This is a genomic window from Rhizobium leucaenae USDA 9039, assembly GCF_000426285.1.
Lineage (GTDB): Bacteria > Pseudomonadota > Alphaproteobacteria > Rhizobiales > Rhizobiaceae > Rhizobium > Rhizobium leucaenae.
The window spans coordinates 112,325-227,667 of sequence record NZ_AUFB01000009.1 but is presented as its reverse complement, the minus strand read 5'-3'; the positions used below and the strand labels follow the sequence as shown (position 1 = coordinate 227,667).

At 60.2% G+C, this 115,343-nt stretch carries 100 protein-coding genes, 1 tRNA gene and 2 pseudogenes (2 of these 103 running past the window's edge); 62 read left to right on the top strand and 41 right to left on the bottom strand.

What is annotated here, in order from left to right; translation table 11 throughout:
* A protein-coding gene (locus K290_RS36265; RefSeq protein WP_081670329.1) for a YdcH family protein crosses the window boundary here: on the bottom strand, nt 1-30 show its beginning. 144 nt of this gene lie to the left of the window's left edge; only the first 30 of its 174 coding nucleotides appear in the window; its start codon is at nt 28-30; its stop codon lies beyond the left edge, outside the window.
* Between the two features lie 229 nt (nt 31-259).
* On the opposite strand from K290_RS36265, the gene K290_RS0116280 reads away from it, so the two are divergent.
* The 6 genes from K290_RS0116280 to K290_RS0116255 all read left to right on the top strand — a co-directional run bounded on the left by K290_RS0116280 (nt 260) and on the right by K290_RS0116255 (nt 4,227).
* Nucleotides 260-463: a YdcH family protein gene (locus K290_RS0116280; RefSeq protein ID WP_028752913.1), complete on the top strand. Its 204-nt coding sequence runs from the start codon at nt 260-262 to the stop codon at nt 461-463.
* Nucleotides 464-482: 19 nt separating this feature from the next.
* Nucleotides 483-977, top strand: coding sequence for a 5-(carboxyamino)imidazole ribonucleotide mutase (purE, locus tag K290_RS0116275; protein ID WP_028752912.1), 495 nt, complete (start codon nt 483-485; stop codon nt 975-977).
* The gene (locus K290_RS0116270; protein ID WP_028752911.1) at nt 974-2,032 is read left to right on the top strand and encodes a 5-(carboxyamino)imidazole ribonucleotide synthase; all 1,059 of its coding nucleotides are present in this window, start codon (nt 974-976) and stop codon (nt 2,030-2,032) included. The genes purE and K290_RS0116270 overlap by 4 nt, the downstream gene beginning before the upstream one ends.
* 153 nt (nt 2,033-2,185) lie before the next feature.
* Nucleotides 2,186-2,311 (top strand): type B 50S ribosomal protein L36, encoded by a 126-nt coding sequence (ykgO, locus tag K290_RS0116265; RefSeq protein WP_003582204.1) that lies wholly within the window; start codon nt 2,186-2,188, stop codon nt 2,309-2,311.
* Between the two features lie 97 nt (nt 2,312-2,408).
* Nucleotides 2,409-3,038: a tetratricopeptide repeat protein gene (locus tag K290_RS0116260; RefSeq protein WP_028752910.1), complete on the top strand. Its 630-nt coding sequence runs from the start codon at nt 2,409-2,411 to the stop codon at nt 3,036-3,038.
* A gap of 139 nt (nt 3,039-3,177) precedes the next feature.
* Nucleotides 3,178-4,227, top strand: coding sequence for an alpha/beta fold hydrolase (locus K290_RS0116255; RefSeq protein ID WP_051264112.1), 1,050 nt, complete (start codon nt 3,178-3,180; stop codon nt 4,225-4,227).
* Here the strand turns inward: K290_RS0116255 and K290_RS34405 are convergent.
* Nucleotides 4,206-5,147 carry a LysR substrate-binding domain-containing protein gene (locus K290_RS34405; protein ID WP_037135562.1) on the bottom strand — a complete coding sequence of 314 codons (942 nt, stop codon included), beginning with the start codon at nt 5,145-5,147 and terminating at the stop codon, nt 4,206-4,208. The two genes, K290_RS0116255 and K290_RS34405, sit on opposite strands and share 22 nt — an antisense overlap.
* A gap of 111 nt (nt 5,148-5,258) precedes the next feature.
* Here K290_RS34405 and K290_RS0116245 point away from each other — a divergent pair, with 111 nt between their 5' ends.
* From K290_RS0116245 to K290_RS0116230, 4 genes are all read left to right on the top strand, one after another.
* The gene (locus K290_RS0116245; RefSeq protein WP_028752908.1) at nt 5,259-5,648 is read left to right on the top strand and encodes a tautomerase family protein; all 390 of its coding nucleotides are present in this window, start codon (nt 5,259-5,261) and stop codon (nt 5,646-5,648) included.
* 5 nt (nt 5,649-5,653) lie between these two features.
* The gene (locus K290_RS0116240) at nt 5,654-6,049 is read left to right on the top strand and encodes a cupin domain-containing protein (RefSeq protein ID WP_028752907.1); all 396 of its coding nucleotides are present in this window, start codon (nt 5,654-5,656) and stop codon (nt 6,047-6,049) included.
* A gap of 2 nt (nt 6,050-6,051) precedes the next feature.
* A complete protein-coding gene (locus K290_RS0116235) occupies nt 6,052-6,624 on the top strand; it encodes a DUF4865 family protein (RefSeq protein WP_028752906.1) in 573 nt (190 codons plus the stop codon).
* 90 nt (nt 6,625-6,714) lie between these two features.
* The gene (locus K290_RS0116230) at nt 6,715-7,686 is read left to right on the top strand and encodes a threonine ammonia-lyase (protein WP_028752905.1); all 972 of its coding nucleotides are present in this window, start codon (nt 6,715-6,717) and stop codon (nt 7,684-7,686) included.
* A 3-nt stretch (nt 7,687-7,689) separates the two neighbouring features.
* Here the strand turns inward: K290_RS0116230 and K290_RS0116225 are convergent, their stop codons facing one another.
* The 5 genes from K290_RS0116225 to K290_RS0116200 all read right to left on the bottom strand — a co-directional run bounded on the left by K290_RS0116225 (nt 7,690) and on the right by K290_RS0116200 (nt 13,042).
* Entirely contained in the window at nt 7,690-8,325 is a 636-nt protein-coding gene (locus tag K290_RS0116225) for a LysE family translocator (RefSeq protein WP_028752904.1), read from the bottom strand.
* Nucleotides 8,326-8,730: 405 nt separating this feature from the next.
* Nucleotides 8,731-9,360 carry a hypothetical protein gene (locus tag K290_RS0116220; RefSeq protein WP_028752903.1) on the bottom strand — a complete coding sequence of 210 codons (630 nt, stop codon included), beginning with the start codon at nt 9,358-9,360 and terminating at the stop codon, nt 8,731-8,733.
* A gap of 27 nt (nt 9,361-9,387) precedes the next feature.
* Entirely contained in the window at nt 9,388-10,782 is a 1,395-nt protein-coding gene (locus K290_RS0116215; protein WP_028752902.1) for a selenium-binding family protein, read from the bottom strand.
* Between the two features lie 332 nt (nt 10,783-11,114).
* Nucleotides 11,115-12,554 (bottom strand): pyruvate kinase, encoded by a 1,440-nt coding sequence (gene pyk, locus K290_RS0116205; protein ID WP_028752901.1) that lies wholly within the window; start codon nt 12,552-12,554, stop codon nt 11,115-11,117.
* Complete coding sequence (locus tag K290_RS0116200) at nt 12,554-13,042, bottom strand: DUF1036 domain-containing protein (RefSeq protein ID WP_028752900.1); 489 nt, start codon at nt 13,040-13,042, stop codon at nt 12,554-12,556. The genes pyk and K290_RS0116200 overlap by 1 nt, the downstream gene beginning before the upstream one ends.
* Nucleotides 13,043-13,247: 205 nt before the next feature.
* Here K290_RS0116200 and K290_RS0116195 point away from each other — a divergent pair, with 205 nt between their 5' ends.
* The 8 genes from K290_RS0116195 to K290_RS0116160 all read left to right on the top strand — a co-directional run bounded on the left by K290_RS0116195 (nt 13,248) and on the right by K290_RS0116160 (nt 24,308).
* Nucleotides 13,248-14,045: an N-formylglutamate amidohydrolase gene (locus K290_RS0116195; RefSeq protein ID WP_028752899.1), complete on the top strand. Its 798-nt coding sequence runs from the start codon at nt 13,248-13,250 to the stop codon at nt 14,043-14,045.
* Nucleotides 14,046-14,055: 10 nt separating this feature from the next.
* Nucleotides 14,056-14,361 (top strand): DUF1244 domain-containing protein, encoded by a 306-nt coding sequence (locus K290_RS0116190; protein ID WP_028752898.1) that lies wholly within the window; start codon nt 14,056-14,058, stop codon nt 14,359-14,361.
* Nucleotides 14,362-14,458: 97 nt separating this feature from the next.
* Nucleotides 14,459-14,719 carry a DUF2312 domain-containing protein gene (locus K290_RS0116185; protein ID WP_028752897.1) on the top strand — a complete coding sequence of 87 codons (261 nt, stop codon included), beginning with the start codon at nt 14,459-14,461 and terminating at the stop codon, nt 14,717-14,719.
* Nucleotides 14,720-15,216: 497 nt separating this feature from the next.
* The gene (bcsN, locus tag K290_RS0116180; protein WP_028752896.1) at nt 15,217-16,209 is read left to right on the top strand and encodes a cellulose biosynthesis protein BcsN; all 993 of its coding nucleotides are present in this window, start codon (nt 15,217-15,219) and stop codon (nt 16,207-16,209) included.
* A gap of 56 nt (nt 16,210-16,265) precedes the next feature.
* Complete coding sequence (gene bcsA, locus K290_RS0116175) at nt 16,266-18,455, top strand: UDP-forming cellulose synthase catalytic subunit (RefSeq protein WP_028752895.1); 2,190 nt, start codon at nt 16,266-16,268, stop codon at nt 18,453-18,455.
* The gene (locus tag K290_RS0116170; protein WP_028752894.1) at nt 18,455-20,923 is read left to right on the top strand and encodes a cellulose biosynthesis cyclic di-GMP-binding regulatory protein BcsB; all 2,469 of its coding nucleotides are present in this window, start codon (nt 18,455-18,457) and stop codon (nt 20,921-20,923) included. Before bcsA ends, K290_RS0116170 begins: the two co-directional genes overlap by 1 nt.
* Nucleotides 20,920-21,969 (top strand): family 8 glycosyl hydrolase, encoded by a 1,050-nt coding sequence (locus K290_RS0116165; protein WP_028752893.1) that lies wholly within the window; start codon nt 20,920-20,922, stop codon nt 21,967-21,969. The genes K290_RS0116170 and K290_RS0116165 overlap by 4 nt, the downstream gene beginning before the upstream one ends.
* The gene (locus K290_RS0116160; protein WP_028752892.1) at nt 21,966-24,308 is read left to right on the top strand and encodes a cellulose synthase; all 2,343 of its coding nucleotides are present in this window, start codon (nt 21,966-21,968) and stop codon (nt 24,306-24,308) included. The genes K290_RS0116165 and K290_RS0116160 overlap by 4 nt, the downstream gene beginning before the upstream one ends.
* A 97-nt stretch (nt 24,309-24,405) precedes the next feature.
* Here K290_RS0116160 and K290_RS0116155 read toward each other — a convergent pair whose 3' ends face one another.
* The 7 genes and pseudogenes from K290_RS0116155 to K290_RS0116130 form a co-directional block, all read right to left on the bottom strand.
* Nucleotides 24,406-25,080, bottom strand: a complete 675-nt coding sequence (locus K290_RS0116155) for a type 1 glutamine amidotransferase domain-containing protein (RefSeq protein ID WP_028752891.1) — start codon at nt 25,078-25,080, stop codon at nt 24,406-24,408.
* 332 nt (nt 25,081-25,412) lie between these two features.
* Nucleotides 25,413-25,652: a tautomerase family protein gene (locus tag K290_RS0116150; RefSeq protein WP_028752890.1), complete on the bottom strand. Its 240-nt coding sequence runs from the start codon at nt 25,650-25,652 to the stop codon at nt 25,413-25,415.
* Between the two features lie 85 nt (nt 25,653-25,737).
* Nucleotides 25,738-26,451 (bottom strand): SDR family NAD(P)-dependent oxidoreductase, encoded by a 714-nt coding sequence (locus K290_RS0116145; RefSeq protein WP_028752889.1) that lies wholly within the window; start codon nt 26,449-26,451, stop codon nt 25,738-25,740.
* 140 nt (nt 26,452-26,591) lie between these two features.
* On the bottom strand, nt 26,592-27,524 hold the full coding sequence (locus K290_RS0116140) for a LysR family transcriptional regulator (protein ID WP_028752888.1): 933 nt from the start codon (nt 27,522-27,524) through the stop codon (nt 26,592-26,594).
* A 294-nt stretch (nt 27,525-27,818) separates the two neighbouring features.
* On the bottom strand, nt 27,819-29,795 hold the full coding sequence (locus K290_RS0116135; protein WP_028752887.1) for a peptidoglycan L,D-endopeptidase MepK: 1,977 nt from the start codon (nt 29,793-29,795) through the stop codon (nt 27,819-27,821).
* Between the two features lie 174 nt (nt 29,796-29,969).
* Nucleotides 29,970-30,182 (bottom strand): annotated as a pseudogene (locus tag K290_RS38950) (helix-turn-helix domain-containing protein); the annotation flags it as partial.
* 119 nt (nt 30,183-30,301) lie between these two features.
* Nucleotides 30,302-31,553, bottom strand: a pseudogene (locus K290_RS0116130) (sigma-54-dependent transcriptional regulator); the annotation flags it as partial.
* Between the two features lie 222 nt (nt 31,554-31,775).
* Between K290_RS0116130 and K290_RS0116125 the strand changes: the two are divergent.
* The 11 genes from K290_RS0116125 (at nt 31,776) to hemH (ending at nt 43,268) form a co-directional block, all read left to right on the top strand.
* A complete protein-coding gene (locus tag K290_RS0116125) occupies nt 31,776-33,632 on the top strand; it encodes a M3 family oligoendopeptidase (protein ID WP_028752885.1) in 1,857 nt (618 codons plus the stop codon).
* 23 nt (nt 33,633-33,655) lie between these two features.
* Nucleotides 33,656-34,816, top strand: a complete 1,161-nt coding sequence (locus K290_RS0116120) for an aminodeoxychorismate synthase component I (RefSeq protein WP_028752884.1) — start codon at nt 33,656-33,658, stop codon at nt 34,814-34,816.
* Entirely contained in the window at nt 34,801-35,442 is a 642-nt protein-coding gene (locus K290_RS0116115) for an aminotransferase class IV family protein (RefSeq protein ID WP_028752883.1), read from the top strand. Before K290_RS0116120 ends, K290_RS0116115 begins: the two co-directional genes overlap by 16 nt.
* Before the next feature lie 4 nt (nt 35,443-35,446).
* Entirely contained in the window at nt 35,447-35,731 is a 285-nt protein-coding gene (locus K290_RS0116110; protein WP_028752882.1) for a YciI family protein, read from the top strand.
* Between the two features lie 26 nt (nt 35,732-35,757).
* Nucleotides 35,758-36,126: a nuclear transport factor 2 family protein gene (locus K290_RS0116105; protein WP_028752881.1), complete on the top strand. Its 369-nt coding sequence runs from the start codon at nt 35,758-35,760 to the stop codon at nt 36,124-36,126.
* A gap of 10 nt (nt 36,127-36,136) precedes the next feature.
* Complete coding sequence (locus K290_RS0116100; protein ID WP_028752880.1) at nt 36,137-37,042, top strand: heme-dependent oxidative N-demethylase family protein; 906 nt, start codon at nt 36,137-36,139, stop codon at nt 37,040-37,042.
* A 137-nt stretch (nt 37,043-37,179) separates the two neighbouring features.
* Entirely contained in the window at nt 37,180-38,631 is a 1,452-nt protein-coding gene (locus tag K290_RS0116095) for a homospermidine synthase (protein WP_028752879.1), read from the top strand.
* A 181-nt stretch (nt 38,632-38,812) separates the two neighbouring features.
* Nucleotides 38,813-39,187, top strand: a complete 375-nt coding sequence (gene omp10, locus K290_RS0116090) for an outer membrane lipoprotein Omp10 (RefSeq protein ID WP_028752878.1) — start codon at nt 38,813-38,815, stop codon at nt 39,185-39,187.
* Nucleotides 39,188-39,218: 31 nt separating this feature from the next.
* Complete coding sequence (locus K290_RS0116085; RefSeq protein ID WP_028752877.1) at nt 39,219-39,539, top strand: hypothetical protein; 321 nt, start codon at nt 39,219-39,221, stop codon at nt 39,537-39,539.
* A 149-nt stretch (nt 39,540-39,688) separates the two neighbouring features.
* Nucleotides 39,689-42,145, top strand: coding sequence for a 5'-nucleotidase C-terminal domain-containing protein (locus K290_RS0116080; protein ID WP_028752876.1), 2,457 nt, complete (start codon nt 39,689-39,691; stop codon nt 42,143-42,145).
* Nucleotides 42,146-42,242: 97 nt separating this feature from the next.
* Nucleotides 42,243-43,268, top strand: coding sequence for a ferrochelatase (gene hemH, locus K290_RS0116075; protein ID WP_028752875.1), 1,026 nt, complete (start codon nt 42,243-42,245; stop codon nt 43,266-43,268).
* Between the two features lie 54 nt (nt 43,269-43,322).
* Here the strand turns inward: hemH and K290_RS0116070 are convergent, their stop codons facing one another.
* Entirely contained in the window at nt 43,323-44,231 is a 909-nt protein-coding gene (locus K290_RS0116070; protein WP_028752874.1) for a S1C family serine protease, read from the bottom strand.
* Nucleotides 44,232-44,584: 353 nt separating this feature from the next.
* Between K290_RS0116070 and K290_RS0116065 the strand changes: the two genes are divergently transcribed.
* Nucleotides 44,585-45,598: an SPFH domain-containing protein gene (locus tag K290_RS0116065; RefSeq protein WP_028752873.1), complete on the top strand. Its 1,014-nt coding sequence runs from the start codon at nt 44,585-44,587 to the stop codon at nt 45,596-45,598.
* Nucleotides 45,599-45,600: 2 nt separating this feature from the next.
* Nucleotides 45,601-46,059 (top strand): NfeD family protein, encoded by a 459-nt coding sequence (locus K290_RS0116060; RefSeq protein WP_028752872.1) that lies wholly within the window; start codon nt 45,601-45,603, stop codon nt 46,057-46,059.
* Here the strand turns inward: K290_RS0116060 and K290_RS0116055 are convergent, their stop codons facing one another.
* Complete coding sequence (locus K290_RS0116055) at nt 46,060-47,055, bottom strand: KpsF/GutQ family sugar-phosphate isomerase (protein WP_028752871.1); 996 nt, start codon at nt 47,053-47,055, stop codon at nt 46,060-46,062. It lies immediately after the preceding gene.
* Nucleotides 47,056-47,251: 196 nt separating this feature from the next.
* Between K290_RS0116055 and K290_RS0116050 the strand changes: the two genes are divergently transcribed.
* The gene (locus K290_RS0116050) at nt 47,252-48,778 is read left to right on the top strand and encodes an outer membrane beta-barrel protein (protein ID WP_028752870.1); all 1,527 of its coding nucleotides are present in this window, start codon (nt 47,252-47,254) and stop codon (nt 48,776-48,778) included.
* Between the two features lie 53 nt (nt 48,779-48,831).
* On the opposite strand, the gene galU is transcribed toward K290_RS0116050, so the two are convergent.
* The gene (gene galU, locus K290_RS0116045; RefSeq protein ID WP_028752869.1) at nt 48,832-49,722 is read right to left on the bottom strand and encodes a UTP--glucose-1-phosphate uridylyltransferase GalU; all 891 of its coding nucleotides are present in this window, start codon (nt 49,720-49,722) and stop codon (nt 48,832-48,834) included.
* Between the two features lie 206 nt (nt 49,723-49,928).
* On the opposite strand from galU, the gene K290_RS0116040 reads away from it, so the two are divergent.
* From K290_RS0116040 to K290_RS34400, 3 genes are all read left to right on the top strand, one after another.
* Nucleotides 49,929-51,152 carry a lytic murein transglycosylase gene (locus K290_RS0116040; protein ID WP_028752868.1) on the top strand — a complete coding sequence of 408 codons (1,224 nt, stop codon included), beginning with the start codon at nt 49,929-49,931 and terminating at the stop codon, nt 51,150-51,152.
* Between the two features lie 87 nt (nt 51,153-51,239).
* Entirely contained in the window at nt 51,240-52,424 is a 1,185-nt protein-coding gene (locus K290_RS0116035) for an SGNH/GDSL hydrolase family protein (protein ID WP_154668619.1), read from the top strand.
* Between the two features lie 35 nt (nt 52,425-52,459).
* Nucleotides 52,460-53,545 (top strand): serine hydrolase domain-containing protein, encoded by a 1,086-nt coding sequence (locus K290_RS34400; protein ID WP_051264110.1) that lies wholly within the window; start codon nt 52,460-52,462, stop codon nt 53,543-53,545.
* 55 nt (nt 53,546-53,600) lie between these two features.
* Here K290_RS34400 and K290_RS0116025 read toward each other — a convergent pair whose 3' ends face one another.
* The 5 genes from K290_RS0116025 to K290_RS0116005 all read right to left on the bottom strand — a co-directional run bounded on the left by K290_RS0116025 (nt 53,601) and on the right by K290_RS0116005 (nt 61,096).
* On the bottom strand, nt 53,601-55,055 hold the full coding sequence (locus K290_RS0116025; protein ID WP_028752866.1) for a glutamate synthase subunit beta: 1,455 nt from the start codon (nt 55,053-55,055) through the stop codon (nt 53,601-53,603).
* Between the two features lie 28 nt (nt 55,056-55,083).
* Nucleotides 55,084-55,482, bottom strand: coding sequence for a type II toxin-antitoxin system VapC family toxin (locus K290_RS0116020; protein WP_028752865.1), 399 nt, complete (start codon nt 55,480-55,482; stop codon nt 55,084-55,086).
* Nucleotides 55,482-55,745: an antitoxin gene (locus K290_RS0116015; RefSeq protein WP_028752864.1), complete on the bottom strand. Its 264-nt coding sequence runs from the start codon at nt 55,743-55,745 to the stop codon at nt 55,482-55,484. The genes K290_RS0116020 and K290_RS0116015 overlap by 1 nt, the downstream gene beginning before the upstream one ends.
* 56 nt (nt 55,746-55,801) lie before the next feature.
* Nucleotides 55,802-60,526 (bottom strand): glutamate synthase large subunit, encoded by a 4,725-nt coding sequence (gltB, locus tag K290_RS0116010; RefSeq protein WP_028752863.1) that lies wholly within the window; start codon nt 60,524-60,526, stop codon nt 55,802-55,804.
* Nucleotides 60,527-60,823: 297 nt separating this feature from the next.
* The gene (locus tag K290_RS0116005; RefSeq protein ID WP_028752862.1) at nt 60,824-61,096 is read right to left on the bottom strand and encodes a hypothetical protein; all 273 of its coding nucleotides are present in this window, start codon (nt 61,094-61,096) and stop codon (nt 60,824-60,826) included.
* Between K290_RS0116005 and K290_RS0116000 the strand changes: the two genes are divergently transcribed.
* Nucleotides 61,095-62,141 carry a threonine aldolase family protein gene (locus tag K290_RS0116000; RefSeq protein WP_028752861.1) on the top strand — a complete coding sequence of 349 codons (1,047 nt, stop codon included), beginning with the start codon at nt 61,095-61,097 and terminating at the stop codon, nt 62,139-62,141. The genes K290_RS0116005 and K290_RS0116000 overlap by 2 nt on opposite strands.
* 401 nt (nt 62,142-62,542) lie before the next feature.
* On the opposite strand, the gene K290_RS0115995 is transcribed toward K290_RS0116000, so the two are convergent.
* Complete coding sequence (locus K290_RS0115995; RefSeq protein ID WP_028752860.1) at nt 62,543-63,400, bottom strand: LysR substrate-binding domain-containing protein; 858 nt, start codon at nt 63,398-63,400, stop codon at nt 62,543-62,545.
* A gap of 105 nt (nt 63,401-63,505) precedes the next feature.
* On the opposite strand from K290_RS0115995, the gene K290_RS0115990 reads away from it, so the two are divergent.
* Entirely contained in the window at nt 63,506-64,540 is a 1,035-nt protein-coding gene (locus tag K290_RS0115990; protein WP_037135557.1) for a bile acid:sodium symporter family protein, read from the top strand.
* A 105-nt stretch (nt 64,541-64,645) separates the two neighbouring features.
* Here K290_RS0115990 and K290_RS0115985 read toward each other — a convergent pair whose 3' ends face one another.
* Complete coding sequence (locus K290_RS0115985; protein WP_028752858.1) at nt 64,646-65,110, bottom strand: Hsp20 family protein; 465 nt, start codon at nt 65,108-65,110, stop codon at nt 64,646-64,648.
* Between the two features lie 353 nt (nt 65,111-65,463).
* On the bottom strand, nt 65,464-65,880 hold the full coding sequence (locus K290_RS0115980) for a DUF2000 domain-containing protein (RefSeq protein WP_028752857.1): 417 nt from the start codon (nt 65,878-65,880) through the stop codon (nt 65,464-65,466).
* 131 nt (nt 65,881-66,011) lie between these two features.
* Between K290_RS0115980 and K290_RS0115975 the strand changes: the two genes are divergently transcribed.
* The 3 genes from K290_RS0115975 (at nt 66,012) to K290_RS0115965 (ending at nt 68,768) form a co-directional block, all read left to right on the top strand.
* Nucleotides 66,012-66,491 (top strand): Lrp/AsnC family transcriptional regulator, encoded by a 480-nt coding sequence (locus K290_RS0115975; protein WP_028752856.1) that lies wholly within the window; start codon nt 66,012-66,014, stop codon nt 66,489-66,491.
* 142 nt (nt 66,492-66,633) lie between these two features.
* Nucleotides 66,634-67,701 (top strand): cyclic nucleotide-gated ion channel, encoded by a 1,068-nt coding sequence (locus tag K290_RS0115970; protein WP_028752855.1) that lies wholly within the window; start codon nt 66,634-66,636, stop codon nt 67,699-67,701.
* 92 nt (nt 67,702-67,793) lie between these two features.
* Nucleotides 67,794-68,768 (top strand): alpha/beta fold hydrolase, encoded by a 975-nt coding sequence (locus K290_RS0115965; RefSeq protein WP_028752854.1) that lies wholly within the window; start codon nt 67,794-67,796, stop codon nt 68,766-68,768.
* 56 nt (nt 68,769-68,824) lie between these two features.
* On the opposite strand, the gene hisN is transcribed toward K290_RS0115965, so the two are convergent.
* Nucleotides 68,825-69,598: a histidinol-phosphatase gene (hisN, locus tag K290_RS0115960; RefSeq protein WP_028752853.1), complete on the bottom strand. Its 774-nt coding sequence runs from the start codon at nt 69,596-69,598 to the stop codon at nt 68,825-68,827.
* Nucleotides 69,599-70,104: 506 nt separating this feature from the next.
* Nucleotides 70,105-70,989, bottom strand: a complete 885-nt coding sequence (locus tag K290_RS0115955) for an N-formylglutamate amidohydrolase (RefSeq protein WP_037135580.1) — start codon at nt 70,987-70,989, stop codon at nt 70,105-70,107.
* A 286-nt stretch (nt 70,990-71,275) separates the two neighbouring features.
* Between K290_RS0115955 and cpdR1 the strand changes: the two genes are divergently transcribed.
* Nucleotides 71,276-71,638: a response regulator CpdR1 gene (gene cpdR1, locus K290_RS0115950; protein WP_004117561.1), complete on the top strand. Its 363-nt coding sequence runs from the start codon at nt 71,276-71,278 to the stop codon at nt 71,636-71,638.
* Between the two features lie 84 nt (nt 71,639-71,722).
* A tRNA-Val gene (locus K290_RS0115945) sits at nt 71,723-71,797 on the top strand.
* A 141-nt stretch (nt 71,798-71,938) separates the two neighbouring features.
* Here the strand turns inward: K290_RS0115945 and K290_RS38350 are convergent.
* A complete protein-coding gene (locus tag K290_RS38350) occupies nt 71,939-72,247 on the bottom strand; it encodes a hypothetical protein (protein ID WP_028752851.1) in 309 nt (102 codons plus the stop codon).
* 214 nt (nt 72,248-72,461) lie between these two features.
* Between K290_RS38350 and K290_RS0115935 the strand changes: the two genes are divergently transcribed.
* Nucleotides 72,462-72,692 carry a hypothetical protein gene (locus K290_RS0115935; RefSeq protein WP_028752850.1) on the top strand — a complete coding sequence of 77 codons (231 nt, stop codon included), beginning with the start codon at nt 72,462-72,464 and terminating at the stop codon, nt 72,690-72,692.
* A gap of 92 nt (nt 72,693-72,784) precedes the next feature.
* A complete protein-coding gene (locus K290_RS0115930) occupies nt 72,785-73,255 on the top strand; it encodes a hypothetical protein (RefSeq protein ID WP_028752849.1) in 471 nt (156 codons plus the stop codon).
* A 55-nt stretch (nt 73,256-73,310) separates the two neighbouring features.
* On the opposite strand, the gene K290_RS0115925 is transcribed toward K290_RS0115930, so the two are convergent.
* Complete coding sequence (locus K290_RS0115925) at nt 73,311-73,547, bottom strand: hypothetical protein (RefSeq protein WP_028752848.1); 237 nt, start codon at nt 73,545-73,547, stop codon at nt 73,311-73,313.
* A gap of 426 nt (nt 73,548-73,973) precedes the next feature.
* Here K290_RS0115925 and K290_RS0115920 point away from each other — a divergent pair, with 426 nt between their 5' ends.
* The 13 genes from K290_RS0115920 (at nt 73,974) to K290_RS0115850 (ending at nt 97,122) form a co-directional block, all read left to right on the top strand.
* Nucleotides 73,974-75,071, top strand: a complete 1,098-nt coding sequence (locus K290_RS0115920; RefSeq protein ID WP_028752847.1) for a DUF475 domain-containing protein — start codon at nt 73,974-73,976, stop codon at nt 75,069-75,071.
* A 384-nt stretch (nt 75,072-75,455) separates the two neighbouring features.
* Nucleotides 75,456-76,883 (top strand): mannose-1-phosphate guanylyltransferase/mannose-6-phosphate isomerase, encoded by a 1,428-nt coding sequence (locus K290_RS0115915; protein ID WP_028752846.1) that lies wholly within the window; start codon nt 75,456-75,458, stop codon nt 76,881-76,883.
* Between the two features lie 179 nt (nt 76,884-77,062).
* Nucleotides 77,063-80,383 carry a transglutaminase family protein gene (locus K290_RS0115905; RefSeq protein WP_028752845.1) on the top strand — a complete coding sequence of 1,107 codons (3,321 nt, stop codon included), beginning with the start codon at nt 77,063-77,065 and terminating at the stop codon, nt 80,381-80,383.
* A gap of 13 nt (nt 80,384-80,396) precedes the next feature.
* Nucleotides 80,397-82,814, top strand: coding sequence for a circularly permuted type 2 ATP-grasp protein (locus K290_RS0115900; protein WP_028752844.1), 2,418 nt, complete (start codon nt 80,397-80,399; stop codon nt 82,812-82,814).
* A gap of 4 nt (nt 82,815-82,818) precedes the next feature.
* Entirely contained in the window at nt 82,819-83,700 is an 882-nt protein-coding gene (locus K290_RS0115895) for a transglutaminase family protein (RefSeq protein ID WP_028752843.1), read from the top strand.
* A 133-nt stretch (nt 83,701-83,833) separates the two neighbouring features.
* Entirely contained in the window at nt 83,834-85,051 is a 1,218-nt protein-coding gene (locus K290_RS0115885; protein WP_028752842.1) for a vWA domain-containing protein, read from the top strand.
* A gap of 296 nt (nt 85,052-85,347) precedes the next feature.
* Nucleotides 85,348-87,810 (top strand): glycogen/starch/alpha-glucan phosphorylase, encoded by a 2,463-nt coding sequence (locus K290_RS0115880; protein WP_028752841.1) that lies wholly within the window; start codon nt 85,348-85,350, stop codon nt 87,808-87,810.
* On the top strand, nt 87,807-90,014 hold the full coding sequence (glgB, locus tag K290_RS0115875; protein ID WP_028752840.1) for a 1,4-alpha-glucan branching protein GlgB: 2,208 nt from the start codon (nt 87,807-87,809) through the stop codon (nt 90,012-90,014). Before K290_RS0115880 ends, glgB begins: the two co-directional genes overlap by 4 nt.
* A gap of 23 nt (nt 90,015-90,037) precedes the next feature.
* Nucleotides 90,038-91,300, top strand: a complete 1,263-nt coding sequence (gene glgC, locus K290_RS0115870) for a glucose-1-phosphate adenylyltransferase (RefSeq protein ID WP_028752839.1) — start codon at nt 90,038-90,040, stop codon at nt 91,298-91,300.
* Between the two features lie 3 nt (nt 91,301-91,303).
* Entirely contained in the window at nt 91,304-92,746 is a 1,443-nt protein-coding gene (glgA, locus tag K290_RS0115865; RefSeq protein ID WP_028752838.1) for a glycogen synthase GlgA, read from the top strand.
* Nucleotides 92,747-92,750: 4 nt separating this feature from the next.
* The gene (locus tag K290_RS0115860; protein ID WP_028752837.1) at nt 92,751-94,379 is read left to right on the top strand and encodes an alpha-D-glucose phosphate-specific phosphoglucomutase; all 1,629 of its coding nucleotides are present in this window, start codon (nt 92,751-92,753) and stop codon (nt 94,377-94,379) included.
* Nucleotides 94,380-94,593: 214 nt separating this feature from the next.
* Nucleotides 94,594-96,567 (top strand): glycogen debranching protein GlgX, encoded by a 1,974-nt coding sequence (gene glgX, locus K290_RS0115855; protein ID WP_028752836.1) that lies wholly within the window; start codon nt 94,594-94,596, stop codon nt 96,565-96,567.
* A 66-nt stretch (nt 96,568-96,633) separates the two neighbouring features.
* A complete protein-coding gene (locus tag K290_RS0115850; protein WP_028752835.1) occupies nt 96,634-97,122 on the top strand; it encodes a MaoC family dehydratase in 489 nt (162 codons plus the stop codon).
* A 182-nt stretch (nt 97,123-97,304) separates the two neighbouring features.
* Here the strand turns inward: K290_RS0115850 and K290_RS0115845 are convergent, their stop codons facing one another.
* The 4 genes from K290_RS0115845 to K290_RS0115830 form a co-directional block, all read right to left on the bottom strand.
* Nucleotides 97,305-97,865: a sarcosine oxidase subunit gamma gene (locus tag K290_RS0115845; RefSeq protein WP_028752834.1), complete on the bottom strand. Its 561-nt coding sequence runs from the start codon at nt 97,863-97,865 to the stop codon at nt 97,305-97,307.
* Nucleotides 97,858-100,854 (bottom strand): sarcosine oxidase subunit alpha, encoded by a 2,997-nt coding sequence (locus K290_RS0115840; RefSeq protein ID WP_028752833.1) that lies wholly within the window; start codon nt 100,852-100,854, stop codon nt 97,858-97,860. Before K290_RS0115840 ends, K290_RS0115845 begins: the two co-directional genes overlap by 8 nt.
* Complete coding sequence (locus K290_RS0115835) at nt 100,851-101,231, bottom strand: sarcosine oxidase subunit delta (RefSeq protein ID WP_028752832.1); 381 nt, start codon at nt 101,229-101,231, stop codon at nt 100,851-100,853. The genes K290_RS0115840 and K290_RS0115835 overlap by 4 nt, the downstream gene beginning before the upstream one ends.
* Before the next feature lie 115 nt (nt 101,232-101,346).
* Entirely contained in the window at nt 101,347-102,600 is a 1,254-nt protein-coding gene (locus tag K290_RS0115830; protein ID WP_028752831.1) for a sarcosine oxidase subunit beta family protein, read from the bottom strand.
* Nucleotides 102,601-103,049: 449 nt separating this feature from the next.
* Here K290_RS0115830 and rpsU point away from each other — a divergent pair, with 449 nt between their 5' ends.
* The 5 genes from rpsU to K290_RS0115805 all read left to right on the top strand — a co-directional run bounded on the left by rpsU (nt 103,050) and on the right by K290_RS0115805 (nt 107,913).
* Nucleotides 103,050-103,262: a 30S ribosomal protein S21 gene (gene rpsU, locus K290_RS0115825; protein WP_003585885.1), complete on the top strand. Its 213-nt coding sequence runs from the start codon at nt 103,050-103,052 to the stop codon at nt 103,260-103,262.
* 138 nt (nt 103,263-103,400) lie between these two features.
* Complete coding sequence (locus K290_RS0115820) at nt 103,401-104,276, top strand: tetratricopeptide repeat protein (protein WP_028752830.1); 876 nt, start codon at nt 103,401-103,403, stop codon at nt 104,274-104,276.
* 122 nt (nt 104,277-104,398) lie between these two features.
* On the top strand, nt 104,399-105,478 hold the full coding sequence (locus tag K290_RS0115815) for an NAD(P)/FAD-dependent oxidoreductase (protein ID WP_028752829.1): 1,080 nt from the start codon (nt 104,399-104,401) through the stop codon (nt 105,476-105,478).
* Between the two features lie 215 nt (nt 105,479-105,693).
* Complete coding sequence (locus K290_RS0115810; RefSeq protein WP_028752828.1) at nt 105,694-107,355, top strand: sensor histidine kinase; 1,662 nt, start codon at nt 105,694-105,696, stop codon at nt 107,353-107,355.
* 75 nt (nt 107,356-107,430) lie between these two features.
* Nucleotides 107,431-107,913: a DUF992 domain-containing protein gene (locus K290_RS0115805; protein WP_028752827.1), complete on the top strand. Its 483-nt coding sequence runs from the start codon at nt 107,431-107,433 to the stop codon at nt 107,911-107,913.
* Nucleotides 107,914-107,921: 8 nt separating this feature from the next.
* Here the strand turns inward: K290_RS0115805 and K290_RS0115800 are convergent, their stop codons facing one another.
* The 8 genes from K290_RS0115800 to K290_RS0115765 form a co-directional block, all read right to left on the bottom strand.
* Nucleotides 107,922-108,365, bottom strand: coding sequence for a type II toxin-antitoxin system PemK/MazF family toxin (locus tag K290_RS0115800; protein ID WP_028752826.1), 444 nt, complete (start codon nt 108,363-108,365; stop codon nt 107,922-107,924).
* Nucleotides 108,362-108,616 (bottom strand): type II toxin-antitoxin system Phd/YefM family antitoxin, encoded by a 255-nt coding sequence (locus tag K290_RS0115795; RefSeq protein ID WP_028752825.1) that lies wholly within the window; start codon nt 108,614-108,616, stop codon nt 108,362-108,364. The genes K290_RS0115800 and K290_RS0115795 overlap by 4 nt, the downstream gene beginning before the upstream one ends.
* Nucleotides 108,617-108,686: 70 nt before the next feature.
* Complete coding sequence (locus K290_RS0115790) at nt 108,687-110,081, bottom strand: NAD(P)(+) transhydrogenase (Re/Si-specific) subunit beta (protein ID WP_028752824.1); 1,395 nt, start codon at nt 110,079-110,081, stop codon at nt 108,687-108,689.
* 10 nt (nt 110,082-110,091) lie between these two features.
* Nucleotides 110,092-110,490: an NAD(P) transhydrogenase subunit alpha part 2 gene (locus K290_RS0115785; RefSeq protein ID WP_028752823.1), complete on the bottom strand. Its 399-nt coding sequence runs from the start codon at nt 110,488-110,490 to the stop codon at nt 110,092-110,094.
* A complete protein-coding gene (locus K290_RS0115780) occupies nt 110,491-111,654 on the bottom strand; it encodes a Re/Si-specific NAD(P)(+) transhydrogenase subunit alpha (RefSeq protein WP_037135553.1) in 1,164 nt (387 codons plus the stop codon).
* 125 nt (nt 111,655-111,779) lie between these two features.
* A complete protein-coding gene (locus K290_RS0115775) occupies nt 111,780-112,004 on the bottom strand; it encodes an aa3-type cytochrome c oxidase subunit IV (protein WP_028752821.1) in 225 nt (74 codons plus the stop codon).
* Between the two features lie 180 nt (nt 112,005-112,184).
* A complete protein-coding gene (locus K290_RS0115770; RefSeq protein WP_028752820.1) occupies nt 112,185-112,940 on the bottom strand; it encodes an N-acyl amino acid synthase FeeM domain-containing protein in 756 nt (251 codons plus the stop codon).
* A gap of 348 nt (nt 112,941-113,288) precedes the next feature.
* Nucleotides 113,289-115,343: the 3' portion of a putative bifunctional diguanylate cyclase/phosphodiesterase gene (locus K290_RS0115765; protein WP_028752819.1), read on the bottom strand. Its footprint extends 249 nt past the window's final position; 2,055 of the gene's 2,304 nt are visible here — the last part of the coding sequence; the start codon falls outside the window, past its right edge — the gene reads right to left on this strand; its stop codon occupies nt 113,289-113,291.

Below are 115,343 nucleotides of genomic sequence, written 5' to 3'. Positions count from 1 at the left end.
GAGCGATTCAAGATGAGCTTGAACAGTCATATGACCCTTCCTTCCTCTTACGATCCCTGGCCATCCATCGCCAAGGCTCTAGGTGTCAACCCTACCAGTGTGCCATAATATCGAACCCTTGTCGAAGGCGAAAACGTGGCCTATGAGCGGCAAATTCGTGATGAGGGATAACTTCCCGTTACCATCATTTGGTGATAGGAGCTTGCGGGATTCACGTGGCGGAACGAACAAGTCTCCGCAGGGCATTGGGGAAATGAGCATGGCCGATCAGGAACAGGCGGAAATCAGGCTGATCGTGGCGCGGTTGCGCCAGGAACATGAAGACTATGACGCCGCGATCGACGCCATGATCCAGACGGGCTGCGACGCGCTTCGCATTCAGCGCATGAAAAAGAAGAAGCTCGTCATCAAGGACAAGCTCACCAAGCTGGAAGACCAGATCATTCCCGACATTATCGCCTGAGGAGCAAGACGCGACGATGATGACAGAAAGACCACCCGTCGCCATCATCATGGGCAGCCAGTCCGACTGGGAAACCATGAAGAACGCCGCAGATACGCTGGAGGCGCTGGAAATCACCTATGACGCGCGCATCATCTCCGCACATCGCACGCCGGACCGGCTGGTGAGCTTCGCCAAGGGCGCACGCGACGAAGGCTTTAAAGTCATTATCGCCGGCGCAGGCGGCGCCGCCCACCTTCCGGGCATGGCCGCGTCGATGACGCCGCTGCCGGTCTTCGGTGTGCCGGTGCAGTCGCGTGCCTTGTCCGGCCAGGACAGCCTTCTTTCCATCGTGCAGATGCCGGCAGGTATTCCCGTCGGCACGTTGGCGATCGGCAAGGCCGGCGCGATCAATGCCGCCCTTCTTGCCGCCGCCGTCCTGGCGCTCGGTGATGAGGATATCGCTGAACGGCTGGACGAATGGCGGGCCCGGCAGAGCGCTGCGGTCGCTGAATATCCAATGGACGACCTATGACCGCGAAAACGATCGGCATCATCGGCGGCGGCCAGCTCGGCCGCATGCTGGCCATGGCGGCGGCTCGCTTGAACTTCCGCACGATCATCCTGGAGCCGGAGGCCGATTGCCCCGCCGCGCAGGTGGCGAACGACCAAATCGTAGCCACCTATGACGATCCGGCCGCTCTCGCCGAACTGGCGAAGCGCTGCGACGTCGTCACGTACGAATTTGAAAACGTGCCGGTCATCGCCGCCGAGAGGCTCGCCAAGGATATCGCGGTCTACCCGCCGCCAATGGCGCTGGAGATGGCGCAGGACAGACTGACCGAAAAGCGCTTCATCAACGATTGCGGCATTCCGACCGCTCGTTTTCACGCCGTCGACAGCCAGGCCGATCTCGAAACGGCGCTTGCCGATTTCGGCGGCCAGGGTGTGCTCAAGACCCGGCGCCTCGGCTATGACGGAAAGGGGCAGCGCGTCTATCGCTCGTCCGCCGACAGTGCTGAAGGCGGCTATGCCGCGCTCGGCGGCGTGCCGCTGATTCTCGAAAGCTTCGTGGCATTCGAGCGGGAGATCTCCATCATTGCCGCCCGCGGCTTGGATGGCACCATCGCCTGCTATGATCCGGCGGAAAATATCCACCGCAACGGCATCCTCCACACCTCCACCCTCCCCGCCAGCATCTCCGCCGAGACGGCGGCGGCGGCGCGGGTGGCGGCGGAAAAGATTGTGGCCGCGCTCGGCTATGTCGGCGTCATCGGCATTGAGTTCTTCGTCCTCGCCGACGGCAGTCTGATTGCCAATGAAATGGCACCGCGCGTTCACAATTCCGGGCACTGGACGGAAGCCGCCTGCGTCGTCTCGCAATTCGAGCAGCATATCCGCGCCGTCGCCGGCCTGCCGCTCGGCAATCCCGGACGCCATTCCGACTGCGTAATGCTGAATCTGATCGGCGACGATATCCTTTCGGTTCCCGATTGGCTGAGCCAGGACGATGTGCTGGTCCATCTCTACGGCAAGACAAAGTCGCGTCCCGGCCGCAAAATGGGGCATATTACACAGCTTCGTCGCTAACAGCGCAGGGAAAAAACCCCTGACGTGGTTGACAGGGCTAAGGCGACAGGGTATTTGCTGCCCACCCTAAAGAGCGCGCCCCGAGCGCGCTTTTGATTGTTAAAGATACCGGGCGAATGTGACATTCCCCCTCAAACATCGCGGATCAGAAAAATGAAGATCAAGAATTCGCTCAAGTCGCTCAAGGCGCGTCACCGTGACAACCGTCTGGTCCGCCGCAAGGGCCGCATTTACATCATCAACAAGCTGAACCCGCGCTACAAGGCTCGTCAGGGCTGATTTTGCGTGGCGCCTGGCTACGGCCGGGCGGACCGTTCGCGGTCGTTTGAGATGATCACATCAAAATTATTTTGATCTTCGACATTGGCGGGCTACTATGCCCGCCATGCGCATTTTTGCTTCGTCATATCTGGCCCTGCCGATTTTCCTCGCCCTGACCGCCGCCACACCGCATCTCGCCATGGCGGACGATTCGAACATCGTCGAGAAGAAAGATCCGAACGCCGACTCCGGCACCCTGTCCTCGAAGCAGCAGATCGACAATCTCTTCACAGCTTTGAAGCGTCAGCGTAATCCTGATCAGGCGAGCCTCATCGCCGACCAGATTCGCATGGAGTGGAGCGATTCCGGCAGCGCCACCATCAATCTGCTGATGCAATGGGCTGATAAGGCGATCCAGGAAAAGCGCAATGCGGCCGCCATGGATTTCCTCGACCAGGTGATCTCGCTGAAGCCCGACTATGCCGAGGGATGGAACCGCCGCGCGACACTCAATTACGCCATCGGCGACTATCGCAAGTCGATGGAAGACATCAATCAGGTGCTGCGGATAGAACCGCGCCACTTCGGCGCGCTCGCCGGCATGGCCGCGATCTTGAGCGAAACCGGCAATGACGAGCTGACCCTGAAGGCTTGGGAACGCTTCCTTGAAATTTATCCGGCGAATCGCGCCGCCCAGGAGCAGTTTAATACCCTCTCCGAAAAAATTGCCGGTAGCCGAACCTAGCGAATCCCGTCCACTTACTGGTAATTCCGCCTAAAAGCGGAATGGTCTAGGATTTCTCAACAAAGGGCATATCTACGACACACGAGAGATCGTGAAAGTCGCATAGACCAATAGTCCCCATTATCTGCTTCATACCGCAATGATCGATATTCTGCTTTGCGCTCTTGTTTTAATTCCTGCCGCCGCGGCCTGCTTTTCGGCCTATAAGACGCGCGCGATCGAGCAAGCCCATCCCAATATCGGCAAGCTGACCGATATTGGCGAATTCCGCATGAACGCCCTGCATCTGCCGCGCCCGGCCACCGCCGATCTGCCGCCGCTGATCTTCATCCACGGCGCCAGCGGCAATCTGCGCGACCAGTTCGAAGCCTTTGCCGGCCCGCTCGCCGGCCGGGCGGAAATGCTGTTCGTCGATCGCCCCGGCCATGGCTATTCCGAACGCGGCGGCCCGGAAAATGCCCTGCCCTCCGGCCAGGCCGACGCGATTGCCAAATTGATGGAGAAACAGGGCATCGAAAACGCCATCGTGGTCGGTCATTCCTTCGGCGGCGCCATCGCCGCAGCCTTCGGCATGCGTCATCCCGACAAGACGGCCGGTCTGCTCTTCCTGGCGCCGGCGACCCATCCGTGGCCGGGTGGCATCGACTGGTACTATACACTTGCCGCCATGCCGGTCTTCGGCTGGCTCTTCGCCCATCTGCTGGTAATGCCGATCGGTCTGCAGCGTGTCGAAAGCAGCACGCTCAGCGTCTTCCACCCCAATCAGCGTCCTGCCGATTACGTGGTGAAAACCGCACCGGAGCTGGTGCTACGGCCAAGAGCTTTTATCAATAATGCAGCCGACGTTGCCAATCTCTTACCCTATGTCGTCGCCCAAGCACCGCGCTACCGGGAAATCACGGCACCGACCGTGATCATCACGGGCGACAGCGACGACATCGTCATGGAAGAACTACATTCGCGCGGCCTAGCGCGCGACATCGCCGGTGCAGAGCTCGTCACCATCCGCCATCTCGGCCACAAACCGGACTATGTCGCAACCGATGTCGCCATCGCGGCGATGGAGCACCTCGCCGGCCAGGCACGCGATCTCCAGGCATTCGCTCAGGAGGCAGAAGCCCGCCTCGCGCGCCTGAAGATCACGCTGCCGACCGAGTCCACGGCTGCTCAGGCAGTGACGAGTTCGTAGTCCGGCGCATCGGCAAACACCCGCCCCTGCGGCGTGGCATCCACCGTTTGCCGCACGGCTTGCAGCATGATCGAAGCCAGCCGCTCCGTCGCCGGATTCGCTTCCGCTTCGGCGCGATGCAGTACGAGATCGAGCTTTGGCAGCGGCGGGAGGCCGGCTTCACCTGGCATCATGGGCCGCACCTTATCCGGCAGACCCAACGGCGTGCGCACCGTCACGCCCAACCCTGCGGCCGTCGCCGCCCAGAGCCCGCCGAGGCTGGGGCTGACAAAGGAAATGCGCCAGCCTATGCCGGCATGGTCCAGCACCTTGGTTGCGATTGATCGCAGCAGGCAGGGCGCTTCCAGTGACGCGAGCGGCAGCGGTTCGCAGCCATCGGCATGCCATTGCGTGGCACCATGCGCCGGCCCGACCCAGCACATCGGCACTTCGGCAATGCGATAGGTATGGGCCGTGCGAAAACCGTCGCTCCAGGCGAGCGCCAGATCGAGTTTGCCGGACGTCACGCGCTCGATCAGCTCGGCATTTCGCACCACGCGCGCCTCGATCCGCACTTTCGGATGCGCGCGGGCAAAGCGGCCGAGGACCTCCGGCAACAGCGTCTCGCCGAAATCCTCCTGCAAGCCGAGCCGAACCCAGCCCTCCAGATCCGCACCATGGATCGCAGTTGCCGCCTCGTCGTTGAGATCCAGCAGTCGCCTCGCATAGCCGAGCATCGTCTCGCCGGCCTCCGTAAGCGCCAGCCCGCGCCCGGCCTTGCGGAAGATCGGCGTGCCCGCCTGTTCCTCCAGCTTCTTGAGCTGCGCGCTGATTGCGGAGGTCGAGCGCCCGAGCCGTTCTGCTGCCTTGGCGAAGCTGCCAAGCTCCATGCCTGTCACGAAGCTGCGCAGGACGTCGAGGTCGAAGATAACTTTCCGCATGATCAATCGTCCATATTTTTGGGACTATTATTCAAATACTATCTGATTTTCCGGACTATTATCCCGTGGTATGGTGTACTCGTCAAGTAGACCCGATGACAGGAGCACCCCATGCCATTCACTCGTATTTCCCTTCTCCGCGGCAAGTCGCCGGAATATTTGCAGGCGCTTTCGGATAATTTCCATCGTGCCATGGTCGAGACCTTCGACGTGCCGCCCACCGATCGCTTCCAGGAGATTCATCAGTTGGAGCCGAACGAGCTGATCTTCGACCGCACCTATCTCGGCGGCCCACGCTCGGACAATTACGTCTTCTTCCAGATCACGATCGGCAAGCCGCGCTCGACCGAACTCAAGAAGGCCTTCTATCGCCGCCTCGTCGCCCTGCTTGCGGATGCGCCGGGCCTGCGGCCCGAAGATGTGATGATCAATATTGTCACAACGACGCGCGAGGACTGGTCCTTTGCGGACGGGATCGCGCAGATGATCGAACAGGCCTGACGATGATGAACCGGACAAGCATTCGACAGCCGCTTCCGATCCACCGCGCCGGCACCGCTATCCAGCGGTCTCCGGAAGGCATCGCCAATGCGCCCTTCTGGGTGGAAATGCTGGTGCAGGACAACGAAGACGGTCGGCTCACGGCCATGCGCTGCACGCTCGAACCCGGCACTATGACACGCTGGCACACCCATCCGCACGGACAGATCCTCTATGTTCTGTCGGGTGTTGGCCTTGCGCAGCGCGACAACGAACTGGCCGAGGAACTGCGCGCCGGCGATTGCATCACTTTCGCACCCGGCGAGCGTCACCGACACGGCGCAACGCTGGACAGCACTTTCGCCTATATCAGCATCCAGGCTCAACAGAACGGCGACGCCGTGACCTGGCTGGAGGATTGACCATGATCGCCATGCAATACAGCTTCACCCTGCCTGCCGACTACGACATGGCGATCATCGATCGCCGCATCCGCGGCAAGGGGCCAATGCTCGACAACTTTCCGGGTCTGAAGTTCAAGGCCTATCTCTCCGCCCGGAAAGGCGATGCCAGGACGGGAAGTCGCGAGAATCTCTATTCGCCCTTCTATGTCTGGGAGAAGGACGAGGGCTTGAGCAACTTCATCTGCGGTCCGGGCTTTGCCGGGGTGACGCAGAGTTTCGGCTGGCAGCAGGTGAAGACCTGGGTCGTCTGGCGCGCCGACATCTCGCCCGATATTCAAAATGCCCGGTTCGCCATCCGCGAGATCTTTCAAACGGGGCCCTATGTGCCGCTTGCCGAGATTCGTCAGCGCGAAAGCGATGAAGCGGCTGGCGAAGTCGCCAGCGGCGAAGCGCTTGCCTCCGTCGTCGCCTTCGAACCGACCAGTTGGACGCGGGTGCGTTTCCGTCTGCTTGCCGATCTGCCAAAAGACGTTCTGAGGCCGGGCGTCCAGGCCTACGATGTCGGCCACCTATCCTTGTCGGATGCCGGTTGAAGTGTCACCGGGACAAAGTCGTTGTTTTAAAGCGGACCGCGGCGCTTTATGGATTGAACAGCCTTTCCGCAGCAGAAGAGTGTTCCCTCCATGGTCGATATTGCAATGATTGAAGCCGCGCGCGACCGCCTCGACGGCCGCGCCCGGCGCACGCCCCTGCTTTCCTCTCCTTTCCTCGACGAAATCGCCGGGCGGCGGCTGTTCGTGAAAGCGGAATGCCTGCAGCATACCGGCTCCTTCAAGTTTCGGGGCGGCTGGTCGGCGGTTGCGGGGCTGGAGCCCTCCGTGCGCGCCAGAGGTGTCATCGCCTTTTCCTCCGGCAATCATGCTCAGGGCGTGGCGCTCGCCGCGCAACTGCACGGCATTCCCGTCGTCATCGTCATGCCGACGGATGCACCGAAGCTGAAGATCGCCAATACCCGCGCTTTCGGCGCCGAAGTCGTGCGTTATGACCGCATCAAGGAGGATCGTGACGAGATCGGTGCGCGGCTCTCCAAGGAGCGCGGGCTGACGCTGATCAAGCCTTTCGACGAACCACTTGTCATCGCCGGTCAGGGAACGACCGGGTTGGAAATCGCCGAACAGGCAGCCGAAGAGGGCATCGATGCCGCAACCGTGCTCGTCCCCTGCGGCGGCGGCGGACTCACTTCGGGAATTGCGTTGGCTCTGGAATCCCGTGCCCCCGGCTTCAAGGTCCGTCCCTGCGAACCCAAGAACTTTGACGACACGACACGCTCCCTCGCCTCCGGCAACATTGAACGCAACGCTGCCCTGCAAGGCTCGATCTGCGACGCCATCATCACGCCGCAACCTGGCAACATCACCTTTCCGATCCTGAAGCGCCTCTGCGGCCCCGGTCTGGTCGTAACCGATGAGGAAGCGCTGGAGGCTATGGCGCTGGCCTTCACCCGCCTCAAGATCGTCGTCGAGCCCGGCGGCGCCGTGGCGCTGGCCGCGGCCCTCTTCCATGGCAAAGAGATCGACGGCGACACGGTCATCGCGGTGACCTCAGGCGGCAATGTCGACACGGACGTCTTCGAGACGGCGCTGCATCGACACTAAAATTCAACTCGTCGCGCGGCGATAAAGCGCCAGCGAGCCGGCCAAAGCCAGGAGCGCGCCGCCGCAGGCGCGTTCCAGCCATTTCGTGCCTTCCGTCTTGAGGAACCGCACGGCCTGCGATCCGAAGGCGGCATAACCGAACATGATCATAAAATCGAGCGAGGCGAAGAGCAGCGCGAGGACGGCATATTGCGGCATCTGCGGCGCACCCGGATCGATGAACTGCGGCAAAAAGGCCGAGAAGAACAGATAACCCTTGGGATTGGTCACCGCGACCATGAAGCTCTTCATCCCGATGGACAGCAGCGTGCCCTTCCCCTGCCCTGCAGAAGTTTTGAGCATGCCGTCGATCGTTCCCTTGGAACGCAGCATCATGATGCCGAGAAAGGCGAGATAGGCGGCACCCGCCCATTTCAGCACGGAGAACCAGAATTCCGAGGCCGCCAGCAACGCGCCGAGCCCGATAGCGACCGCGCCGATCAGCACAAAGTCCGACAGCACGGCGCCAATCATGCCAGCGAGCGCCCGGCGCACGCCGTAACGCGAACCGTTGGTCAACGCCAGAAGCACAGTCGGCCCCGGCGTGGCGATGCCGATGAAGGAGACAGTGGCAAAAGCAAGCAGCGTGGCAATGTGCATGATTTCCTCTCCATGGTTGTCGGAAACTTGCATGCACCGCCATGCTTGGCAAGCATGTGCTTTGCTATCCCTGTGCTCGCACCCTGCTTACCATCAACATCGAATATGCCGCACCTCTGATACCCCCCTCTGTCACTTCGTGACATCTCCCCCACAAGACAAGGGGGGAGATTGGTAACTCGTAGCAAGTCTTTCGCTTCAAACTATCATCGAGTCCGCTGCAATTGAGGCTGATTGCTTTAACGGGAGGGGCAGCAAACTCCCAACGATCTCCCCCCTTATGGGGGAGATGTCACGAAAGTGACAGAGGGGGGTCCCGCATTCTCCTCGACCTCATCGCCGGAGACTATTCCCCAGCTCCGCAACCCTGGCCGCCAGTGCAGCGACCAATCAAGCTCGCCTCCGCTACAAGATCAACAGCACGGTACCGGTGCCAAGCAGAACCAGCGTCCAAACGAGATCCACATTGATCCAGGCGCTACGCAATATTTCGAGCCCGACCCAGCGATAGACCGCCAGCGCGACGAGACTTGTGACCGCCAACATCGCAAGCGTATGGACGCCCACCGCTGCCACCGTTATCGCCGCGGACGCATCCCCGCCGACGTCATGCAATGGCGATCCCGTAAGACAGAGCGGCATCAGGGCCGGCAGGAGCATAAGCCCCGCACCGTGAGCCGTCGCCATCAGGAACGACCAGAGCACCAGGCCTGCAAGCCCGGTACGCATGCCGATGCGAACGCGGTGCCGGTGTCCATAGAAGTGATGCCAGATAGCCCAAGCGACGAGGCCCACCCCGGTGACCAAGCGCACAGCGCCCTGATCCACGAAAAGACCGACGGCAACCACCGCTCCAGCTACCAGTGCGACGGACACGGCGTGGCCAAGGGCGATGGCAGGGACCGCTTTGACTACCGCGGCGGAACTCTGCCGGTGAACGCCGAGCGCCACGGCAAACAACCATCCCATCGCGGGATTGAGACCATGAAAGGCTCCCAATCCCGCCAGCAGCACCCAAGGCCAGAGTTCGTTCATGGGGCGCCCCGTCCGGCTGACCTTCGCTTACGGATAGCAATAGGAATCCGACGAACAGTCTCCACCCTGCAGGCGGACCTGATGCGGACGGTGCGACTTCGGCCACTCGACGAAGAATTTCTCGTCGAAGGCAATGCCACCGTCCTCTCCCGCATCAAGCTTCACCATCCAGCCGGAAAGGCCTTCGGGATAGAACTGCTCGTCGATCGCGCCGTAAAGCGAGTTAGTGAAATAGACGCGGCGACCGTCGCGACTGATCTCGACCATCTGCGGACCGCCATTCAGCGCACCGGTCTTCGCTCCCGGGTGCGAAGCGCGCGAAATGATGCCACCGATCCGGACCTTGCCCGTCAGCTTCGGCTTGAACGGATCGGACACATCGTATTGATGCAGGTCTCCGGTTCCCCAGCAAGAGACGTAGAGAAATCTGTCGTCCATCGAAAGATCGATATCGGTGACGAGCGGCGGCACGGCTTTGAAACCCTTGAGCATCGGCGGCAACTGCTCGGGATCGGCGGGTTCCGCGGGAATGTCGATCACCTTTGTCACCGCCCACTTTTCACCGTCACGATGCCAGACCCATATCGAGGAGGAGAGATCCTCGAGACTGAGAACGCAATTGACGAAACCATAGGCCTTGGTCGGGTCATGCGCAGGTCTGAGTTCGAATACGAGCTGGTACTTATCGCCGAAATCGATCGTCTGCAGATGCTTGCGCTTGTGCAGATCCCAGAAATGCAGGCGGCGGCCATATTTCGCGCCGAGCAGGATGTCTGGGATCAGGCCATTTTCGAACGTATCCGGCGTGCCCCACTCGCTGGTGACGAGCGTATCGTGACCAAGGTGCCACCAGACGTCATAGGAAAGCTGTTGCGGTCCGCGATCCATTTCCCATTGGCCGCGCACATCGAACGTCTCATGATCCATGAGGAACACGCCGCCCGGCCCCTTCCCCTCGGCATTGCCAAGCGCTGCGACATAGATCCCTTCCGGTCCGCAGTGAATGGTATGGGGTCTCGAATATCCGGCTCGTTCGGCGACTTCGCCAGGTTCGATGACCTTTACGATCGATGGCTTCCGGCCATCGGGCTTGGTGTCGATGATGTGGATGCGCGAGGACCTCAATCCCGGCACGACCAGATAGCGGCGCTCCGCATGCGGATGCGGCGCATTCGGGCAAAGGCAGGATGAGCAGGCGTTCCAGCCAAAATGATGCAGCTCGTCACCGACATTGGGCATCGCGACAGAGGTCACGATCTGACCGTAAGAGGTGGATTTGGGATCGACATCGACGACCGCGAGCTCGTCCGGAACCGCTCGCGTCGGGTCGAAGGCGACGACGTAGGCAAGGGTCTCCGGCGGGGCCTTCATGGCCATGCGCGGTGACGGATAAAAGCTTGGATCGGGTTTCCACGTGACCATGTGAAGTGCTCCTGGCGCGTTTGCTGAACAACGAAAATGTTCGCTGGATGCTTGCCGACAGCAGGCTCATCGCTGCCGACGGGGCAGGATCAAATGCTTCAATGGGATATCGATTTCGAGATCGTTCTCGCGGCTGAATAGCCGCAGACGCAATCCTCCCCACGCGATTATCTCAGATAAAGGCGCGTTTGGGCAGCCTTTTTCACTGCCGGTCTCGCGGTAGCGGTCGGGGCATTCAAGACTTGGATTTGCACCGTGGCTGTAGCGACCCGATAGCGCAGAAAAGCCCGCCACCTTCTCAGGCAGCGGGCTTCGACTCGTAAAATCCGGGGTTATACGCCCGATTGGCCGTCCGAACCGATATAGGCGATGCGCAGCATGTTGGTCGCGCCGGGGGTACCGAGCGGCACGCCCGCCGAGATGATGACGCGGTCACCAGGCTTGCCGAAGCCTTCTTCGGCGACGATGCGGCAGGCATTGTTGACCATGTCGTCAAGGTCTGTCGCATCATGGGTGACGACACAGTGCATGCCCCAGACCACCGATAGACGGCGGGCCGTCTGGATGATCGGCGACAGCGCCAGGATCGGAACCTGCGGGCGCTCGCGCGAGGCGCGCAGGCCGGTCGTGCCTGACGAAGTATAGCAGACGATGGCGGCAAGCTTCAGCGTCTCGGCGATCTGACGGGCAGCGAGCGAGATGGCATCGGCGCCGGTTGCTTCCGGCTGCGCGCGCTGGGCGTAGATGATGCCCGGATAGTGCGGCTCGCGCTCGATGGTGCTGGCGATCGAAGCCATAGTCGACACGGCTTCGATCGGATAGTCGCCCGAAGCGGATTCGGCCGACAGCATGACGGCGTCGGCGCCTTCGAACACCGCGGTGGCGACGTCGGAGACTTCGGCACGGGTTGGAACCGGCGACGAAATCATCGATTCCAACATCTGCGTGGCGACGACGACCGGCTTACCGGAACGACGGCAGGCGCGGATCAACTGCTTTTGGATGCCGGGAACGGCTTCGAGCGGCATTTCGACGCCAAGATCGCCACGGGCGACCATCAGCGCGTCGGAAAGCTCGATGATTTCTTCGATGCGCTCGACGGCCTGCGGCTTCTCGATCTTCGACATGAGACCGACGCGGCCGCGCGAAATCTTCCGGACTTCAGACAGATCTTCCGGACGCTGGATGAAGGAAAGCGCCACCCAGTCGACTTCGTTGGTGGCAAGCACGGCGTCGAGGTCGGTGCGATCCTTGTCGGTCAGAGCGCCAACGCCAAGCAGCGTATCCGGCAGGCTGACGCCCTTGCGGTCGGAAATCTTCGTACCGGAAATGACGGTCGTGACAATGCTCTTGCCGTCGCACTTTTCAGCGCGAAGCGCGAGCTTGCCGTCGTCGATCAACAGCCGATGACCGGGTTGGACCGACTCCAGGATTTCCGGATGCGGCAGGAACACGCGTGTATCGTCGCCGGGCGTATCGTTGTTGTCGAGCGTGAAGGTCTGGCCGGGCTTGAGATCGACCTTACCCTGGGCAAACTTACCGACACGCAGCTTGGGACCCTGCAAGTCGGCGAGAATGCCGATCGGACGACCACAGCGGGCCTCGACGGCGCGGATACGCTGGATCAGCGTGCGCATCAGGTCATGGCTGGCATGGCTCATGTTGATGCGGAACAGGTCGGCACCGGCCTCATGCAGCTTCTGGATCATCTCCTCTTCGGAGGAAGCCGGGCCGAGCGTCGCTAGGATTTTGACTTTTCGGTTGCGTTTCATCAATTCTGGCTTTCTTGGCTGCCCGGGGTATCGGAGAGCTGAACCATCCAACTCGCCTGACGCCCCGTGTCGTATTCCTTGAATCCCATTTTCTGGTAGCCGCGCGCGTAGCAATCTTTCACGCCTGGGATTTTGAATTCATTTTCCGCCACGCACATTTCGATATCGCCCGTCCAGCGGCCGCCGCGAGCTGCATCTTCTGCGTAGAGGTAATAATAGCGGGACTGAAGCGGCCCTTCGATCAAAGTGGCACAAGTGGTGGCCGGAACCTGCCACCATCCCTCGGTCACCCAGCCTTCCTTCGCACGATAGCCGATCGCCACACCCACGAGATTCTGCGTACCGTTGCAGACGCGGAAATCTGCATGGGCTGCATTTGGCATGAAGAAAAACGGCGCGGCGGCGGCAAGGATGAAAAATGCGAATCGGGCAAGCGGCCCTGACCGCGTAACGAAACTTGGCGCGACTTGGCTGGACACGGCTTCCAATGGGCTCCCGGTTATTCGTTGTTGCGTCTTCTTGCGCTGCCATCCCACGAATGTCAACGCAACTCTAATCGATTATATTTTCTTCACGGAATAGTGGCAGCACCTTACGGCCCGCACCTCGCCGATCGATAGGCCGAGCCTTGCACCTTCTGCCCGCCCATGCAATCAAACAACGGGCTGAAAAATGCGGTAATCGACAATCCACATGAATGACTTCACATCTTTTGAAATCATATCCGGCAATCGTGACAAAGGCATGGTCATCCTCGGCGATCATGCAATGCGGCACCTTCCCGAACGCTATGGGCGGCTCGGCCTGCCCGAAACCGCGTTTTCGCGGCATATCGCCTATGACATCGGCATCGAGGGTCTTTGCCGCCAATTGTCGGCGCGGCTCGGCGCGCCCTCGGTGCTCGGCGGCTTTTCCCGCCTGCTGATCGATCCCAACCGCGGCGAGGACGACCCGACCCTGATCATGAAAATTTCCGATGGGGCGATCATCCCGGGCAATCATCCGATCACCGAGGAAGAGTGGAATTACCGCATCGAAGCCTTCCACCGGCCTTATCACCGCGCCGTGGATGAGACGATCTCATCGGTCGCCGAGGCGACGGGCAAGGCGCCGCTGGTGCTCTCGCTGCATTCCTTTACACCGGCTTGGAAGGGCGTCCCCCGTCCTTGGCATGCGAGCGTGCTCTGGGACAGCGACGAGCGCGCCGTGCTGCCGCTTCTTGCAAAGCTCGGTGCCGACACCAATCTCGTTATAGGCGACAACGAGCCCTATGACGGAGCGCTTCGGAACGACACTATGTACCGCCATTGCATGGTCAAGGGCATTCCGCATGCGCTGCTGGAAGTCCGCCAGGATATGATCGGCGACGAAGCCGGCATCCGCGAATGGGCCGAGCGGCTGGCACCGATCTTTTCGGTGATGAACGATGACCCGGCGCTGCACCAATACAAACGCTACCCGTCGCGTACCGGCCCGTATGACGACGCTTGAGGAAACAGAGATGACCGAGCTCACCAAAGAACAGCAGACCGAACTGGAGGCAGCAGCCTTCCGTCGCCTTGTCGCGCATCTGCGCAAGCGCAGCGACGTTCAGAACATCGACCTGATGAACCTCGCCGGCTTCTGCCGCAACTGCCTGTCCAACTGGTATCGCGAGGCGGCCGAAGAAGCGGGTCTGCCGGTGACCAAGGACGAATCGCGCGAAATGGTCTACGGCATGCCCTACGAAGACTGGAAAAACCTGCATCAGGCGGAGGCTTCCGCTGTGCAAAAAGCCGCCTTTGAGCAGAACAAGCCGAAAGAATAGGCCACTTCCATCGAGACGACTTGACCTCGCGCTCCATTCACGGCAGGTCAACGGCCCATCGAATTCAGGCCTCAAGGCTCAAGAGAGGATACGACACATGGAAGAAGTGGCCACGACCGGCGAGGTCAACGTAGCGGCGGCAGAACTCCGCCAGTTCATCGAGCGCATCGAGCGGCTGGAAGAAGAGAAGCAGACGATCGCCGACGACATCAAGGACGTGTTCGGGGAAGCCAAAGGCCGTGGCTACGACACCAAGGCGATGAAGACAATCATCCGGCTGCGCAAGAAGGACGCCAATGAGCGCCTTGAGGAAGAATCCATCCTTCAGACCTACATGGCCGCGCTTGGAATGGAATGATCACTGCTTCGGGCGGCCGGCACTTGGGGCCGCCTGATACCTTCTTGTCAGTTCGACAACACCCAGGCTTGGTGCTCTCCGCAAGACTTCGAATTCTTGTTTTCCTTCGCAGCCAGGTTCTCTCGCCACCCTGCTCACTGCAGCGCGTGGCGAAGATACGTTAGCCGTTCGAGAACCAATTCTTCCCTTTAAGATCGCCTGCTCCGACCGCACTGCCTCTCACAATAGCGGCACCGGTCAGCGGAGCGCCATGGCTGCACGGCAAGGCCGCGAACGCCATTTGGCGTCGATCATCTTGTCCAATTGTGCTGCAAATGCATTGGAATAGGGGGAAACTGCCGCTTCCGCTCCTTAGATTTCCCTAATCTTCGCTTTGTTAATTGATAGTTAACTATAATTGCGCTTAACGTAAATATCGATCTCAGGGGCTTGATTTCAGAAAGCGTCGCGTAATTTGCCCGCGAATATAACGATAAACGGTTGCCGCGATCCCAAAGATGCACTTTGTCAAAATAATAGCGCTCGTCACATTGGCCGTTTTGGGGACCAGTTGCACGACAACGGGCGGAGTGCGGCAATCGGCTGGTGCAGAAACCGTTCCCAACGAGAAAGCATTGGCATTCCCGCCGCCCGGCGGCCCTGCCATCGTCAATGTGGTCGAACGCAAGCATAAGGATGATGTGGAACAGACGATTTCGCTCTCCACGTCATCGTCCGTTCCCGGCCAGAACTTCCTCAAGGTGCAGTTTCTCGGCGGGACCGGATCGAACCCGGGATTGGGCAGCACGCCCTATAAAATGATCAGCGAAGGCGCGATCTCGCGTGAGATGGCTGCGACGATACCTGGCGTCCGGCTCGCTCGCTCCGCAACCTTCGTACAGAACAGCTACGGCCCCTTCGGTTATGCTTCGGGCCAGAGCCGGGCGGGCGATACCTGCATTTACGCCTGGCAGCAAATCCAGGCGGGTCGGTCCGCGCCCGTAGAGCAGCGCAATTTCAGCATGGTCCAGGTCAGGCTCCGGCTTTGCGATGCGCATGAAACGGAGCGGGAACTCCTGAGCACCGTCTACGGCTACACAATCGCCGGCGGCTTCGAAAATGCGGCCCTGAACCCCTACGGTGCCCCGCGAGGAGCCGATGCCTCGCTCGGTCGCCCTGGCGATCCGATTTATCCGGACGCGGGCGGTTACCGCAGCAGAGGGACGCCCATCGGCTACGAACCGCGCCCCGTTGTCGTTCGTCCCGCAATCGTCAGGCGTCAGACCACGGTCCAGCCGCCAGCTGCCGCCACCGTGGCTGCACCTCAGGCAGTCGGTCCTCGCGTGCCATTGCCCGATCCGCAAGGCAGTGTGCCTCAGACAGGTGTCACAACCGTGCCGGCACCGATACCGGGGCGGGTTCAGCCAAGGATGACGGCCCCGAGCGGTACGGTTGTACCATCGCCAGACTGTATCGGCGACGCGGCTTCGAACGCTGCCTGCCAGAGATAATGAATAACTTGGGAGCGTCGACAGGCGCTCGGCTCAGCGCCATTGAAGGGACGTAGATGCATAAAGCGCGAAGCATCTTGATGTGGATTGTGGTTTCCCTGTGCGGAATCGTCCTCATCACATTGCCGGTCAACCTGCAAACTCAGCTCATCGCGAGCACTGCTGTCGTTACCTTCATGGCGATCATCAAGATCCTTAAGGCGCAGGGAACCTGGCGGCTGATCGCGCTTGCTTTCGGCACATCGATCGTCTTGCGCTACGTTTATTGGCGCACGACCAATACGCTGCCGCCCGCCAATCAGCCGGAAAACTTCATTCCTGGTCTGCTGCTCTATCTGGCGGAAATGTACAACGTCGCCATGTTGATGCTCAGCCTTTTCATCGTTGCGACGCCCCTGCCCCCACGCGTCGGCCGCGCATCGAAAGTACAGCAATATCCATCCGTCGACGTTTTCGTCCCGTCCTATAACGAGGACACCAAGCTTCTCGCCAATACGCTCGCTTCTGCCAAGGCGATGGATTATCCAGCCGACAAGCTCAAGGTTTGGCTGCTCGACGACGGCGGCACTTTGCAGAAGCGCAATTCCACCAAACTTTTGGAATCGCAGACCGCGATTGCGCGCCATGACGAACTCAAGCAGCTTTGCGACGATCTCGATGTCGAATATCTGACCCGTGATCGCAACGAGCATGCCAAGGCCGGCAATCTCAACAACGGTTTGAAGCATTCGAAGGGCGACCTGATCGCCGTCTTCGACGCCGACCATGCGCCGGCCCGCGATTTCCTGCTCGAAACGGTCGGTTATTTCGAGGACGATCCGAAGCTCTTTCTCGTCCAGACGCCGCATTTCTTCATCAATCCCGATCCGCTGGAGCGCAATCTTCGGACATTCGACAACATGCCGAGCGAGAACGAGATGTTCTACGGCATCATTCAGCGTGGCTTGGACAAATGGAACGCCGCCTTCTTTTGCGGTTCGGCGGCTGTATTGAGCCGCGCTGCGCTGGAATCCCAGAAGGGCTTCAGCGGGATCAGCATTACCGAGGACTGCGAAACCGCATTGGCCCTCCATGGCAGCGGCTGGAACAGCATTTATGTCGACAAGCCGCTCATCGCCGGTTTGCAGCCCGCGACCTTTGCGAGCTTCATCGGCCAGCGGAGCCGCTGGGCGCAGGGCATGATGCAAATCCTCCGCTTCCGCTTCCCGCTGCTGAAGCGCGGCCTCTCGCTGCCGCAACGTCTTTGCTACATGTCGTCCACGCTCTTCTGGCTCTTTCCCTTTCCGCGCACCATTTTCCTGTTCGCACCGCTCTTCTATCTGTTCTTCGATCTCGAAATCTTCACGGCGTCCGGCGGCGAATTCCTGGCCTATACGCTTGCCTATATGCTCGTGAACCTCATGATGCAGAACTATCTCTACGGCTCCTTCCGCTGGCCGTGGATTTCGGAACTCTACGAATATGTCCAGACGGTGCATCTACTGCCCGCCGTCATTTCGGTCATGCTCAATCCGCGAAAGCCGACTTTCAAGGTTACGGCGAAGGACGAATCGATTTCGACCAGCCGTCTTTCAGAAATCAGCCGCCCTTTCTTCGTGATTTTCGCTGTCCAGATCATCGCGGTTGCGGTAACGATATACCGCATCTATGCCGAACCCTATAAAGCGGATGTGACGCTTGTCGTCGGCGGATGGAACATGATCAATCTGATCTTGTCCGGCTGCGCACTTGGCGTTGTCTCCGAGCGTGGCGAGCGATCATCCTCGCGCCGCGTCAGGGTCAATCGCCGCAGCGAATTCGGCGTCAACGGCAAGTGGAATTCCGCCTCGATCGAGGACGTTTCCGTTCACGGCGCGCGGCTGAACGTCTTCAACAAGGAGCTTGATCCGGTAATCGTTGGTGCGGAGGGAGCGCTTCGCTTTCAGCCCTACAGCGGTGCGGAAATGGAAACGCTGCCGGTTATCGTGCGCAACATCCAACGAACCGGCGAGATAACGACAATTGGCTGTCAGTATGTTCCAAAAGGCGCTCTGGATCACCGTCTGATTGCGGATCTGGTGTTTGCAAATTCCGATCAATGGACGCAGTTCCAGCAGGCTCGCCGTCGCAATCCCGGTATCATTCGCGGAACGATATGGTTTCTGGGCCTGTCGCTTTATCAAACAAGCCGCGGTCTGCTTTATCTTTTCCGAAGCATGCGATCCGAAGGTGAGGCGGAGCAGCAAGGGGTAAAGGCGAGCAATTGATGAAAAGCCTCCTTTCAGCGCTGATTTTCCTGCTTGGCGCCACGATTGCCCATGCTCAGACGGCGCCTTTCGACATGTCTGGCGAACGGCCGAAAGGTGCTAAGCCGATCGTGCCGGAAACCGTGATACCGCGGCCCACGGCACCGCAAACTACCACTCCGCAGGTGACCACGCCAAAGGTGGCCACGCCGCAAGTGGCGACGCCGCAAGCGACCACACCCAAAACAAGCAAGCCGCAGATGGACCCGCCGCAGGCGACCATGCCCGTCATCCCGGCACAGACCATTCCGGCGGTAAAACAGGTTATCGCAACGCCCGCGGCTGCTGATTTTCGGCGGTATGTGGTGCCGTTCACAGATTTTCGACTACAAGGCGAATATGATCGGAAATCCTGGTCGATCTATCTCACGCCCGAACAGGCCGCCGCTCCGGCGAAGTTCAATTTCGCCTATCAGAATGCCGTCGTCGTTGCGCCCGAGGCTTCGCAACTGACCATCTTTCTCAACAATCGCCCAATCGGCCAACAGCAGATCGGATCGCCGGACAGCGCCTCTGCGATCAGTTTCGACATCCCGCACGGTCTGCTGCAGCCAGGCGCCAATGTGGTGACCTTCGAGGCGACACAGCGCCACCGCACCGATTGCAACATCCAATCGACCTACGAACTTTGGTCCGATATCGATCCGGCAAAAACCTATCTGAGCTTTGGCGAACAGGATGCGCAAAGACTGTCGAGTACGGACGCAATCCGGGCAATCGGCGTCGATGGTGCCGGCAAGACCGAATTCAATCTCGTCGTGCCGGCTCTGGCGCAGCCAGGCACCACAAAACCGCTGCTGCGGCTGGCCCAGGGCCTCTCGCTGTTGAGCGGAATGCCGAATGAAACCTTCTCGTTCAGCACGGACTCGCTACCCCCACCCGGTCCCGGAAAGATGACGGTACTCGTCGGGACGCCCGCCGAACTGCAACCCTTGTTTTCGGCACCCGTTGCAGCACAGACCGCCGCATTGGCAACCTTCGTCAAGGACCCACGCACGGGCTCGACGATCCTTCTCATCAGCGGACCATCCTGGCAGGCAGTCTCCGGCGCAATCGATACCATCGTCTCGCCGACAGACCGAGACCCGACCGTCCGCCGCGATACGCTGGTAACCCAGCGCTGGACCGCGCCGGATGCGCCGTTCCTGTTTTCGGATACGAATCTCTCCTTCTCGCAATTGGGTATCAATACGACGGAGTTTTCCGGGCGCCGCTTCCACACCAGCTTCAATGTGGCAATCCCGTCCGACTTTTATGCCAATGCCTATGGCGAAGCGACCATCCTGCTTGATGCCGCCTATGCGAAAAACGTTTTGCCGGGAAGCCATATCGACGTCTATGTCAATGGCAGCATCGCCACGACGAAGCCGATTACCGCGACCGGTGGCGGCATTTTCAGGCACCTGCCCATTCGCGTGACGATGCGCCACTTCAAACCCGGCCTCAACACCGTGACGCTGGAAGCGATGTTGCTGACCAACGAAGACCAAGCCTGCGTGCCCGCCACCACCTCCAGCACAACGCCGCGTTTCGCACTTTTCGACACTAGCCAATTTCATATGCCGGATTTCGCCAGGGTCGCCCAACGTCCCAATCTCGCAGCGCTGGCCGGCACGAGCTACCCTTACAACCGCGGTCTTATGCCGGTGGCTCTTTTCATCGACCGTACCGATACCGATACCTTGTCGGCAACGGCAACATTGCTGGGGCAAATGGCGGTGGTCGCAGGACATCCCATCGACCTGGATCTGATCGCCTCACCGAGTGGCGTCGGAAATCGCGATGCAATCTTCGTAGGCTCGATTTCGCAGATGCCGACGACCGCCTTGTCGCAAATGAATATCGCGACGGCCAGCCAGGCATCCTGGCGCCCGGTCACATCAGGGCAAGGCGGCCAGCCGGAAACGGCAGTTACATTCGACGAGTGGCGATCGAGAATTGGCGGCGGCGTGTTGCAGCACCAGATTTCACGATTTCAGGATTGGATGCGCCGCAATTTCGATATCTCGCTGAGTTCACTGCAGTTCATGCCCGGTGCCGAGCGGGTCTTCACGCCCTCGAATATCAACAGCTTCATGATTGCCCAGGGAACGAGCGCCACAGGTGAATCCTCCTGGACGATCGTCACCGCACCCTCGGCAAAGGACCTCAGAGCCGGTGCCGAAGCCATAACGTCTCAGGTCGATTGGCCGAAGATTGCCGGTCACATCACCGTTTATTCGGGCAAGACCGGAAAGGTCGAGACGGTACCCGTCAGCCGCTTCGACTTCGTCATGACTCAGCCTTGGTCATTTACCAATTACCGCCTGATTGCTGCGAACTGGCTCTCGACCAACATCCTGTCCTACGCATTCCTGCTGATCATTCTCTTCTTGCTGATCGGCGTTGCGACGTCCGGAATTCTCGCAAAGATCGGCAGACGCGGATGAGGCGCTGGCGCACCATGATGGTTGCCGGCGGCATCGCTCTCTTGACGATGTGCCAGCCACTTGCGGCACAACACGCCGCCATCGCTCCCGAGGCTTGGGCTGCCTACAAGGCGAAATTCCTCGATGCGAGCGGCCGCATCGTCGACAACGGAAATGGCAATATCAGCCACAGCGAAGGACAAGGCTATGGCTTGTTGCTTGCCTATCTTTCGAACAGTCCCGCCGATTTTGAACAGATATGGTATTTCACGCGAACCGAGCTGCTGCTGCGCGACGATGGTCTCGCCGCCTGGAAATGGGACCCGGCCGTCACACCCCATGTGACGGACACCAACAATGCTTCCGACGGCGATATGCTGATCGCCTATGCCCTGGCGCTGGCGGGATCGGCATGGAACAAGAAAGACTATCTGCAGGCGGCGCTAACGATAGCGCAGGCGCTACTTTCGCATGCCGTCGTCCATGCTGGCGGACGGACGCTGCTACTGCCCGGCATCGAAGGCTATGGAGCCGCTGAACGGGAAGACGGCCCCGTCATCAATCCCTCCTACTGGGTCTATGAAGCCATTCCCGTTATGGCGCTGCTCGTACCTTCCGATGAATGGCAAAAACTTAACGACGACGGGCTCTCCCTACTGCGGTCGATGCAGATAGGACCGCGAAAATTGCCCGCGGACTGGGTAAGCCTGCGCAGCAAGCCCAGACCGGCTGACGGTTTCGATGCCGAATTCGGTTACAATGCGATTCGCGTCCCGCTTTACCTTGCGCGGGCGGGCATTTCCGACAAGGCGCTGTTGACGCGGCTGCAGGCGGGTATGACGGTCGAAGGCGATGAGCCGGCCACGATCGACCTGGAGACAGGCAAGCCAAAACAGCCACTTACGGACCCGGGTTATAGAATTGTTAACGATGTTGTGGCGTGTGTAACAAGCGGGGCGAAGCTGCCCGCTTCGGTTCGGCAATTCGCGCCGTCACTCTACTATCCGTCGACCCTGCAATTGTTGGGCCTGGCTTTCGTTGAGGAGAAACATCCGGAGTGTTTATAAAATCCTCCCTACTTACGGTTTCCGTGGCAGTCGCAGTGGCAGGGCTTGTCATCGCGATGAAAGACCGTGGCAGCCTCGAAGAGGGATTGGGACTGGCTGCGCAAAATCGTGCGGATAGCCAGATCACCCAGACCGGAAGCATCAAGCCGGTGGATGTAGCCTTCAGCCCGCCGCCGATTGATATGAAAACTGTTGCCGATCGCATCCAGGCGACGGCACCTTCCGCAGTTCTGTCGGACACTCCACCGGCCCCTGCCCAAACGACACCAGATACGTCAGCCGCTGCGCAAGCGGCGCCGGATGCATCGGGTGCCGTTGCTCAAGCAACGCCTCAATCGAACACGCCGCAGCCCGCGCCGCACCCAAAAGTCGACGAGAGCGCCCTTCGCTATTTCGCAAGCCACGGCGACAAGGCCAGGCTTCAAGCAGAAATTTCCCGCCTTCAAGCGCTTTATCCGGATTGGGTACCCCCGGCCGATCCGCTGGCGGTCCCGCAAAACAGCGACAAGCAGCTCGAAGCCATGTGGCAGCTCTATTCCGAAGGCCGTTATGCCGAGCTACGCAAAGCCATCGCGGACCGTCAGGCGGCAGAAACCGGATGGCAACCGCCTGCCGACTTGCTGGAGCGCCTCGACGTCGCCGAAGCGCGTGCGCGTCTCGTCAATGCGTCCGATCTCAAACAATATGCAACCGTGGTCGACATTGGCGCCAATACGCCTAGCCTGCTTACCTGCAGCGACATCGACATTTTGTGGCGGGTCGCGGAGGCCTTCATCAGAACCAATCGGACGGCCCGCGGCGAGGATGCTTACGTCTATATCCTCAAGAATTGCGTCAATCCCCAGGAGAGGCTCGCAACCGTCCAAAAAGCGTCGGCGCTGTTATCCTATCAGCCCATGCAGGATCTTCTTGCGCTGGAAAAGCCCGACGGCAATGGCGGCCGGGAATTCGACAGCATCCGTACGGACCTTGCACGGCGCTTCGTTGCCGAGGGCAACGATGATTCGAAACTATCCGTGGCGTCGGAGTACCTGTCTCAAGTCGAACATGCGGCGGAGACCCAGGGTCTCGCGTCCGATGCCTTGCTCCTTGGTTGGTACCATCTGCGCCGGGAAAATCACGATCAAGCGGAAAAATGGTTCCGGGCAGCGCGGAGCAAGGAGGATACCGCCTCGGCCTCGCAGGGATTGGCGTTGATCCTGATCGCCGATCACAAGCCGCAGGAAGCCGAGGACGCCATGTATAGATGGCGTAACGATTCCAAGGACGCGACGGCAACCTATCTCGCGGCCACCGCCAATGTGATGGCGCTGCAGCCGCCGGCCAATCTCAGCGAAGATATGCTCAGCCGCATGGCCGCCGAAGTCATCGAGCAAAAATACGTGCCGACCGCACAGGAATTCGGCTGGTATGCGCGCTCGCTGAACCAGCCGCAAACTGCGGCACGCTGGTTCGAGACCGCCCTGCGCTGGAAGCCGGACGACGAACCCTCGGCCTATGGCCTGGTCATCACCCGCAACCAGTTGAATGACCGGCAGGGTGTCGCTGAAATTCAACGCCTGTGGGCGGGTCGTTCTGAGCGTATCGCCAGGCTCGGCGAGGTCACACCTCAAGCGCAGATCGGCGCTGCACCACCGCCTTCACCAAATCAGGCGATACCGCAAACGGCAGTTGCTCCGACCAGCTCGCAGCCGCTCACGACTTCACCGGCGCCATCCGAGACCAACGCCAACACGCGTCAGCGCACGACCGCGCGTTCAGGATATGGCGGCCCTGAAACACAAATCACGACGGTTCGACGCAGCGCACGCGGACCGCGGGGTTGCTCCACGACGATCAATGCCGAGCGCCTCAACCCGGCGAATGCTCTGTCCCGCGGCTGGTGCCTCATGGACCTCAACCGTCCGATGGAAGCGATCGAAGCCTTCGAGGTCGCGTTAAACAGCTCCGCCGGCAAGACGCGCGAAGACGCAGCCTACGGGCAAAGCCTCGCCTACCTGCGGGCAGGCCTCGCGAACAATGCGGCGGTTGCCGCTGCCAAGGCTCCTCTCAGCCGCCAACGTGCCGCCGAGTTGCAGGTTGCTATCCTGGCCGATCGCGCGCTTACGGCATTCTCCGCCAAGCGCTATCAAGAAACTCTGATCTATCTGGATCAACGCGCGCAACTGCAGCAGGAACGCATCGATCTTATGGTTCTGCGTGGTTACTGCTATCTCAATCTGAAAATGTACGACGATGCCGAGCGGATATTCACCGCGGTGGCCGCAACCGGTAACAAAGACGGAAATCGCGGGCTTAATGATCTGAGGCTCGCAACACATCCGAGACCCGGCGACTGATTTTGGCAACACAAGTTTGCTGGCCAAATGATAGAGGGGTTCGGCGTTTCCATGAAAAGCTGAACCCCTCCCGATTGCCTCGTCGATTCGCCGATCGTCAAAGCAGCTTCAACAACGCCTGAGCCGCTGCCGTCGAGGATGCCGGATTCTGGCCGGTTACCAGTCGGCCATCGGTAATGGCAAAGCTTTGCCAGTCGGCGACCTTCTCGTACTTGCCGCCAAGGCGTTTCAGCTCATCCTCCACGAGGAAGGGAACAACGGAGGTTAGATGGACCGCCTCCTCCTCACTATCCGTAAACCCTGTGACGCGCTTGCCTTTGACCAAGGGCTGCCCCTGATATTGCACGTGACGGAGGACTCCGGGTGCGTGGCACACGGCGGCAACCGGCTTGCCCGAATTGTAGAAATCTTCGATCAGAGAAATGGATTTCTTGTCTTCCGCCAGGTCCCACATGGGACCGTGGCCACCGGGATAAAAAACGGTGTCGAAGTCGGCAGCGTTGACGCTCGCGAGCTTGACGGTATCGGCCAACACGGCTTGGGCTGCCTTATCGGACTTGAAACGCGTCATCGCCGGCGTTTGATTTTCGGGCTCATCACTTTTGGGATCGATCGGCGGCTGCCCACCCTTGGGGGATGCCACCGTGATCTGCGCACCGGCGTCCTTGAAGACGTAATAAGGGGCCGCGAACTCCTCCAGCCAAAAGCCCGTCTTTCTTCCTGTATTGCCAAGCTGGTCATGCGAGGTCAGCACAATCAAAATCCTGCTCATCAGCATTACTCCTGATTTGGATTTACCGGATATCGTGATGTTCTGTCGGCTGCGAAAGCGTGCGGTAAGCGCGTCGGCTCGATACGCCGACAGGGATAGATGCTTGGGACAATGCGTAATTATGCGGCTGCGAATAAATTACGCGCCAACGCTACGATGATGAACCAAACCTGGCAAGCATTCTATTGTACGACTATCTCGCATATATTCTTGCGCCCACCTAAGCTGCCTTCCCTTCGCAGCGAGCTCCGGCGGCGACGCAGAGAGCGCCGCCCGCCATTCCAAGCACGCTAGCCATCAACTGTCCGCCGTCAACGGCGGAAGCCTGCAGCTCAGGTTTTTGCCCCCGCGGCGCGCTGCTTTCGATATTCCGCCGTCGGAACACCGCCCCAGCCCCAATTGTCCAAATCCACTTCTTCGATAACGACATAGGTGGATTCCAGAGGCTTGTTCAATACGTCGAGCAAAAGCTGGCTGACACCGGCAATGATGGCAGCTTTCTCTTCCGCGGTGACCGAGTTGCGGTCGGGACTCGTTCCTTCACGGGTAACCTGTACAGTAACGATGGGCATGACAATCTCCTTTTAAGACTTGCAACCGAGGACTATTAGGCGACGGCACCCGAGTTGATCGCGCTTCTCCGCTTCAATATTGCCGTTACCAGCGTCCTGCATTTTGACCGCCGTCGACGTGAAGGATTTCGCCCGTTACGAAATTCGCGGTCTCGAGATAAAGCACGGCATCGACGATATCACGGATCTCCCCCATCCGGCCGACTGGATGCAGCCCTGACAGAGCCTCGTGCGTTTCCGGCGAATGCATCGGCGTCTTGATGATCCCTGGCGATACGGCATTCACCCGAACGCCGGTTTTCGCGAACTCTATCGCCAGTTCCTGGGTGACCGAGCTGAGGCCGCCCTTGGTCAAAGAGGCGAGCGCGGCCGGCACGCCGGCAATCGGCTGATTGACCAGGCTCGTCGTGATGTTGACGATGTGGCCGGAGCCTTGCTTCAGCATTTCCGCGGCAACGCGCTGCGTGATGTGGAAGAAACCGGCGACATTCACGCTCATATTATGGTCGAAATCCTGCTGAGTGAATTCGATGAACGGCTTGGCAAGGAAGACGCCGGCATTGTTGACCAGCGTGTCGATGCGGCCGAAGTGTTCGAGTGCCTCGCGCACCACTCGCTCGGCGGTTTTCGGGTCGGCAATATCGCCGTCCACCGCATGGACGCCTGTGTCCGAGCTGGCCTTGATCGACCGGGAAGTGGCGACGACACGATAGTTGCGATCACGGTAGGCCCGAACGAGCGCTTCGCCGATCCCCTGCGATGCTCCGGTGATGATGGCGACTTTCTGTTGATTGCTCATGATGTGCATCCTTTCAAGTGCAGCGGCCGAAGGTTTCGGGCCGCCCGACGCCGTAGGCGTTGGTGCTACTGATTTAGATGCATCCGCCATTCGGGAGAATTGCCGGACTTTGGCAGACAGTCATCCGTATATCGGCATAATCAGGCCAAGGAGCCTGCTTCTCTTGCTATACGATTGAGTTCGACGCGCAGACGAGGCACGGCATAATCGACGAAGGCGCGCACCTTTGGCACGGACATGCGGCCCTGTGGCGAGAGCAAATGAACTGGAAGCGCGGGATGCTCCGCGTCGGCAAGCACGATCTTCAGCCGCCCGTCCCGGACATATTCCGCGACATGATAGGAATAAAGCCGCGTCAAACCGATGCCCGCCGCGGCCGATGCTGCCGCGGCGCGCACGCTGTTCACGATGTACCGAGGCGTGAAATGCACTGTTCTCGGAATTGGCGATCCTTTTGCCGGCGTGAAGCTCCAGGAATCGAGCCCGAAATTGCTGAAAGCCACGATATGATGTTTGGTGAGATCGGACGGCTCGACGATATCCGGATTGCCGGCAAGATAGCGGGGAGATGCGACGACGACGCGCCTGACGTCGCCGCCGATCCGCGTCGAGATATGAGACGAATCCGTCAAGTTGCCGATGCGAAGAGCAATATCGACGCCCTCATCCACGAGGTTGACGAACCTGTCCAGCATCAGAAATCGAACGGAGACACTCGGATGAAGCTCGAGGAAATCATCCAGAATGGGACGTAGAACCTCTTCGCCCAGGATTGGCGGCGCGGAAATGGTGAGGGTGCCGCGCGGCGACGACCGCTCGCCTCCGGCCACCATATCGGCCTCCTCCAGTTCGATGAGCACCCGCCGGCATGCGGCCACGTAGCGCTGACCGGCCTCGCTCAGCTTGAGCGTGCGGGTCGTCCGATGCAGCAGCTCGACCCCGACATGCGCCTCCAGCGAACTCAGCGCCCTGCTGATCGCAGTCGGCGATCGCTTCAGCTTGCGCGCCGCCCCGGCGAGGCTGCCCTCGTCGATCGCCGTGACGAAGACCCGCATTGCGTCGATACGATCCATTCTATGGCTCCGCAGGATTGTGGTTCGGGACGCTCACTTTTTCTCGGATTTTCGGCTGGCGTAAATATACGCGTGTCGGTGTCCCGAAACCGATCCAAGGTATCGGCGACACCATCCTACCAGAGAGAGCTGATGTTTTGATGAGAGCCTTCGGCGCGACAAAGTCGGCCACTTCACCGCATGGGAGCACCGTAAGCGCTTTCGACCGAACTTTGACGTTAGCTCAGTTCGAACCTAGCGGAGACCGCCAGTCGGTCCCGCTGCGGCGGTCTTCCGGTGATCGGCGGCGATAGGCTATTCGACCGAATTGAACTTCTTCACCTGCAGGAAGTTCACCGCCGTACCGCTGAAGCGTTCCGGGTCGATCGATGCGGTCTGCACTTTGAAGCCTTCGGTATAAACGGCAGTCGGCTGGGCGCGCAACGTCGGGCTGACAAAGCGCGGTGCCTTGACCGGGCGGTTGACGATCTCGACGCGGGCGTTGGCGAGCGCCCATTGCGAGATTATTTTCTCGGTCAGCTTCGGTTCGGTGGTCACCGTTGCGCGGCCGGCATCGGCCACTGCTGCATCCTGCTTGTTCGGCCGGCCGCCCTTGGTGGCGATACCGGCAGCAATCGGACGCTCCTGCGGCCGGGCCGGTTCGAAGCTATCGTTGAAGCGGCCACTGCTGACCTTGATGTTGTTGGAGGTGGGCGCAAGCGCCGCTACCTGCATTGGCATTGGCTGTCCCGGCCGCTTCTGCGGCGAGACCGCAGCGATAGCCCGGACGGCGTCATTGTCGCCAACGGCATTGTCCTGCGCCGGCTGTGCGGCATCCGCGACGCTCTTCGGCGGCATCTCATCCTTGGATGCGGCGTTGTTGGCAGCCACATTGACCGGAACGCCGGCATTCGCATCCGATTGATCGACGCGATGCTGTTCGAGAGCCGCCACGATCGACGGCGACAGCGCGCCTTCGTCGGCCGCGTCGTCGATCGCATCCGGATCGGCGTCGGCGGAGGCGAGCAGGCTTTCGGCGACTTCCGGACGCTCGGCCGGAACCGGCACGTCGGCGGTCTGATCCTTCGCGTCCGACTCGGCCGAGGCTAGCTCGGCATCGCCGGGCGAACGGCGATCAAGCAGCGAGGGCACGGGAACGTGATAGGCGCGCAGATCAGCATATTGCTGGTCCTGCTGCTGGCCGTTAGCATCCGGCATGGCTGCGTCAAGCGCATCTTGAGCGGCGTTATGCGGCGGCGACATCAGAGCCGAAACCACTTCGCTGCCCGCCGGCTGATTGCCGAAGGCCGGCCGAACTTGCGGAACAGGCGCGTTTATGCTGGCAACCTGCGTCTCCGGCTGGCTGTTGTCGTCGCCATCATCCGCTGCTGCGGGGGCGGACTGGCCCTTCTTGGCAACGAGCGTAGCCGGCGCTGCCGTTGCGGGTGCGCCTTCATCCGCATTGTCTTCTTCCTCGTCAGCGCCGCCGCCAAACAGTCTGGCGAAGAAGCCGCGATGCGAAGACGAAGAGCTGGCGATCTGGATATCGTCGGAAGACATGCGGCGCTTATAGTCGGCAACCGCCTCCTGATAGCCCGGCAATGGCCGACCGTCGGCCGGAATATGCATCGTCTTGCCATCGGGGAAGAGACGGACGAGATCCTGGCGATCCATGCGCGGCCAGGCGCGCACGCCGCCGACGTCCATGTGCACGAAGGGCGAGCCGGAGGTCGGGTAATAGCCGACGCCGCCGACCTGCAGCTTCATGCCGATCTCGCGCAACTTGGTGAGCCTGACATCGGGAATGTAGAAATCCATCGCATTGCCGAGCATATGCTGGCTCTTCTTCGCGACACCCGTGTGGGCCGAACGCGTGCGCAGCATCTCGTTGGTTCCCGGCGAGCGGAAGCCGCAGACGACATAGATGAATTCATGCGAACCGCTTTCGCGGTAGACTTCCCAAATCAGGTCGAACAAGCGCGGGTTCATCTTGGTCGGCTGGTTTTTACGCCAGTCGCGCAGGATGCGGTTCAGTTTTTCCAAACCGTCCGGATCGAACTTTCCATTGCGCTTGTAGGTGATGACGGCCTTTTCGCCTGTGTGGACATAATAGATCTTCAGGCTGCGGGTTTCGCCGCCTGCCTGGGAGGGGGTGCCAACGAAAACCGGAGTGGAAACAGCCATCGCAAGCAGGCCAACGGCTACGACCTTGGCCACCTTACGAAATATCTCTGAGCACGCAAAAAGCCTGCTCAAGCTATTAAGCTTGGTATTTCCACTCAGATTCGGCAATTCGATCCCCGTCCGACAGACAATGTCGCATCGTGTTCCAAATGGCTGTCAATTGCGGTGACACGATGGCAAAAATGCCACACATGGTCGCCCTCTTCATACATGGTGAACGATGCACTAACAAGTGCTTTACGACAGGTAACAAAATATGCTTGCCTAAACGTTAAAATACTCTCAGGCCGCATGTTTCTGCGGGTCATCCGGGTCTATCCCATAGTCTTTCAACTTGCGATAGAGAGTCGAACGCCCGATTCCGAGCTTCCTTGCCACTTGACTCATTTGCCCGCGATAGAATTTGAGGGCGAATCGAATGAGCTCTTCCTCAACATCTGCGAGCTTTCTGACATCACCGGACGGGTCTGTGCTGGCGATGACATTGTCTGACGCAGAAGCAGACAATGTTTCGACGATCGAAAGCGGCGAAGTTGTAGCCGCATCCGAGGACATGACGCGCATGCCGCGCTCGAACGCTTCACCGGCGTCCGCGCCGATGCTGAAAGCCTCGGAATTATCCACAACTAAGGTCGGATGCTCGGCGGTGAAATAGCCAGGCAACTGTGCGGCGATCTGCGGGAAATCAGCTTCGACCAGTTCCGAACCCTCCGACAGCACGACGGCGCGGAAGATCGCGTTTTCGAGCTGGCGGATATTGCCCGGCCAATCATAAGCCGTCAGCAATGCCAGAGCGCCAGCGCTGATCGACAGCGAATGACCGAGCTTCTGTTCGAGCGCAAATCGGTCGGCGAAGGCGCGGGCCAGGTACGGAATATCTTCCTTGCGGCGACGCAGCGCCGGCATGGTGATCGGGAAGACGTTGAGGCGATAATAGAGATCTTCGCGGAACCGGCCGGCCTTCACCTCCTCGATCAAATCCTTGTTGGTGGCCGAGATCAGCCGGACATTGACCTTCTGGGCAACGCGTGCGCCGACCGTCTCGATCTCACCCTGCTGCACGGCGCGCAGGAGCTTGACCTGCACCTCCAGCGGCAGATCGCCGACTTCGTCGAGGAACAGCGTGCCGCCGTCAGCCTCCATGAACTTGCCGACATGCCGCTCGGCGGCACCCGTGAAGGCGCCTTTCTCGTGGCCGAAGAGAATGCTCTCCACAAGATTGTGCGGAATGGCACCGCAATTGACCGTCACAAACGGCTTTCCGGCGCGGTCGCTGCCAGCCTGGATGGCTCGCGCCACCAGTTCCTTGCCGACGCCGGATTCGCCTTCGAGCACGACGGGGATGTTGGATTGCGCCGCCCGCTGGGCAAGATCGATCACCCGCATCATCGCCGGGCTCGCCGAGACGATGTCGTCGAAGCTGATCGTCGACGTGCGCGATCTACGTCCTGCCCGCGCCCTGGCCTCGCGTTGATCCAGCTTCAGCGCATTGGCGATCGAGGCCCCTATCCGTTCCGGCGATACCGGCTTGACGACGAAATCGAACGCGCCGGCCCGCATGGCCTGCACTACGGTCTCGATACCGCCCTGCCCCGTCTGCACGATGACGGGCAGATCGGTGCCCATATCGCTCAGCGCGCTCAAAAACTCGATGCCGTTCATCTCCGGCATCATGAGATCGAGCACGATCACATTGATCTGATCGCTGTTGCGCTTCAGAATCTCAAGGCCGAAACGGCCATTCTCCGCCAGATGAGCAACGTGTCCGTGCCGCTCGATAGCGTTTTTCAGCAGACGCCGTTGAATCGGATCATCCTCAACAACAAGAATCTGCGCGCCCCCCTTGGCGCTATTAAATACGGTCATTGGTGCCTCACTTCATGCGAAACCTGATCACGACCTTCGCAGAAAGGCTTGAACACGAAGTTTTGCCAAAGCATCGTATTTTAATCATTATGACGAATGTAACGCCGTCTATGAATTCGGTTGTTCGATCTCAAGGAAATCGCCCTTGCCGCGGTCTTTTCAGCCGAATAGACACGGAGAGACCGAACTGGTCCGCAAAGAAAAGCAGAGGAAATACCGCCCATGAGCCCGACCTCGCTCCATTCATCCCATAATTTTTCCGCTGGCCCGACGGCCGCCGCGACCAATGCCGCGCTCGGCGACCTGCCCGCCTGGAAGCTCAGCGACCTTTATCCGTCCGCCACGTCCACGGCCTTCGTCAGCGACATGGAAAAGGCCGGAAAAGCGGCGATCGCGTTTGAGGAAAAGTGGAAGGGCAAGCTCGCCGACGCAGCCGCCAAGACCGGCGAAGCGGGCATCGGTGCCGCGCTGAAAGAATATGAAGCGCTGGACGACATCATGGGCCGCCTCGGCTCCTTCGGCGGCCTCACCTATTTCTCCAACACCAGCGATCCGGCCAACGGCAAGCTCTATGGCGACGTGCAGGCGCGGCTGACCGACTATTCCGCCCATCTGCTGTTCTTTCCGCTGGAACTCAATCGCATCGACGATGCAGCGATGGATGCCTGCATGGCGAACGATCCGGCCGCCGGACACTATCGCCCCTGGATCGTCGACCTGCGCAAGGACAAGCCCTACCAGCTCGACGATAAGCTGGAGCAGCTATTCCTGGAAAAATCGATGACCAGCGCCGCCGCCTTCAATCGCCTGTTCGATGAGACGATGGCGGAGCTGCGCTTCGAGGTGGACGGCGAGAAGCTGCCGCTGGAAGTCGCCTTGAACATGCTGCAGGAAAAGGACCCCGAGGTACGCCGCAAGGCGGCAATGGCGCTCGCCGACACGTTCAAGGCCAATTTGCGTATCTTCACGCTGATCACCAATACGCTCGCCAAGGATAAGGACATTGCCGACCGCTGGCGTGGCTTCGAGGACATCGCCGACAGCCGGCATCTGGCCAACCGCGTCGAGCGCGAAGTGGTCGATGCATTGGCCGCTGCCGTGCGTGACGCCTATCCTCGCCTGTCGCACCGCTATTATACGATGAAGGCCAAGTGGCTCGGCATGGAACAGATGAATTTCTGGGACCGCAATGCGCCGCTGCCTGAGACGTCCAATGCGCTGATCCCCTGGACCGAAGCGAAACAGACCGTTCTTTCCGCCTATGGCAATTTCGCTCCGGAAATGGCTGATATCGCCAAGCGTTTCTTCGACGAGGAATGGATCGACGCACCAGTGCGTCCCGGCAAGGCGCCGGGCGCCTTCGCGCATCCGACCGTTCCCTCGGCGCATCCCTATGTGCTCGTCAACTATATGGGCAAGCCGCGCGATGTCATGACCCTGGCACACGAGCTCGGCCATGGCGTGCATCAGGTGCTTGCCGGCGGCCAAGGCGCGCTGATGTGCCAGACGCCGCTGACGCTCGCCGAAACCGCCTCCGTCTTCGGCGAAATGCTGACCTTCCGCGCATTGCTCGACAAGACCACCGACAAACGCGAGCGCAAGGCGATGCTCGCCCAGAAGGTCGAGGACATGATCAATACGGTCGTCCGCCAGATCGCCTTCTACGAATTCGAACGCAAGGTTCACACTGCCCGCAAGAACGGCGAGCTGACGTCGGACGATATCGGCGAGCTGTGGCTCTCCGTCCAATCGGAAAGTCTCGGACCGGCGATCAAGATTTCCGAAGGCTACGAGACCTACTGGGCCTATATCCCCCACTTCATCCACTCGCCTTTCTATGTCTACGCCTATGCCTTCGGCGACTGCCTGGTGAATTCGCTCTACGCCGTCTATCAGAATGCCGAGCAGGGCTTTCAGGCGAAATATTTCGAGCTGCTGAAGGCCGGCGGCACCAAGCATCATTCCGAACTCCTGAAGCCCTTCGGCCTCGACGCCACCGATCCGTCGTTCTGGAGTAAGGGACTGTCGATGATCGAAGGGCTTATCGATGAGTTGGAGGCGCTTGATAAGAGTGCTTGATGCACACTGATAAAGAATCGCACGTGGCCGATACCGAACCCTACGTCCTCTTCCGGGACGACAGCACAGGACAGGTGATGCTCTTCGCCGAGCCGGCGGAGATCATCACGGCTCGAAGACGCGCGGAATTCTTCGACGCCCTTGACCGGATGCAACGGGCAAAGGCCGGGGGAAAGTGGCTGGCGGGCTATATGGCCTATGAGGCCGGCCATCTCTTCGAGGAAAAACTTGCGCCTTTCGCGGAGGAGAACCGCGAGACGCCGCTGCTCTGTTTCGGTGTCTTCGATGCTCCGGCGACGGATGGCCATCCCCTCGCCCAGCCGTTGCAACGCCTCGAAAACGAAGCTTTTTTGACCGACGCCACGGCCGCGTGGGACTTCCATATATATAAAGAGAGATTCGACCGGCTGCATTGGCACTTGCGCCAGGGCGACTGTTATCAGGCAAACCTCACCATGCCGATCTCGGCTCGCTGGAATGGCGATGCCCGCGCCGCCTTCTGGTCGCTGATCGAGCTTCAGCCGGTGAAATACGGAGCGCTGGTCAATCTCGGCGGCCCGGTTATCCTGTCGCGCTCGCCCGAACTCTTCTTCCGCACCGACGACGACGGCTGGATCGAGACGCATCCGATGAAGGGCACAGCCAAGCGCGGCGCTGACGCCGTCGAGGATGCCGAGATCATCGACGCCATGCTGGCCGACGAGAAGACGCAGGCCGAGAACCGCATGATCGTCGACCTCCTGCGCAACGACATCTCCCGCATTACCGAGGTCGGCACGCTCGATGTGCCGAAGCTTTTCGAGATCGAGACCTATCCGACCGTGCACCAGATGGTCAGCCATGTGCAGGCCAAGCTCCTCCCCAACATGACCATCCGCGATATCTTCGCAGCGCTCTTCCCCTGCGGCTCGATTACCGGCGCGCCGAAAATCCGGGCGATGGAAATTCTGCACGACCTCGAAGACGGCCCGCGCGACGCCTATTGCGGGGCGATCGGCATGATTGCGCCTAGCGGCGCCATGCGCTTTTCCGTGGCGATCCGTACCATCACACTGTTCGAGGATGGCCGCGCCGTCTTCAATGTCGGCGGCGGCATTGTTTTCGATTCGACGGCGGAGTCGGAATATGAAGAATGCCTGTTAAAGGCGCGCTTCGCCATGGGGGACCGATGGATCCGGCGCTAGGGGACTTTTCGCTGATCGAGACGTTACGCTACGAGCCGCAGATGGGCTTCGTGCGCCTGCGGCTGCATCTTGCCCGCCTCCAGCGTTCCGCCCGCCGATTGGGTTTTCCTCCGCCGAAGGATGCGCTGACGAAACTCGATGCCGCGGTTGTCGGCGCGAATGCTCCATTGCGGGTGCGCCTGACGTTCGATCGCGCGGGTCGGACGGACGTGATGACTGCCGCCTTCACGCCCCTCGCTTCCGATGCCATCTGGCGCGTCCGCATTGCCGGAACCCGACTTGATTCCGCCGACACGCTGCTGCGCGTCAAAACCACCCGCCGATCCGCCTATGAGGCTGCCCGCGCCGAATATTCGCTGGCGAAAGCTGAGGAAGTGCTGTTGCTCAATGAGAAGGACGAGGTCTGCGAGGGCACCATTACCTCGATCTTCCTCGACGAGGGTTCCGGCCCATTGCGAACGCCGCCCATCTCGTCCGGCCTGCTCGCTGGCGTGTTGCGCACAGAGCTCATTTGCCAGCGCAAAGCCCGCGTCGGCCGGATAAGGCTGGACGATCTGGAAAAAGGTGAGCTTTATGTCGGAAACTCGCTGCGCGGACTGATCCGCACGCAACTCATATGGAATTGACCCAATGTTCATTCTCGCGCTGACCTACCTCAAGGGCAATGACGAAGCCGACAAGCACATGGAGCCGCATATGGCCTGGGTGAGGGAAGGTTATGCGAAGGGCTGGTTCCTCGCCTCCGGTCGCAAGGTGCCGCGCACCGGCGGCATCGTCTTTGCCAGCGGCGACCGCGCCGAACTGGAAGCCTATGTCGCGGCCGATCCTTTCACCATCCACGGCATCGCCGCCTACGAAGTGACGGAAATCGCTCTGACGACCGTTATAGAAGGGCTGGAGGCCCTGAAGGTCTGATTGAAAACCAGGAGGGCGTCGCCGCGATGGATGACCTCAGTCGGCATCTGAGGGAATTGGAAGAACGACTTTTCGATCCAGCGGTGCGTGCATCGAGACCGGCGCTGGAGGAACTGTTGTCCGCCGAGTTTCGCGAGATTGGCAGTTCGGGCACGCTCTACACATTCCGCGACATCGTCGATCCGCTTGCCGAGGGTGAGCCCGAAGGTATTTCACGAACGCTGACCGGTTTTGAATTGAAGATGCTCTCCGATACGCTTGCGCTCGCTAGCTATCGTGCGACCCGCCGCTATCCGGATGGTCGTGAAGTCAGAACAATGCGCAGCTCGATCTGGCGGCTGGAGGCGGACGAGCGCTGGAGAATGGTCTTCCATCAGGGAACGTTGACGCAGTAGGTTTCCATCCATGACCTTGTTGACCTACACACCCTATGACGGCTCCGCAAAACCCTTCACGATCGGCCTGATGCCGCTCGATCCGGCGCGATGGATCGAGCCGGATGCCGACCTCAAGCGCTACCTCGATGAAAAGCGAGAGCTTCTTCACGACAATCGGCACGAGATTTTCGTTTCCGAAGACGGATCGGAAAATGCGCAGCAGGAATGCCTGGAGCTCCTGGCGGCCTATCTTTGCGAACAGCATCCTGCGATCTATCGCCGAGACGGCAATATCGTCTCCGCTGCCGGTCACTCGATCGATCTCGCCGATCCCTCCCTGCCACCGCTTCTAAAAGTTGGTTCGCTCGTCGCTGACGATCTCGCCATCATGCGGCGCAAGGAGAATGGCTGGCATCTCGTCGCCGGCCATGTCGCCTTTCCCTCCTCCTGGTCGCTCCGGGAAAAATTCGGCCGGCCGATGCAGGCGATTCATGCCGATGTGCCCGGTTTCGGCGAAGGCACCCGAAACGCCGTCCTGATTAACCGCATCTTCGACAATTTGCAGGTAGCCCAGCCCGTCGAACGGATGAACTGGTCGGTGAGCACAACAAACGAACTGTCCCTGCCGGCGGCAAAGCATAGGCGGCCGCCGGCCAGCACCACTCCAACGCTCGAAACCAGCTTTGCCCGTGTCGAGCGCCAGACGCTGCGCAAGCTGCCGGAATCGGGCGATATCCTCTTCACTATCCGCGTCTATGTCGACCCCATCGCAGCGATCACCGGTCATCCCAAAGCCCCGGAACTGGCATTGAGCTTTGCTGCACAACTGCATGCTTTGGATGAACGGCAGACGGCCTACAAGGGCCTCACGCACCTGAAGGCAGAGTTGGTGAGGCAATTGCGGGCGCTTGCGGAAGTTGCTCCACCGGCTTGACATTTGCCCGATAAGCCCGGACGGCTCTTTATTGTGACACCGATTTATGGTTAGAGCCGTTCACTTCGCATTTTCGCGCAAACACTGATTGATTTTTCAGCGACCGAACGGCGTCCTGCCTTTCGAAGGAGAAAAGAATGACGGAACAGAACTATCCGGTATATGCCGAAATTACCGGTCCGATCGTGATGATCGGCTTTGGCTCCATCGGCCGCGGCACCCTGCCCCTGATCGAGCGCCATTTCAAATTCGACAAGAGCCGGATGGTCGTCATCGACCCGCAGATGGACGCCGAGCACCTGGCGATCCTCGAAAAGCACGGCGTCCGCCATATCAAGGAATATGTCACCAAGAGCAATTACAAAGACCTCTTGATGCCGCTCCTGACGGAAGGCGGCGGCCAGGGCTTCTGCGTCAACCTCTCGGTCGACACGTCCTCGCTCGATCTCATCAAGTTCTGCCGCAAGCACGACGTGCTCTATATCGATACTGTCGTCGAGCCCTGGCTCGGCTTCTATTTCGACAAGAACATGAAGAATGCCGATCGCACCAACTACGCGCTGCGTGAAACCGTGCGCAAGGAAAAGGCAAAGAACCCCGCCGGCGCAACGGCAGTATCCACCTGCGGCGCAAACCCGGGCATGGTGTCCTGGTTCGTCAAGCAGGCGCTTGTCAATCTCGCCAACGACATCGGCATCAAGTTCGACGAGCCGGATCAGCATGACCGCGAAGGCTGGGCCAAGCTGATGAAGAAGGTCGGCGTCAAGGGCATCCATATTGCCGAGCGCGACACCCAGCGCACCAAGCATCCGAAGCCGCTGAACGTCTTCTGGAACACCTGGTCCGTCGAAGGCTTCATCTCCGAAGGCATGCAGCCGGCCGAACTCGGCTGGGGCACGCACGAAGAATGGATGCCGAAGAACGCCAAGAAGCACAAGAAGGGCAATAAGGCTGCCATCTACCTGGAACAGCCGGGCGCTAACACCCGCGTTCGCACCTGGTGCCCGACCCCCGGGCCGCAATACGGTTTCCTCGTAACGCACAACGAGTCGATCTCGATCGCCGACTATTTCACGGTCCGCGACAAGGATGGCGACGTCACCTTCCGTCCGACCTGCCACTATGCCTACCATCCGGCCAACGATGCCGTGCTTTCGCTGCACGAAATGTTCGGCAACGGCGGCACGGCGCAGCCGGTTCATCACGTTCTGGACGAGGACGAGCTTGAGGACGGCATCGACGAACTCGGCGTGCTGCTCTATGGCCACGACAAGAACGCCTATTGGTACGGTTCGCGCCTGTCGCTCGAAGAGACCCGCCGCATCGCTCCATATCAGAATGCAACGGGCCTTCAGGTAACCTCCGCCGTGCTCGCCGGCATGGTCTGGGCCCTGGAAAATCCGACCGCTGGCATCGTCGAAGCCGACGAGATCGACTACAAGCGCTGCCTCCAAGTGCAGTTGCCGTATCTCGGCCCGGTTGAAGGCCACTACACCGATTGGACGCCGCTTGACGGCCGCCCTGGCCTCTTCCCGGAAGACATCGACACCAAGGATCCTTGGCAGTTCAAGAACATCCTGGTTCGCTGATCGGCAGATCGTCCGAACGTTAGAAATTCGAATGCCCGCACAGGTCGTGCGGGCATTTTTGTTACGCTCGGCGGATAAATCGAAGTGACGGGTCCTGGAGCCTTGCTTTCGACAGATCGCCGCGCCATGGTTCCCGCAACCAATATGACATTAGTCCGCCTTCAAATCGCGGGAGATATTTATGAAGATCAGAACCAGCATTGCCCTTCTCGCCGCCGCTGCAGCATTGTCCGCCTGTGTCGATTTCGGCGGATCGAGGCCTCCGCCTGCCATGCGCGCCAGCGTGCAGCCGCAGACAGGGGTAGAAGGCAACTGGAGCGATGCGAACGGCCTCATTTCGACCTTCCAGGCCGGCACCTTCACGACGCACACCACCGACAGCAATTCGGTTCTGGCTTCGGGTACCTACAGTATGGTTTCCGCCAATTTGATCGAGATCAACATGACGTCGCTGGTGCGCAAGACGCAGTCGAAGATCAATTGCGCCCTGATCAGCCCTTCTCAGCTCAACTGCACCTCGGATGCCGGCAAGCAGTTTTCCCTCAATCGCCGATAGAGGCTGAAACAGGCGCGGCGGATAACATGCCATGCACAGAATGGCGCTCTATCTCGTTCTCGTCGCCGCGCTGCCGCTCGCCATCTTGGCGGCGGCTCTGCCTGCCAACAGCTATAAGGCACAGGGCATCACGGCGCTCGATTGCGACGGACCGATTGGCGTCGTCATCATCGCCCTGCCCGCCATACTGATCTACGCTGTCGGCACGATCCTGCTTTACCGCGATGGGAGCCGGCGCCTTCATCGCATTGCAGCACTTTGCTGCCTGCTCGTCACTCTTGCCGTCGGCTGGAATTTCATTGCCGCCGTGCGGGTATCCTATGGCGATGCCTCCATCGAAGCTTGCGCCTGACGTAACGACTTCTTTCCCGTAGTTTTGCAAAATCCTAATAAACCCAACAGCTTTTGCTTGCGCTCGTTCCGCAGCGATGAAAAGATTCAACGCGGGGTACCGCTGCGGGACATGGGCGGGCCGGATATGGTGAGCAACAGGAGAAAGAGATGACGAAGCCCTTTGGTATGGGTCTTTTGGCCGCCGCGGCCTTGGCGCTCAGCGCCAGCACCGCCTTCGCGGATTACCAGCTCAACATTCTGCATTTCAACGACTTCCATTCGCGCGTGGAACCGATCAACAAGTTCGACGCCACCTGCTCTGCCGCAGAAGAAAGCAAGAATGAATGCTTTGGCGGCGCAGCGCGGTTGAAAACCGCGATCGACCAGCGTCGCGCCGCACTTGCCGGCCAAAATGTCCTGCTGCTCGATGCCGGCGACAATTTCCAGGGCTCGCTATTCTACACGACCTACAAGGGGGCTGCCGAGGTCGAATTTCTCAACGATATGAAGCTCGACACCATGACCGTCGGCAACCACGAATTCGATGATGGCGAAGGCCCGCTCGCAGCCTTCCTCGACAAGGCGCAATTCCCCGTCGTCACCGCCAATCTCGTCGTGGACGACCAATCGAAAATTGGTGATCGCATCAAGAAATCGATCGTGCTCGATATCGGCGGCCAAAAAATCGGTATCGTCGGCGCGGTCACGGCCGAGACGCCAGAACTCTCCTCGCCCGGTCCGCATGTCAAAATCACCGACGATGCAGCCGCCATCAGTGCCGAAGTGGATGCGCTAAAGGCGCAGGGCGTCAACAAAATCATCGCGCTCACCCACGTCGGCTATCCGCGCGATGTTGCCCAGATCGCCAGGATCGCCGGTGTCGATGTGGTCGTCGGCGGCCATTCGCACACGCTGCTGTCGAATACCGATCCGAAAGCGGCCGGCCCTTATCCGACCATGGTCGACAATCCGGCGGGCTATAAGGTTCCGGTGGTCCAGGCCGCCTCCTACAGCAAATATCTCGGCGACATTGTCATCACCTTCGACGATAACGGCGTCGTCAAGGAAGCCAAGGGCGATCCGATCCTCCTCGATTCTTCGATCAAACCGGACCCCGCAATCGCTGCCCGTATCCAGGAAATGGCCAAGCCGATCGACGAACTGCGCCATAAAGTCATTGGCTCTGCGCAAGCCCCGATCGAGGGCGCGCGCGAGATTTGCCGCGTTCAGGAATGCTCCATGGGCAATCTCGTCGCCGATGCCATGCTCGACCGCACGAAAAACCAGGGCATCACGATCGCCATCCAGAACGGCGGCGGCTTGCGTGCCTCGATCGGCGCCGGCGACGTGACCATGGGTGACGTGCTGACCGTGCTGCCTTTTCAGAATACGATCGCCACCTTCCAATTGACGGGTGCCGACCTGAAGGCGGCACTGGAGAACGGCCTTAGCCAGATCGACGACGGCGCCGGCCGTTTCCCGCAGGTCGCTGGTCTCAAATATACCTTCGACAAGTCAAAGCCGCCCGGCGACCGCATCGTCTCCGTCACGGTGCAGGAAGGCACGGAGTTCGTGCCGCTCGATCCCAACAAGACCTATGGCGTCGTCAGCAACAATTATATGCGCGCCGGTGGAGACGGTTACGTCGTCTTTGCTAAAGACGGCAAGAATGCCTATGACTTCGGCCCTGATCTGGAAGGAGTCGTCGCCGATTACCTGGCATCGCACAGGCCCTACAAGCCCTATACCGATGGCCGCGTGACGCAGGTCGGCGGCACCGCAGCCATGGCCCAACCGGAGGCAGGCAAGCCGGCGGAAACGCAACAGGCAGCATCATCGGATCAGAAGCCCGCCCCGGCTGCAGCCGATAAAAGCGCAGCATCCTCTGCAACGGCTCCTGCTGCTTCGACCCCGACTGCCACCACGACCCCAGACACGTCCACATCTCAGACGACCGCCGCTCAAACAACGGCGGCGCCCGCCGCCACCGCCCCGGCGACAACGACGCCTGCGCCCACCACGACCGCACCTGCTGCTTCAACACCCGGCACCACCACGACCCCAGACACGTCTACGTCTCAGACGACGGCGCCTGCCGCAACCCCGCCGACGACGAACACTGCTCCCGCAACAACGGCGCCCGATACCAACGCTCCAGCCACAACGGCGCCCGCGCCAACTACGACCGCGCCTGCTGCTTCAACCCCCGGCACCACCACGACCCCAGACACGTCCACGTCTCAGACGACAGCGCCTGCCGCGACCCCGCCGACGACGAGCACGGCTCCTGTAACAACGGCTCCCGCTACCATCGCGCCCGCCACGTCGACGCCTGAGACCACGGCGCCGGCAACGACTGCTCCCGCAACGACAACCCCCACGCCGACGACAACGGCTCCCGCCGCGCCAACCACGGCACCGGAGACCACCGCACCGGCGCCTCAGGCCAGCGAGCCGCCGAAAACGCCGGCTTCCCACGTCATCGCCGCCGGCGACACGCTTTGGGATCTCGCAAAGACCTATTACGGCGACGCCGGCGAATGGCGCAAACTCGCGGCCGCCAACCGCAATCTCAAGCCGCGCCACCTCACCGTCGGTCGCGAATTGAAGATTCCCGCCAAGTAACGCCGATTGTCTCGAAAAAGTCAGCCGGTCCGGGCTTTCCCGGGCCGGTTTTTGTTCCTATGTGAGGTGCTCCGTTTCGTTGAGAGGACCACCATTGATGATCGCAGAAGTCCCGGCCGGCCAATCGCAGCAAAAATCTGGCAAGATCGGCGTCCTTCTCGTCAATCTCGGCACGCCTGACGGCACCGACTACACGTCGATGCGACGCTATCTGCGCGAATTCCTGACCGACAAGCGCGTTATCGAGTGGTCGCCGTGGAAATGGTATCCGATCCTGTTCGGCATCGTCCTCAACACCCGCCCCGGCAAAGTCGGCAAGGCCTATGAGACGATCTGGAACAAAGAAAAGAACGAAAGTTTTCTGCGCACCTACACGCGAAACCAATCGGATTTGATGGCCACGCGGCTGGTGGACCTACCGGACGTGATCGTCGATTGGGCCATGCGCTACGGCAAGCCATCGATCGGCGAGCGCATTCAGGTGCTGAAGGATCAGGGATGCAACCGTATCCTGCTGTTCCCGCTTTATCCGCAATATGCGGCCGCCACGACCGCTACCGTCAATGACAAGGCGTTCGAAAAGCTGATGGCCATGCGCTGGCAACCGGCATTGCGCACCGTTCCGGACTATCACAGCGATCCGACCTATATCGAGGCGCTTGCGAACTCCGTCACTCGGCACCTCGCCACGCTCGACTGGCAACCGGAGAAGATTCTGGCCTCATTCCACGGCATCCCGCTTTCCTATTCCGAGAAGGGTGACCCCTATTATCGGCAATGCGTCGAGACCAGCCGGTTGCTGCGTGAAAAGCTCGGACTGTCCGAAGACCGGTTCATGCTAACCTTTCAATCCCGCTTCGGACCGGAGGAATGGCTGCAACCCTATACCGACAAAACGGTGGAGCGCCTTGCCAAGGAAGGCACGAAACGCATCGCCGTCCTCAACCCCGGCTTCGTCTCGGATTGTCTGGAAACGCTCGAGGAAATCGCCGAACAGGCAGCCGAATCCTTCCACCACAATGGCGGCGAGAAGTTCACGCATATTCCGTGCCTCAACGACAGCGAGGACGGCATGTGGGTGCTGGAAAAGGTGGTGAGGCGGGAATTGCTGGGCTGGGTTTGACGCCCGCCATGCTCTTGAGGCGCCGGATGTTCCGGGCGCCGCGACGGCCGTGCGCTACTGCAGTTGCGGCTTCCTGAGAAAGCTGCTGCGGTCGGCCGACTTCACGCGCAGCCATGCTTCGCGCCCGTTGCGTAATATCCTCATCGGGATTTCTGAGCCGGCGGGGCCGCTTTCCCATACCTTGCGGTAAAAATCGGCCAGGCTATCGACTTCGCCGTCCCGGATCTCGGAAATGACATCGCCTCGCTGCAGCCCCGCCTGAGCGGCCGGGCCCCCTTCCGCGACGCTCATGACCACGACCTCGCCATTGCTTTCGGCGGAGAAAGCGCCGAGCCACGGCCGCGGCGGCTTGTTGACCTGGCCTCGATTGAGCAGATCATCGAGAATAGGCGGCAACAAATCGATCGGCACGACCATGTTGATATCGGCAGTCTCTTGGTTTTGGGAGGCCATCTGCAGGTGAAGCGAGCCGATGCCCAAAAGCTTGCCGTGGGCGTCGAGGAGCGCGGCGCCTCCCCATGAAGGATGGGCGGGCGCCACGAAGATCGCCTCCTCCAGCAGATATTCCCAATAGCCGGCGAATTCCTGCTTGGCCACGATGTTTGCCCGAACGAACTGGCCGATTCCGTCGGCAATCACCACAGGATCACCAATCGCAGCCCTCGCAGCATTACCAAATTCCAGTGCGGGCACGCCAAGCGAACCAAGCGCCTGGACCAGACCGAAACCGGTCTCCTGATCATAGGCAAGCGCATGAGCGGGGACCACATGGCCTTCATTGGTCGTCAGCCAGACCTCTTCCGCTTCGGTGATCAGATAGCCGATCGTGACCACCAGCCCGTTGTCCCTGATGACCACACCGCTGCCTTCCCGCCGGATTCCCAATGCCCCAGCCGTAAAGGCATCTTCCGGAATTGAAGCATGCACGGCCACGATTGACCGCAAAGTTCTATCGATATTCATCATCTCACCCTGGTGTAGCGCCATGCCATGGCTCAAAGGGCCGCACGGCGGCAGAAACCGGATATTTTTCCTCTCCTTAAGGTATGAACATGTGTGGTCAGGTGCAAGGCCTTGGAGCGAGATTGAGGGGAGCGCCGGGACCATCAATACGGTCCGGAAACGCGAGTTTTCGCGCTGCGGAGCGGAGCGAAAGGTTGGATGGCGCGGCCCATTCCGCCCTTGCCGGGAACATGCTAACCCACCACATCTGATTGATCTGCTGCGTCGCTTGTTCGCCCGAATGCGCAGGCATGGCGGCAGTGTTTCGAAGTGACGCAAACCTGCATCGTGCGGGAGCGTCGATGGAGGATTTTATGGTCGTCGGTGGTTTCAGCATCGTCGTGGTCGCTTTTGTAATTTTGGTCATCCTCGTGCTGTTTGCCGGCATCAAGACCGTGGCACAGGGATATCGCTATACGATCCAACGCTTTGGACGTTACACGCGCACACTCGAGCCGGGGCTCAATCTGATCGTACCCTTCATTGAGTCTGTTGGCGCACGCATGAATGTCATGGAGCAGGTGCTTGTCGTCCCGACCCAGGAGGTCATCACAAAGGACAATGCGAGCATCGCTGCGGACGCCGTCGCCTTCTATCAGGTGCTAAACGCCGCGCAGGCCGCTTACCAGGTGACCAATCTCGAAAATGCCATTCAGAATCTGACCATGACCAATATCCGCTCCGTCATGGGCTCGATGGACCTGGATGAACTGCTTTCCAACCGTGACGCCATCAACGACCGATTGCTGCGCGTCGTTGACGATGCGGTGCACCCCTGGGGCATCAAGGTCACTCGTGTCGAGATCAAGGACATACAGCCGCCAAAGGATCTGGTCGACGCGATGGCGCGGCAGATGAAGGCCGAGCGCGAAAAACGCGCCCAGGTGCTTGAGGCGGAAGGCATGCGCAACGCGCAGATCCTGCGGGCCGAGGGCTCCAAACAGGCTGCGGTGCTGCAGGCGGAAGGTCAGCGCGAGGCAGCTTTCCGCAATGCGGAGGCGCGCGAACGCCTGGCCGAAGCGGAAGCCAAGGCGACACGTATGGTGTCGGAAGCGATTGCTGCAGGCGACATCCACGCCATCAACTATTTCGTTGCGCAGAAATATACGGAGGCACTCGCATCCATCGGCACAGCCGGTAATTCCAAGATCGTGCTGATGCCCATGGAAGCCGCTTCGCTCATCGGTTCGCTCGGCGGTATCGGCGCTATCGCCCGCGAGGTCTTCGGCGAAAGCAATGACGGCAGTATGCCTTCGCAGTCGTCGCGTCCGCGTGCGGGCGCAACGCGCTCGACCCCCTCCATCAATCCGCCGCCGCGGGAGAGCTAAGCATGCTCGACAATCTCATTGGCGAACTTGGGCCATGGAGTTGGTGGGTAGCCGGATTCGTGCTTCTGGCTGCCGAACTCATTGCACCCGGTTTCTTCCTGGTCTGGATCGGCCTTGCGGCCGTCATCGTCGGCGCGCTCTCGCTGGCATTTTGGGACAGCACCTTCTGGATCTGGCAGGTGCAACTGCTGATCTTCGGGGCGTTCGCCATCATCGTCGCCCTGCTCGGCCGCCGCTATGTCTATAACAACAGGCAGATAACGGACGAACCCTTCCTCAACCAGCGCGGCGCAAGCCTGGTCGGCCGTACGGCAACGCTCAAAGAACCGATCACCGAAGGCCGCGGTCGAATCCGCCTCGACGATACCTATTGGACGGTAATGGGGCCGGACCTGCCCGCCGGAACCCGCGTCAAGGTCGTCGCCAGCAACGGGCGTGATCTGACCGTCGAAATGGCTTGATCAGGCGACACCGATCCGCAGCAGATCGTGGAAATGGACGATGCCGACAGGCCGCCGGGCATCGTCGACGACGATCAGCGCCGAAATATTGTGGCGGTTCAGCACCGCCATCGCGCCGGTCGCCAGCGTCGTTTCCTTGACCGTCTTCGGATTGCGCGTCATCACCTCGTCCACCCGCATCTCCGCAAGGCTGGTACCGAGATTACGAGCGATATCGCCATCGGTGACGATGCCGCAGAGACAACCGTCATCATCGATTACGCCGACGCAGCCGAAACGCATTTTCGAGAGCGTCATCGCCGCTTCCGGCATGCCGGTGCCAAGGCTAACCAGAGGCACACGGTCGCCCTTGTGCATGATATCGGCGACATGGGAGAGGCTGGCGCCCAGCTTGCCGCCCGGATGGAAGGTGCGGAAATCCTCGGCCGTGAAGCCGCGTGCCTCCAAGAGCGCTACGGTAAGCGCATCGCCGATGGCAAGCTGCAGCAGCGTCGATGTCGTCGGCGCCAGCCCATGCGGGCAAGCTTCCTGCTCCTTGGGGAGCAACAGCACCACATCCGACTCGCGCGCAAGCGTAGAGGTCTCGCCGGCCGTGATGGCGATCATCGGGATCGAGAAACGGCGGGAATAGCTGATAATGCCGCGCAGCTCGGCACTTTCGCCGCCCCAGGAGATGGCGATGATGACGTCATCCTGCGTGATCATGCCGAGATCGCCGTGATTGGCTTCGACCGGATGCACGAAGAAAGCCGGTGTTCCGGTGGAAGCCAGACTTGCAGCGAGCTTATTGCCGATATGGCCGCTCTTGCCGACACCGGTGATGACGACGCGGCCGCTGATGTCGCCGATAATCTCCACCGCGCGGCTGAAGGGCTCGGCCAGACCATTGGTGAGTGCGCGTTCGAGCGCCTCCATGCCCAGTCTCTCGGTCTCGATCGTTCGCATTGCGGATTCGATCGCACCGTTCTCGATGAGTCTTACAGCTCTCTTGTTCATGAGCGAGGCCTAACGCTTTTCTTTATTTCTGTCCACCCGAGATCGATTTTGTGCAGCGGAGATGGGTCGTCGCATCATCAGCGCCAGTTCCGTCACCATGACTCCTTGTAGTCGGCTGGCAAGGAAGCGTTAACCATGGGCCTTTACGCTTGGGTAACGATTTAAAGCATTTCGAGTAAGGTCAGACATAAATCAAATGAACATCGGCAAGAACAAGGCGGGTGGTGGCTCCCTCCGGCTGACGGCATGCGCGGCATCCGCTCTGCTGGGCTGGGTTGCACTCGCCATGCCTATGCCGGTTCAAGCGCAATCGCTCACCGCCAGCCAGAGCTCCAGCACGGATCTGGCGGCGACATCGACCGACACCGACAGTTTGGATCTGCCCGGTTCGGATGCGACGGCCACGACATCCTCGAAATCCAAGACGACCAAAGCCGCGAATCAGACGGCAACGGATACATCGTCCAGCACTCGCCTCTGGCTCGGCGGCATCGATCCGACGACGACGGGCTCCACGCTGGATGATGATCTGCGCCGCGTCAATCTGCGCGAGACCAGTGTCGATGATCTGAGGGCGCGGCAGCATCCGGATCGAGAGGATGTGCAGGGCATACCGCTCGGCACCTTCACCCTCCGCCCTTCCGTCAACCAGTCCATCAATGTCGAGCGCAACCGCACCGGCTCGACCAATGACGACCGCAGCTTCCTGCAAACCGATCTGCGCAGCACCTTGACGTCGGATTGGGACCGCCATGCGCTGACCGTCACCGGCGAAGGCGTCTGGCAGAAAAACCTGAGCGGCAGCGGCGCCGAACAGCCGAATGTCAATATCAACGCCGATCTGCGCCTCGATCTTCCCGCCGATACCACCGCGCACATCACCGCCGGTTATCAGTTCTTCCGCGAAGACACCAGCGATCCCAACGCCATTGCCGGTGCCTCGAAGCAGTCGGCTGTCAACCAATTCAACGCCGGCGGGTCGCTGGAACGCGATTTCGGCCTGCTGCGCGGCACGACAGCCCTGGGGCTGACCCGCACCGTCTATTCCGACGCCACCCTGTCGGACGGCACACAGGTGACGCTCAGCGACCGCAACCAGACCGCCGGCACCTGGCGCGGGCGACTCGGCTACGAGCTTTCACCTGTGCTCATCCCCTTCCTTGAGGCAGATCTCGGCCGCACCTTCTACGACCAGTCGCACGACAGCAACGGCTACGCCCGCTCGAACCAGAGCTACGGCGGCAAGGCGGGCGTCGAGTTCGATCTCGGCGACAAGATGAAGGGCGAGTTGGGCTTCGGCTATCAGCACACGGAATTCGACGATTCGCGTCTCGCTTCAATCGATTCGCCGACCGTCGACGGCAATCTCGCCTGGTCGCCGCAGCGCGGCACCGATGTCAGCATCGGCCTTTCGACAACTGTCCAACCCTCCACGACGGCGGGCGAAAGCGGCTATACCGCCTATCAGTTGACGAGCACGTTGAGCCAGGAACTGCGCGACGATCTCACCGCCAAGGTGACAGGCGGCACGATCTGGCGAGACTATCCTTCCGGCAGCACCATCTCCGATGAAACTGAATATGACGCAGCGCTCGGCCTCACCTGGGGCATCAATCGCTATCTCGATCTGACGAGCAACGTCGGCTACCAACTGACGTCGAGAAGAACGGGCGACGATACGCGGCAGATCCAGGCGGGCGTGGGCTTGACGGTGAAGAGGTAATCCCAGTCGCTCCCTCGCCCCGCATGCGCGGGGAGAGGGTACTTTTGATCTTTTTACGACTTCAGCGCCTCGACGAGCGCTTTGAACCCGTCCTCGATCGTCGGACGGATGTCCGCACGGGCAAGTGCAAAGGCGACATTGGCGAGGATGAAGCCATCCTTGGCGCCACAGTCGAAGGTCTGGCCGCGGAAGTGATAGCCGGCGAAATCCTGCTGCTGGGCGAGCTTCAGCATGCCGTCCGTCAACTGAATCTCGTTACCCGCACCGCGCTCCTGGCTTTCCAAAATATGGAAGATCTCCGGCTGCAGGATGTAGCGGCCATTGATGAAGAAGTTCGACGGAGCCGTGCCCTTGGCCGGCTTTTCCACCATTTCGGTGATGCGGAAGCCGCTCCCGATGGTCTCACCGACGCCGACAATACCGTATTTATGGGTCTGGTCCGGAGCGCATTCCTCGACGGCGATGACGTTGCCGCCGCTATGCTCGTAAAGCTCGATCATGCCCTTCATACAGCCCTTTTCGGCACGCATGACCATGTCGGGCAGCAGCAGCGCAAAGGGTTCGTCGCCAACGATCTCGCGGGCGCACCACACCGCATGACCGAGGCCGAGCGGCTCCTGCTGGCGCGTGAAGCTCGCCGTGCCCGCCTTCGGCAGCAGGCCGTTCAGCAGCGACAGTTCGGCATTCTTGTTACGCTGGCGCAACGTCTGCTCGAGTTCGAACTGAATGTCGAAATAGTCCTCGATGACGTGCTTGCTACGGCCGGTCACGAACACGAAATGCTCGATGCCGGCTTCCATCGCCTCATCGACGACGTACTGGATGACCGGCTTGTCCACGACGGTCAGCATCTCCTTCGGCACCGCCTTGGTCGCCGGCAAGAACCGCGTCCCAAGTCCGGCGACCGGAAATACTGCCTTACGAACCTTCTTATGCTGTCCCACTCATACCTCCTGGGGAATTACGCCGCTTGCGCCAAAAGCTATACGGAGGGTCAGTAGTATAAATTTGCTACTGTTTTGCAAATGATGACTGACCCCAGCTTCCATGGTAAAGAATTTGTTGACTTCGTTCCTGTAGTGTCACGCTTGGGCGAATGCCATGGGCATCGCCGCACCCGAAATCCAACTATCGATGGACACGGCTGTTGATGACCCCAAACCGCAAACACTCCCTTCGTGGTCTCGCTTTGGCGCTCGCGCTCGGTGCCTTTGCGGGACTAACTCCCATTAACGCCAATGCGGACCCTGGGTTCCAGAAATGGATCGCGGGCTTCTATGATACCGCAGCCAAAAGCGGCATCACGCAGTCAACCTATCGCAAAGCATTTGCCGGCGTAACGGACCCCGACCCCACGGTCCTCGAAAAAGCTCAGTACCAACCGGAATTCAAATCCCAGATCTGGGATTATCTGGATTCCCGCGTCAATCCCTATACCGTTGATGTTGGCCGGAAGATGGCGGCCAAATACGGTTCCACACTCCGTTCTCTTGAACAGCATTTCGGCGTTGATCGCAATATCATCCTGGCGATCTGGTCGATGGAATCGAATTACGGTGCCGTACTCGCAAAGGACGAGAAGCTGCACTACGTGCCGCGCGCGCTGGCGACCCTCGCCTATGCCGATCCGAAGCGTTCCGGCTATGCCAAGAAGCAGTTGATCGCAGCGCTGAAGATCCTGCAAAGCGGCGATGTGCCGCGCGACGAGCTCAACGGCTCCTGGGCCGGCGCCATGGGCCATACGCAGTTCATCCCGACCAGCTACCTGCTCTATGCGGTCGACGCCGATGGCAACGGTCATGCCGACATCTGGAACTCCATTCCCGATGCGCTGGCAACGACCGCCAATCTGCTGGCAAAGAATGGCTGGAGCACCGGACGCACCTGGGGCTATGAAGTGACCGTACCGCCGGGCGGCGCGGCGCAGGCCGGCAAAACCCACACGATCGCGCAATGGGCTGCCATGGGTTTCGTGCGCCCGAACGGCAAGGGTTTCCGCCTCACTTCCGACCGCGCCCAACTGAAAATGCCGGGCGGAGCTGACGGCCCCGGCTTCCTGATGGCCGGCAACTTTTTCACCATCAAGCGCTACAATGCCTCGGACAGCTATGCGCTCGCCGTTGGCCTGCTCGCCGATCAGATCGGCGGCTATGGCGGCATGCAGCAATCCTGGCCGCGCCCGAGCGGCACGCTGGATGTGAAGCAGAAATTCGAGCTGCAGACCCGGCTGAAGGAGCTCGGCTATTACGACGGCGTTGTCGACGGCAATTTCGGCTCCGGTTCCAAGGCCGCCATTGCTGCCGTTCAGCAGCGTTTCGGCATGAGCGCCGACGGCGAGCCCTCGATGAACCTGTTGAACGCCCTGCGCAAATAGGTTGCTGCGGTCGCGATGAGCCTTGGATTCGCTAGACGGCGGCGCCGCTTTCATGCGACCATGGCGCAGCGAGCGGAAAAGAGCCCGATGAAAAACCGACCTGCCCGCGCGTCCATAATTGCCGCAAAAGCGATCCTCACCTCGCTTCTTGCAGCCTGCCTCGCGTTTGTCTTCCTGCTGACGGCGGCCGAAGCGCAGGAGCGGCCGCGCAAGACATTGCTTGACATGCTGTTCGGCAGGTCGGAACCTGATCTTCCCGAGCAGCCTGCGCCGAGACGCACCATGCGGCCGCGCAAAAGAACCGCTCCGCCGCAGCGGCAGGTCGTGGTGGCCCAGCCGGATACGCCGCCGGAAATTCAGAAACTGCCCGATGCCAAAACGATCCTCGTCGTAGGCGATTTTCTGGCCGGCGGCCTTGGCGACGGGCTCGGCAGTGCCTTTTCCACCTCGCCCGGCGTCGTCGTGCAGACGCGCAGCACCGTCGCCTCCGGCCTCGTGCGGCAGGATTATTACAACTGGCCGCAACAATTGCCCACGATGATGGATCAATTGAAGCCGGCCATGGTCGTCGTCATGATCGGCGCCAACGACCGCCAGCAGATGACGGGTGACGGGCTTAATGAAAAATTCGGCACCGACCCATGGTACCTCGCCTATGAGGAACGGGTGCAGCAGTTCGGCAAGCTGGTGACGAGCCGCCATATCCCCCTGCTCTGGGTCGGCCTGCCACCCTTCGGCTCAAGCCAAATGACGGCCGATGCCGTGAAACTCAACCAAGTCTATCAAAGCCAGGTCGAAAGTATCGGCGGCGAGTTCATCGATATCTGGGACGGCTTCACCGACGAGAACGGCGAGTTCATCATCACCGGCTCGGACATCAACGGCCAGCAGGTGCGGCTCAGAACTTCCGACGGCGTCAATCTCACGGCAGCAGGAAAACGCAAGGTCGCCTTCTACGTCGAAAAACCGACGCGCCGCCTGCTCGGCGATCAGGCAAGCCCGGATATCATCCGCCTCGACACCGGCAATCAACTGCCTGCCGAACAGGTCAACCTGCCGCCGTCGGAGTTGGAAAAGATCACCCGCACCCAACCGGTAAGCCTCTCTGATCCCAATCTCGACGGCGGTGCACAGCTTCTCGGCGGCGCCCCCGCCCGCGCTTCCGTCACCGAGTCTCCTCGCGACCTCCTGGTCAAGAAAGGCCAAATGGCCCCGGCGCCGACCGGACGCGTCGACGATTATCGGCTGCCGACTGCTACAACTGCTCCCTGATCACCATCGGGTACAACATAACAAGGGCAATTCGCATGCTGGAATCGCACGAAGACCTTGGCCTGCCGGAAGTATCTGCAAACGGATGGGCGTTATCTATTCCTGAGGACCATGATTTCGACACGGAAAGACTACGAACCATCGGCCCACATTTCGAGGCATGGACGGCGGCAAATGCCCATGCCATCCTGATCGCCCGCCACGGCAAACTGATCTACGAGCGATATTTCACGGGGGAGGACCGGGCATGGGCGACTCCGCTTGGCCGCGTCGCCTACCATGCGGGACTCAGACACGATCTTCGCTCAATCACCAAAAGCATCACCTCTATGCTTGTCGGCATCGCCGTCGAAAATGGCTGGATTGCCGACCTCGACGTGCCGGTTTTCTCCTTCTTTCCTGATCACAGCGATCTCCGCACGCCGGAAAAGGATAGGATAACGCTTCGCCACCTGCTTACAATGTCCGCTGGTTTTGCTTGGAGCGAGGACCTTCCGTACAGCAATCCAGCCAACAGCGAGCGCCGGATGATGGAGGCTGCTGACCTGCACCGCTATGTTCTGGAACAGCCAATCGCCAGGCCGGCAGGCGTTGCCTACAACTACAACGGCGGATTGACCGCGCTGCTCGGCGCCATTTTGCACAGGGCATCGGGGCGACCGCCGGATCAGCTTGCCAAGGAATACCTCTTCGATCCCCTTGGCATCGATGACGTGGAATGGGTTTACTACCCGGACGGAACAGCCAACGTTACGTCCGGTTTGCGTATGCGGCCCCGCGACGTCGCCAAGATCGGCCAACTTGTGTTGAACAAGGGCGCCTGGAACAACATCAGGATTCTCTCATCAGCCTGGATCGACCTAGCCACGTCACCGCAAATACAGGGAGAAGGCTTATATTTCTACGGGTTCCAATGGTGGCTCGGACGCTCGTTGATAGACCGGCAGGAGATTGGCTGGACTGCAGCCGTTGGTTGGGGAGGACAAAGACTCTATGTCATTCCGAGCTTGGACATGACGGCTGTCGTACTGGCAGGATTGTATGATAATCCCATACTGCAACCGGCTGTCGGAGATACGTTTCTCCGGCGCTTCCTGCTTCCTGCTGTAACGAACCGCTGAAAGAAAGGCTCCGCCGAAGCAGAGCCTTTCTTGACCTTCGATAATGCCGAAGCTTTTACCGCGGCAGCACCGTTGACCCCATCAGGGCCTCGTCGATTGCGCGGGCGGCCTGGCGGCCTTCGCGGATGGCCCAGACGACCAGGGACTGGCCGCGGCGGACGTCGCCGGCGGTCCAGAGCTTGTCGACGGACGTCTTGTAGCCCTTGTCGTCGGCAACGACATTGGTCGAGCCGCGCTTGTCGGTGTTGAGCGTCAGCTTGCCGTCGAGTTCCTTCAGCACGCTATCGGTGAACGGGCCGCGGAAGCCGATGGCGATGAAGGCGAGATCGGCACGGATGACGAATTCCGTGCCGGCGATCGGCTTGCGGCGCTCATCGACTTCGCAGCACTTTACGCCAGTCAGCACACCGTCTTCGCCTATGAACTCGAGCGTTGCCACCTGGAATTCGCGCACAGCGCCCTCGGCTTGGGAGGAGGAGGTGCGCATCTTCGTCGCCCAGAAGGGCCAGACGGCAAGCTTGTCTTCCTTTTCCGGCGGCTGCGGGCGGATGTCGAGCTGGGTCACCTTGACGGCGCCCTGGCGGAAAGCGGTGCCGACGCAGTCGGATGCCGTATCGCCGCCACCGACGACGACAATATGCTTGCCACCCGCCAGGATCGGGTCGGACGGCCAGCCGATGCTGTCGATGTTTTCGCGGCCAACGCGGCGATTCTGCTGCACGAGATAGGGCATGGCGTCATGAACGCCGGCGAGCGTCGTGCCGGGAATGCCGGCTTCGCGCGGAGTTTCCGAGCCGCCGCAATAGAGCACAGCATCATAGTCCGCCAGAAGCTGCTCGACCTTGACGTCGACGCCGACGTTGACGCCGCAATGGAAGGTCACGCCTTCGCCCTTCATCTGCTCGACGCGGCGGTCGATGAAGTTCTTCTCCATCTTGAAGTCCGGAATGCCGTAGCGCAGCAGCCCGCCGGGCTTCGTCTCGCGCTCATAGACATGGACTTCATGGCCGGCGCGGCCAAGCTGCTGAGCGGCTGCCATGCCGGCGGGGCCGGAGCCGATGACGGCGACCTTCTTGCCCGTATGGACCGTTGCCGGCTCCGGACGGATGAAGCCGAGTTCATAGGCCTTATCGGCAATCGCCTGTTCGACCGTCTTGATCGCAACCGGCGCGTCCTCGAGGTTCAGCGTGCAGGCTTCCTCGCAAGGCGCGGGGCAGACGCGGCCGGTGAATTCCGGGAAGTTATTGGTCGAATGCAGGTTGCGGATCGCCTCTTCCCAATTGTTGTTGTAGACGAGGTCGTTCCAGTCCGGAATCTGGTTGTGAACCGGGCAGCCGGTCGGGCCGTGGCAATAGGGAATGCCACAGTCCATGCAACGCGCGGCCTGTTTCTGGACTTCCTGGTCCGACATGGGGATCGTGAATTCGCGGAAATGCCGGATGCGATCAGACGCCGGCTGATACTTGCCAACCTGCCGGTCGATTTCCAAGAAGCCTGTTACCTTGCCCATGCTTTCGTCCCTATTCATCAAAACGCTACTAACGCAGCCAGTTTTCCACCTTCAATCCCGGCACGCGGGAGAATTCACCCTCATTGTCCGTCACCAGCACCGCATCCAGCGCTAGGGCGTGGGCAGCGATCCAAAGATCGTTCGGACCAATAGGAGTACCTTTCCTTTTGAGATCCGCCCGCAGCCATCCGTAATGACGATAGACCGAATTCTCCAAAGGCATCACTCTGATGGCCTGTAAGATCGCCTCCATATTCAGGCGTAACCTTTCAGACCCTTTCGACTCCAAACCAAACTCAACTTCACCAGCAACAATGACACTCGTAATCACATCATCGACGTCGAGCTCAGCGATCTTTCGGCTAACATGACCATGTGGGTCATTGGAAAGACGTGAGAGGATATTTGTGTCAAGCAGGTAAAACATTAGAAATTCACATCTTTCAACGGCGGCAAGTCGTCGTCGTTGAGCTCAGGCATCCAATCTTCTGGCGGCAGCGGTTCTAAGCTCGCCAAAACTTCCAGCAAAGTTCTGCGTTTCACCGGATGAACAATCAGATCGCCATCTTCATCCATACGAATCTCAACTTGATCCGCATCGAATTCGAACTCCTTCGGAATCCTAATCGCTCGGCTCCGGCCATTGTTGAAAACCTGGGCAATTTTGATGACCTGTGAGTGCTCGTTCATAGGCGCCTCCAATCCGTGATATGACATGTCATATCACGGAATTGCCCAAATCCAAACTATTCCGCCGCAACACCCATCCGGCTACGCTCCATCTCTTCCAGCGCACGACGGTACTCGACCGGCATGACCTTGCGGAATTTCGGGCGGTAGTCGGCCCAGTGATCGAGGATTTCCTTTGCCCGCGTCGAGCCAGTGTAGTGGAAATGGTTCGAAATCAACTGGTAGAGGCGCTCTTCGTCGTGGCGGGTCATGTCACCGGAGACGTCGACGCGTCCCTTGTGCATGAGGTCGCCGCCGTGATGATGCAGCTTCTCCAGCAACTCGTCCTCTTCCGGAACCGGTTCCAACTCGACCATCGCCATATTGCAGCGGCGGGCGAAATCGCCCTTCTCGTCGAGCACGTAAGCGACGCCGCCCGACATGCCGGCCGCGAAGTTGCGGCCGGTTTCGCCGAGCACGACGACGACACCGCCCGTCATATATTCGCAGCCATGGTCACCCACGCCCTCGACGACGGTGATGGCGCCAGAGTTGCGCACCGCGAAACGCTCGCCGGCGACGCCACGGAAATAGCATTCGCCTTCGGTCGCACCATAAAGCACGGTGTTGCCGACGATGATCGAATGTTCGGCCGAGATTTGCGAGTTTTCCGGCGGACGGATGATGATACGGCCGCCCGAAAGCCCCTTGCCCACATAGTCGTTACCATCGCCGACGAGGTTGAAGGTGACGCCGCGCGCGAGGAACGCGCCGAAGGACTGGCCGGCGGTGCCTCTCAGCGTGACGTTGATCGTGTCATCCTTCAGGCCGCGGTGACCGTAGCGCTTGGCAACCGCCCCGGACAGCATCGCACCGGCCGAGCGGTCGACGTTCTTGATATCGACTTCGAAAGCGACGGGCGTCTTGCTGGCAAGCGCCGGCTCCGCCTTCTCGATCAGCTTGCGGTCGAGAATGTCGACGATCGGGTGCTTCTGCACGGTCGTCCAGTAGGTCTCTTCCTTCGGCGCCTCGACCTTGTGGAAGATGCGGCTGAAGTCGAGCCCCTTGGCCTTCCAGTGGGCGAGCATATCGTCCTTCTCTAACAGTTCCGAAGCGCCGATGATGTCGTCCAGCTTGGTAGCACCGAGCGAGGCGAGGATTTCGCGCACTTCCTGCGCAACGAAGAAGAAGTAGTTGATGACATGCTCCGGCGTGCCCTTGAAGCGCTTGCGCAGAACCGGGTCTTGCGTGGCGACGCCGACCGGACAGGTGTTGAGATGGCACTTGCGCATCATGATGCAGCCGGCCGCTATCAACGGCGCAGTGGCAAAGCCGAATTCGTCGGCACCGAGCAGCGCGCCGACGATGACGTCGCGGCCGGTCTTCAGGCCACCGTCCACCTGAAGGGCGACGCGTGAGCGCAAGCCGTTCAGCACCAGCGTCTGCTGGGTTTCGGCAAGGCCGATTTCCCAAGGCGAGCCGGCATGCTTCAGCGAGGTGAGCGGCGATGCGCCGGTGCCGCCATCGAAGCCGGCGACGGTGATGTGATCGGCGCGCGCCTTGGCGACGCCGGCGGCGACCGTGCCGACGCCGACTTCCGAGACGAGCTTGACCGAGACATCGGACGAAGGGTTGACGTTCTTCAGGTCGAAGATGAGCTGCGCCAGGTCCTCGATCGAATAGATGTCATGGTGCGGCGGCGGCGAGATCAGGCCCACACCCGGCGTCGAATGCCGGGTCTTGGCGACGGTGGCGTCGACCTTGTGGCCGGGCAACTGACCGCCCTCGCCGGGCTTCGCACCCTGCGCGACCTTGATCTGCAGCACGTCGGCATTGACCAGATATTCCGTCGTCACGCCGAAGCGACCGGAGGCGATCTGCTTGATCGCCGAGCGTTCCGGGTTCGGCGAGCCGTCGACGAGCGGCATGTAACGGTCGGATTCCTCGCCGCCTTCGCCGGTGTTCGACTTGCCGCCGATGCGGTTCATGGCGATCGCCAGCGTCGTATGTGCCTCGCGGCTGATCGAGCCGAAGGACATGGCGCCCGTCGAGAAGCGCTTGACGATATCGGCAGCCGGCTCGACCTCGTCGATCGAAATCGGCTTGCGGCCGAGCGCTTCCGCACCCTTGATATTGAAGAGGCCGCGGATGGTGTTCATCCGAAGCGCCGACTGGTTCACCATCTCCGAAAATTCGCGATAGTGGTCTTCGGCATTGCCGCGCACGGCATGCTGAAGAGCGGCGACGGCATCCGGGGTCCAGGCGTGGCTTTCGCCGCGCATACGGTAGGCATATTCGCCGCCGATATCGAGCGTGCTTGCCAGGATCGGATCACGGCCGAAGGCCGACTTGTGACGGGCAACGGTTTCCTCGGCGATGGTCTCGAGACCGATGCCTTCAATCATCGTCGCCGTGCCGAAGAAATATTGATCGACCAGTTCCTGCCGCAGGCCGATCGCATCGAAGATCTGCGCGCCGCAATAGGACTGATAGGTCGAGATGCCCATCTTCGACATGACCTTGAGGATGCCTTTGCCGACCGCCTTGATGTAGCGGTAGACGACTTCGCTCGCGTCGACTTCCTTCGGGAAATCGCCGCGCTGATGCATGTCGAGCAGCGTGTCGAAGGCGAGATAAGGGTTGATGGCCTCCGCGCCATAGCCGGCGAGCAGGCAGAAATGGTGCACTTCGCGCGGCTCGCCGGTTTCGACGACGATGCCGACCGATGTGCGCAGCCCCTTGCGGATCAGATGATGGTGGACGGCCGCAGTCGCGAGCAGCGCCGGGATCGCGATGCGGTCCGGGCCGATCTGACGGTCCGACAGCACGATGATGTTGTAGCCGCCGCGCACGGCGGCCTCGGCACGCTCGCAGAGACGGTCGAGCATTTCCGGCATGCCTTCGGCGCCGCGCTCGACATCATAGGTGAAGTCGAGCGTCTTGGTGTCGAAACGATCTTCCGTGTGGCCAATCGAGCGGATCTTTTCGAGATCGCCATTGGTCAGGATCGGCTGGCGGACTTCCAACCGCTTGGCGTTGGCCATGCCGGTATGATCGAGCAGATTCGGGCGCGGGCCGATGAAGGAGACGAGGCTCATCACCAGCTCCTCGCGGATCGGGTCGATCGGCGGGTTGGTGACCTGCGCGAAGTTCTGCTTGAAATAGGTGTAAAGCAGCTTCGGCTTGTCGGACATGGCCGAGATCGGCGTATCCGTGCCCATGGAGCCGATCGCCTCCTGCCCGGTCGTTGCCATCGGCGACATCAGGATTTTGGTGTCTTCCAGCGTATAGCCGAAAGCCTGCTGGCGATCGAGCAGCGACACATCGCGGCGCAGCGCCCGCGGTTCCACCGGCTTCAGGTCTTCGAGGATGAGTTGCGTGCGGTCGAGCCAGCTCCGATAGGGATGCTTGGTCGCAAGCTCCGACTTCACCTCGTCGTCGGAGATGATCCGACCCTTTTCCATATCGATGAGCAGCATCTTGCCCGGCTGCAGGCGCCACTTCTGAATGATCTTTTCTTCCTCGACCGGCAGAACGCCGGCTTCGGACGCCATAATGACGCGATCGTCGTTGGTGACGAGATAGCGGGCCGGACGCAGGCCGTTGCGATCGAGCGTCGCGCCGATCTGCTTGCCATCGGTGAACGCAACGGCAGCCGGACCATCCCACGGCTCCATCAGGGCGGCATGATATTCGTAGAACGCCTTGCGCTCCGGCGCCATCAGCTGGTTGCCCGCCCAGGCTTCCGGGATCAGCATCATCACGGCATGCGCCATGGAATAGCCGCCGCGCACGAGGAATTCGAGCGCGTTATCGAAGCAGGCAGTGTCCGACTGGCCTTCGTAGGAAATCGGCCAGAGCTTGGAGATATCGTCGCCGAACAGCGGCGAAGACACCGATGCCTGGCGTGCCGCCATCCAGTTGACGTTGCCGCGCAGCGTGTTGATTTCGCCGTTATGCGCAACCATGCGGTAGGGATGCGCCAGCTTCCACGACGGGAAGGTGTTGGTGGAAAAACGCTGGTGCACGAGGGCGACCGCCGATTCGAAACGCGGATCGGAGAGGTCCTTGTAATAGGCACCGACCTGATAGGCGAGGAACATGCCCTTATAGACCACGGTCGAGTTCGACAGCGAGACCGGGTAGAAGTTGCTCTCTTCGCCTTCATATTCCGCATAGATGCGGTTGGAGATCACCTTGCGCAGGGTGAACAGGCGACGTTCGAATTCCTCATGTGTGCCGGCGTCGCGGCCGGCGCCGATGAAGACCTGCACGTGATGCGGCTCAGTAGCAGCGATTTCGGGCGCCTTCGAAAGTGAGGAATTGTCGACCGGCACGTCGCGGAAGCCGAGCAGAACCTGGCCTTCTTCGGTAACGACCTGCTTGATGGCGGTCTTGAAATGCTCGATCAGCGCCTCATCGCGCGGCAGGAAGAAATGGCCGACGCCATATTCGCCCGCCTTCGGCAGGGTAATACCCTGCAAGGCCATTTCCTCGCGGAAGAAACGGTCCGGAATCTGTACGAGAATGCCGGCGCCATCGCCCATGAGCGGATCTGCGCCGACGGCGCCACGATGCGTCAGGTTTTCGAGAATGAACAGACCGTCGCGAACGATCTGGTGCGACTTCTGACCCTTCATATGGGCGACGAAGCCCACGCCGCAGGCATCATGTTCATTGCGCGGATCGTAAAGGCCCTGTTTCGGCGGGATGCCGACAGCGCGTTTCGACGTATTGACCGTAGCGGCAGCCTTTGCTGCGGCGATGTGATCAAAAGTCATGGACGGCGTCCTGTTCGTCATCGTTTTCCCTCCGGTAAGGCCCGCATCGCGGGCGATCCTTCGTCCCGCGCCGCCCCATTATTGGGTCCGACGCGCGACAGCGCTGTTGCATTGTGAAGATCGGGCCGCAGACCATGACCCCTTGGTGGGGCCCGTCGTCAGCGTTCCGCGCCTTGCTTATTCCACCGCCGCTCCACCTGGTCGCCTGACGGCCCCATAGGACATGCTCGCGATAACTATAGCCCGAAATCCCGATATCGTCAGGACCCTCTAGCGCATCTTCGGCCTTGGCAGCCAAAATAGGACAACAACCCTGTCCTAATTCATCAGCTCTATGCCAGAAAGTGATGGGTTTCGCAAGAGCAAAACGGCAAAATCTCGCTGCTTCAAGACGGAAGATTGCCTATGCCTCAAAATCCAAGCAACAAAGTTTCGCTGCGTCGCATCATTTTGTTTGTTGATTGCGTAGATCAATTTCTGTGATGTGTCCTTCGGCATGGCGCTCTTGATCCCCTGCTCGATTGGATTAATGTCCGCCGATCTCTGCGAACCCTCCCCGCAGTCCTGTTGATTCAGTTGGTGCACATCCATGTTTTTTGCCTCCGATAATTGGGCAGGCGCCCATCCCAAGATCGCGCAACGCCTTTTTGCCGAATCCGGCGGTTTTGCCGCAGCCTACGGCACTAGCGATCTCGACCAGAAGATTGAAGCCAAGTTCTCCGAAATCTTCGAGCGTGACGTCGCCGTCTTCTTCGTCGCGACCGGCACGGCCGCCAATTCTCTGTCGCTCGCCAGCGTTCAGAAGCCGGGCGGCATCAGCTTCTGCCACCCAGAAGCACATGTGGCCGAGGACGAATGCGGGGCGCCGGATTTCTTTAGCGGCGCACGGCTGGCAACGGTCGAGGGCGTCCTCGGCAAAATCGATCCAAAGGCGCTGACGACGAAGGTCGCCCGCTTCCCGCAGGATGCCCTTCATCATGGCCGTGCCGCGGCAGTGACCATTACGCAGGCGACCGAGATCGGCACGGTCTATTCGCTCGCTGAAATCGATGCCATTGCCACCGTCTGCAAAGCAAACGGTCTGCCGCTGCACATGGATGGCGCCCGTTTCGCCAATGCGCTGGTCGCGCTGGGGGTCAGCCCGGCGGAAATGACCTGGAAGCGCGGCGTCGATATTCTTTCCTTCGGCGGCACCAAGAATGGCTGCTGGTGCGCGGAGGCAATCGTCTTCTTCAATCCGGAGCAGGCGAAGGAGATGCATTTCATCCGCAAACGCGCTGCCCAGCTTTTCTCGAAATCGCGTTTTATCGCCGCTCAGTTCGATGGCTATTTCGAAGATGGCCTATGGCTCGACCTTGCCCGCCATTCCAACCGCATGGCCGATCGCCTGCGCGCCGGCATCGAACAGGCGTCTACCGCGCGCCTCGCCTGGCCGACGGCTTCGAACGAGGTCTTTGCGATTATTTCGAAATCGGCTGCAAAGACCGCCGAGGACAAGGGCGCGAAGTTCTACGAATGGCCGATCCCGGAATCACAGCCCGAACTGGTGAGCGGAAACGAGACCCTGATCCGCCTCGTCACCAGCTTCGCCACGACCAACGACGATGTCACCGGCTTCCTGGCTTGCCTAGCTTGATTTAAAGGAAAAAAGGAGCGCCGTGGCTGTTCCAGTGGGACATAGCGGCGCTCAGCACCTCATTTGGAGGTCAGTTTTGATTTGGGTGCACAAACAATGCGGAATGTGAAACGTCTTGGCCCGGCATGTGGCGGGTTATGACCGTCATCGCCATGACGCAGGCGACCAGTCCGCAAATAAACATCGCACCATATTTCATCGGGCTGATTTCCTCGGCTCAGCTCGTTCATCAACCAGAATCGTACCACCACAAGCTGACTCCAACCTGAATGCGTGAATCGAAAAGGTGGGACACGCTTGAAGAGAATCGGCAGCCGGCGAAGGAACTCCTGCCGACTTTTTGCCCTATCTATTTGAGAGAAAATATTTTTCCGACACCGAGAACCAATCGATCCGACCGATCAGGCAGATCTCAGGCCCCGCACCTTCGCCAGAATATCCTCCGACAGGGCGCTGACCAGCAATTGATCCGCTCCCTTGCGCGGTACCAACACGAATTCCACATCCTCTAGTGCCGGCAGCCATCCGGGCGCAATTTCCGACAGTCCCGTCGGGGCCATGCTGCGGGGCTGAACGAGGACGCCCATGCCGGCCCGCGCCGCCGCCGTCAAGCCGCTGAGACTGCCGCAGGTGCAAACGATACGCCATGGCACCTGCTGGCGGCGCAGAGCCTCGAGTGCCACGGCACGGGTGACGCTTGGGGCCGGAAAGGCGATCAACGGCAAAGGCGCGGCAAGCGTCCGAACGCGCTCCGGATCCCGCGCCAGCCAGACCAGCGGCTCGCGATAGACCAGCTTTCCCCTGGCATCGCCGAGACGGCGCTTGGCAAGAACGAGATCGAGGTCGCCATTGTCCTGCATCTCATAGAGCGTGCCACTGAGAGCGACCGTCAATTCAAGATCGACGGAGGGATGCGAGCGAACGAATTCCTCCAGCACATCCGGCAAACGGCTGGTGACGAAATCTTCCGAGACACCGAGCCGCAGATTGCCGCGCAGGCTGTTGCCGGCAAAGAGCTGCTGCACCTCCCCCTCGATTGACAGCATCTGCCGGGCATGGCCAAGCAGCGCCTCGCCGTCACCCGTCAACACCACCCGATGCGTGTCGCGCGCCAGAAGCTTGCGGCCGAGCGTGGTCTCCAGCCGCTGGATATGCTGGCTGACGGTGGATTGACCAAGGCCGAGCCGCTCGGCAGCGAGCGTAAAACTGCCCATCTGCTCGACGGCAACGAAGCTGCGCAACTGCGTGAGATCAAGCATGGCGCTCATCCTGAATTACGATAACTGTTATTCCTTGCATCGTGGATCACGATAGGTCTATGTGCAAGGACAAGTTCTTCAAGAATTGCAATTGGGGTTGGCACGATGCGCCGCTTTCTTCCAGACACCTTCACCATCCTGCTGGTGCTCACCGTGCTCGCAGCATCCTTCTTCCCCGTGCAGGGGACGAGCGCCCATTATTTCGGCACCGCCACCAATCTTGCCATCGGCCTGCTGTTCTTCCTGCATGGCGCGCGCCTGTCGCGCGATGTCGTCATCGCCGGCCTGCTGCATTGGCGGCTGCATATGGTCATCCTGCTGACCACCTTCGGCATTTTCCCGCTACTGGCGCTTGCCATGGGCGTGCTGGTGCCGGCCGTCCTGCCGCAGGCGCTTTACACCGGCATTCTGTTCCTCAGCGTGCTGCCCTCGACGGTGCAGTCCTCAATTGCCTTCACCTCGATTGCCGGTGGCAATGTGCCGGCCGCGATCTGCGCCGCATCGGCCTCCAACATCTTCGGCATGTTCCTGACGCCCCTGCTCGTCGGCGTGCTCTTCTCGGTCGGCGGCCATGGCGGTGGGTTTTCCTGGGACGTGCTGGAACAGATCATGCTGCAACTGCTTGCGCCCTTCATCGCCGGTCAGATCCTGCAGCCCTGGATCGGCAAATGGATACGTTCCAAGAAGACGATCCTGATGCCGGTCGACCGTGGCTCGATCCTGATGGTTGTCTATTCGGCCTTCAGCGAGGCCGTCGTCGAAGGCCTGTGGCATACCTTCTCGTTGGTCGATATCGCCACCGTCATCATCGCCAACATGGTGCTTCTGGCGCTGGTGCTCTGCATCACCATGTTCGGCAGCCGCGCGCTCGGCTTTTCCAAGGCCGATGAGATCACCATCACCTTTTGCGGCTCGAAAAAGTCTCTTGCAAGCGGCGTGCCGATGGCCAACGTCATCTTCGCCGGTCAGAGCATCGGTGCCATCGTCCTGCCGCTGATGCTGTTCCATCAGATCCAGCTCATGGCCTGCGCCGTCATCGCCCAGAAATATGCAGATGCCGCCAAAAAGCGGGAAGCAGCCAAGGCCAAAGTCGAAACCAGCGGCACCCCGAAGACGAACGGAGCCTCGAACGCAGCGTAGTGGCCGTTTCAACTATTACGGAATGCAAAAGGCGGCGCCCCAACGGAACGCCGCCTTGCTTTTGTGACCTGGGAGGATCGGTCTTCTGGCTATTGTTGAAGCCCATTAATTGATATGGGCTTCGATTGCCTTCGGGGTCTCGACCGGCTCGGCGGCAATGGAGATGCGGCGGGGCTTCATGGCTTCGGGAATGTTGCGCAACAGATCGATGTGCAGCAAACCATTCTTCAGCGAAGCCGCCTGGACCTCGACATGATCGGCGAGCTGGAAGCGGCGCTCGAAGGCGCGCTTGGCGATACCGCGATAGAGATATTCGCTGGCCTCGGCCGGCTCTTCGCTCTTTTCACCCTTGACCTGGAGAACATGAGCATGAGCCTCGATGCTCAGTTCCTTTTCATCGAAACCGGCGACGGCCATCGTGATGCGATAAGTGTTCTCACCGGTGCGCTCGATGTTGTAGGGCGGATAGGTCTGAGCCTGATCCGGCTGCGCAAGGCTGTCGAGCATGGTGAAGAGACGGTCGAAACCGACTGTGGAACGGTAAAGGGGAGAGAAGTCTACGTGACGCATGTTGTCCTCCTGTGAGCGACGATTGCGATTTGGTTTTGCCCCCGCGGCCCCGCTCTGGGCGGCCCTGGGGACGGTTACGCGAGCCCGTTTGGCACCCGCAGAATGGAGATGGTGATCGCTTTTTCGGAGTTCAAGACCCCTGATGACATCTCTCGAATTTCAAAAAAATCCGCGTGAACCGCAGATGAACGGCCGGTTCGGAGCCCGTTCAGGCTGGCGGGACTACCAATGACGTCATCGGATGCATTCACTGTCCGATGACTGAAGTGTATCGTCCCTTCTTCTTCAGTCCTTGCTAGGCCGGCGACGCGGAACTCTCTATCTCCGCAAGCCGGTCTTTTTTCTTTCCTGCGTCAGCGCAACAGCTTCAGCGAGCCTGTCAGCGATTTCACCCATTTCGATGGACCCGCTATGCCCAGACCGTCGATCGCTTCCATTTTGAGATCGCGGTCGGGAAACATTGCTTCATACTCCCTGTAATCATGTAGCGAGCGTGCAAAGGCGGGAAAGGCGACGACCGCCCTTTCGCCCTGCGGAGGCAATGCATTCAGCAGCAGCGAGCGGATGGTATCGGCATCCGCCTGCAGCATCGGAACCGGCATGTTCGAACTGATGTCGATAGCCCGCCCCTCCCTATCGCTCAGTTGCCGCGCGGCAAGCGCAGGAAATCGCGCCCCCAGCCCAATCGCGATGGCGCCGGCGGTATTGGCGATCAGCCCGAGCGGCAGATCCGGATTGATGACGATGGCGAGGCGGATATCTGGAAGCATGGAGACCTGCTGCTGTTGAAACTATGCGCTCAGAAGATATCTCCGATATCCGGGTCAATCTTGCCTTTTATTGCCGCTTATGCCGCCACTGTGGTAAACTCTACCAGATTTTTCCGAATCCAAGGTTGAACATGCCCAATGCTCTTGAACCCATTGATTTACGAATCCTCGGAGCGCTCCAGAAAGACGGGAGGCTGACGAACCAGGCGCTTTCCTCCGAAGTCGGGCTCTCGACATCGCCATGTTGGCGGCGCGTGCGCCAACTGGAGGAAACAGGCGTGATTCAAGGCTATGCCGCCACCCTTGACAGGCGTCAGATCGGCCTTGGCGTCCTCGCCTTCATCAGGGTGAAGATCGACAGCCACAGCGAAGCCGAGGCCGAGGAATTCTCGCGCGACGTTTTGAAGTTGAGCGAAGTCGTGGCGTGCTACAGCATCGCCGGAGACGCGGATTTCCTACTGCAGGTCGTTGCCGAAGACCTCGACAGCTATGCGGATTTCGCTATGGCCGTGGTGCGCCGCCTGCCGCGCATCAAGGAAATGCAGACCACTTTCGTGCTGAAGGAAATCAAGCCCTTCAAGGGTTTTCCGCTGGATGTCGGGCAGCGATGACGGTCCGAGACGCGGACGCCGGATGACACAAGGCAGCCATAAATTGGTCAAGGCTTGGTTGCTGTGCATGTCCTGCCAGCCCTTTACGTTTGGATCGAGGCCATCCTATTCTAGGAGGGTGGCAGCCGACCTGGGGTATTGAATGTCGACGCTCCCTTTCTCGAAGATTTCTGAGCCGCTGAACGCGCTGCTCGTCGCTATCGGCCTCGTGACCGTGGCTGCACTCACGACACCGGACATGGCCGGACAGAGCAGGCTCATTCTCAAAGTCCTGCTTGCCGGCATCTGGGCTGCCTACGTCCTGCAACTGATCGAGACGCTGATCGTGCATCGCACAAAGGCCGTTCGCGACAGAGTACTGGAAATCGCCGTTGATCTGCTCGCTGTTCTGGTCCCCCTGGCGGCGTTCCTGTTCGTTGGCGGGCGCGACCAAAGCCTCTATTGTGCGATCTGGTTGCTGAAACCGCTGCGCGGTTCGACCTTCTTCCGCCTGCTGGGCAGGGTCCTGAGCAAAGAGGCGCGCAACCTGCTCGGCGTCACTTCGATTTTCGGCATCGTTCTGTTCGGTGCCGCGCTCGCGGCCTATCTCATCGAGCGTGACGTCCAGCCCGACAAGTTCGGCAGCATTCCCCTGGCCATGTGGTGGGCGGTGGTGACCTTGTCGACCACCGGCTATGGCGACGAAATTCCGCAAAGCTTCGCCGGCCGCGTTCTCGCTGGGCTCGTCATGATGAGCGGTATCGGCATCTTTGCCCTCTGGGCCGGTATCCTCGCCACCGGGTTCTACGAGGAAGTGCGCCGCCAGGACTTCGTGCGCAATTGGCAGTTGGTTGCGGCCGTGCCGCTGTTCCAGAAGCTTGGTTCTGCCGCACTCATCGAGATCGTGCGGGCGCTGCGGCCGCGCATCGTACCGGCCGGTTCCGTCATCTGCCGCAAGGGCGACACTGGCGACCAGATGTTCTTCATCGTCGAAGGCCGCGTCACCGTCGCGACACCACAGCCGGTGGAACTTGGATCCGGCAGCTTCTTCGGCGAGATGGCCCTGATCAGCGGCGAACCCCGCTCGGCAACCGTCAGCGCCGTCACCGAGGTCTCACTCCTCTCGCTTTATTCGGCGGATTTCCAGATGCTGTCCAGCAGCAGCCCGGAGATCGCCGACGTCATCCGCAAAACCGCGCTCGAACGACGCGGTGGGACACCAAAGGCTTGACAGAAGCGGCGCCTCAACAAACCAGTTGCAATTCCCCACGCCTGCGCTATCCCCTTGAGAAAGGCATCCCTTTAACGAGGTGCGACATCGTCATGGATTCGATCCTCTATTCCACACCAGACAATCCGGTGCCGGAAAACCGCACCGAAGGGTTCTTCGAGAGCTTCGACGGGCGCAGGCTGCGCTATGTCGTCTTCCGCTGCGAACAGCCGGTGGCCAAGGGCACGGTGGTGCTGTTGCAGGGCCGCAATGAGTTCATCGAGAAATATTTCGAGACGATCCGCGATTTGACCGCCAAGGGCCTGTGGGTCGCGACCTTCGATCTGCGCGGCCAGGGCGGTTCGGAGCGGCTCTTGAAGGACCCGTTGCGCGGACATGTCAGACGCTTTTCCGACTACGAACGCGACCTGACCGCCTTCCTCGACAAGATCGTGCTGCCGGATACGCGCCTGCCGTTCTTTCTGCTGGCCCACTCGACCGGCGCGCTGATCGCACTGTCGGCCGCGCCGCGGCTTGCGAGCCGGATCGAGCGCATGGTGCTGTCGGCGCCGTTCGTCGGCCTCACCGGCCAGGGTGTCTCGCCCGGCCTGGTGCGTTTCCTCTCCGGAACGGTCTGCGCGCTTGGTCTCGGCCGGATGCAATTCAGCAAGAAAATCAAGGAAAAACCCTTTCCGGAAAACCCGCTGACCACGGACGAACGTCGGTATCGGCGCAATGTCGCTATCGCAACGGCTTATCCGCAGCTTACCCTCGGACCGCCGACGGCGCGCTGGCTGCTGGAGGCATTCCGTACGATCGAGCGCGTCAACACGCCCGAGCATCTCTTTTCCATCGCCATTCCGACAGTGCTGATCGCGCCGACCCGCGACGGCGTCGTGCCCTATGCCGACCAGGAACGATTGTCGCGCTATTTCCGCGCAGCACAGTTCGTGCCCGTCCACGGCGCAAAGCACGAAATCCTGCAGGAGCGGGACGTCTATCGCAACGCCGCCCTTGCCGCCATCAACGCTTTCATCCCCGGCAGCGATGCCGAGGCGAATACCGATATGGTGGGAGTCGGAATTTAGAGCGCTCTCGAATCGCGTGAAGCGGAAATATCCGGCGCTTTCGGATGCTCAATCAGCTAGCGCGACAGGATCGCCCTTGCCTCATCATAGACCGCGCGGCTGCCGGCGGCGATGATGGTGCCGCCCATTTCCGGCCGGCCGCCGTCCCAGGTGGTGATGATACCACCCGCCTGTTCGATGACGGGAATGATGCCGCCGACATCATATGGCTTCAGTCCACTTTCGACGACGAGATCGACGTGACCTGCCGCGAGCAGCGCATAGGCATAGCAATCCGTGCCGTAGCGGAAGAGACGCACCTGGCTCTCGATTTCGCGGTATTTCACTAGCTCCTCGCCGACGAAAATATGCGGCGAAGTCGTGAAGAGAATGGCGTTCGACAGGCTGCCACAGTCGCGGACCTGCAGCCGTCGATCGCCGTCCGGACCTGAATAGGTCGAGCCGTTGCCGTCGGCAAAATAGCGCTCGCCGGTAAACGGCTGATCGATCATGCCCATGATGGCGCGGCCATTCTTCTGCAGGCCGATCAGCGTTCCCCAGACCGGCACGCCGGAAATGAAGGCGCGGGTACCGTCGATCGGATCGATCACCCAGACATGCTCGCGGTCGAGACCGACATTGCCGTGCTCTTCGCCGAGGATGCCATGGTCCGGAAATTCCGTCTCGATCAAGGCACGAATCGCCACTTCGGCGGCGCGATCTCCCTCGGTCACCGGGTCGAATCCCTGAGCCTCCTTGTTGACCACATCAACGCCGGCGCGAAAGCGCGGCAGGGTCTCGGCCTTGGCCGCCTCGGCCAGACGATAGAAGAAGGCGCGATCAGGAAGCATGGTCGATCCGGATAAATGACGGGGCGGGCGCAGTCATAGCGCATAAACTCGGCGAAGCAAACCAAATGCCGATGCGGCAGGCGGATTGCCCGGAGATAAGGCAAACATTCTGTAATTGCCTAAATATTTTGCACAGCAATAATTTGCTTGACATTTGTGCAATGCAATAGCAACATCTCCCTACAGTCTTCTGACTGTAAATACCCTCCTTGGGTGTTTCCTCCCTAGACTTAGCCGCGCCACAAGCGCGGTTCTTTTTTTGCTGGAGGAGTCCCCTCGCCCCGCGTGCGGGGAGAGGGTTAGAGTGAAGGGCGGGGCACTAGGACGCGACAGCGGAAAACATGCCTGACCATCACCACAGCCAAACATTTCGATAGGTTTTGTTCGCGTGAAAGGTCCGAGATAGCCCCTCATCCGAGGCGTCGACGTTTCGCCCTGCTCAAGTCCCCGCCCCACCTTCTCCCAGCCCGTTCGACAAGCTCAGGACGGGGCGAAAGGGCTTTGCCCTACTCCGCCGCCAGCGCCGGATCGCCTGCGTAGGATTCCACATGCTCGGCCATGCGCTTCATGAACAGGGTGATGGCTGCGGCGACCGCACCGAAATCCGAGCGTCTCTCCAGCGTCGTTTCGTCGACATAGAGCGAACGGTTGACCTCGATCTGCAGGGCGTGAAGTCCACGGGACGGCCGGCCGTAATGCTCGGTAATGAAGCCGCCCGCATAGGGCTTGTTGCGCACGGCGTTAAAGCCGAGTTCGTCGAGGATCTGCATGGCGGCACGCGACAGGTCCGCCGAGGCGCTGGTTCCGTAGCGGTCGCCAAGGATAAAATCGGGGCGCGTGTTGCTGCCGGCGATGCGGATGTTACCCGGCATGGAATGGCAGTCGACGAGCACGCCAAAGCCGAATTTGACATGGGTGCGAGCGATCAGCCGCCGCAGCGTCGCATGATAGGGCTTGTAGATCGTTTCGATGCGCTGCAGCGCATCCTCGACCGGTACCCGGCGAGCATAGATTTCCATGTTTTCGGCAACGATGCGCGGAATGGTGCCTAAACCGCCGGCGACTCGCAGCGAATTGATATTGGCATAGGGCGGCAGCACACCGTCGAACATACGCGGGTCGAGTTCATAGGGCTCACGGTTGACGTCGATATAGGCGCGGGGGAAATTAGCGAGCAGCAGCGGCGCGCCGAGAGCGCTTGCCGCCGAAAACAGCTCATCGACGTAATGATCTTCCGAGCGGCGGATGGCGATGCCTTGCAAGCGGGACTGAGCGATGAAATCCGGGGGATAGATGCGGCCGCTATGGGGCGAGCTGTAGACAAAGGGAATTGTCTGAGAGACGGGCTCCGATACCTCAAAAATCTCGAAATTACGCATTTCTGCGGACATAAACGTCTTTACCATGTCAACAACTTGTCGCAGCATCCATGTTGCCAGTTGCTCGCCCGCAAGTCCATACTAACTTAAGCAAAATGGCCTTATACAAAGGGCCGCAACGGAAATGCCCGAAAGCACGATCCCGAGACAGGCCATGCGGTCTTCGGGTGCGTTTGTGCTGCAACGGACGAACAGAACGGCTTTGTCCTGACCGACCATTCACCGCTTGTTTACGGCCAACGACTAAGTTGGACGCTGGACAAGTCCAACACGACAAAAGTTGATTAGCGAACAGATGATGACCCAGAAGATACTCCTTGCCGAAGATGACAACGACATGCGTCGCTTCCTTGTGAAGGCGCTCGAAAAGGCCGGTTACAAGGTCTTGTCCTTTGACAATGGAGCAAGCGCCTATGACCGGCTGCGCGAGGAGCCCTTTTCGCTGCTGCTCACCGACATCGTCATGCCGGAGATGGATGGCATCGAACTGGCGCGCCGCGCCACCGAACTCGATCCCGACCTGAAGGTGATGTTCATCACCGGCTTTGCCGCGGTCGCGCTGAACCCCGATTCGAAGGCGCCGAAGGATGCCAAGGTACTTTCCAAGCCTTTCCACCTGCGCGAACTGGTCGACGAAGTGAACAAACTCCTTGCCGCGTAAGGCTTCCGGCGGCAACGTCACAAAACCGAAAAAAAGCCTATTGACGGCCACCAAGGTTTTGTGATCTATGCGCCGCCATCGGATGGGCGTGTAGCTCAGCGGGAGAGCACTACGTTGACATCGTAGGGGTCACAAGTTCGATCCTTGTCACGCCCACCATCCAGTTTTGAAAAAGGCCTTTCGAGAAATCGAGAGGCCTTTTCTCATAACTGCCCACCGAATCACTCCATCCTCAAACGAGAAAAGCGCCCTCCCCGGCGGGGAAAAGGCGCTTCCTGTGCAAAGATGATTCGAAGGTGGTCAGCGATCCAGGAAGTGCTGGAATACGGCCGACGTCGGATAGGCGTGGACACCGCGGTCGACAAAGCTGTGTCGATACAGGCACGCTCTCAATGCCAGGATGTACATGCTGCTGTTGGGATCGGGCGAGCCCCGGTACCAGGAAGAGGCCTCCGGTTCGCAACAGCGCAGAGCCCTGTCGTACCTCGCTAAAAGCACGGGATCGCTATCGGCGCGGATACCCTGATATGACTGGTACTTCGAGGGCGCTTCGCCTGCAGAGACGCAAGCGAGGCTTAAGAGAGCCCCTAACGCTAACATCATTCTCATTGCTTTGACCTCTTGTTCATGGCGTCTCGAATTTTCGAACGCACGAGTTGAGAATAATGGTCTTTTCGCCGATATCCAATCACATGCTGATGTTCAGGGCTCAAACACATCGCCGGCGGCGGGGAGAGCAAAACTTCGCCACAAGTCGCTTGACTTCCGATCGCTCTGTCACACTACTGTCATGCTAAAGCATTGATCGTACGGGAGGACGAGAATGGCGGTCGTGAAGAAGCAGTTCTATAAAAATCACAAGCCAAATGGCGACGAATATATGTTTCACCTCGCCCGAGATACCGACAGCGGCGAAGTCTTCGTCATCCGTCAATCCGACTACCTGGTCGACGGCGGCAGCGAAAAGAAGATGACGCTCTACGAGTTCCTGGCCGGTGGCGGCAACCGGCAGAACGCTCTGCTGGAGCTGATCGGCACACTCGTACCCGGGTGACGGGCGCTTCGCCGGACGGCGCATTGGCGCCCCGGGATTGACTGCCACATTTCCATCGGCAAACCTGCGAAGGCTTTGAAAGGACTCCATTCATGCGATTCGCAGGCCTTGCTATTGGATTGACAGTGATGATCGTCGCGGCCGATGCCGCCGCGCAGAATTTTCCGGCACCGGGCGCGGTGGTAGTCAGCGGCACATGCTCCAAGCTGGTCGTCGGCAAGCTCGATGCCTCTAAAGGCTGCAAGGGTGAGATCGCCAGCGTGACAGGGCCGGACGGTTCGGTGACGTTCATCTTTTCGTCCGGCGGCAAGATGCTCGGTTTCCAGGGCAATGGCCGCGGAATCAAGCCCGGCGCGAAGAAGGGAACCGCGCAATTGCCCATCGAGGTCATCTCCACAGGTGCCGGCAACAAGATGACTGGTCAGGTCGAGGCCAAAGGCACCTGCACCTTTGCCAATCCTTATTCGGGCAAACCGGTCGCTATCGAATGCTCGGCGAAATCGACGGAATTGAGCTTCACCGGCAGCTTCCTGTCGAATGGCAAACCGCCACGCGGCAAATAAACGCGCTCGAGGCTATGACGCCTCGAGCGTTGGAAAAACGTCCGGCTTTCAGCTTTTATTTCGAGCGGCCTCTGTTTTTTCCGCCGTGATTGGCGTCGCCGGGTGCTTCCCGCGACAGGTCCGCGCCGCTGACATGGGCCGGCACATGAACATCTTCATGGGTCGCAGGCTGCAGCGTCAGGTCGACCTTATGCGGTGGCAATACCTGCGCCTGACGTAGGACGTTCGAACGCGTTCGTTTCTGACCCGGCTTCTGTTCTTTCGGTCTGTGATGAATGGGATGGGGGCTCATGCGAGGTCCTCCTTGTCCGCTGCTCTCTATCCGACAATCAATCCCGTTCTGGGATCTGCCTTGCAACGGACATCGTCCTGCCCGCCTGAAGGTCAAACGCGCCTCTTTCCGGTTTGGTTCCGGAAATTCCTGTCTTTGTGAGGACGGCAGCATCGAACCGGCGCGGCTCTTGACGGGCGCCGCAATTTCACTAACTAATGGTGGCATCTCCGCGCCTTCTGACATCGGCTGCGGATTGAACTTTGGTGCCGGGCCCCTCTGGCGAGAGTTTTAACGGCGCTCTCGCGATGTCGGTACCGCCTGCAGATGAGCCGGCGGATTTCTTTTCATGAATACTCTGACCATGCCTCGCACGCATGCCGTCTCTGGCATGCGGCTATGCCTCAAGTCCGGATACATTTTCTCCGCTTTTGAGGAGGTGCGTCCATGACGTCCTCCTCCTCCAAATCCATGCTCGGCTATTTCGGCTGGGCCTTCATCGTCACCATCGCCGGTCTTGTCCTGGGCGGGTTGCTCGGCTGGAACATGAGCGGCACCCTCGGCGGCCTCGCGACAGCCTTTTTCATCTGCCTGGTGCTGGCCGTTCTGGAGATATCGCTTTCGTTCGACAACGCCATCGTCAATGCCAATAAGCTGAAAGAGATGACGCCGGTCTGGCAGCATCGCTTTTTGACCTGGGGCATCGTCATTGCCGTTTTCGGCATGCGCATCGTCTTTCCGCTGGCGATCGTCGCCATTGCCGCCCATATCAATCCCTGGGAAGCGCTGAAGCTCGCCGCCGCCGAGCCGGAGCAGTATGCCGCGATCATGCATGACGCGCATTTGCCCATTGCCGCTTTCGGCGGCACCTTCCTGATGATGGTCGGCCTCACCTATTTCTTCGATCGCGAGAAGGATGTGCACTGGATCGCCTTTGTCGAGAAGGCGATGGCGCAATTTGCCACCGTGAAGGGCATCGAGATTGCCTTCGTGCTGATCCTCGTTCTGATCTTCACCTCCCTGCTCGATGGTGAGGATGCGACCACCTTCCTCCATGCCTCGGTCTACGGTCTCCTGACCTTTCTTCTGGTGGAGGTCCTCAGCGGCTTTCTGGATGCCTCGCAAAAGGCGATGAGCGCTGCCGCCAGGGGTGGCCTCGGAGCCTTCCTCTATCTGGAAATTCTCGATGCCAGCTTCTCCTTCGACGGCGTCATCGGCGCTTTCGCACTCACTCAGAACCTCTTCATCATCGCCATCGGCCTCGGTATCGGCGCCATGTATGTTCGCTCGATGACGATCATGCTGGTGGAAAAAGGCACGCTCGCCCACTATCGCTATCTGGAGCACGGCGCCTTCTACGCCATCCTGATTCTTTCGGTGATCATGTATGTCCAAACGCTCATGCATATTCCCGAGGTCATCACCGGTCTCGGCGGCGCGGCTTTGATCGGCATCTCGCTCTTGTCGTCGATCCGCTACAACAAGCGCAACGGCACGGGCCATGATCCCGCCCACCGGGAGCCGCGTGACAGAGCCGAAGCCTGATGAATGATCGAAAGCATGTCGCGCAAACTGTGTCGCGGTTTTGCGACAACGACATGCCAAAACCCAGGACCTGAAGCGCAAGGGGCGAATCCCAGAGATCCCCTGCGCTTTTGGGCGTTGCAGCGCCCGAAATGGCGGCAACGCCTACGTCTTTCGGTGAAAATCCCCGCAACACGGATTTGGTCTCTCGACCGAAGCATGACTGTGTCTATTAGAATTTTCCAACTAAGATCGGCGAATGTTCGCAATCTCTGGCATTTCGCACTGGTGTTTTTCTGAAAAATATCGCAATGGCGAAGTCCAGTTGTTTAAAGGACGAACGCGGCGATCGCATATATTGCAGATGTTCGTGTTCTTGAGTGGGTGTGTAGAAGAGAGGCAGATATGGCAGCCAAAATCGTCCCAGTGATCATGGCCGGAGGCAAGGGAACACGGTTGTGGCCCCTGTCGCGCGCTTCCGCGCCGAAGCAGTTCATCCAGTTCATTGGCGACAAGACGCTCTTTCAGAGCACGTTGACGCGCGTCTCCGATCCCGAGCTGTACGAAGCCCCGATCGTACTCACCAACGAGGAATTCCGCTTTCTCGTTGCCGAACAGGCACGTGAACTCGGGCTGAAGCTGGCTGCCGTGCTGCTGGAGCCGGTTGCCCGCAATACCGCCGCCGCCGTTGCAGCCGCCGCCACGCTCGTCACTGAGCTCTTCGGCAAGGACGCGACGATGCACGTCCTCGGATCCGACTACGAGATCGACGCCAACGCCACCTATTTTGATTGCGTTCGCATCGCTCGCGATACCGCCCTGGAAGGCAAGCTCGTAACCTTCGGCATTGCGCCGACCGAACCGGCGACCGGCTATGGCTACATCGAGAGCGGCAAGGAACTGTCGACCGGCGCCCACGCCGTCCAGCGTTTCGTCGAAAAGCCTGCCCTGGAGAAGGCGGAGGCGATGGTCGCCAGCGGCGGGTTCTATTGGAACTCCGGTATGTTCATGTTCTCCGCCGGCCAGCTTCTCGCGGAAATGAATGAATACGCACCCGAAGTCGAAAAGGCCGCCGCCAAGGCGGTGTCCAAGTCGACGCGAGACCTCGATTTCACCCGCCTCGATGCCGAGTCCTTCGTCAAGAGCCCCGATATCTCCATCGACTACGCCTTGATGGAAAAGACGGAGAATGCCGCCGTTGTCCCATCGCCCTTCACCTGGTCGGATCTCGGAAGCTGGGATTCGGTGTGGAAGGTCGGCAAGCGCGACGAAAACGGCAACGTGGCCGCCGGTGATGCGACGCTGGTCAACACCAAGAATTCGCTTGTCATGACGCATGGCGTCCATCTCGCCGTGCAGGGGATGGAAGACGTCGCCGTCATCGCCAGCGAAGACGCCGTCTATGTCGGTCATCTCAAGGACAGCCAAGAAGTCGGCAAGCTGGTCAAGCTGCTGGCGAGTGAAAAGAAGACGGCCAAGCTCACCGAGACGCATCCGACCTCGTACCGTCCCTGGGGCGGCTATACGTCGGTCCTGAACGGCGAGCGTTTCCAGGTGAAGCGCATCTTCGTGCTTCCCGGCAAGAAGCTGTCGCTGCAGAAGCATCACCACCGTTCGGAACACTGGATCGTCGTCAAGGGCACGGCGGAGGTGACGGTCGGCGAACACGTGCAGATGCTGCGCGAAAACGAGTCTGTTTATATCCCGCTCGGCGAAGTGCACCGCCTTTCCAACCCCGGCAAGATCCTGCTGGAACTGATCGAAGTCCAGACGGGCTCCTATCTCGGCGAAGACGACATCATCCGCCTGGTCGATGAATTCGGCAGAAGCTGAGATCTTCGATGGCATCGATTTCAAAGCGGTGGGCGAAAGCCCGCCGCTTTTGTTTTGGCACCCTTTGGAATGGTCGTGATTGACCACCGAGACGCCTTGCATTCTTCCGCTGCATTGCACACACTGCCGGCGGGAACAGCAAATGCCGCACAACGATGCGAGCTAGGCAAAGAGAAAATATGGCGATCAAGGCAAGCATTTATCATCTCACCCATTATAAATACGACAACCCGGTCCGCCTCGGCCCTCAAATCATTCGCCTGAAACCCGCTCCACATTCCAAGACGCGCGTCCTCAGCCATTCGCTGAAGGTGACGCCATCAAATCATTTCGTGAATTTGCAGCAGGACCCCTACGGCAATTATCTCGCTCGCTTCGTCTTTCCTGATCCGGTGACTGAGCTGAAGATCGAGGTCGATCTCATTGCCGATATGACGGTCTACAATCCCTTCGACTTCTTCGTCGAAGAGGAAGCCACCAAGTGGCCCTTCGATTATCCCGAGACCATTCGCGACGATCTGTCGATCTATATGGAGCCGGAGGAGCCGGGCCCACGACTTGCGGCTTTCCTTTCAACCCTCGACCGCTCGGAACAGCGCACCGTCGACATGGTCGTCGGCCTCAATGCGCGGCTGCAGCACGAGATCGGCTACGTCATTCGCCTGGAAACCGGCGTGCAAACGCCGGAAGAGACGCTGGAAAAGGCAAAGGGCTCCTGCCGCGACACGAGCTGGCTGCTCGTCCAGGTTCTCCGCCATCTCGGCCTCGCTGCCCGCTTCGTCTCCGGCTACCTGATCCAGCTCACGCCGGACCTGAAGGCGCTGGACGGCCCCTCGGGCACGGAATACGACTTTACCGACCTGCATGCCTGGGCCGAAGTCTATCTTCCCGGTGCCGGCTGGGTCGGCCTCGACCCGACCTCGGGCCTGCTGACGGGCGAGAGCCATATCCCGCTTGCCGCCACGCCGCACTACCGCAATGCAGCACCGATCTCCGGCGGCTATTTCGGCGAAGCCGAGACCGAATTCGATTTCGACATGAAGGTCATCCGCGTCGCCGAACATCCGCGCATCACCAAGCCCTTCTCCGACGAAAGCTGGGAGGCGCTGAACGAACTCGGGGAAAAGGTCGACACCATCCTCAGGCAAGACGATGTGCGCCTGACCATGGGCGGAGAGCCCACCTTCGTTTCGATCGATGACTTCCAGTCCGACGAATGGAATACGGCCGCAGTCGGCCCGACCAAACGCGAAAAGGCCGATACGCTGATCCGCCGCCTGCGCGAGCGCTTCGCGCCGAACGGCTTCCTGCATTTCGGCCAGGGCAAATGGTATCCCGGCGAAAGCCTGCCGCGCTGGACCTTCTCCCTCTACTGGCGGCGCGACGGCCTGCCGATCTGGTCGAACCCGGACCTGATTGCCAATGAGGGCCGCAACTACAGTGTCAACGAAGATGATGCCGGCCGCCTGCTGACGGCCATCGCCGGCGAACTCGATATCGAACCGGACTATGTAACCCCGGCCTTCGAAGATCCGGCCGAATGGTTGGTCAAGGAAGCGAACCTGCCGGACAATGTCGACCCCTCCAACTCGAAGCTGAAGGACCCCGAGGAACGCTCGCGCATGGCCCGCGTCTTCGAGCGCGGTTTGACACGCCCGACGGGCTATATTCTCCCCGTACAGACCTGGAATGCGCGCGCCAGCGGCCGCCGCTGGGTCAGCGAGAAGTGGCGCACGCGCCGCGGCCGTATATTCCTCACGCCCGGCGACAGCCCGGTCGGCTATCGCCTGCCGCTGAATTCGCTCGGCTGGATACCGGCATCGCAATATCCCTATATCAACCCGATGGACCCGACGATCCCGCGCGAGGCGCTGCCGGATTACGGTGAAGACAAAGGCCGGCCATTGCAGGCCGCGCACTTCCAGCCCTTCGCCGGCCAGCAGCCGACCATGCCGCAATCCATCGATGAGATCGGCGGCCATGTGCGCACCGCCATCAGCGTCGAGCCGCGCGACGGGCGCCTCTGCATCTTCATGCCGCCAACGGTCAGCGTCGAGGATTACCTAGACCTCGTCGCCTCCGCCGAACGCGCGGCCGCAGCGCTGAACCTGCCGGTTCATATCGAAGGCTATCCGCCGCCGCAGGACGAGCGCATCAATGTCATCCGCGTCGCTCCCGATCCCGGCGTCATCGAGGTGAACATTCATCCGGCATCGAGCTGGAAGGAAACCGTCGATATCACCACCGCGATCTATGAAGAGGCCCGGGCCAGCCGGCTTGGCACCGACAAATTCATGATCGACGGCCGCCACACTGGTACCGGCGGCGGCAACCATGTTGTCGTCGGCGGCCGCAACACCATGGACAGCCCCTTCCTGCGCCGTCCCGACCTGTTGAAAAGCCTGGTGCTGCACTGGCAGCGCCACCCCTCGCTCTCCTATCTTTTCTCCGGCATGTTCATCGGCCCTACCAGCCAGGCGCCGCGCATTGACGAAGCCCGTCATGACAGCCTCTACGAGCTGGAAATTGCGCTGGCCCAGGTGCCGGCACCCGGCCGTGGGCTGCAGCCGCTTCCATGGCTGGTGGATCGCCTGTTCCGCAACCTTCTGACCGATGTCACCGGCAATACCCACCGCTCGGAAATCTGCATCGACAAGCTATTCTCGCCCGACGGCCCGACGGGACGCCTCGGCCTCGTCGAATTCCGCGGCTTCGAAATGCCACCGAACGCCCGCATGAGCCTCGCCCAGCAATTGCTGGTGCGCGCCCTCATTGCCCGCTTCTGGCGCAACCCGATCGACGGCAAGTTCGTGCGCTGGGGCACGGCGCTGCATGATCGCTTCATGCTGCCGCATCACATTTGGCAAGATTTCCTCGATGTGCTCGCGGATCTGCGGGAAAACGGCTTCGACCTTCGTCCCGAATGGTTCCAGGCGCAGCTCGAATTCCGCTTCCCCTTCTGCGGGGAAGTCGAATACGAGGGCAGCAAGCTGGAACTGCGCCAGGCTCTGGAGCCTTGGCACGTCATGGGCGAAGAAGGCGCGATCGGCGGCACCGTCCGCTATGTCGATTCATCGGTGGAACGGCTGCAGGTGCGGTTCGAAACCGACAATCCCTCACGCTACATGGTTGCCTGCAACGGCCGCGCCATGCCTCTGACGCCGACGGGCATGTCCGGCGTTTCCGTCGCCGGCGTCCGTTACAAAGCCTGGCATCCGGCTTCGGGCCTGCATCCGGTTCTGCCGATCGACACGCCGCTGACCTTCGATATTTATGATACATGGTCGAAGCGTTCGATCGGCGGCTGCATCTACCATGTTGCCCATCCGGGCGGCCGCAACTATGACACCTTCCCTGTCAACGGCAATGAGGCCGAAGCGCGGCGCTTGGCGCGATTCGAACCTTGGGGACATACGGCAGGCGGCTATAATCTGCGCACAGAATCAGTGTCGGGAGAATTTCCGCTGACGCTCGATCTGAGGCGGCCGATAGGGGTTTGAAACGGGCATACGCATGGGGAAGAAACCAGCGACGGAACGGCGGGACGAGGTAAGGGCTGGCATCGGCAACGATCCGGCATTTGCCTATTCCGCTTTGCCCGGCGTCGCCGACGAAATGGTCGACAATACCGGTGCGGTGCGGCCGGTCTGGCAAAATCTGCTCGCCGCGCTCAGCCGCATGCCGGAAAAGGAGCTGCTGGAGCGCTTTGCCCGCGCCGACCGCTATCTGCGCGACGCCGGCGTTTTCTATCGCGCCTATGGAGCTGCAGGTGTCAGCGAACGCAACTGGCCGATCTCGCATATTCCCGTTCTGATCGACGAGCGCGAATGGCAGACCCTGTCGGCCGGTCTGCAGCAACGCGCCGATCTGCTCGAAGAGGTCATCGCCGATATCTACGGTGACAATAGGCTGATCAACGAAGGCTTGCTGCCGCCTGCGCTGATTGCCGCCAATCCGGAATTCCTGCGGCCGCTCGCCGGTATAAAGCCGGCAAACGGGCACTATCTCCACTTCCTCGCCTTCGAGATCGGCCGCGGTCCGGACGGCAATTGGTGGGTGCTGGCCGACCGCGCTCAGGCTCCGTCGGGCGCCGGTTTTGCGCTGGAGACGCGCGTCGCCACCACGCGCGCTTTCTCTGATATCTACGCCGAGACGAAGGTGCATCGGCTCGCATCCTTCTTCGGCGCCTTTCGCGATGCCTTGCAGGGCGTAAAACGCGGCGCTGCCGACCGGATCGCCGTCCTGACGCCGGGGCCGGCCAACGAGACGTATTACGAACACGCCTATATCGCCCGCTACCTCGGCTTCATGCTGCTCGAAGGCGAGGACATTACCGTCGTCAACGATCAACTGATGGTGCGTACCGTCGCGGGCCTAAGGCCGATCAGCGTGCTCTGGCGCCGCCTCGATGCATCCTATGCGGATCCGCTGGAGCTGAACCAGCAATCCCATATCGGCACGCCCGGCATGGTCGAGGCGCTGAGGGCGCAGACCGTCACCATCGTCAATGGGCTCGGTTCGGGCATTCTGGAAACCCGCGCGCTTCTCGCCTTCATGCCCACGATCTGTCGGCATCTGCGCGGCGAAGACCTGAAGCTGCCATCGATCGCCACTTGGTGGTGCGGACAGAAGGCCGAGCGTGAGCATGTGGCCGCGCATATCGAAAAAATGGTGATCGGCCCAGCCTATTCCTGCATGCCCTTCTTCGACGACAATGGCCAGTCGGTCCTCGGCTCGACGCTACGCACCACCGCCAAGGAATCGATTGCCGACTGGCTGACGACGGACGGCCACAAGCTGGTCGGCCAGGAGGTCGTGACGCTCTCGACTACGCCTGCCTGGGTAAACGGCAAGCTGCTGCCGCGGCCGATGAGCTTGCGCGTCTTTGCCGCCCGCACCGAAAAAGGCTGGCAGATCATGCCGGGCGGCTTTGCCCGCATCGGCAGCGGCGACGATGTTGCCGCCATAGCCATGCAGGCCGGCGGTTCGGCAGCCGATGTCTGGATCGTTTCCGACAAGCCGGTGGAGCGCCACACGCTGTTGCCGACCGAGGAGACCTTCACGCGCAACATGCCCGGCAGCCTGCCAAGCCGAGCCGCCGACAACCTCTTTTGGCTCGGGCGCTATATCGAGCGCGCCGAAGGGGCGTTGCGCATCCTGCGCGCCTGGCACGGGCGCTTTGCCGAAGCCGCCGACCCTACCCAGCCGCTGCTCGCCGACGTCAGCGACTATCTGGCGGCCGTCGATATCGACACCAGGGAACCCGTGCCGGAAAGCCTGCTGCGTAATATCGATAGCGCCGTCTATTCCGCCAGCAACATCCGCGACCGCTTCTCGCCGGACGGCTGGTTGGCGCTGAACGATCTCGCCAAGACCGCCCGCCGCTTCAAGGAAAAAGTCAAAGCCGGCGACGATGCCAGCCACGCCATGACGATTCTCCTGCGCAAGCTCGCGGGTTTTGCCGGTCTCGTGCATGAGAACATGTATCGTTTTACCGGCTGGCGCTTCCTGTCGCTCGGCCGCTATATCGAGCGCGGACTGCATATGACGCGCCTGCTCGGCCACATGTCCGGTCCGGAGGCCCCCGACGGCGCGCTCGACATGCTGCTCGAAATCGGCGACAGCGTCATGACCCATCGCCGCCGCTACAACGTCAATACTGCCCGCCTGACGGTGACCGATCTGCTGGCGCTCGATCCGCTCAACCCGCGCTCGATTCTCTTCCAGATGAACGAGATCCACCGGGAAGTGGAGCAATTGCCGAACGCCTTCGTCAACGGCCAGATGTCGCCCTTCTACCGCGAAGCCATGCGGCTGCATTCGGGTCTCGCCGTCATGACGCCGGAGACGATGAACGACGAGGTCTACAAGCGGCTGGAACGAGAGCTGGAACGTCTCTCGGATCTCCTCGCCCAGACCTATCTCGGATAATGTGATGCTCTACGACCTGTCGCTGCACATGGGCTATATCTACGACGTGCCGGCCAGCGGCGCGCGGCATATCGTGCGCGTGCTGCCGCTGTCGCTCACCAACCGCCAGCGCCTGATTGCCGGCTCGCTGAAGGTCACCCCCCATCCGGACGAGCAGTCGAACTTCACGGATTTTTTCCTGCATCCCGCGACCTCGATCCTCGTGCGCAACCCGCATGAAAAGCTAGACATCCGCATGCAGGCGCGGGTACAGGTGGAGAGCCAGCCCGTCTCCGCCGACTTCTCGCCGGTACTTGCCAAACTGCCGGATGAGTTAAGCGATTGCTGGTCGATCGAGCCATCCTCGCCGCATCATTTCATCGGCACCAGCCCGCGCCTGCCGGAGACGCCGGAGATCGCCGACTACGCCCGGCAGTGGGCAGCGACCGGTCTGACGGTGATGCAGATTGCCCACGCTATCTGTGCGCAGATTCATAAGGATTTCGTCTACGATCCCAAGGCGACGACAGTCGACACCACGCCGAAGGAGGCATTCCGCCTGAAACGCGGCGTCTGTCAGGATTTCACGCATGTGATGATCATCGCGTTGCGCAGCCTCGGTATTCCGGCCGGCTATGTCAGCGGCTTCCTGCGCACCATTCCCCCGCCGGGCAAGGAACGGCTGGAAGGGGCTGACGCCATGCATGCCTGGGTGCGCATCTGGTGCGGTGAAACGGCGGGCTGGATCGAGCTCGACCCGACCAACAATATCCCTGCCGGAACCGACCATATCGTCGTCGCGTACGGCCGCGACTATTCCGACGTCGCCCCTGTCATCGGCGTGCTGAAGAGCTATGGAACTCAAAAGACCATCCAGGCCGTCGACGTCATTCCCTTAAAGCAGTAACTTCCAATACAACTTTAAATCATGAATATTCGCGTCATTCGCTAAAAATCGAATGATCATCTCAACGGCCCACTCAGAGTTTGCGCCGATAGTCACGTCCATCTGGGGCTTATACATATCTTGGGCGGACGTGATGATCACTTGTTCGAGCAAATTCTGTGTCATTCAACATCTGTTGCGTGATCGCGCAGGTAATTTCGGCATCTTAACCGCACTCGCCATTCCCGTGCTGGCCGCGGCTGCAGGCGTTGCAGTCGATGTTTCCAACATGGCGGTTTCCGACAGCCAATTGCAGGAAGCAACCGATGCCGCGGCCCTTGCCACGGCAACGGCGCTTGCCAACGGCAGCGCGACGACATCCAACGCTCAGCAATTGGCCACTGACTTCGTGACCGGGCAGATGTCGAACTATCTTTCCGGTGATACGAGTGCGATCAGTGCGCTGAAGGCCGGCACCACGGCAACGGTGACGAAAACGACCGATTCTTCGGGTAATGCCAGCTATTCCGTCGTTGTGAACGCGTCTTATGCGATGCAGGTGAACGGCATGACGCGCATGCTCGGTCTCACCACGATGAACGTTGGCGCATCGAGCACCTCGGTCAGCGGCAATGATCCCGCACAAACTCAAAAGAGCCCGCTGTCCATGTATTTTGTTCTCGACCGCTCCGGCTCGATGGACGAACCAACCGACACCGTCAATGCCCAACAGCCGACGACGACGGTTTCCTGCGGCAACAACAACAAAAAGACCTGCACGGTCACCAATTACTACACAAAGATTCAGTCGCTGAAGATAGCGACAGCCAATCTGGCGGCACAACTGAACACCGCCGACCCGAACAGCATGTATGTTCGCACGGGTGCCGACTCCTATAATTCCAACGCCCAGACGCCGACGGCGCTTGCATGGGGCACCAGCCGCGTCACCCAATATGTCAACAACTTGACGGCAAGCGGCACGACGAACTCGGCGCCCGCATTCACGGCTGCGGTGACTGCCCTCACAATGGCATCGACGACGCCGGGACTCACGAACGAACAGTTGCAGCATAAAAATAAGAACGGCCAGACAAACCCGGCCACATACATCGTCTTCATGACGGACGGCGACAACAACGTGGCAAGCGCCGATACGAACACCAAAGCGCAATGCGACATCGCACGCAACGCCGGCATCCACGTCTATACGATCGCCTTCATGGCGCCTGCGAACGGCCAGGCACTGCTGAAGTATTGCGCAACGTCAGCCGCCGATTACTTCACGCCGCAGAATGCCGCAGACCTGTTCAGCGCCTTTTCGTCGATCGCTACTCAGGCGTCAAAGAAAATGACGCTTCTGACTAAATAACAACCGCAGCGCGATGCAGCGGATTAACGAATAGATCGCAAAAAACGAAAGCCGCCCAGAATAATTCGGGGCGGCTTTCGCTTGTTAACTAATCCGCGGATAAGAGCCGGAAAAACAATTGAAATCAAGTCTTTTTAGCGCTTTGAGGGCCTTTGCCCGCTATTTTCGCGTCTGCCTAATTCACTTGTTGCAACGCCTTTACATCGGTGCATAAACTGCTAGGTAAAGGCGATGGCAATTTGATTTATCAGGCGTAACGCCCTGAATATAAATCACAAATGGCGAGACTTGATAGTATGAATAACTTGACCAAGGCCAATCTCCCCGTTCCGGCACCCCGCAGTTCTCAGCCGGAAATCCTTGCGGAAGAAATCATCGAGCGCCTGACCTATCGCATTGGCAAAGATGCGAAAGTGGCCAAGCCGCACGATTGGCTGACGGCGACCATCCTTGTCATTCGAGACCGCGTCATCGACAAATGGATGGAATCGACCCGCAAGGTGTACGAGACCGGTGCCAAGCGCGTCTACTATCTATCCCTGGAATTCCTCATAGGCCGCCTGATGCGCGATGCCGTATCGAACCTTGGGCTGATGGAGGAGATCACCAATGCGCTCTCCTCGCTCGGCGTCGACATCCGCGTCATCGCCGGCCTTGAGCCCGACGCGGCACTCGGCAACGGCGGCCTTGGCCGTCTCGCCGCCTGCTTCATGGAGTCGATGGCGACCGTGGATGTGCCGGCCTACGGCTATGGCATTCGCTACGTCCACGGCCTGTTCCGCCAGCAGATGGCCGATGGCTGGCAGGTGGAACTGCCGGAAACCTGGCTCGCCCATGGCAACCCTTGGGAATTCGAACGGCAGGAAAGCGCCTATGAAATCGGTTTCGGCGGCGCCGTCGAATTCGTCAGCGGCCATGACGACCAGCCTCGCTATGTCTGGAAGCCGGCCGAACGGGTCATCGCCGCCGCCTTCGACACGCCCGTCGTCGGCTGGCGCGCCAAGCGCGTCAACACGCTGCGCCTCTGGTCGGCACAGCCGATCGACCCGATCCTGCTCGATGCCTTCAATGCCGGCGACCATATCGGCGCGCTGCGCGAAAGCAACAAGGCGGAAAGCCTGACCCGCGTCCTTTATCCGGCCGATGCGACGCCCGCCGGCCAGGAACTGCGCCTGCGCCAGGAATTCTTTTTCTCCTCGGCCTCGCTGCAGGACATTCTGCGCCGCCATCTGCAGCAGTATGATGATCTCACCAATCTCGCCGACAAGGTTGCGATCCAACTGAACGACACCCATCCGGCTGTCTCGGTCGCCGAAATGATGCGCCTTCTGGTCGATGTTCACGGCCTCGACTTCGACGCCGCCTGGGATATCACCCGCAACACCTTCGGCTACACCAATCACACGCTCCTTCCCGAAGCACTGGAAAGCTGGCCGGTGCCGCTGTTCGAGCGGCTGCTGCCCCGCCACATGCAGATCGTCTACGCGATCAATGCCAAGATCCTGGTCGAAGCCCGCAAGGCCCGCAATTTCAGCGATGCGGAAATCCGCTCCATCTCACTGATCGATGAAAACGGCGACCGCCGCCTGCGCATGGGCAATCTCGCCTTCGTCGGCTCGCATTCGATCAACGGCGTCTCGGCGCTCCATACCGATCTGATGAAGGTCACCGTCTTCGCCGACCTTCACAAGCTCTATCCCGGCCGCATCAACAACAAGACCAACGGCATTACGCCGCGCCGCTGGCTGATGCAGTGCAATCCCGGCTTGACCGGTCTCATTCGCGAAACCATTGGCGAGGCGTTCCTCGACGATGCGGAGAAGCTGAAGCCGCTCGACCAGTTCGCCCGCGACAGCGCCTTCCAGGAAAAATTCGCCGCCGTCAAACGCGCCAACAAGGTGCAGCTTTCCAATCTGGTCGCCAGCCGCATGGGCATCAAGCTCGATCCCGATGCGATGTTCGACATCCAGATCAAGCGCATCCATGAATACAAGCGCCAGCTTTTGAACATCATCGAAGCCATTGCGCTCTACGACCAGATCCGCTCGCACCCGGAACTGGACTGGCAACCGCGCGTAAAGCTGTTCGCCGGCAAGGCAGCGCCGAGCTATCACAACGCCAAGCTGATCATCAAGCTGATCAACGATGTCGCCCGCGTCATCAATCACGACCCGTCGGTGCGCGGCCTGCTGAAGGTCGTCTTCGTGCCGAACTATAATGTTTCGCTGGCCGAAGTCATGGTTCCGGCGGCAGACCTTTCCGAGCAGATTTCGACCGCCGGCATGGAAGCATCCGGCACCGGCAACATGAAATTCGGCCTCAATGGTGCCCTCACCATCGGCACGCTGGATGGCGCCAATGTCGAAATGCGCGACAATGTCGGTGAAGACAACATCGTCATCTTCGGTCTGAAGGCCGACGAAGTCGCCAATCTGCGCAGCGACGGCCACAATCCGCGTGCCGTCATCGAACGCTCGCGCGAACTGGCGCAGGCGCTTTCGGCCATCGCGTCCGGCATCTTCTCTCCGGACGACCGCGGCCGTTATGCCAGCCTCATCGACGGCATTTACGCCCATGACTGGTTCATGGTCGCGGCCGATTTCGACGCCTATGCCGCCGCCCAGCGCGAGGTCGATACCCTCTGGGCCAAGCCCTCCGAGTGGTATGCGAAAACAATCAACAACACCGCTCGGATGGGCTGGTTCTCTTCCGATCGGACGATCCGTCAATATGCCAAGGAAATCTGGAGAGCCGGATGAAAAAGCCGAAAAGACCCGCTGACGGCATCGCCTTGAGGGACATTTCGGCAGACGAGATTGCTGCAATTCTCGCAGGCACACATTCCGATCCATTCGCCGTTCTCGGCGTACATCGGACGGATGACGGGTTCATCGCCCGTTGCTTCATTCTCGGCGCCGAAGCCGTCACAGCCACCGCGTTGGACGGCTCCGTCATCGGCGAACTGGATTGTCTCGATCCGGCCGGGTTCTTTTCCGGAAATATCACGGTCGCCAAACAACAGCCGGTGCGCTACCGCGCCCGGCGCGGCGATGCCGAATGGGCGGTGACCGATCCCTACAGCTTCGGTCCGGTGCTCGGCCCGATGGACGACTACTTCGTCCGCGAGGGGACGCATCTGCGCCTCTTCGACAAGATGGGCGCGCATCCCTTGAAGCACGAGGGCGTGCAGGGCTTTCACTTCGCCGTATGGGCGCCGAATGCCCAGCGCGTTTCAGTGGTCGGCGACTTCAATGGTTGGGACGGCCGCCGGCATGTCATGCGCTTTCGCTCGGACTCCGGCATCTGGGAAATCTTCGCGCCGGACGTTCCCGCCGGCGTCGCCTATAAATTCGAAATTCGCGGCCATGATGGCGTGCTTTTGCCGCTGAAGGCCGATCCCTTCGCCCGCCGCAGCGAACTCCGACCGAAGACCGCCTCGGTCACCGCCAACGAAATGACGCAGGTCTGGGAAGACGAGGCACACCACGAGCATTGGGCCAGTGTCGATAAGCGCCGCCAGCCGATCTCGATCTACGAGGTCCATGCCGGCTCCTGGCAGCGCCGCGACGACGGCTCGTTCCTCTCCTGGGACGAGCTGGCTTCGCGGTTGATCCCCTATTGCGTCGATATGGGCTTCACCCATATCGAATTCCTGCCGATCACCGAACACCCCTATGATCCGTCTTGGGGCTACCAGACCACCGGCCTCTATGCGCCGACCGCCCGTTTTGGCGAACCGGAAGGCTTGGCGCGCTTCGTCAACGGCTGTCACAAGGTCGGCATCGGCGTCATCCTCGATTGGGTGCCGGCGCATTTCCCGACCGACGAACACGGCCTCGGATGGTTCGACGGCACCGCGCTTTACGAACACGAAGACCCGCGCAAGGGCTTTCATCCCGACTGGAACACGGCGATCTACAATTTCGGCCGCACCGAAGTTCTCGCCTACCTGCAGAACAATGCGCTCTACTGGGCTGAGAAGTTTCATCTCGACGGCGTGCGCGTCGATGCCGTCGCCTCGATGCTTTATCTCGACTATTCCCGCAAGCACGGCGAATGGATCCCGAACGAATATGGCGGCAACGAGAATCTGGAGGCGGTTCGCTTCCTGCAATCGATGAACACCAGGCTCTATGGGTCGCACCCGGGCGTGATGACCATCGCGGAGGAATCGACTTCCTGGCCGAAGGTGTCGCAGCCGGTCCACGAAGGCGGCCTCGGCTTCGGCTTCAAGTGGAATATGGGCTTCATGCACGACACGCTGAGCTATCTCGCCCGCGAGCCCGTGCACCGCAGATATCACCATAACGAGCTGACGTTCGGCCTCATCTACGCCTTTTCCGAAAATTTCGTTCTGCCGCTCTCTCATGACGAAGTGGTGCACGGAAAAGGCTCGCTGATCGCCAAGATGGCGGGTGACGACTGGCAGAAGTTTGCCAACCTGCGCGCTTACTACGGCTTCATGTGGGGCTATCCGGGCAAGAAGCTGTTGTTCATGGGCCAGGAATTCGCGCAATGGAGCGAGTGGAGCGAAGCCCGCGCGCTGGATTGGAACCTCCTGCAATACCGCATGCATGAAGGCATGCGACGCCTCGTGCGTGATCTTAACTTCACCTATCGCAGCAAACCGGCACTGCATGCCCGGGACTGCGAGGGCGAAGGTTTCGAGTGGCTGATCGTCGATGACTTCGAGAATTCGGTTTTTGCCTGGCTGCGCAAGGCGCCCGGCGAAAAGCCGGTCGCCGTCATCACCAATTTCACACCAGTCTACCGTGAGAATTATACCTTGCGCCTGCCAGCAGAGGGGCGGTGGCGCGAGATACTGAATACCGATGCCGACATTTACGGCGGCAGCGGCAAGGGCAATGGCGGGCGCGTGCAGGCCGTCAGTGCGGGCGGGGGCATACAAGCGACGATAACGCTACCTCCCCTGGCGACGATCATGCTTGAGCCGGAATTCTGACATCACAGACAGGGAGGACTGAAATGGTAGAAAAACGTATCCAGCCACTGGCCCGCGACGCCATGGCTTACGTTCTTGCCGGTGGCCGAGGCAGCCGCCTGAAAGAGCTGACCGACCGCCGCGCCAAACCTGCCGTCTATTTCGGCGGCAAGGCTCGTATCATCGATTTCGCACTGTCCAACGCGCTGAACTCCGGTATCCGCCGCATCGGCGTCGCTACCCAATACAAGGCGCACTCCCTCATTCGCCACCTGCAACGCGGCTGGAACTTCCTGCGTCCGGAGCGTAACGAAAGCTTCGACATTCTGCCGGCCAGCCAGCGCGTTTCCGAAACGCAATGGTACGAAGGCACGGCCGACGCCGTCTACCAGAACATCGACATCATCGAGCCCTATGGTCCGGAATACATGGTCATCCTCGCCGGCGACCATATTTACAAGATGGACTATGAATGGATGCTGCAGCAGCACGTCGATTCCGGCGCCGATGTAACTATAGGCTGCCTCGAAGTGCCGCGCATGGAGGCTGTCGGCTTCGGCGTCATGCATGTCGACGAGAAGGACCAGATCATCGCTTTCGTCGAGAAGCCGGCCGACCCGCCGGGCATTCCGGGGAATCCCGATTTCGCGCTGGCGTCGATGGGCATCTACGTCTTCCACACGAAATTCCTGATCGAGTGCCTGCGCCGCGATGCGGCCGACCCGAATTCCAGCCGCGATTTCGGCAAGGACATCATTCCCCACATCGTCAAGAACGGCAAAGCCGTCGCCCACCGCTTCACGCAATCCTGCGTGCGCTCCGATTTCGAGCGCGAGGCCTACTGGCGCGATGTCGGTACGGTCGACGCCTATTGGCAGGCCAATATCGACCTGACCGCCGTGGTGCCGGAACTGGATATCTACGACAAGTCCTGGCCGATCTGGACTTATGCCGAAATCACGCCGCCGGCCAAGTTCGTCCATGACGACGAGGACCGCCGCGGTTCGGCCGTCTCCTCCGTCGTTGCCGGCGACTGCATTATTTCGGGCGCCAGCCTGTCGAACAGCCTGCTGTTTACCGGCGTGCGCGCCAATTCCTATTCCAAGCTGGAAGGGGCCGTGGTGCTGCCAAGCGTCAAGATCGGCCGCCGCGCCCAGCTAAAGAATGTCGTCATCGACCATGGCGTCACCATTCCGGAAGGCCTGGTGGTCGGTGAAGATCCGGAACTGGATGCCAAACGCTGGCGCCGCACGGAAAGCGGTATCTGCCTGATCACCCAGGCGATGATCGACAAGCTGGATATCTGACATATGAAAGTTCTTTCGGTTTCGTCCGAAGTCTTCCCTTTGATCAAGACAGGGGGCCTGGCCGATGTGGCCGGCGCCCTGCCTATCGCACTCAAGCCCTATGGCGTTGAAACGAAAACCCTGATTCCCGGCTATCCCACGGTCATGAAGGCCATCCGTAATCCGGTGGCCTGCCTCGAGTTTTCCGACCTGCTCGGGGAGAAAGCAACGGTCTTCGAAGCCGAGCATGACGGGATTTCCTTCCTCGTGCTCGACGCGCCGGCCTACTATAACCGCAGCGGCGGTCCCTATGTCGACGCCACGGGCAAGGATTATCCCGACAACTGGCAACGTTTCGCCGCCCTGTCGCTCGCCGGCGCGGAAATTGCCGCCGGCCTGCTTCCGGGCTGGCGGCCGGATCTGGTGCATGTGCATGACTGGCAATCGGCCATGGTGCCGGTCTACATGCGTTATTACCCGACACCGGAACTGCCGAGCGTACTCACCGTTCACAACATCGCCTTCCAAGGCCAATTCGGCTCCGATATCTTTCCCGGACTGCGCCTGCCGCCGCATGCCTTTTCGATGGAAGGTATCGAGTACTATGGCGATGTCGGCTTCCTGAAAGGCGGGCTTCAGACTGCCCATGCGCTCACCACCGTCAGCCCCTCCTATGCGGAGGAAATCCTGACGCCGGAATTCGGCATGGGCCTTGAAGGCGTCATTGCCAGCCGCGCCAACAGCCTGCACGGAATTGTGAACGGCATCGACGACGGTATCTGGAACCCCGAAACCGATCCGATGATTGCGCAGACCTATGGCGCCACGACGCTGAAGGACCGCGCCGCGAACCGCAAACTCGTGGTCGAGCATTTTGGTCTGGACGACGATGACGGTCCGATTTTCTGCGTCGTCAGCCGTCTGACCTGGCAGAAGGGCATGGACCTGCTTGCCCGCATTTCCAGCGATATCGTCCGCATGGGCGGCAAGCTCGCCATCCTCGGGGCGGGCGACGCCGCCCTCGAAGGCGCGCTTTTTTCCGCTGCCGGCCGCCATCGCGGACGCGTCGGCGTTTCCGCCGGCTATAACGAACCGATGTCGCATCTGATGCAGGCTGGCTGCGACGCCATCATCATTCCATCCCGCTTCGAACCCTGTGGCCTCACGCAGCTTTATGGCTTACGGTATGGCTGCCTGCCGATCGTTGCGCGTACGGGTGGCCTCAGCGACACCATCATCGATGCCAACCACGCCGCGCTGCAGGCAAAAGTCGCGACCGGCATTCAGTTTTCGCCCATCACTGCCGAAGGGCTGCTGCAGGCTGTGCGCCGCGCCATGCACCTTTTCCAGGATCGAAAGGTCTGGACGCAGATGCAAAAGCAGGGCATGAAATCCGACGTATCCTGGGGCAAGAGCGCAGAACGCTATGCAGCCCTCTACTCCAGCCTTGTCTCGAGAGGCGCTTAATCAAATGATTAAAACCATTCCCACCAAACCCTATGCGGATCAGAAGCCTGGCACGTCAGGCCTCCGGAAGAAAGTTCCCGTATTTCAACAGCCGAACTACGCCGAGAACTTCATCCAGTCGATTTTCGATTCGCTGGAAGGCTACCAGGGCAAATGCCTGGTCATCGGCGGCGATGGCCGCTTCTACAATCGCGAAGTCATCCAGAAGGCCATCAAGATGGCCGCTGCGAATGGCTTCGGCAAAGTGATGGTCGGCAAGGGCGGCATTCTCTCTACGCCCGCCGCCTCGAACATCATCCGCAAATACAAGGCGTTCGGCGGCATCGTGCTTTCGGCCAGCCACAATCCCGGCGGCCCGACCGAAGATTTCGGCATCAAATACAATATCGGCAATGGCGGCCCCGCGCCGGAAAAAATCACCGATGCGATCTATGAGCGCACCAAGGTCATCGAAAGCTACAAGATCTCCGATTTCGCCGACATCAATCTGGATCGCATCGGCCGCGAAGACGTCGGCGGCATGATCGTTTCGGTCATCGATCCGGTCGAAGATTATGCTGCTCTGATGGAAGAGCTGTTCGATTTCGGCGCCATCCGCAACCTCATCAGCCTCGGCTTCCGTCTCTGCTTCGATGCAATGAGCGCGGTCACCGGCCCCTATGCCAAGGAAATCTTCGAAATCCGCCTCGGCGCGCCGGGCGGTTCGGTCCGCAATTTCCTGCCGCTGCCGGATTTCGGCGGCCATCACCCCGATCCGAACCTCGTCTATTGCAAAGAGCTCTACGATGAGATGATGGGCGACGATGCACCCGACTTCGGCGCAGCATCCGACGGCGATGGCGACCGCAACCTGATTATCGGCAAGGGCATCTACGTCACCCCGTCGGACAGCCTGGCGATCCTGGCCGCCAATGCCAATCTGGCGCCCGGCTATTCGCACGGCATTGCCGGCATCGCCCGCTCCATGCCGACCAGCGGTGCCGCCGATCGCGTCGCGGAAAAGCGCGGCATCGGCATCTACGAGACGCCGACCGGCTGGAAATTCTTCGGCAATCTGCTTGATGCCGGCATGGCGACGATCTGCGGCGAGGAAAGCTCGGGCACGGGTTCCAACCATGTCCGCGAAAAAGACGGTCTCTGGGCCGTGTTGCTCTGGCTCAACATCCTTGCGGTACGCGGCGAAAGCGTCATCGATATCGTCACCCAGCATTGGGCGACTTACGGTCGCAACTATTATTCGCGCCATGACTACGAAGGCGTCGATACCGATGCCGCCAACGGCCTGATCGACGCTCTGCGCGAAAAGCTGCCGACCCTACCGGGCACGAAGTTCGGCGATCTCACCGTTTCCGCCGCCGATGACTTTGCCTATCACGATCCGGTCGACAAATCCGTCAGCCAGCATCAGGGCATCCGCATACTCTTCGAAGGCGGCTCCCGCGTCGTCTTCCGCCTTTCCGGCACCGGTACGACGGGCGCGACGCTCCGCGTCTACATCGAACGCTACGAGCCGGATTCGACCCGCCATAACATCGAGACACAGGAAGCGCTCGCCGACCTCATCGCCGCCGCCCAGGATATCGCCGATATCAAGGGCCGCACCGGTCGTGATGCACCGACGGTAATTACCTGACGGCGAATTCTGCGGAGTTCCCCCTCACCCTATCTCTCTCCCCGAGGAGAGAGGGGATTGTGCCATAAGCGCCTTCTCCCCTCGGGGAGAAGGTGGATTTCGGTGGTTGAGCAGAGCGAAAACGCCGAGAGACGGATGAGGGGGTTATCCGAGAGCGGCGGCAAATTATATCACCCCCGTCGTTCCAACGTCCAAAATGGAAAGCCCGCGAGACATGTCCGAGCCGACACCCCGCCGCCTTGGCGCAACCCTCACCGACTCGGGCGTCGAATTTATTGTCGCCTCCAAACACGCCAAGCGCATAGAGCTCTGCCTGTTCGACGCCGAAGGCGACAAGGAGATCGCGCGTCTGCCGCTCACCCGCGACGGCGACGAGCACCGTCTTTTTGTGACGGACGCCAAGGAAGGCACGCGTTACGGCTTTCGCGCCCATGGTTCATACGATCCGGATCAGGGCCTGTGGTTCGATCCGTCGAAACTGCTTGTCGATCCCTATGCCAAGGAAATCGACCGGCCCTTCCACTATGATCCGCGCCTGGGCACGTTCGGCGAGGATACGCAGGATCTGGTGCCGAAGACGATCGTCTCGCGCGACATCCCAGTGAAGCCGGCCAAGCCGTTGTTCAAGCCGGGCGGCCTGATCTATGAAATCGCCGTCAAGCCTTTCACCATGCTGCATCCGGACGTGCCGGCGGAGAAGCGCGGCACGCTGGCCGCCCTCACCCATCGAGCCGTCATCGCCCATCTCAAGCGACTGCATGTCGACGCCGTCGAGCTGATGCCGATCACCGCATGGATCGACGAACGGCACTTGCCGCCACTCGGCCTCACCAATGGCTGGGGCTACAATCCCATCGCCTTCATGGCGCTCGATCCACGTCTGGCACCCGGCGGTGTGAAGGAATTGCGCGAGACGGTGGCAGCGCTGCACGCCGAAGGCATCGCCGTCATCCTCGATCTCGTCTTCAATCATACCGGCGAAAGCGACCGCCACGGCTCGACGCTATCACTGCGTGGCCTCGACAATCCAATCTATGTCCGCCATGACCCGAACCAGCCCGGTGTGCTGATCAACGACACCGGCACGGGCAATACCGTTGCCTGCGATCAGCCGGCGACACGCCAGCTCATCATCGACAGCCTGCGGCATTTCGTGCTCCACGCCGGCGTCGACGGCTTTCGTTTCGATCTTGCCACCGTCCTCGGCCGCACCGCCAAGGGGTTCGACCCCGAAAGCCTGACGCTGCGGTCCCTCTTCGCCGATGACGTGCTTCAGGATCGCATCATGATTGCCGAACCCTGGGATATTGGCCCCGGCGGCTACCAGCTCGGCAATTTTCCGGCTCCCTTCCTCGAATGGAACGATCGCGCTCGTGACGATCTGCGCTGCTTCTGGCGCGGTGACCACAACAAGATCGGCGATATCGCCACCATCCTTGGCGGCTCTTCCTCCGCTTTCGGCCGCGACGGCCGCACCCAGACCCGCAGCATCAACTTCCTCGCGGCCCATGATGGCTTTACGCTGATGGATATCGTCTCCTACGCACACAAGCACAATGAGGCGAACGGCGAAAACAATCGCGACGGCCACAACGAAAACTTCTCCTGGAACAACGGCGTCGAGGGCAAGACGGACGATCCTGTCATCCGCGGCAAGCGCCGCATCGACATCGAAGCCCTGCTGTCGACGCTCTTCGCCACGCGCGGCACCATTATGCTGACGGCCGGCGACGAAGGCGGGCGCACCCAGCGCGGCAACAACAATGCCTATTGCCAGGACAACGACATTACCTGGATGGACTGGACGACGCTGGACGAAGAGCTGATTGGCCATACCGCCTGGCTCGCGAGCCTCCGCCGCCGCTTTGCCGCCTTCAGCGGTATGGAATTTTTCAACGGCAAAGGCGATGTCCTCTGGTTCTCGGCGAAGGGCACGGCAATGACGGTGCCCGACTGGGAGACGCCGGGTGCGAGCATGCTTGGTATGGCGATCGAGACGGAGGACCGCGATAGCGGCAAGATGACCCGCCTCGCCGTGCTGCTGAACCGCGCCAACGAGGAACAACATGTCAAGCTGCCAGCTTCAGGCAAAACCGGCTGGTCGCTGCTGAACCCAAAGGAAACGGCAACGGTTCAAGACGAGATCACCGTGCCGGCGCGTTCGGTCTGCTTCCTCATCGAAAACTGAGCCGTTGACTTTCCGGCTTTATTCGCCAGAAAGATCGCAAGAAGAGCAAAGCCTGACGAGGATGGAATGGCCGGCGATATTTCGCTTGTTGAGATCATGAAGCTGGTCGGAACCGAGATCGGCATCTCCGACTGGATCACGGTCGAGCAGACGATGATCGACACTTTTGCCGACGCGACGCTCGACCATCAATTCATCCATGTCGATCCCGAGCGCGCCAAGGCGGAAACCCCCTATGGCGGCACCATCGCCCACGGCTTCCTGACGCTCTCGCTGCTCTCAGCGATGAACTACAGTGGCCTGCCGAAAATCCGCGAGCAGACCATGGGCATCAATTACGGCTTCGAGCAGATCCGTTTCATGTCGCCGGTCAAATGCGGCGCACGGGTGCGCGGCCGCTTCAAGCTCGCCGATACCCGGCTGCGCGGCGCCAACATGCTGATGCTGACCTATGACGTGACCGTGGAAATTGAAAATGAGCGCAAACCAGCGCTCACTGCGACCTGGACGACTATATCGCAGTTCGACCCGAAAGATCGGCCGGAAAAGGCATAGCAGCTCTTTTCTACTTTCGCCCCAAGGGGGTCCGAAGGACGGGTTGAGACGCGTGGCTCCACCCGGGTCAGGCCGCGCTTCGCGCGGGTTGGGGGGACGTTACCGGGAAAATCGCCCTTTCGCTTGCCACTCCAGCCCTCCCCGCTTCCCGCCCGTCATTCGCCCGATCAGGCGCCTTCTCCTCAAGAGGAGAAGGTATTTTGCGCATCCTCCGCGCCCTCGGCCAACAGCCCGAAGGCGTAGTCGGAGAAGGAACGCCAGACTTCGACGCGGAACGTCTCATCATCAAGACGCAGCAGCACGACTTCGGCCTTGCCGAACAGCGTGCGCGAGCAGGCCCCAACCGGGAAAACCTGCAGCGACAGGTCCTGCGGGCAACCGGCAGCGAGTGTCGCTTCCGCGCCAGGGCCGGAAACGATGATCGCCGTGTTTCGATGAGAGATATTGGCTGCCGAATGCAGAACGCCGGCAGAAGCAGCCAGGCCGACAAGATCCGTGCCGTTCTCGTCGATGACCAGCCATTCGTCGGGGCCTAGCCACAAGGCATAGCGGCCATCGGAGCGGACCGACGTTTTCGGCCGGCGCGGCAGGCTGAGACCGAGCGCTGCCGAAAGGCCGTCGAGCGACGCCGCCGGTGCCCGCAGCGAAATGCGGCTTGCGGACACGGCCGGCGTCAGCCGGACAGTGGAAGAACCGCCATGGCGGCCGGCGAGCGGCAGTTTACGGGTTGCGATATCAGCCATTGATCCGGCCGCCTTCCTTGTCAAAGAACACCAGATCCGTCACTTCGACGGCAATCGTCTTATCGGGCATCGGCACGTAAAGCGTCTTGCCCATGCGCTCGCGCCCGCCTGCGACCAGCGCGAAGGCGATGGAGCGGCCGAGATTTTCCGACCAATAGGCCGAAGTGACATGGCCGAGCATGGTCATCGGCTTCGGCTCATTCGGATCGGCGACGACTTGTGCGCCTTCCTCAAGCACCACCTTCGGATCGCGGGTAACGAGGCCGACGAGCTGCTTCCGGCCCTCCTTGACGAGATCCGGCCGCTTCAGGCCGCGAATGCCGACAAAGTCCGTCTTTTTCTTCGAGACGGCCCAGGAAAGCCCGGCGTCATCGGGCGTGACCGTACCGTCGGTATCCTGGCCGACGATGATGTAGCCCTTTTCGGCGCGCAGCACGTGCATGGTCTCGGTGCCGTAGGCGCAGGCGCCCATCGGCTCTGCCCGAGCCCAGACGGCTTCCAGAACCGACTGCCCATAATCCGCAGGCACGTTGATTTCGTAGCCGACTTCGCCGGTGAAGGAGACGCGGAACAGCCGCGCCGGCACACCGCAGACCTTGCACTCGGCCACGCTCATATGCGGGAAGGCTTCGTCGGAAAGATCCTGGCCCTCGACCAGCGGCTCGACGATTTCACGCGCCTTCGGCCCCTGCACCGCGATGACGGCCCATTGCTCGGTGGTGGACGTCAGCCATACCTTGAGATGCGGGAACTCCGTCTGCAGATAGTCTTCCATGTGTTGCAGCACGCGCGGCGCACCGCCGGTGGTGGTCGTAACATGGAAGCGGTCGTTGGCCAGACGCCCGACGACGCCATCGTCATAAACGAAGCCGTCCTCGCGGGTCATGATGCCGTAGCGGCAGCGACCGGGCTTCAGCGTGTCCCAGGCATTGGTGTAGAGCAGGTTCAGGAACTGAGCCGCATCCGGCCCGACCACTTCGATCTTGCCGAGCGTCGAGGCATCGAACACGCCAGCCACTTCGCGCGCCGTGCGGCACTCGCGATTGACGGCCTGGTGCATCGTCTCACCGGCGCGCGGATAGAACCAGGCGCGCTTCCAGTTGCCGACATCTTCGAAGATGGCGCCATGCGCCTCTTCCCAGGCATGCATCGGCGTCTTGCGGGCGGGATCGAAGAGCGATCCGCGCGAATGGCTGATTAGCGTCCCGTAGGTCACCGGCGTATAGGGCGCGCGGAACGTCGTAAGACCGACCTTCGGAATGTCCTTGTTGAGCATTTCCGCAGCAATTGCCAGGCCATGCATGTTGGAGAGCTTGCCCTGGTCCGAGGCCATGCCATTGGTAGTGAAGCGCTTGATATGCTCGATGGAATGCATGCCCTCGCGCACGGCAAGGCGAATATCCTTGGCGCAGACATCGTGCTGGAAATCGACGAAAGCCTTGGCATTGGTATCAGGCCCGGCACCCTCGGCCGCGCCGATCATGCCGCCAGTCCATTCGAAGGCCTGTTCGGCCTGCAGCAGGATCTTGCCGCCCTCGCCGCTCGCGCCCGCAGCCCGCGCCATCAATTCGCCGGCAGCAAGCGATTCCTCGATCGCCGCCTGCAGCCCGTCCGTGCCATTGCAAGCACCGACGGAAAGACAATCCTGAACATAGGTGCCCGGCAGGAAACGCTGCTTCTCAGTATCGAATTTCAGCTTGCCGCGCGACTGCGAGAACAGATGCACGGAGGGCGTCCAGCCGGCGGAAACGAGCAGCGCGTCGATCGCGATCTTGCGCGATCCTCTGCTGCCGTTGCGCGCCACCGTCATCGAGGCGATGCGGAGCTTGCCCGAAGTGTCGATAACCGCATAGTCGGTCAATACCTCGATACCGAGCCGTTTCGCCTCGGCAAGCACGGCCTCACCGGGATGCGCGCGGCTGTCGACGATCGCCGCGACGGAGACGCCGGCGCGCTTCAAGTCGAAGGCGGCTTCATAAGCAGAGTCATGCGCCGTGTAGACGCCGATCCTGGCGCCTACGGCAACACCGTAATGATTGAGATAGGTCCGCGCCGCGGATGCCAGCATGATACCCGGACGGTCGTTGTTCGGGAACACCATGTGCCGTTCGATCGCACCCGTCGCCATGATGACGCGCTTGGCGCGGACCTGCCACAGACGCTCGCGCGGCAGATGCCGGCCTGGCTTTGCGAGATGATCGGTAACACGCTCGGCAAGGCCGATGAAATTGTGGTTGTAGTAGCCGAAAGCCGTCGTGCGGGTCAGCACTTCGACATTATCCATCGATTTGAGCTTGGCGACGACATCCTGAGCCCAGTCATAGCCCTCGACGCCGTCGATCTTGACGCTGGTATCGAAGCGCAGCGAACCGCCCGCTTCCGGCTGTTCGTCGCAGAGGATGACCTTGGCGCCTGTCTCGGCCGCTGCGAGTGCGGCCGAAAGACCGGCAATGCCGGCCCCGACCACCAGCACGTCGCAATGGGCATAACGGCCGGCATAATGATCCGGATCTTCCTCCGTCGGCGCAACGCCGAGACCGGCGGCGCGGCGAATGAAGGGCTCGTAGATGTTCTTCCAGGCCGCTTTCGGCCACATGAAAGTCTTGTAATAGAAACCCGCGGCGAAGAAGGGCGACATGAGATTGTTGACGCCGCCGACATCGAAGGCGAGAGACGGCCAGCGGTTCTGCGACTGCGCTTTCATCCCGTCGAAGACCTCCTGGACGCTGGCGCGCACGTTCGGCTGGCGGCGGGCTGAGTCGCGGGAGATGTCGAGCAGTGCATTCGGCTCCTCCGCGCCGGCCGAAAGAATGCCGCGCGGACGGTGATACTTGAACGAGCGGCCGACGAGATGAATACCATTGGCAAGCAGCGCCGAGGCAACGGTGTCGCCCTCAAGTGCCGTGTAACTCTTGCCATCAAAGGTGAAGCGGGCGGTTCTGGCCGGCGTCAGACGGCCCTTGCCCGCAATACGGTTGGCGCCGCTCATTTCGCAAATCCCTCTTCTTGTGGTGTTTGTTCTTGTGCCGTTTGTTCTTGTAGTTTGTGGTCTTGCGCCACGGGCTCCGCGGCCGCGGGCAGCAGCGTCGAAATATCCGGCTTCGGCTCACCAGCCTTGTAAGTCTTGTAAAAGCGGTCGCTTACCGTGTCGCGTGCAGCGTTGAAGAAGCGGCCGCAGCCATGGATGTGCCGCCAGCGCTCGAAGATCAGACCCTTCGGATTGTCGCGCAAGAAGAAATATTCCTCGAATTCCTCATCCGAGATTTCGGCAATATTGGCCGGCCGCACGATATGCGCGTCGCCGGCGTTGCGGAATTCGAGTTCCGAACGCTCTTCCTCGCAATAGGGGCAGTAAATCAGCAGCATCGTTTTCTACCTGTGTTAAAGCTCGGAGCTCGAGAGGCTTGTGCCGGGAGGCTGGGCGCAGAGCCGGCCCGGAAACGGGACCCTGTCACAACAGCTATCCCGACCGCCGCCAGCATCAATGCGCCACGGCGGCGGCTGCCGCCTCGTCGATCAAACGACCGGTGCGGAAGCGTTCCAAATTCAGCCCGGCATTGAACCGATGCGGCTCATCGCGGGCGATCAGGTGGGCAAAGAGATTGGCCGAACCCGGCGTCGCCTTGAAGCCGCCCGTACCCCAGCCGCAATTGACATAGAGCCCCGGCACCGGCGTCTTCGACTGGATCGCCGAACGGTCCGGCGTGTTGTCGACGATGCCGCCCCAGGAGCGCATCATCTTGACGCGACGGAACATCGGGAACAGCTCGCAGATCGCATCCAGCGTATGGGTGATGATCTGCAGGCCGCCCGTCTGGCTATAGGAATTGTACTGGTCGGTGCCCGCGCCGATGACGAGTTCGCCCTTGTCCGACTGCGAAATATAGGCATGCACCGTATTCGACATGACGACGCAGGGGAAGATCGGCTTCAGCGGTTCGGAAACCAGCGCCTGCAGCGGGCTCGACTGCAGCGGCACGCGTACGCCAGCCATTTGCATGACGACGGTGGTGTGGCCGGCCGCCGAAACGCCGATCTTCTTGGCGCCGATGAAGCCCTTGCTCGTGTCGACACCGGTGACGCGGCCATCAGGCCCGCGGCGAATGCCAGTCACTTCGCAATTCTGGATGATGTGCACGCCGCGATCCGAGGCAGCACGGGCAAAACCCCAGGCAACCGCATCGTGACGGGCCGTGCCGCCGCGACGCTGCAGGGCGGCACCATTGATCGGATAACGTGCCGTCTTCGAAATATCGAGCGGCGGACAATAGGCCTTGGCCTGCTCCGGCGTCAGCCATTCATTGTCGATACCATAGAGCCGGTTGGCATTGATATGCCGCTTGAAGGACTGCTGGTCGTGGATATTGTGCGACAGCATCATCACGCCGCGCGGCGAATACATGACATTGTAATTGAGATCCTGAGAAAGCCCCTCCCAGAGCTTCATCGAATGCTCATAAATGTGCATGCTCTCTTCATAGAGATAGTTCGAGCGGATGATGGTCGTGTTGCGGCCGGTATTGCCGCCGCCGAGCCAGCCCTTCTCGATCACGGCGACATTGGTGATGCCGTGCTCCTTGGCGAGATAGTAGGCTGCGCCCAGGCCATGACCGCCGGCGCCGACGATGATGACGTCATACTCCTTGCGCGGCTCCGGCGAGGTCCATTGAGCCTCCCAGCCCTTGTGAGCCCGCATCGCTTCTCTTGCCACGGCAAAAACCGAGTATTTACGCATTCGCCCTCAACTCCTTCAGGCAAGACGCCCTTTTCTGGGCCATACAAATCGCAAATCAAAAACCGACACAACGGCTCTTTTGCGACGCATTGGGGACCGGCTTTCGACACGGTTAAAAAGAATAGTAAAACGGCCGCCGCATTCCATATGATTCTGTGGTTGTTTTGCCGTCAGCTATGGATGCTGAGGAACAAACCGCAGGTCTCCAACGGGGGCATTCTCGCTGGCTTGCACTCTGCCGGCTGCGGCGGGCGCGGCGTCGCCGGCTCAATTCATGCTCGACAAACTGCTTTTTCCTCTGCAAACTCACGATCTGGCTAGACTTTGACAAACCGATCTGCTATCCCGCCTTACCAATCGCAAGGCTGCGGCCGCGCGAACGTTATTGTTTTGTCTCCTGGCGCTGCAGTCGCCGCTGGCATCAACCAAACCAAAGGAACGTGATTCTCGTGCAGGTACTTGTCCGCGATAACAATGTCGATCAGGCTCTCCGCGCTCTCAAGAAGAAGATGCAGCGCGAAGGCATTTTCCGCGAAATGAAGATGCGCGACTACTACGAAAAGCCGTCGCAGAAGCGTGCTCGCGAAAAGGCTGAAGCTGTTCGCCGTGTTCGCAAGCTGGCACGCAAGCGTGCGCAGCGCGAAGGTCTGGTCGCACGCTAATCGTCGTTTTTTCGACGTTTTCAGATGCATGTCTGGCGGGGGCGAGTCGTTTCGCCGCCGCCTTTTTGATTTATTGTCCGGGCAAACGGAATTAATCAAAACAGCCTGATATAACGCATGGGGAAAGCGAACCCGATAATGGCAATCACGACGTCCAAACAGTTCCGCTCTTCGAAACTGTCTTTTTTTGTTTCGAAGCGCGCCGCTGCCGTGCCCGCTTTGGCTCTTCTCACTGCAATCGGCCTGTCCGGCTGCCAAACCGCCTCCACAGATACGGTGATCCGCATCGATAAGGCGCAGGGCTCTTCGGAAAACATCGCCTCGTTGACCTCGGTCATCAATGCCAATCCGCAGGATCCGGAAGGCTATAACGTCCGCGGCACGGCCTATGGCCGCGGCGGCGAATTCAGCCGTGCCCTTGCGGACTTCAACCAGGCGATCCAGCTCAATCCGAAGTTCTATCAGGCCTACGCCAACCGCGCGCTCATCTATCGCAACATGGGCAAGCTGCCGGAAGCGGTCGCCGACTATAACGCTGCGCTGCAGATCAATCCCAATTATGACGTCGCCTATATCGGCCGCGGCAATCTCTACCGTCAATCCGGCCGTGACAACGACGCCTTCAGCGACTACTCCAAGGCAATCAGCCTCGGCACGACGGATGGGCGCGCCTATAACGGCCGCGGCGTGATCTATCAGAAGCGCAATCAGCAGGATAAGGCGATCGACGATTTCTCCAAGGCAATCTCGCTGTCGCCGAATTCGCCCGAGCCCTATAACAGCCGCGGCATCTCCTATCTCGCGCAGAACGACGACGACAACGCGTTTGCCGATTTCAACCACGCGATCGACCTCAACAACAAGGTCGCCGAATCCTGGGCCAACCAGGCCTTCGTCTATGAACGCCGTGGCGACAAGGCCAAAGCCCGCCGTTCCTATCAGCACGCCGTCAACCTCGATCCGAGCTATCAGCCGGCCAAGGATGGCCTGGCGCGGGTCGGAGCGGGCGCGTAAGACATCCGCAATTGCCAGAGAACAACAGTGGGCCGCCGGGCGATCATACGTCCGGCGGCTTTTCTTTGCGCTGTTGAACGCATAGTCTCTCTCCGGCCCCACATTCGGACAAGAGACACGGCATGCCTTCTCAAGAAATCATCGTCGTCGGCGCCGGCATTATCGGCGCTTCCATCGCCTGGCATTTGACGCGCAAGGGTGCATCCGTCACCGTGATCGCGGCAAAGGCTGGAGGCGAGGCGACGCCAAGCTCTTTCGCCTGGATCAACGCGAGCTGGGGCAGCCCCGAATTCTATTTCCATTTCCGTCGCCGCTCGATGGCGCAATGGTCACGGCTGGCGGCTGACCTTCCCAGCCTGCCGCTTTCCTGGTGCGGCGGGCTCTGCTGGGATCTACCGGACGCCGAATTGGAGGCCTATGCGGCGCGGCAGAGCGGCTGGGGCTATGGGCTGCGGCAGGTCGACCGCGAAACAAGCGCCGCCCTGGAACCAAATCTCGCCAATCCGCCCGCGGTCGCGCTGCATGTTGCCGAAGAAGGCGCCGTCGAACCGGTTGCCGCCGCCAATTTGCTGTTGGAGGATGCTGCCCGTCACGGTGCGACGCTGTCCTATGGCGTGGAGGTCAGGCGTCTCTTGCGGGAAAACGGCAGGGTTACGGGCGTCGAAACGGCTGAGGGAGCGCTGCTTGCCGATCATGTCGTTCTTGCCGCCGGCGCCGGCACGGCGGCACTCGCCGCATCCGTCGGCGTCGATGTGCCCATCGAAACGCCGCCGGGCCTGATCGTTCATTCCCGTCCCAGCCCACGATTGTTGAATGGCCTCGTCATGGCGCCCGAGCTGCACATGCGCCAGACGATGGAAGGCCGGATCATTGCCGGCGGTGATTTCGGCGGTACCGATCCGGGCGACAAACCGCAAGACGCCGCGGACGAACTTTTTACCAAGGTCAAAGCCATGCTGCGCGGCGGCGACAAGCTCGACCTCGATTTTTATACGGTCGGCTATCGCCCCACTCCGAAGGATGGCTTCCCCATCATCGGCAGCGTCGATGCCGCCCCGGGCCTCTATCTCGCCGTCCTGCATTCCGGCGTGACTTTGGCGCCGCTGATCGGATCAGTCGCGGCGGCGGAGATTCTCGACGGTGATCCGGACCCTCAGCTTGCGCCATTTCGCCTATCGCGATTCGCATCGACGAGCGAATGACTGCTCTGCCTCCAAAGTGTCTGGTATCACTTACGATTTAACGGCGGTGACTTTTCATATGTTGCAACGCAATTTACCGAGCCCTAACATGGCACTTTCGAGAGCATGCTGCTCGGGTAAAAGCATGGGGGCGCTCGACATGGTGATCAAGACCGTTATTCCCGTTTCGGTAGATGCTTCTTATTCCTGTGGTGATCCGATCGGTTGATCGCGCCATGAATAAGACGCGTTTCCCGAAAGCTTCGATTGGGGCCTATCTGATCGCCATAGCGCTGGCGATTGCTTTGCCGATTCTCGCTTTCGTGGCATTGCTGCTGGTGCAGCTCGAAAACAACGAACGCGATGTGCTGAAGCGTGATACGGTTCAAGACGCCCAGGCCCTGGCCCGTACCATCGACCGGCAATTGCAGGACATGGCAACGACACTGCGACTGCTCTCCTCCTCGCCGGAACTGGAGCGCAACGATATCGTCACTTTCTTCGACCGGACAGAGACAGTACTGCGTACCGATTCGCTGTTCGTCCTGCTTTTGGACAAGGACGGTCAGATGCGGCTGAACACGCGCTGGCCGCTCAGCAAGCCGCTGGGCAAGACCGGTAATTTGGCCGCCTTGCAATCGGCACTCAATTCGGGCCGCATCGAGGCTTCGGACGTCTTTGTCGGATCGATCGTTCGTCGCTGGGTCTACAACGTCACCCTGCCGCTCGATCATTCGCCGGCCGGTGCGGCCCTAGCCATGACACAGGATGCCGATGAACTTGCCAAACTCGTGACGACCGATGCCCTCGCGCCCGGCTGGTCGGCCGCGGTCATCGACAGTTCCGGCCACATCGTTGCCGGCAGCGGCCCTGCCAATCTTTCCCCCGGCGATCCCTTCAACAAGGATATCCTGCCGAAGCTGATCGCCTCGAGCGGCGTCTATCAGGACGAGAAAATCCTGCCGCACTCGCTGCTCGGTTATGCGCAGATTCCCGGCTGGTCGTGGAAAGCCGTCGTCTGGGGTCCCGTCGCCTCGGCGCAGGCCTCGCTGATGAGCACCTGGCGCTTTCTGATCTATGGTGGCGTCACCCTGTTGTTGATCGCGCTGATTGCAGTCTATGCACTGGCCCGCCAGGTGCGCACCACCATCCAGGACATTGCCGATATGGCGGACCGCATGGGCCGGGGCGAAATCGTTTCGCCGATCGAGACCAGTGTCATCGAGGCCAATCAGATGGCCATGGCGCTCTCCAACGCATCTTTCGACCGCAGCGAAACGGAGGACCGCCTGCATTTCGTCATGCACGAGCTTGTTCACCGCACCAAGAACCTGCTTGCGCTCGCCCAGGCGATGACCCGCCAGCTTGCCCGGCAAACCGACAGCGTCGATACTTTCCAACGCGCCGTCGCCGACCGGCTGGAAGGTCTGGCACGCTCGATCGAGGTGCTGACCAGCGAACAATGGTCCGGCGTGTCGCTGCGCCGGGTGATCGATATTCATCTCGCCACCTTCCTCCAGGGACCGCAACAGCTCGACATAAAGGGTCGGGATTTCCTGCTGAAGCCGGAAGCCGTGCAGAATCTCGGACTGATTCTGCACGAACTGGCGACGAATTCGGTGAAATACGGGGCACTCTCGGCTCCCGAAGGCAAGATCACCATCGAATGGACCGCCGCCGACGGTGAAATCGGGCAAATGCTCCGCTTCACCTGGACGGAAAGCGGCGGCCCGACCGTCAAGACGCCGACTATCACCGGCTTCGGCACGACGGTCACCAAGGCCCATGCAGCCGCCGCCTTCAGCGGCAGCGTGGAGATCGACTTCCGTCCGACAGGGCTCCTTTGGGTGCTGAACGCACTGCGCAGCACCATGGAGCGCGAACGCGAACGGACATAGCCCGCGCCGCCCGGAACATTCAACCGGTAGGATTCGTTCCAGTTTCATCATTGGTCAATCCAGAGGAGAAAGACCATGCTGAAACATATTCTCCTGATGTCAGCAGCGCTGTCTGCTGCGGTATGGGCTGCCCCCGCAAGTTCCGCGGACTACGCTACCCTCGGCACGCTCACCTGCACGTCGGAAGGTTCCACCGGCATGATCATCATGTCGCAGAAGAACCTGATGTGCACGTTCGAACCGAGCGGCGGCGGGCGACGTGCCCGTTATGCCGGCATGATCCAGAAATACGGCGTCGATCTCGGCATTACCGGCCGCAGCGTCATGGTCTGGGCTGTACTTGCCAAAACCGGCACGCCATTCACCGACATCGCACTGGCCGGCGAATATTACGGGGTCGGCGCCGATGCCAGCGTTGCGGCCGGCGGCGGCGCCAAGGTCATTGCCGGCGGCACCAACAAGGCCTTCATGCTGCAACCCCTAAACGTTCAGGCCCAGGAGGGCGTCAACGTCGCCGTTGGCGTTGAGAAGATGACGCTGGCACCTGCTTCGATTTGAGCAGCTTTCTATTGATCTCTTGGCGTGAATCGCAGTTTCTGCATTTTGCTTCTCGCCACGATGGCCGACCTTATCTGCTCGAAAAAGGCTTCGGGCAGAAATCCGTAGTCAACACGGCCGGATGCGTCCGGCCGTTCACGGAGATCATATCCCGGCCAGACAAATCGATTAAGCTCGGTGAGACGCACCCAGTGCTTCTCTCCATCGAGACCGAGCTTTTTGCAGATTTCGCTGCGAATTTCTATGGATGCTGTTGGATCACCATCAGCAGGCTTGGAATGGGTTATTGGCACAACGACGGTTTGAACGAGACTGCTGTCTTTGATTTTCGTAGCCAATACGACCGCGCAAGGCCGATCCTTTGTCGCTTCGTAGATAGCTTGCTCGTGCTCGCTGCTCCAGAGAAACGGATAACGGATGACAAGGCCCGGCGCCGGATCGGGATATTTCACTTCGGAACGACACCATATTGAGCATTCTCAATATCGGATATCGTTTCATCATCCAGTTCGCCGACGATCAGAACTTCACGCTCCCTGCGCTTCAGCAGCTCATAATGGGCGAGTTCACTGGCAGAGAGATAGCCTGCAACCACACGGCCGTGACTAGTGATCTCGATGACCTTGGCGGCAATCGCTTCATCTTGATATTTTGCGAAACTTCTCGAAAAATCTGTCGCGGAAACTCTCAAAACCTCAGCCATGCCAGCATCCTTCTTTTAATGCGTAAAATACGAATTTTACACATTTCGTCAAGATTTGGAGAGCTGATCACTACTCATTCATCGCCTTGACGATCTCCTCGGTAATCTTTTTAGCGTCACCGAGCAGCATCATCGTGCCGTCCTTATAGAACAGCGTGTTGTCGATACCGGCATAGCCGGAACCGAGGGAGCGTTTGACGAAGAGGCAGGTCTTTGCCTTGTCGACGTCGAGGATCGGCATACCATAGATCGGCGACGTCTTGTCGTCGCGTGCCGCCGGATTGGTGACGTCGTTGGCGCCGATGACATAGGCGACATCGGCCTGGGCAAATTCCGAATTGATATCTTCCAGTTCGAAGACTTCATCATAGGGGACATTGGCCTCGGCAAGCAGCACATTCATGTGGCCCGGCATACGACCGGCAACGGGATGAATGGCGTATTTCACATCGACGCCGTTTGCCTTCAGCTTGTCCGCCATTTCACGCAATGCATGCTGAGCCTGCGCTACCGCCATGCCATAGCCCGGCACGATGATGACTTTCGATGCATTGGCCATCAGATAAGCGGCATCCTCCGCCGAACCGAGCTTCACCGTCTTGTCGCTGTTGTCCGCGCCGCTGGAAGCCGTCTCCCCGCCGAAACCGCCGAGAATGACGGAGATAAAGGAGCGGTTCATGCCCTTGCACATGATGTAGCTGAGGATTGCGCCCGATGAGCCGACCAAAGCACCGGTGATGATCAGCGCCAGATTGCCGAGTGTGAAACCAATGCCAGCCGCCGCCCAGCCGGAATAGGAGTTCAGCATCGATACGACGACGGGCATATCGGCGCCGCCGATCGGCACGATCAGCAATACGCCGAGCGCCAGAGCCAGAGCGACGATCGCCCAGAAATTGAAGTGGCTTTCGCTGATCGCCAGGCCGGCGATGAAGAACAGGATCAACGCCAGCAACACGGCGTTGATGATATGCCGGTTCGGCAATAGGATCGGCTTGCCGGACATGCGCCCGTCGAGCTTCAGGAAGGCAATGATCGAGCCGGTGAAAGTCAGCGCGCCGATCGCGACGCCGATCGCCATCTCGACGCGCGCCTCGTGGTGGATCGAACCGATCGCGCCGATCCCGAAGGAGGATGGCGTATAAAGCGCCGCGGCGGCAACGAGCACGGCCGCCAGACCGACCAGCGAATGGAAACCGGCGACGAGTTGCGGCATCGAGGTCATCGGGATGACGCGGGCAATATAGGCCCCTGCCCCGCCGCCGATGGCGAGACCGAGGATAATCAGTACGAAGCCGCCGAAGGAGGGTGTCGCGAGAACCAGCGTCGTGGCGATGGCGATGGCCATGCCGACCATGCCGTAGAGATTGCCACGGCGGCTGGTGGCCGGATGCGACAGGCCGCGCAGCGCCAGGATGAACAGCACGCCGGAGACGAGGTAGAGGAAGGCCGCGATATTGCTCAGCATGCCGCCCTCACTTCTCTTTCTTCTTGTACATCGCCAGCATGCGCTGGGTGACAAGGAAGCCGCCGACGATGTTGACCGAGACGAGCACCAGTGCCACGAAGCCGAAACCGGTGGCGAGCCCACTGGCGGAAATGCCGACCGCCAGAAGCGCGCCGACGACGATGACCGACGAAATCGCATTCGTCACGGCCATCAGCGGCGTATGCAGGGCGGGCGTAACTGACCACACGACGTAGTAACCGACGAAGATTGCCAACGCGAAGATCGCCAGTTCGAATACGAAGGGATCGATCGCACCGCCGGAGGCAGCGCTGACGGATTCCGGTGCCTGCGCAGCCACGGCCCTCACGGCGCTGACGGCGTCATTCAATTGCTGGAGCGCCTGATCCATTGCTTGGCTGGCCATCTACAGATCTCCCTTGTTGACCGTCGGCTGATCCGGGTCGATGAAATTCGGATGGACGACTTCGCCCCCGTCCGTCAGCATCGTCGCCTTGATCAGCTCGTCGGCCCGGTTGAGCCCGAGGCTCTTGCTGTTCTTGTCGACCATCGTTTCCAGGAAGGTGACGAGGTTCTTGGCATAGAGCGCGGACGCGCTCGCCGGAATGCGGCCGGCCAGATTGGGATATCCGATCACCTTGACACCCTCGACATTGGCGACGGCGCCGAATTCGACCCCCTCGATATTGCCGCCGCGTTCGACGGCAAGGTCGACGGCGACGGCGCCGGGGCGCATTGCCTTTAGCATCTCGCGGCTGACAAGCCGGGGCGCCGGTCGGCCGGGAATCAAGGCCGTGGTGATGACGATATCCTGCTTGGAGATATGTTCGGCAACGAGAGCGGCCTGCTTTGCCTGATAGTCTTTCGACATCTCCTTGGCATAGCCGCCGGCCGTTTCTGCCGCCTTGAACTCTTCGTCCTCGACGGCAATGAATTTCGCGCCGAGCGAGGCGACCTGCTCCTTGGCTGCGGGACGAACGTCCGTCGCCGATACCTGTGCGCCCAATCGTCGCGCTGTTGCGATCGCCTGCAGCCCGGCGACGCCGGCACCCATGACGAAGACCTTCGCCGCCGGCACGGTGCCGGCTGCCGTCATCATCATCGGCAAGGCGCGATCATAAACCGCGGCCGCCTCGATCACGGCCTGATAGCCGGCAAGATTGGCCTGCGATGACAATACGTCCATCGACTGCGCACGGGTGATCCGCGGCATCAGCTCCATGGCAAAGCTCGTCAGCCCGGCGCGCGCCATGTCGGCAAGCGCTGCTTCGTTGCCGTAGGGATCCATGATGGCGATGACGATCGCGCCACTCCTGTAACCGGCGATCTCTTCGCTGGTCGGCCGGCGTACTTTGAGAATGACATCGGCCCGGGCAGCATCCTGCGGGAAGCCGATACGCGCGCCGATGGCTTCGTATTCGCCATCTGGGATGCGCGACAGAGCGCCGGCGCCGGCTTCGACCACGATGTCAAACCCAAGGCCTTTCATTTTCTTGACCGTTTCGATGGACGCCGCGACACGCGTCTCATCAGCCACGGTCTCCTTGGCGACAAAAACCAGATTGCCCAACGATACCACCTCGCGTCAAACGACAGCGCCACTGGATACAGCAGCGCAAAAGCCTGCAGAATCAGGCTGGGATTCCGGGGAAGGCGCGGGCCGAACGGCCCTGCATCGATCAGCGCGCGGGAAAATCAGCGCACGAGTATGGTGCCGACGACTGAAAGAATGATGAAAATAAGCAGACCGCCGAGGAACCCGGCATGACCGAAGAAACCGGCTGCCATCGCTATCAGAAGCGCGGCGATGATCGCAGATCCGACCCTGGCGACGAAAAGAAACCCGTGATAGGTCTTGTCATGCTCCCTATAATCCATTGGAGCACCGGTTTCGACCGGTCCGGTTTGATGTTCGGCCATTCAAAATCTCCCCTCAATGCACTCCCCGACCGGCTTTGCAATCGCCTGTCGCCTGGAGTTCAGCCTCGAAAGCCGCGGTGAATCTCGAAGAAACACCGCAGCCAAATTTCCTCAATCGAGGCGTTACACAAAGCGACGAAAAATGCAATGCACGAGAACGCCGCAGAGGCTCGATAAGGCTCAGCCGAATTGCTGCAGGCTGGCGGCGCGGCCGCCCGCGGCCAAGCGCGCCGTTGGCAAGATCGTCAGCGGGTGCGTGCCGCCGTCGGCACCGCGGGAGAACATCATCCGCCGCTCATAAGGTTCCGAATTGAAAAAGGGATATCGTTGCATCAGCTTGCCGCGAATTTCCTTCGACCGCGAAGCAAGCAACGTCAGTTCGAAACCATAGGTCTCCGTCATGCGCGGCGGAACGATCGTATCGGCGTAAAATACACGTTTGTAGAAGGCCGCATGCGCCGGGCGAATGTGCTGCATGACGCGGTCTGTGTCGAAATAGATCGCACCGACGATTGCAGGTCTGAGCGTCAAATAAGGCAAAGCCGGCATTTCAAGCTCGAAATCGGGATCAATGGCGAAGCGCGCCGGATCGATCAATGTCATGCCGGCATCGAGGAAAGCATGGATTTCATCGGGAAAAATGCCGGTTGACTGGCAAACGCGATGATCCGGCGTGACATGGTGTATTCGCACCGTACTCACCAGTTCTTCGTAATAATAGACGCCGAAAACGTAGGCCTGCTCGTCGAAGTCGATGTCATCGATCATGCTCTTGGCAGCAACCGGCAAAACCGCACGCGCTTTATAGGCCTTGTAACGCAGGCGCGCGACATCCTCCATGTCCTCGCTGCTTTCGATCCGGCGGTATTCAACGTGATCAAGCACCTCCATTAGCTTGCCGGCAAAGCTATTTTGCAAAGTACTCATATAAGACATGGTCCGTTATCCAATAATGTTAACAGACCATTATTGGTATTAACTGAAAAATTGATCAATATTGGATTTAATTTTTATTAATTATTTGTTCGTTAAGGTTAATTTTTTGTCTACCGATACCGGTATAGATTCGAATATTCACAAGTTCTTATTTATTAATTATTGGACTAGACTAGCCGTTCCACCCACGACGCGGCAATAAACCTGACGTAACGTGAAGCAAGGAAGTATCGGCGACAGAACATCTACCCGCCGTCAAAACTGCAGGGGATTTATGCTAAGAGCTTAAGTTTGGTAGAAAGATTGAAGCTAGCGCGAAGAGCGTTCGCGGCCGCCCCCTGACGAGGTCTAAGCCACATTGTCCTGCCGCATGGCCGGCTGGTGGCGGCGGAGATTGTCCACCATCTCGGCGATGCTGTCCCGCGGCACGGGAACTGAAAACACGTAACCTTGGACGATGTCGGCTAAATCATACTGTTCGATGAGAGAAAGTTGCTCCGGAGTCTCCACGCCCTCGATAACGATCTCCAGACTGAGAGCCCTTGAAAGATCGGCAATGCCGCACAGGAGCTTGAAACGGCGACTGTCCGTGGTGATATCCCGTACGAAGGAGCGATCGATCTTGACGATATCCACAGGCAGCGTATCGAGGTAGCTGAGGCTGGAGAAGCCGGTGCCGAAGTCATCGATGGCGATGGTGATGCCTTTGGCGCGCAAATCGGTGAGAATGGATCGCACGGTCGCGAGTTCGTCCATCAAGCAGCTTTCAGTGACTTCCAGATGCAGCCGCGAGGGTTCCAGTCCCGATACATCGAGCGCTTCCATAACCATGGTGACGATTTCGTTGCTGCGCAGGTCCTGTGCCGAGAGGTTGACCGAAACCGACATCGGCTGCGGCCAGGTGGCGCAGTCGCGGCACGCCTGATTGAGCATGAAGCGGGTGATGCCGGTCACGATGCCCATTTCCTCGGCGATCTGCACGAAGACGTTCGGCGGAATCGAGCCCTTTTCCGGATGCACCCACCGCGACAGGGCTTCGCAGCAATCGATGCGACTGCCATCCGGCGTGAACATTGGTTGATAGACGGCATGCAGCCTGCCGCCCTCGATTGCCTCGCGCAGATCCTCTTTCAGTTTTTGCCGCTCGACGTAACGGGCATCCATTTCTTGCTCGAAGGCGGAGCATCCGCCTTTCATGCGCGACTTGGTTTCGAACAGTGCCAAATCGGCCTTGATCTGCCACTCCTCCGGACGGAACTCGCGGCTCGACATGGTCACATAGCCGCCACTGAAGGAAACGCGGAAACTATTGCGGTCGACATCGTAGGTGCCCGCCATGGCGGCGTGCAGCGCCCGTATGCGGCTGTCGAGATCCGGTTCGCCGTCCTCATTCGGGAAAAACAATACAAATTGATCCCCGACGAGGCGAGCGGAGAGCGCCATGTCTCCCGCCCTCTCCTTCAGCCGCGCGGCTATGGCGACCAGCAGCCGATCGCCAATGAAATGTCCCTTGGTATCGTTGACGTGCTTGAAGTCATCCACATCGAGAACCAGAAGCCCGATCTGGCCCTCTCGGGTGCGAGCGGCCAGCTTTTCTTTCACTATACCGACGAAATATTCGCGGTTGGGCAAACCGGTCAGCGGGTCGAAGCGCACCATGTGCAGGATCTTGCGCTCGGCGCGAATGCGTGGCGTCACATCTTCGAAAATCAGAATGACAATGCCATCGGCACGGCGGCTTGCCGAAAATTCCAAGAACAGATCCTCATTGAACTGAATGAGGGTGCGCGATAGCGAGCCGCTGACGAGCTGCGCCATCTGCCGCTGGATCAGGCCGGGCAGCGAGCCGTCGATAAAGGCATGGCGGGCGCCGTAGCGCAGCACGACATCGAACTCGCAATCCCGGAGCTGCTCCTGATGCGCGAGATTCAAGAGCTCGCAGGCCTTGCGGTTCACGACCAGGATGCGATTGTCGGCATCCAGCATGAACAGGCCATGCGTCATATTATTGAGCGCCGTGTCGAACCGGTCGGCAATCAACGATATCTCACGCGACGCGATGACATTCTTATAGAGAAATTCACGCACGCCATTGGCCATCGAGCGCGTCGTCAACCCGAAGGGCACGAGCATGATGGAGACGATGGACTTGTAAAGCTGTTCCGACATCAGACAGGCGATGATAATCGGCAGGCAACAGGCCATGGTCTGCAGATCGATCGCCTTTTGCGAACCGTAATTGCGTCCGACGATCGACACCATCGATGCCATGGTCACAGCGATGCAGATGAACTCTGCCAAGGGGTCCTGGACGATCAGGATCGCGTAGCCACTGCCAATACCGAGAATACCCGCCGTTCCTGCGGCACCGAGCACATAGCGCGTTTCCCAATGAGCGATATC

Bases quoted from the DNA above. Each gene is read 5' to 3' on its own strand.
- K290_RS0115785 (WP_028752823.1), bottom strand. From the start codon at position 110,490: ATGGCCAGCCAAGCAATGGATCAGGCGCTCCAGCAATTGAATGACGCC.
- K290_RS0116230 (WP_028752905.1), top strand. From the start codon at position 6,715: ATGGTCGATATTGCAATGATTGAAGCCGCGCGCGACCGCCTCGACGGC.
- K290_RS0116025 (WP_028752866.1), bottom strand. From the start codon at position 55,055: ATGGGCAAGGTAACAGGCTTCTTGGAAATCGACCGGCAGGTTGGCAAG.
- K290_RS0115860 (WP_028752837.1), top strand. From the start codon at position 92,751: ATGATTAAAACCATTCCCACCAAACCCTATGCGGATCAGAAGCCTGGC.
- K290_RS0116245 (WP_028752908.1), top strand. From the start codon at position 5,259: ATGCCATTCACTCGTATTTCCCTTCTCCGCGGCAAGTCGCCGGAATAT.
- K290_RS0115805 (WP_028752827.1), top strand. From the start codon at position 107,431: ATGCTGAAACATATTCTCCTGATGTCAGCAGCGCTGTCTGCTGCGGTA.
- K290_RS0115985 (WP_028752858.1), bottom strand. From the start codon at position 65,110: ATGCGTCACGTAGACTTCTCTCCCCTTTACCGTTCCACAGTCGGTTTC.
- K290_RS0115885 (WP_028752842.1), top strand. From the start codon at position 83,834: ATGATCACTTGTTCGAGCAAATTCTGTGTCATTCAACATCTGTTGCGT.
- K290_RS0115815 (WP_028752829.1), top strand. From the start codon at position 104,399: ATGCCTTCTCAAGAAATCATCGTCGTCGGCGCCGGCATTATCGGCGCT.
- K290_RS0116020 (WP_028752865.1), bottom strand. From the start codon at position 55,482: ATGTTTTACCTGCTTGACACAAATATCCTCTCACGTCTTTCCAATGAC.
- purE (WP_028752912.1), top strand. From the start codon at position 483: ATGACAGAAAGACCACCCGTCGCCATCATCATGGGCAGCCAGTCCGAC.
- K290_RS0116215 (WP_028752902.1), bottom strand. From the start codon at position 10,782: ATGGTCACGTGGAAACCCGATCCAAGCTTTTATCCGTCACCGCGCATG.
- K290_RS0116085 (WP_028752877.1), top strand. From the start codon at position 39,219: ATGCACAGAATGGCGCTCTATCTCGTTCTCGTCGCCGCGCTGCCGCTC.
- K290_RS0116080 (WP_028752876.1), top strand. From the start codon at position 39,689: ATGACGAAGCCCTTTGGTATGGGTCTTTTGGCCGCCGCGGCCTTGGCG.
- K290_RS0115930 (WP_028752849.1), top strand. From the start codon at position 72,785: ATGCGATTCGCAGGCCTTGCTATTGGATTGACAGTGATGATCGTCGCG.
- bcsN (WP_028752896.1), top strand. From the start codon at position 15,217: ATGCACTTTGTCAAAATAATAGCGCTCGTCACATTGGCCGTTTTGGGG.
- K290_RS0115880 (WP_028752841.1), top strand. From the start codon at position 85,348: ATGAATAACTTGACCAAGGCCAATCTCCCCGTTCCGGCACCCCGCAGT.
- K290_RS0115795 (WP_028752825.1), bottom strand. From the start codon at position 108,616: ATGGCTGAGGTTTTGAGAGTTTCCGCGACAGATTTTTCGAGAAGTTTC.
- K290_RS0116170 (WP_028752894.1), top strand. From the start codon at position 18,455: ATGAAAAGCCTCCTTTCAGCGCTGATTTTCCTGCTTGGCGCCACGATT.
- glgC (WP_028752839.1), top strand. From the start codon at position 90,038: ATGGTAGAAAAACGTATCCAGCCACTGGCCCGCGACGCCATGGCTTAC.
- K290_RS0116260 (WP_028752910.1), top strand. From the start codon at position 2,409: ATGCCCGCCATGCGCATTTTTGCTTCGTCATATCTGGCCCTGCCGATT.
- K290_RS0116115 (WP_028752883.1), top strand. From the start codon at position 34,801: ATGGATCCGGCGCTAGGGGACTTTTCGCTGATCGAGACGTTACGCTAC.
- K290_RS34400 (WP_051264110.1), top strand. From the start codon at position 52,460: ATGCTGGAATCGCACGAAGACCTTGGCCTGCCGGAAGTATCTGCAAAC.
- K290_RS0116225 (WP_028752904.1), bottom strand. From the start codon at position 8,325: ATGCACATTGCCACGCTGCTTGCTTTTGCCACTGTCTCCTTCATCGGC.
- bcsA (WP_028752895.1), top strand. From the start codon at position 16,266: ATGCATAAAGCGCGAAGCATCTTGATGTGGATTGTGGTTTCCCTGTGC.
- K290_RS0116105 (WP_028752881.1), top strand. From the start codon at position 35,758: ATGGATGACCTCAGTCGGCATCTGAGGGAATTGGAAGAACGACTTTTC.
- K290_RS0115920 (WP_028752847.1), top strand. From the start codon at position 73,974: ATGACGTCCTCCTCCTCCAAATCCATGCTCGGCTATTTCGGCTGGGCC.
- K290_RS0116035 (WP_154668619.1), top strand. From the start codon at position 51,240: ATGAAAAACCGACCTGCCCGCGCGTCCATAATTGCCGCAAAAGCGATC.
- K290_RS0116165 (WP_028752893.1), top strand. From the start codon at position 20,920: ATGAGGCGCTGGCGCACCATGATGGTTGCCGGCGGCATCGCTCTCTTG.
- K290_RS0115830 (WP_028752831.1), bottom strand. From the start codon at position 102,600: ATGCGTAAATACTCGGTTTTTGCCGTGGCAAGAGAAGCGATGCGGGCT.
- hemH (WP_028752875.1), top strand. From the start codon at position 42,243: ATGATCGCAGAAGTCCCGGCCGGCCAATCGCAGCAAAAATCTGGCAAG.
- K290_RS0116055 (WP_028752871.1), bottom strand. From the start codon at position 47,055: ATGAACAAGAGAGCTGTAAGACTCATCGAGAACGGTGCGATCGAATCC.
- hisN (WP_028752853.1), bottom strand. From the start codon at position 69,598: ATGCTTCCTGATCGCGCCTTCTTCTATCGTCTGGCCGAGGCGGCCAAG.
- K290_RS0116060 (WP_028752872.1), top strand. From the start codon at position 45,601: ATGCTCGACAATCTCATTGGCGAACTTGGGCCATGGAGTTGGTGGGTA.
- K290_RS0115915 (WP_028752846.1), top strand. From the start codon at position 75,456: ATGGCAGCCAAAATCGTCCCAGTGATCATGGCCGGAGGCAAGGGAACA.
- gltB (WP_028752863.1), bottom strand. From the start codon at position 60,526: ATGACGAACAGGACGCCGTCCATGACTTTTGATCACATCGCCGCAGCA.
- K290_RS0116240 (WP_028752907.1), top strand. From the start codon at position 5,654: ATGAACCGGACAAGCATTCGACAGCCGCTTCCGATCCACCGCGCCGGC.
- K290_RS0115980 (WP_028752857.1), bottom strand. From the start codon at position 65,880: ATGCTTCCAGATATCCGCCTCGCCATCGTCATCAATCCGGATCTGCCG.
- K290_RS0115955 (WP_037135580.1), bottom strand. From the start codon at position 70,989: ATGTCCGCAGAAATGCGTAATTTCGAGATTTTTGAGGTATCGGAGCCC.
- K290_RS0116110 (WP_028752882.1), top strand. From the start codon at position 35,447: ATGTTCATTCTCGCGCTGACCTACCTCAAGGGCAATGACGAAGCCGAC.
- K290_RS0116100 (WP_028752880.1), top strand. From the start codon at position 36,137: ATGACCTTGTTGACCTACACACCCTATGACGGCTCCGCAAAACCCTTC.
- K290_RS0116195 (WP_028752899.1), top strand. From the start codon at position 13,248: ATGAATGACTTCACATCTTTTGAAATCATATCCGGCAATCGTGACAAA.
- K290_RS0115770 (WP_028752820.1), bottom strand. From the start codon at position 112,940: ATGTCTTATATGAGTACTTTGCAAAATAGCTTTGCCGGCAAGCTAATG.
- K290_RS0116150 (WP_028752890.1), bottom strand. From the start codon at position 25,652: ATGCCCATCGTTACTGTACAGGTTACCCGTGAAGGAACGAGTCCCGAC.
- K290_RS0115840 (WP_028752833.1), bottom strand. From the start codon at position 100,854: ATGAGCGGCGCCAACCGTATTGCGGGCAAGGGCCGTCTGACGCCGGCC.
- omp10 (WP_028752878.1), top strand. From the start codon at position 38,813: ATGAAGATCAGAACCAGCATTGCCCTTCTCGCCGCCGCTGCAGCATTG.
- K290_RS0116050 (WP_028752870.1), top strand. From the start codon at position 47,252: ATGAACATCGGCAAGAACAAGGCGGGTGGTGGCTCCCTCCGGCTGACG.
- K290_RS0116070 (WP_028752874.1), bottom strand. From the start codon at position 44,231: ATGAATATCGATAGAACTTTGCGGTCAATCGTGGCCGTGCATGCTTCA.
- K290_RS38350 (WP_028752851.1), bottom strand. From the start codon at position 72,247: ATGAGAATGATGTTAGCGTTAGGGGCTCTCTTAAGCCTCGCTTGCGTC.
- K290_RS0115995 (WP_028752860.1), bottom strand. From the start codon at position 63,400: ATGCTTGATCTCACGCAGTTGCGCAGCTTCGTTGCCGTCGAGCAGATG.
- K290_RS0115990 (WP_037135557.1), top strand. From the start codon at position 63,506: ATGCGCCGCTTTCTTCCAGACACCTTCACCATCCTGCTGGTGCTCACC.
- K290_RS0115965 (WP_028752854.1), top strand. From the start codon at position 67,794: ATGGATTCGATCCTCTATTCCACACCAGACAATCCGGTGCCGGAAAAC.
- K290_RS0116255 (WP_051264112.1), top strand. From the start codon at position 3,178: ATGATCGATATTCTGCTTTGCGCTCTTGTTTTAATTCCTGCCGCCGCG.
- ykgO (WP_003582204.1), top strand. From the start codon at position 2,186: ATGAAGATCAAGAATTCGCTCAAGTCGCTCAAGGCGCGTCACCGTGAC.
- K290_RS34405 (WP_037135562.1), bottom strand. From the start codon at position 5,147: ATGCGGAAAGTTATCTTCGACCTCGACGTCCTGCGCAGCTTCGTGACA.
- glgX (WP_028752836.1), top strand. From the start codon at position 94,594: ATGTCCGAGCCGACACCCCGCCGCCTTGGCGCAACCCTCACCGACTCG.
- K290_RS0116235 (WP_028752906.1), top strand. From the start codon at position 6,052: ATGATCGCCATGCAATACAGCTTCACCCTGCCTGCCGACTACGACATG.
- K290_RS0116005 (WP_028752862.1), bottom strand. From the start codon at position 61,096: ATGGATGTGCACCAACTGAATCAACAGGACTGCGGGGAGGGTTCGCAG.
- K290_RS0116155 (WP_028752891.1), bottom strand. From the start codon at position 25,080: ATGAGCAGGATTTTGATTGTGCTGACCTCGCATGACCAGCTTGGCAAT.
- K290_RS0116040 (WP_028752868.1), top strand. From the start codon at position 49,929: ATGACCCCAAACCGCAAACACTCCCTTCGTGGTCTCGCTTTGGCGCTC.
- K290_RS0116185 (WP_028752897.1), top strand. From the start codon at position 14,459: ATGGAAGAAGTGGCCACGACCGGCGAGGTCAACGTAGCGGCGGCAGAA.
- K290_RS0115845 (WP_028752834.1), bottom strand. From the start codon at position 97,865: ATGGCTGATATCGCAACCCGTAAACTGCCGCTCGCCGGCCGCCATGGC.
- pyk (WP_028752901.1), bottom strand. From the start codon at position 12,554: ATGAAACGCAACCGAAAAGTCAAAATCCTAGCGACGCTCGGCCCGGCT.
- K290_RS0115835 (WP_028752832.1), bottom strand. From the start codon at position 101,231: ATGCTGCTGATTTACTGCCCCTATTGCGAGGAAGAGCGTTCGGAACTC.
- K290_RS0116125 (WP_028752885.1), top strand. From the start codon at position 31,776: ATGAGCCCGACCTCGCTCCATTCATCCCATAATTTTTCCGCTGGCCCG.
- K290_RS0115810 (WP_028752828.1), top strand. From the start codon at position 105,694: ATGAATAAGACGCGTTTCCCGAAAGCTTCGATTGGGGCCTATCTGATC.
- K290_RS0115895 (WP_028752843.1), top strand. From the start codon at position 82,819: ATGCTCTACGACCTGTCGCTGCACATGGGCTATATCTACGACGTGCCG.
- K290_RS0116065 (WP_028752873.1), top strand. From the start codon at position 44,585: ATGGTCGTCGGTGGTTTCAGCATCGTCGTGGTCGCTTTTGTAATTTTG.
- K290_RS0115975 (WP_028752856.1), top strand. From the start codon at position 66,012: ATGCCCAATGCTCTTGAACCCATTGATTTACGAATCCTCGGAGCGCTC.
- K290_RS0116190 (WP_028752898.1), top strand. From the start codon at position 14,056: ATGACCGAGCTCACCAAAGAACAGCAGACCGAACTGGAGGCAGCAGCC.
- K290_RS0116145 (WP_028752889.1), bottom strand. From the start codon at position 26,451: ATGAGCAATCAACAGAAAGTCGCCATCATCACCGGAGCATCGCAGGGG.
- K290_RS0115905 (WP_028752845.1), top strand. From the start codon at position 77,063: ATGGCGATCAAGGCAAGCATTTATCATCTCACCCATTATAAATACGAC.
- K290_RS0116220 (WP_028752903.1), bottom strand. From the start codon at position 9,360: ATGAACGAACTCTGGCCTTGGGTGCTGCTGGCGGGATTGGGAGCCTTT.
- K290_RS0115820 (WP_028752830.1), top strand. From the start codon at position 103,401: ATGGCAATCACGACGTCCAAACAGTTCCGCTCTTCGAAACTGTCTTTT.
- K290_RS0115970 (WP_028752855.1), top strand. From the start codon at position 66,634: ATGTCGACGCTCCCTTTCTCGAAGATTTCTGAGCCGCTGAACGCGCTG.
- glgA (WP_028752838.1), top strand. From the start codon at position 91,304: ATGAAAGTTCTTTCGGTTTCGTCCGAAGTCTTCCCTTTGATCAAGACA.
- K290_RS0116280 (WP_028752913.1), top strand. From the start codon at position 260: ATGGCCGATCAGGAACAGGCGGAAATCAGGCTGATCGTGGCGCGGTTG.
- K290_RS0115935 (WP_028752850.1), top strand. From the start codon at position 72,462: ATGGCGGTCGTGAAGAAGCAGTTCTATAAAAATCACAAGCCAAATGGC.
- K290_RS0116000 (WP_028752861.1), top strand. From the start codon at position 61,095: ATGTTTTTTGCCTCCGATAATTGGGCAGGCGCCCATCCCAAGATCGCG.
- cpdR1 (WP_004117561.1), top strand. From the start codon at position 71,276: ATGACCCAGAAGATACTCCTTGCCGAAGATGACAACGACATGCGTCGC.
- K290_RS0116140 (WP_028752888.1), bottom strand. From the start codon at position 27,524: ATGGATCGTATCGACGCAATGCGGGTCTTCGTCACGGCGATCGACGAG.
- K290_RS0115925 (WP_028752848.1), bottom strand. From the start codon at position 73,547: ATGAGCCCCCATCCCATTCATCACAGACCGAAAGAACAGAAGCCGGGT.
- K290_RS0116270 (WP_028752911.1), top strand. From the start codon at position 974: ATGACCGCGAAAACGATCGGCATCATCGGCGGCGGCCAGCTCGGCCGC.
- K290_RS0115850 (WP_028752835.1), top strand. From the start codon at position 96,634: ATGGCCGGCGATATTTCGCTTGTTGAGATCATGAAGCTGGTCGGAACC.
- K290_RS0115775 (WP_028752821.1), bottom strand. From the start codon at position 112,004: ATGGCCGAACATCAAACCGGACCGGTCGAAACCGGTGCTCCAATGGAT.
- glgB (WP_028752840.1), top strand. From the start codon at position 87,807: ATGAAAAAGCCGAAAAGACCCGCTGACGGCATCGCCTTGAGGGACATT.
- K290_RS0116015 (WP_028752864.1), bottom strand. From the start codon at position 55,745: ATGAACGAGCACTCACAGGTCATCAAAATTGCCCAGGTTTTCAACAAT.
- K290_RS0116095 (WP_028752879.1), top strand. From the start codon at position 37,180: ATGACGGAACAGAACTATCCGGTATATGCCGAAATTACCGGTCCGATC.
- K290_RS0115900 (WP_028752844.1), top strand. From the start codon at position 80,397: ATGGGGAAGAAACCAGCGACGGAACGGCGGGACGAGGTAAGGGCTGGC.